Origin of the sequence: Leptospira kmetyi serovar Malaysia str. Bejo-Iso9 (genome assembly GCF_000243735.2) — a bacterium.
Classification (GTDB): domain Bacteria; phylum Spirochaetota; class Leptospiria; order Leptospirales; family Leptospiraceae; genus Leptospira; species Leptospira kmetyi.
The window spans coordinates 2,075,687-2,162,500 of the sequence record NZ_AHMP02000003.1; the positions used below are offsets into that span (position 1 = coordinate 2,075,687).

Sequence of the window (86,814 nt, forward strand, 5' to 3'; positions counted from 1 at the left end):
CGACCGTATCACCCGTGATGACCTCGGTCGCTTCAAAACTTCCGTCCTCGTTTTGGATAAACACGATCGACTTTCCTTCGATCTCGTGAACGGCTTCCAAAGGAACGGTTCTTCTCGGTTCGGCTCCGGTGTTCACCACCATTCCTTTTACCTTTGCGGTTACGGACTGACCCGGTTTCAATTTTCCGTTGCGGTTGGAAACCATGATTCTCAACTTAGCGGTTCGTTTGATGCTGTCCAAAACAGTTCCCACATACGCGACCTCTCCCCGAATCCCGGGAGATTTTTCGTCGCCGAGAGGGTAGATATGCGCCTCGGCGCCTTCGGAAATCGTTCCGAAATCCTTTTCGTAAACTTCGAGAAGAACCATCAAATTGGTAAGATTGGCGATGGTGAATAGGTCCTCGTTTCTCGTGACCTGTTGTCCTTGAATGGCTTTTCGTTCGGTGACTTCTCCGTTGATCGGACTTCTCAAAACGAGATTGGAGGAAACGTAAACCCCTCTTTCGATCCCCGCGATTTCTCCGGGTGTGAGTCCGTAGTTTTCGAGTTTGATCCGAGTCGTTTCGACTTCGGTCTTCGCGGTTTTATACTGCATGTTTGCGAATTCGTAATCCTTCGCGGAAGTCACCTTCATATCGAAGAGTTCTTTCGCACGATCGGCTTGTAACTTCAAGGCTTCGAGACTCGCTCTCGCTTTTACGTAAGAAGCTTCGACTTCCCCGAGCATCACCGAGGAAAGAATCGCAAGCGGAGAACCCTGGCTTACGCGATCCCCTTCTCTCACGAGAACCTTTTTGATTCTCGCCTCGACCGTCGATCCGGCTCTCGCCATACTTTCCGGATCGTAGGAAACCCTTCCAGGAAGAGCGACCTCGTCCACGGAAGCGACTTCTTTAAGGGCGACTAACGTCAATGGATGTCGTTTTAATATCTCTTCGGAAACGGTGAATCTGTTTTTATTGACTACGACTTGTTTCTTTTCTTCGATTTTTTTGGAGAAGAATTTTTTGTAGCCGAAGTATCCCGCGCTTACGATCGCGAGAAGGACGAGAGTGGTTTTGTATCTATTTAAGAAATTGATCATACGAATCTCCGGGGACGTTTTTTTTTAATCCCTCTCTGTTTTCCTTCCGACCGCCGCTTTATAGATCTCGACCGCGTTGTAGTAGAGATACAATACTTCGTAGTAATCCCTAAGAACCGTAAGATAATTCTTTTCGGCCTGTAGAAAGGTTACCTGATCGGAAGCGCCCCGGACATAGGCTATCCTGGACTTTTGTTCCAACTGTTTGTTTTTTTGTAATAGATTGATTCTTTCGTATTTGGAAAGAAGATCCTCTCTCGCAAGAAGTTCTTTTTTGGAAGCCTCGATCTCCTCGTTGACTTCCCTTTTTTTAGCTTCGAGTGCGAGTTCGAATTTCTTATGTTCTTCCTTGGCGGAAAGAACTTTCCCTTGTCCTCTGTCGTTCAAGGGAAGCGGGATCGTCGCAAAAACACCCGCGTAGTGTTCGTTTCCCTTGATTCTCCATTCTCCCCCGACCTGAAGATAACCGAGGGCTTCCCTTCTTTGCAGATCGATGTTGAGTTTCTTTTCTTTGACCCGTTCTTCGAGCGCGGCGATGTCGGGGCGATTGACGGATGCGATCGAAGAATCCTTGAGTCTGAGTCCCAGGTCTTCGAGGGATTTGAATTTCATCTCCGATTTAAACGCGAAGATTCCTTCCGCTTCCCGGATTCCGGATAGAATTCTGAGTTCCTTTTCCACGAGTTGTCTTCGGACAAGTGCGTCGCGGTAGAATTTTTCGACCTGAATTCTTTCCAACTCGAGTCTCTCGTATTCGAGCGGGGAGATATCGCCTTTTTCGACTCGGAATTTCGTGAGTTCGAGAAGGTCGCTGTAGTTTTCGTAAAATTCTTTATTATAATCTACTAAATTAGTAAGAAATAAATAAGCCCAGTAGTTTTGGCGTAGCCTCAACCGAAAAAGTCTGTCGAAGTTGTCGAATTCTCCGAGAACCGCTTCGAAGGATTTTTTTGCGACCTTGGAACGTAGCGATACGATTCCGTATACGTCCAAGTCCTGGTACAGCGCGGGCGCGATCTCAGTCGCGCCTCCTTGAGATCCGTTTGCCCCGAGAATCTGAGGCCCGGAAGATCCTCCGCCCGGCATTCCGATAAACTGTTGTTGATACTGCACGATCGGGTTTCTATAAAGGGAAGCCGTAATGACCTTTCCTCTTTCGATTCCCATGTTTTGTTTTTCGGCGAGATAAAGCGGGTTGTTGGAAACCGCGTAGTCGGTCAGTCTTTCCACGTCCCAGTCTATGATCTTTCCCGAAAAGGAAACCGGCACCGCATTCGTTGTGTTTGTGTTAGGCGTATTCGTCGCGTTTGGCGTTTGGTTTTGTTGTTCGTTGGAATCTTGAGATTTTTTCTCGTCCGACGAGGAACCGTTTTTCTTTTTATCGTCTTCGGAAACGAGATTCGGCTCGAGAGGAACCACTTCCGAATAAATCGGAAACATCAAAAAGGATACGAGTCCCACAAATCCGAGAATCAAAAAGGTTTTGATCGATCGGAACGGATTCATTAAAACATTCTGTGAAGATACCATTTTCCCTGCACTTTCTTAAAGTATGGATTGAGAAGTTCCTTCTCCAGTTCTATGTTATCTTTAAATCTAAGTTTCAATTCGCATTCGGTCATACTTTCGTAATAAAACTCTATCTCGATCCCGCCCGAGAGCAAAAACAAATCTCGAACGGTTTTAACGTTCTCGGAATTCTTTTGTTTTTTTAAAAGTTCCCGGTCAAAAAAGTAAGTCTCGAAATAATTTCCTTTTTTGGTAAGTTCCTTTTTGATTTCTTCCCGGGTCCAGATTCCTTTCAAATCCAAAAGCAATCCGTCTTTCGGTGAGACTCGTTCGGGAAGTTTGGAAAAATCTTTGGCGACTGTTTCTTGTACGAGGGTTTTCATCAACTGGAGAATCTCGGGTGTGTCCTTGCTGTGGTCACCGGTATGACCCGCGAGAAAGACCTTTCCGGCCCCAATTTCCGGGCTTTTGAGATCCGTTCTGCTCAGAAAATGTTCTTGTTCCACGGAGAGCCCGCTTCGGGTTGTGGACGTCGGTGAAGTCGCGGTTGTCGTTGGTGTTATCGTCGAGGTAGAAGTCGTTGTTGCGGTTCGAATCGTCTTACAAGAAAACGAAAGGATCGCAAAGAAGGATAAGAATACGCTTATGAAAGCTCCGACCGAAATCGTTCGGATTCTCGGAGAGAAATTGGACGATGCTTGCGCCGGGGTTGAAGTCGGAGTCGGTGGAAGCCGATCCAAAAAATATGTCATCTTTTCGCGCATAAGAAATTCGGACCCGGGTCCAGTCTCTGAGAATGGATCGTAAAGTCGAATCAAGTTTTGTTTTTTATTCGAACCTGTTTTGCGTTCTTGGTGCTGTAGGAACCCTTGCATTCGCCCGAGAAGACCCTTCTTGCGCAACGGCCTCGTGTGAGTGGGCTTTCGCTCAAACGCGCTCATTGGGAACTTTGTTCGGCCTTTCTGTTTTTTTACGTTTTTGTAATCTTTTTTATGACGATGCGTGCGATTGTTCGTTTTTAGGATTCGTTGCCGGAACCGAAATCGGTATGGGATATCTGTTGCTCGACGCGGATCAGGAGATCCGTTCCACTCTTCAAAAAGATCGTATGGAAACCGTTACGTTGTTGCTTCCGGAAGATACTTGGCTTCGTTTTTCAGAAGACGAAGCTCGTAAACTTCCGAAGAGAATTCCTCAGTTGTTACGGACTTACGGGAAATTTCTTACGGCTCAAAAACGTTTAGGGAAGAATGCGGGGCGGACCCTTTATCAGCCGAGTCCCGGAAAATCCAAAATGAAACGGATCAATGTTCGTTTGAGCCCTGGGAGCTGGACGCTGTTCGGTGCGTTGGCTCAGGCTCATGGGGTGTCGCGCTGTTTTCTTTTCAATTATTTGTTGTGTTTGGATTTGGCCGGAGTCGGGGATTCTATACTTTATACTGTGAACGCAGGAGTTCCCACATTCCACACGAAGTACAGCTATATCCTCCACCTCGATCTTCCCAACAACGGAGTGATCCGCAAACTCCACTGCGAACCAGACTCCCTATTCTACACATTGGATTATAGAGATTGGTATCCGGACTAAAAAAAACCGGGCCGACAAACGTAGTCTGAACAAAAAAATCCGACCGAGCCACACGACAACGAACGCAAGAAACCAACCGTCCGGGCAAATCAAAAGACGGCCAACACACCAAACAACGTTAGTCGCGCTTTAAGCGCCCTTCGCTTCCAAACGAAGAGCCTTTTTCAAAAGCTCTTCCAAATCCTTACCGTAGATCACGTTCAACAGGGAAGAATTATCCGTCAAAAAACGCTTGGCCCCTTCGGTGAATTCCGCGTCGCCCACGATAAACGCCTTGTCGACGCCGAGTTCCTTCAACTGACCGATCGTATCACGCAGAAAGATGTCCGAAATTTTCGCGTCCTTCCATTTGCGGAATTTAAAAAGAGAACGAGTTTCCTTATCGGTTTTATTAAGACCGGTAAGATTGAGACCGTCCCCTTCTTTGTTGGGAACTTCGCGGCTGACCGTATAATTCAAAGCCATCACGATCCGAACGCAAAGATTCTTAAATTCGACGCCTTTGAGCTGACGATAATGATCCAAAACTCCGACGCCGATTTTCGAAACGTCCGCGAGAAGTTTATTCCCTTGATCGTCCAAGATCCCTTTGATATGAAACGACTTAGAGGATTTCAAACCGGAGAGTTCGTAAAAACGTTCTACCGGAAAAAGTTCGCCAAAGATTCTCCCGATCTCTTCGTCCAAGGAGAAACCGCTTTGAGCCGCCTTACTCGGATCGATTCGTTTCGTCTCGAGTTGAAACTTGTAATTCGCGAGTTCCACAATTCTTACGTCGTCGATTCTTTCCGACTCGGCTTCGATGAGATATTCGCTCGCTTCTTCGAGTTTACCCAGTTTGACCGCCAAAAGAGAAAAGTAAACGTCGGAATCGATCATCTCCTGTTTCCAACCGCTGTTTCTCGCCATCTCCATACAAAGCCTCGCGTGTTTGAGACCTTCGTTTAAATTCTTCTGGAGAATAAAACAACACATCAAAAATTGAAAGATCGTATAACGCACATAATCGTCTTCGATGAGATCGGCGACGGAGTTTGCGACCTTGATCGCTTCGTCGTATTTGGAATCCCGAGTCAAACTGAGCGCGTATAAAAATCCACCCACGGGAGAAGCCGGATCCAACTCATACGCCTTTGCAAAAAATTCCACGGGATTTCCTTTGCGTAGAACCGCGGAGACGACTCCTTTACCGATAAAGATGGAAGCAGTCTTGATTTTTTCGTTGGAAATCTTTCCTAAAAAGCGGTCGGCGATCGAAAATTCTTTTTGACCAAGGGCCATAAAACCGATACGGACGTTTGCTTCCGCGTTTTCCGGATCGATCGCGACCGTATCCAAATAATGAAACAGCGCCTCTTCGAATAAATCCTGTTGATAATAAATGTCCGCAATCCGATTGGAAACCGCGACCTCGTTGATTCCTTTTTCGTAAGAACCGATCTTTTTGATTTTCTCGAGGTGACGGGCTTCGTTGGTGGTATCGCCTTCCATCGCGTAGATTTTCGCGATCACATAGTGCGCTCGGACGTTCGAGGGAGAATTGTCCAAAATATCCCGAATGATAACTCGGGCGTCCACGAAGTTCCCCATGGCGGCAAGGGCCAGAGCCTTTTCAAAAGCGTCTTTCTTGGTCTGGATCAGAAAGGATCCAAACGCAACAATCAGAATGATTCCAATGGCGACAAGAATGACGAAGATCATTTTTTTGTTTTTCTTTCAGGTTCCGGTTAGTAAATGGATAAAATCCCGAGAATTGGTCCGGGTATTTATCCGGTCTTGGGATAAAATCAATCTTTTTGTAGAAACGAAAACCAGATGGGAAAACTTACCTACTTCAGATTCGCGTATTCTATTGTAAAACGCGATATTATCATTAGCATTCTTCATATAGGATTTTCCGTTTTATTTTGTTTTTTTCTGATCTTCGGGATCTTTCTACTCAGAATGGATAAGGTCCCCTCTAACCCTTCTAGTATCGAACTCTTCCGGAATTATCCACAGTTGGTTTTATTGCTGAGTTCGGCCGGATTGATATTTATGGCGATTACAAGAACCCTCCTTCGGACCTCCGACGCGGGAATCATGATGGCGGTCGGCGGAAATCGAATCGGAACGATTCGGCTTTTGGTCGCGGAACTCTGGATTCTCCACGGAACCGGATTTTTATGTGCGATCGCCGCCACTCTATTCTTCCCTCCTTGGGTAACGGAGGGCTCCAGTTTATTAGATTATCTGAAAGCGTTTTTGATCTGCATCACTCTCATTTCGGGAATCGGGGCGGGACTTTCCCTAATTCTCACTTATTTGGATCCATACCGCTCGATTCGGAGGGGAAAATGATTCTTCGCATCAACGACCTTTCCCGAGAATACGGAAAATCGAAGGCCGTCAACGGGGTTTCCTTCGACATGAACCAATCCGACTATGTCGCAATCGTCGGGCCTTCCGGGTCGGGAAAAACCACGCTCTTATCCATGATTACCGGAATGTTGTCCAGCTCGTCGGGAGAAGTTTACTTTGATACGACCAAGGTGAGCGATATGTCGAACGGGAACCTCGCCAATTTTCGCGCGAGAAACATCGGACTGATTTTTCAATTTTCGGAACTTCTTCCTCATTTAGACGTGGAGGAGAATATTCTTCTTCCCGCGCTTCTCGTCGGTAAATTCAGTCAGAAAGAATATTTGGAAAAATGCGAATACTTGATTCGAAGTCTTCGACTCGAATCGATCCGCAAAAGTTATCCGAGTAAACTTTCCGGCGGACAAATCCAGATGACCGCGATCGCAAGATCTCTCATCAACGAACCGGAACTTCTGCTCGCGGACGAGCCTTCCGGAGATTTGGATCCGGAGAACAGCGAACTCGTCCGAAATCTTCTCTACGATTTTAATTCGAGAGGACTTACGATTCTATTGGTGACTCACGATATGAATCTCGCCTTCGACGCAAAAACAATCTACGAAATGAGAGAGGGAGCGTTTACCCGGGTGGTAAAATGAAATCCTATCTCGGAATCGACATCGGAGCCGGGAGCATCAAGGCCAATCTGGTCGATCCTCAGGGAAACATATTAGGAAAAACTCATAGACCTACCGGCGCCGAAACCGACGAAAAACAATTTCTGAAATCGTTATGCGACATCGTTTCCGAAATGAAAACTCCGTCCTTGGTCGCGGTCGGAATCGGAAGTCCGGGACCGATCGATTCGGAAAGCGGAATTCTCATCCAATCCGCCAATCTGCCGCTTTTAAAAAACGTAGCGTTAGTCGCCCATCTCAAAAAGAACTTTCAAATTCCGGTATATTATAATAATGACGCAAACCTGGCCGCGCTCGGAGAATACCGTTTCGGACTCGGAAAGGGTTCTCAGAGTCTGATCATTCTCACCTTGGGAACGGGACTCGGCGGCGGTTGGGTTTATCGCGGAAAACTGTTCAACGGATATAAGGGAAGTGGAATGGAAGCGGGTCACGTAACGTATCTTCCCGGCGGATCCCCTTGCGGTTGCGGACAAAGAGGATGTGCGGAAGCCTACTTCAGCGCGAGCGGATTTTTAAACCGATACGAGGAAAAGACCGGAAACCGTTTGAGTTCCGCGGAAGAATTTTTCCGAAGGAGTCGCAAGGGAGAATCTGCCGCCTTATCTTTGTTAAACGAAGGCGTCGAAGCCCTCGCACAACTCTGCAGGGGATTGATCCACACGATCAACCCCGACAGGATCGTGTTCACCGGAGGAATCGTAGAATCCTGGGATTTGTTCGGCGACTCGCTCAAAACAAGGATCGAAGAATTGATCTTTCCAGTATTCAGAACTTATACGCAAATACTGCCCGGAGGAAACGTATCCGGAGCCTTAGGAGCCGCCGCGCTTTGTATGGAGAATCACGAATGAACGATCCGAACTGCATTTTCTGCAAGATCATCCGCAAGGAAATCCCCTCCAAAATCGCGTTTGAAGACGAAGAAATATTAGCTTTTCATGATATTTCGCCGCAGGCGCCCGTACATATCGTATTTATCCCTAAAAAACACATAACCTCCCTCGCGCAGATCGAGGACGGAGATTCTTCCCTGCTCGCCAACGTTTTATTAAAGATCCGGGATACCGCCAAGAATTTGGGAATCGCGGAAAACGGATATCGCGTCGTGAACAACACGGGGAAAAACGGCGGACAAACCGTATTTCACATTCACTTTCATCTTTTAGCGGAACGCCGATTGCTTTGGCCTCCGGGTTGATACGAGGAACATCACATTGAAACGAATCCTATTCGGAACCGTAGTCAGCTTAGCCGCGCTCGGATTCTTATTTTCAAAACTGGATCTGAGCGAGTTCGCAAGAATCCAGGAACGTTGGGAACCGATCTATCTGATTCCGTTCTGTGTGTCTTCGGCTTGGGGACTGATTCTTTTTTCCTGGAGATGGTATCTTCTCATGGGGAAAAAAATCAACTTCCGTTATGCGCTTCTTGCCTCGTTTATCGGAGTCGGCGCGAACATGTTCCTTCCCGCGAGAGGAGGAGACATCTTCCGTTTGTATTTTTGTAAAAAGGAATCCGATCTTCAATATCCCACGTTAGTCACCGCGCTCTTTATCGAAAAAGTTTTGGACTTTTCCTTTATATTCTCCGCCGGAATCTGCGCCCTTATGTTTTTGGGAATCAAGGACGAAAGTAGCGATTCTTTCTTTATCGTCTCTTCGCTTGTCATCGCGGGTATCTTTTTGGGTTTGATCGCCGTACGATTTCTAAACGAAACGATCATAAACGTTCTCGCGTGGATCGCGGGACTCGTAGGCAAGAGAGAATGGTTTTTGCACAAACTCGCGCACTACGTTCGCGATCTCGGAAATTTTTTAGTTCTGAAACGATTCGTTCTTCCCGCGGTGTTGACCGCATTCACTTGGTTGATCGGTTACGCGTTGAGTTACGGAATTCTTCTCAAACTCGTGGGAATCGAAATGAGTTACGCCGGAATCGTACTCATCATGTTTGCCGGAGCGGTGGGAGTGATGGTTCCTTCGGCTCCGTCCGGCGCGGGAGTGTTTCACGCATCGGTAACTTCCTCATTCGTATTGATGGGAAGAAAAGCGTCCGAAGGTTTGTTCTACGCGACCACGGTTCATCTCGCGCAGTTCGTTCTTCAGAGCGTATTCGCGGTAATCCTATATCTCTATTGGATCGTGGACAGAAAAAAACGCGGACTCGGAAAAGCGGAATTCTCCCTAAGAGAATCCGAAGTGATCGAAGAAGAAAGCGAAGAATGATCGAGTCCCTAATTTTCCGATTCTAAAAACGCGGGAACGAATCTTTTCCTGCGTCTACTCTATCATACCGCAAACTTCGATACTCGGATCGGTTTTTTATGGTATAATCAAAATCCGTAAAATAGGAATTAGGCGGGATCATGGATTCTAAAAAACCGTTTCAGTTCGGTTTTCTTTCGAATTTTACGAAGATCGAAACTCGAATCTTCCTTACCTTTTTTTCGGGTTGTGTATTGCTCGTAATCATACTCGGAGCCTTCCTTTTTTATTATCAAAAAAAGAACACGGAGAACGCCGCGATCCAAAACGTAAAGACGGTCGCGGAACAAATGCTCGCGCTTCGGGTTTATTATTCGGACAACATCGTAGACAAAGCGTTGCATGAGGGAACCGAGGTCACATACAAATACAAAACGGTTCACAAAAGTATTCCTTTACCCGCGACGATCGTAAAAGAATTCGGAGAACATCTCTCGCAAAAATTCGAGGGAATCCGAGTCGAGTTATACAGCGATTATCCGTTTCCGAATCGACAAAGAAAAGAAGGATTGGACGACTTTCAAAAGGAAGCGCTCGTCAAACTTCAAAAAAATCCGGATCTTCCCTACTACGTGTTCCGTGAAATCGATTCTTCGCCTTATGTGCGTTATGCGCTCCCGGATCGTATGCAACCTTCCTGCGTCAACTGTCACAACTCGCATCCGGAATCTCCCAAGAAGGATTGGAAAGTTGGAGACGTGAGGGGAATTTTAGAAGTGAGTATGCCGATCAAACAAACGGAAAGCGGGGCCGATCTGATTCTTTTTTCGACGATCGTAGTTTTGATCGGACTCGGTACGGTATACATCGTAAATCATACGAGAAACAAAGAAAACGAAAAAGTCATACTCGAACTCAACGCAAGTCTGGAAAAGTTGGCCGCCTTAGGACAGTTAGCCGCCGGAATCACACACGAACTGAACACACCCCTCGGAGCGATTTCCTCGTCGAGTCAATCCCTTTCGGAAATCGTAAATCAAGAACTCAAAAACGTGCCGAACCTTCTAACCGATCTAAACCGCGAAGACGCAGAACGATTCACGAAACTTTTGGATGAAAGTCTGAAACATATCTCCGAATCGCCGATTCTTTCCAACCGAACGATCCGAAAAGAACTCACCCAAAAACTAGAAAACGAAAATATTAAGGATTCAGAAATTATCTCGAGCACCGCCGTGGATCTCGGCTTACATAACTTAGGCGATTCTCTGATTCCCCTTTTGCGTTCCGAAAGAATCGCGGAGATTCTAAAAGCGATCACATCCTTCGTCACCGTCGTTCGTATGGGACAAATCATATCGATCGCAACGGACAAGGCCGCTCGAGTTACGGAGGCGCTTAAGAATTATCTCCGTCCGGCGACCGAGGACGGAAGGGGAAAAATCCGCGCGATCGACGTGCGCAAGGAAATCGAAAACATTCTGATTTTATATCAGGGAAAACTGAAATACGACGTCGAAGTCGTAAAGAATTACAAAACCGATAAACAATGTTTAGGCGAAGTGGATAAACTGAATCAGGTCTGGATCAATCTTTTGAACAACGCGCTTCAATCCATGAATTACAAAGGAAAAATCGAAATCGAAACCGAGGAAGTGGATTCTTGGATCGTAGTTTCCTGGAGCGATTCCGGAAACGGAATTCCGGAAGAGATTCGGCATAGAATTTTCGATCCTTTTTTCACGACCAAAAAACACGGAGAAGGAATGGGGCTCGGACTCGATATCTGCAAAAAGATCGTGGAGGATTTCGACGGAAAAATCGAATTTCACTGCGCGCCCGGCCGCACGACTTTCAGCGTGTGGCTCAAGACCGCATAACGTTCCCCGCGCTCGTCAAGGAACGATGATTTTTTTAACCGTATAACTGTCCGAAAATCCGGAGGCCCGATCCGCGACGGCATACGAAGAGATCGCGATACAGGCTTCGTTGTAGGTTCCCGTATCGAAACCGACCTTCGGGGTTTCGTAGGTTCCCGGTGCGACGGGATTACCCGCGTCTTCGTACAATTCTATGTATTGAAACGGAACCGGACCGGTTCCGCCCGTTGCTGTGCCGTTATTCAAATCGAGATAAACGTAGTAAGCCGGTTCCGGATTCACATAACGTGAAAAGAATTCCATATTCGTTCCGTTCATCGAAACTTGAATACAATGATCCGAACAATCTCCGATCGTAACGGGAGCGGAGACCGCACCGGCGCACACTCCGGCAGGCGGAGTAGGCGCTGTGGAAATAATTTCTTTAGAGGAATTCCCGAACTGACTTTGAGCGATCACGATGATCTTATACGATTGGCTGACCTCGGGAGAAAGAAAAACGAAAGTGTCCGGACTCCCCGGTTCCGTGCTGAGTTTTTCCGTGATATAAGTCGTAACACTGACCCCGTCGGGTTTGAGTTGGAGAATCGCAGGTCTTCCCAAATACGCCTTATACGTAACGGGAAACGAAACCTGATTTTTTAAGGAGAATTTCACAGATACGATTTGATACGGATCGCCGGAGATGACGCGGTATTCGGTGGTCACGTTCAGATTGTTCAGAACCGGACCGTTGCTCGTCTCCACGGGAGAATGCGAACCGCCGGTAGGAACGGACTTATCCCCTCCTCCCAAAAGAAAAATCAAAGCGCTCGAGAAATCTCCGGCTCCGGAAGCGCCTCCGCAATTCCCGAAAAGGAGAATCATTGAGAACAAGAATCGAATCGAAATCGACGTTTGAGAAAAAGATTTCATGGTGTTTTTAGAAAATTCCTATATTAAAATATGCCAATGGACACATTATAAAAAACGAATTTACCGAGAGTCGAGGAGAATTCGATCGAAGCGGTGGGCGCTAATTCCCAGTTTATAAGAGAGGACGCGTCCGATAGATTCGCCTAACGGCGATACTTCGAAAAATGCGTGTTAGGTGATTTAGAAATATGACAGGTTTCGACCGATGTTATTTTAGATCGGTCCAGATCGAATCCGTCGCGGAGTTCTTTTGGAAATACACCGGCGACGGAATCGCATTCAAAATCCTGAATTTACTTTTTGGATAAGAATTGGCAGGCTTCCGATTTCTGAATCGGATTGTTCGGAGACATCATCTCGGAACAGGAAGTTTTTTCGATAATCGCAAGACAATCCTTAGCGGCTTGCAATTTTTCGGGAGTCGCGTCCTTGAACTCGTCCGCTTCCGTTTTTCCGGTTTTTGCGCGTTGTTCTGCGGCGGATTTTTCCATGGATTCCATACAAGCTTCTTTGGATTGAAGCATCGGAGGAATGAATTTTCTCTGCGCTTCCGGCATTTTGCCGAATTGTTCCTGAGCGCATTCTACGGTTTTAGAACAAGCGATTTCCTTGGACTTAGCGGCTAAAGCCTGCATTTCCGCGGCGATATTACCGCCTGATTTTCCGCAGTTCATCGCAAACAGAAGAACCGCGATAGAAACGAACAAACTCTTGATTGTGTGATTCATGACCCTATCCTTTTTTAAAGCAAGAGAATGGATCGCCCGTACATTTTGAAAATAAATTTTTTCTAAACCGGCTTCTCTTTTCTAAGAAGTCGGTTTAGAGGGTATTAAACGACTTCGGCCAAAGTCCTTTGTTCCTCATTCTTAAACAATTTATGAACGGTCGCTTTTTGACCCACACCCTTGAGAGAAGCTTCGTGTCTTTCCGTATCGTATCCTCGCAGACTCAATTCTTCCCTGATTCCCGCGCTGGAAAGAATCGGCTCCGTGACCCAGATTTCTCCGGCGGACGCGAGCGCTTGCACCCGTGCCGCTATGTTTACGCTTTGTCCGAAGTAATCCAAACGTTCGTCGTTGATCACCGCAAGCGCGGGGCCCTCGTTCAATCCTACCTTTAAACCGATCTCGTGTCCGTGTTCTTTGAATTCTTCGTTCATCCGATCGATACGGGACATCATTTCAAGCGAAGCGAACAATCCGTCCAATGGACTGGAGAACGTGGCCATGATCGCGTCTCCCATCGTCTTTACGATGGCGCCGTTGAATTTTTTCACCGTTTCCGCAAGAAGTCTAAAATGTTCCTGAACGAGGCGATACGCGAGAATATCTCCGGCCTTATCATACATCTCCGTAGATCCTCTGAGATCCGTAAAAAGAATCGTGAGACTTTTTACGTTGAGATTCAACTTGTTGCTCAACTGTTGAACTCGAAACAATTCCCGAAAAGTCTGATTGTTCAAAAGCATCTTCGCGGTGAGAAAGGGTTCGATATAAGTCGGGTGTTTATCAACGATTTCTAATATTCTTTTTAGATTGGGTTTGATGATCAGAAATCCGGACTTTGCGATCGTTCGATTGGAAACCTTGACCTCGTATTTTCCCGGAGAAAGATGCAACTCGATCGGAGTAAAACCGGTCGGAAGCAGACTTAAATCGATGATCCGATCTTCGGTGGTTTCCTTCGCGTCGAAATACAAAAAGACCGCGGAGTTATTCTCCACCGAACTAAACTGATACGCGGGAACGTCCGTCGCGTCGAGAATCATTTTTTCCGTCGCGCCCGGTTCGATCACGATCAAATCCTTCGAGTTCGAATGAATAAAGTCCAGAAGTTCTTTGGATTTATGAAAGTTGCCGGATATATGATATTTCAAATACGTAATCGCGTCCGTCAAAGGATTCAAATTTTGTTTTTTAAGAGACGGATTCACGGAGAAACTCACTTCTACTTGATCGTCCAAGGTCGTAGGAACGTCCATGTTGCAGATATAACAGTGAAAACTTTTTTCTTCGATCTGATCGAGAGAAGTATGAGAAGACGCGACTCCTCCGCAAGCGGGGCAAATCATATTGTATGAAAAATCCAAAAGTCCGATTTTACCCGCATGAAGAAATAGATCGATGGATTCTCCCGCTTCAAAGCCGTTGTCCTTTGCGAAACGAATCGGATTGATCCGATGGAGTTGCCATTCGTCTTGGCTTCTTAATTTTTCCGTAAAACGTGCGATTGATTTTTTAGATAAAACGCCGAATCCTTCGAGAGCTTTTTTCTTTTGTTCGAAAAGGGTTTCGTTCCACATAACATTCTCCTCCGGTCTAAACCGAAAACGAATCTATTTTCCTTCGACTTCATTCTTTGGCAAGCATTTTGTAACTTTTTTTATTACATATGCCGCGATCCATAGAGAGCGGCATAGCCTGAGATAGCGGAGCGCAATCGAAGGCTCTCAGCGAAGCAGAGAAAAACACCACTCACTTACCAAATCACACTGCCTCCAACTCAGCGAGGCTGAGAAACTCAAAACCGCCATTGCCAAATCACACCGTCTTTCCAACAAGGCCGAGAAAACCCGCCGTAGTTCCGACCTTTTTCCAAATCCCCGATCTCTTTATGTTCGTTGATTCCCGTTAAACGCCCGGAAATCCCGAGGAGTTCCCGCAAAATTCGGAAAGAAATGACGGAACTCCAATCGAATTTCAAGATATTCTTGCATTCCAATCACCAAACGGCGATTTGATCGGCTTTCATGTCGGAATTCAAACGAATCCCTAAAAAATATATATCTAGTTTTTTTGATTTGATTTTTGCCGTCGAATGTCGTACTTAAAATTCTTTCCGGAGAAGGTTTGTCGGAACAATCATTGATAAGTTCTTGACAAGATCAAATTCTCGAAAACGAAAACGATCCGCTCGAAGGAAAAAACAAAAAAGAAAACAGCGTTATCCGCGCTTCAACAGATCCGCAAAACAGAAATAAAAAGAGAATATGGACAAAACAAAAGCAAGCAAGAACTCGAGAGTTGCAATCACCGGAATCGGAGTGATTCTCCCGAACACGTATTCGGTGGATACGTTTTGGAAAAATCTTTCCGAAGGAAACTCTCAGATAGACACGATCACTCGTTTCTCGACCGACGACATGCCCGTAAAGGTCGCGGCGGAAATGAACGACTTCGACTGGAAAAAATTCTTACCCGATCTCAACGAAAAACACGCAAAAAATTATAACCGAGAAACCTTCGCGATCATGTCCGCGATGGAAGAAGCGAGAAGGGACGCAAAACTCGAAAAGGATTCCGTCGATCCTTCCAAGGTCGGATTCATCGACTCGTCTTCCAGAGCATCTCTCGCATGGTGGGAACACGCTTGGAAACTCTATCACGAAGAAAAAAACTCGAGCGTATTCGATCGTTATTCGGTGCTTACTTCCATGGCGTCCAATCCGACCAATCTCACGGCGATCTATGCGAACATTCAAGGTTTCGTAACTACGATCACCGCGGCCTGCGTCGGCGGGCATCACGCGATCAGTCTTTGTTATCAGGCGATTCGTAAAGGAAGAGCGGAAGTGATGTATGCGGGAGGCCACGAGTTTCCCTTGATCAAACCCTTGATGATGATGTATTCCGATCCGGCGAGTTCCGTTATGTCCGCCGAAAAAAATAATCCGAAGTCGGCGATCAAACCGTACGATCGAAATCGGGACGGATTTATTTTAGGCGAAGGCGCCGCTGTTCTTTGTATGGAAAGAATGGATCACGCGCTCGCAAGAGGCGCCAAAATCTACGCCGAAGTATTGGGAACCTTCAGTTACAACGAGGCCGATCACGCGATGAGAATGGATCTTACGGGCAAAAAAGCCGCGGCCGGTTTAAACCGACTTCTAAAAATCAGCGGACTCAGACTCGGTGATATCGATTATTTCTGCGGACACGGAACTGCGACGATCAACAACGATATGGCGGAAAGTCGAGCTCTCAAAGTGCTCTACAACGGACTCGCAAAAAATAAATGGGCTCCTCTCGGATCGATCAAACCGATCTTCGGTCATACTTTCGGGGCCGCGGGGATCATCAACGTCGCGGCGACCGCGATGATGCTCGAAAAAGGAATCATCTGTCCCACGATCAATCTCAAGGACGTCGATCCCGAATGCGATCACGATCATATCACGGAGGGAGCGAGAAAGGTCCGTCTTAGAAACGCGATCTCGATGGCGTTCGCGATCGGAAGCCAATCTTCCTTCGTGAGTCTGACCGCTCCGGACATACTTTAAGGAAGTATAATATAAATGAAATCCGGCGGACTTCATAGACAATACGATCATTCGAAAAAATTGAAATCCGTTCTCTATTACCAAGGCGCCGTGACTCACGAAATTCTCGGGAGCCTAACCGAAATTCTGAAGGATAGAATCTCCAACGAAAAAAGAAAGAATAAGATTCTCAACGTTTTCGTGGAGATGGCTCAGAACGTAAGTCATTATTCTCTGGAAAAGGAAGGAGAATACGGAATCGGTTTGATTCTCGTCAAAGAGAAAAGCCATATCCTAAAACTTTCCACGGCCAATTTTTTGAGCGCGGAAACCGCGTCCGCCTTACAAACCAAACTCGATCACTTTTTATCTCTGACCGGAGAAGAAGTAAAGGAACTCTATCAGGAAAAAATCAAGGGCGAAAGACCGGAGGATAGCAAAGGAGCGGGATTGGGATTTTTGGAAATATTAAAAAAATCTGATTTTCCGTTTCGTTCCTCGTTCGAGGAAACTCCGAGCGGAGATTTCTTTTTTACGCTTACCGTTTTCTTTCGCTTGGGCTGAGCTTCCAAGGTTCGGCGTGCGAAAGCGCCATCTCTTTGACTTCGATCACGATCACGGACGTGTTGTCCTTGGTCATTCTCAGGTTGGCTTCTTCCGAAAGATGAGAACAAGCCTCTTTTGCGTTCGAAGCGTTTCGTAGAATCTCTTCGAGATCGTCTATCTTAATCACGTCGGTCAATCCGTCCGTACAAAGAAGAATGCGATCCCCTTCGCTTAACGAATTCGTTATATCGAACAAATCCATCTGAAGATCGGTGGTGCCGCCGCCGATACAACTCGTGATATAACTTCTTGAAATCTGATTTCCTTTGACCGTATCCGAAAAGGAATGATCGACCGTGATCTTATGAACGCCTTGAGAGGAAAGATGATAAGCCCTGCTGTCTCCCATGTTGAAAACGAGAACCTTTCTTCTTCCGAAGAGAACGCCGACTAACGTGGTTCCCATTCCGAGTCTTCCGGTCGCTTTTGCGTGATCGTTGATCTCGTGATTGATTTTGCGGAAAAGATTCTGCCAACCGGCTCTCGGCAATTCTTCCAAAGGTTGAATCGCACGTTCGGTCCAAGCGAGTTTTTCCAAGGTCATACGACTTGCGATTTCTCCGGAGATATGTCCGCCCATTCCGTCCGCAAGAGCGAGAATCATAGGAGCCACCGCGGAATCCCGATCTCCGGAAGAAGCAAACGAACCCGATACGGTTCCGGCGACGATCTCGCCGGAAACATACATCGAATCCTCGTTATGCGAACGAAAGTTTCCTTTTTCCGTTATTCCGAAGTAGTTGATAATCATGGAGAAACACTGGAAATTGAAATAATTTCCGAAAATCTATTATAAATATGTGTCATTAGCGAACTTCAAGAACAAATCTTCGCCAAATAATTTTTTTATTATAGATCAGACTGGTTCATGATATTTTTTCTCTCAAATTTTTCCATCAAAAGGTTTCTCAAAAACGAAAATTCATTTTGCTACTTCGCCGAATACCCTCCGTCAACCGGAATCGCCGTTCCAGTTATAAATGAGGAATCTTCGCTACAAAGCCAGACCACCGTTTTTGCGATCTCTTCGGGCGTTGCAATTCTGTGAAGAGGATGCAGTTTGACGAGTTGTCTTTCCGCTTCTTCGGGATCTTTTGCGAGATGAAACAGTTCGTCCAAAATTTCGGTCTTCACTGCGCCGGGACAAATCGCGTTCACTCGTATATTCTTCTTTGCGTATTCCAAAGCGGCGCTTTTTGTTAATCCGACAACGCCGTGTTTCGCGGCGGCGTACGGATTGATCCCCACGACCCCGTTGATCCCGGAGATCGAAGAGACGTTGACCACGGCCCCTCCTCCCGCTTTTAGAATTTCGGGAATCTGATATTTCATCGAAAGCCACGCGCCCTTTAAGTTCACGTTAACCACGTTGTCCCAGACGTTTTCGGGATATTCGTGAAGAGGATGATTGAGGCCCATGATTCCCGCGTTGTTGACTCCGAAGTCGAGCCTTCCGAATTTTTCGATCGCAACGTCCACGACTCGTTTCACTTGTTCGCCCGAGGTTACGTCGCAGGTTACGAAATGAACGTCTCCGCCTTTTCCGCGGATTTCCGTTTCGAGTTTTTTTCCCTCGTCGAGTCTGCGACCGCAGAACACTACTTTTACGCCTCTTAAGACGAACTCTTGAACGACCGCCTTTCCGATTCCGGTGCTTCCTCCGGTCACCATTGCGACTTTGTCTTTCATGGAATTCTCCGAAATATAGTTTAGAATTTTAGAATATACTTTAAATCAGTTTTCTCGTCTTTCCGTTTCGGACCCGGACGAGATATTTTTTGAGATGTCCGTTGATGACTTCCAGATCGGACAATTCTTTTTCGATGGAATAAACCTTCAGATCCTGCACGAGAACCAAAAGATATCTCAGTTCTTCGAGATGCACTTTCGCCTTGAGAATGTTCTTGATCTTTTCGGAAAGAATTCTGCTACCCCAGGCTCCCGCGATTCTTACGGGAAGAAGGGTCGCGACCGATCGGATATGTTCGAACAAGGGTCCGTGTTCTTTCAGTTTCGCCGCGTCCATTTTGTTTCCGAGCGCATATACTTTCAAAATCAGATCGTGAGCGAGACGAAGCACTTCGAGCTTGTCGAAGTTGCGGATCTGCGTGGAACTCTGATGTGCGCTTCCCGCTTCGGTTCCGACCACAGGAGACGGATAAGAAGGAATCTTTCCTTCCGTAAAAATCTTTCTGAATCCTTCCGGAATCGGCACTACTTTACGGATGGAATAATCGAAAAACAAAACGCGGATCTTTACGAGGGAAACCTTCTCCCTTCTCTGATCTTTCGACAAACGAAACGTGAGATCGAAGGACTTCTCGGCCAGATTATTTAATACGACGTCGATCTTTACCTGATCCCCGTAGAGAAGTTCTCCTTGATAAAGAATTCCGGCGTTGGCGAAGATGATGCTCTTTCCGTAGATATCCGTGACGCTGAACCCGAGATATTGAAAGAACTGAAGATGAGCTTCCATCACGATGTCGAGAATGGACGCGAACGATACGTGAATGTCCAACGCGAGATCCGTTTTTCGTATGGATAACTCCGTCGAAAAATGATACTGCTCCGGAAATTCGATTTGTATCTCTGTCATAAATTTTTAGCGGCTTTCGGAAATCCTCATTGGGACATAAGAGAATTTCAAAGTATACGGTAACGTTTCGTTCGAATTCCGTCTGGAAATAAATTTCCGTTCGGGCCGAACCGAATCCGATCGGAAAATCAAGAAACGATCCTAGTTCTTCCCTATTCTTAATTTCGGTTTTCGGAATGCTCGTCTTGAATCCGTTCCGAGTTTTGCCTTCGATTCGGTAAAAAGTTCTTGCTAGAGCGCATTCTTAAAAGAATATCTTTCCACCATTGTCATCGCTTCAATCTATGCGGTGTTTGTCGAAAATCGAAACGTATAAAAATATTTAGGATTTCTAAAAAAAGAATTTTGAGTGTAACGATTTTTCCCTTTTTCTCGTATGCGATTCGATCAACGAAAACACCGCTTACGGTTTGAAAACGAAAATTTCGAAACGCTCGAACTTGTTCGGGAAAGATAAAATCATTGGAAGCTAACACGAAGATCTTTGCGAATCCTGACGAGATGGTCCGAAAAACGGTTCGTCCCGGTATGCATATACATCTTTCGGCGACGATGTCCAGACCCAACGCGCTTATCTATTCTCTCGCACGTTGTTTTCAGAATACGAATCCCGAATTCGTAATCAGTATGGCGGGAATTCATTCGAGCGCGCACGCGCTTACGATCGCCAAGATCGTAAAACGTATGATCACCGGTTTCGCGGGAGACAATTATCCGAAACCCTCTCCTAATTCATTATATTCTAATTTACTAGAAGGAAAACCTTTCGAGTTGGAACTCTGGTCCCTTCTCAGCATCGTACAAAGATTGATGGCCGGTGCGATGCGTCTTCCCGGTTTTATCACCAACTCTCTTTTGGGAAGCGATCTCATTCTCGACAAGTTAGGCAAAACAGCGTTCTTGTTTCCCGATCCTCAAAACAAATCCCCAGGTCCCAACGGTTCTCCCGGTCCCGATTACAAAGGGAAGAAAGGAGTGGATCTTGCGTACATTCTTCCCTTAAATCCGGATCTTACTTTTGTTCACGCGGTGGTCGGAGACGAAGAAGGAAATCTCGTTCTTTGTCCTCCGAGCGGAGAAGGATATTGGGGAGCCTTGGCCGCCCAACAAGGAGTGATCGCGACCGTGGAAAGAATCGTTCCGAAAGGTTCGATTCCCGCGGAGCTGGTTACGATTCCGGGAAACCGAGTGAAAGCGGTCGCAGTCGCGGAGTTCGGCGCACATCCTCAATCCCTGCGCGTTTACGATCTTCCCGGAATTCCCGCGTTTGAAGGTCTTTCCACCTATCTCGACGACTACGAATTTCAGATCGAAGCCAACGAAGCCGCCAACGTTCCTTCCCGCGCCGAAAAATGGTACGCGGATTTCGTAAATATCGAAGGCGGCCACGAAGAATATTTGGAACGTCTCGGACGTACTCGTCTAAGAAGATTAAAGAATATTCCCGAGGAAAACAAAGCGGAGAAATTAGAAGATCCTAAAACGGTCAACGACTCGGAACAGATGATCATTCTCGCGGCGAGAGCGATTCAAGAATACGTAAAGGAAAAAGGTTACAAAACCATTCTCGCCGGAATCGGTGCGGCTCATATCTCCGCTTGGACCGCGGCGCGTTTTTTGGAAAAGGAAGGAATTTCAGTAAAGGTCATCACCGAACTCGGTTTCTTTTCGATGAAGCCGCATACGGGAGACGTTTTTCTTTTCAGTCAGCTTCATACGAAGGACTGTACGATGCTTTCCGATATCACGAGCATTCTCGGGACGGTCGTTCCCGATCATTGTCTCGGCGTGTTAGGCGCCGCAGAAGTGGATTGGTTCGGTAACATCAACTCCACGAAAACCGCAAAGGGAAAATTTCTCGTGGGTTCGGGCGGAGCGAACGACATCGCGGCGGTTGCGGATTGTATCGTAGTCGCGAAAGCGAATCGCGGAAGATTCGTAAAACACGTACACTACATCACGTCCGTCGGAGATCGTGTGATGGAAGCGGTTTGTCAATTCGGAAGATTCAAAAGACAACCGAACTCGGATCACGTATTCGAATTTACGCATTGGATCGCCCCTCCTTCGGACGAGGAGATGGAACCGGAAGAAGCGGTTCTTCGTTATACTTCTTGGCTTCCTCCGGACGAGGACATTCCTCTTCAGGAAGAATCTCCGGTGACCGCGGAAGAACTCACCGTTTTACGCGAATTGGATCCGGAAAAGATTTACATAGAACAGTTTATGGTATATACAAGACTTCCGTAATAAAATGAAATTTGAATTTACTAGAGGACCCTTATGAGCGGAAAAAATCTAACGTCGAACGGAGTAAGAATCACCGGTTTCGGTCATTATTTCCCCGAACAGATCGTAACCAACGAGGAGATCCGCTCCCGATTGAAATTTCCGGAAATGCATCCCGCCGAAAAAGCGGTGATCTGAAACATCGGAGTCAACGAAAGAAGAAGGGCCAACGAAAAAGAAACTCCTATGTTTATGGCGGCCAAGGTCGCGGAGATGGCTTTGAAGGACGCGGGTAAAAAACCGGAGGACGTGGATCTCTACATTCTCGCGAACTGGACCGATCGTTATTATCTTCCCGATCTCGCGCCTCAGGCTTCCAAACTTTCGGGAACAAAAAACGCGCTCGCATTCGACGTTAGCACCGCTTGCACGGGATTCGTACACGGGGTTCAAACCGCTTCGGCGTATTTAGGAACCGGAAAATTCAAAAACGCGCTCGTGATCGGAAGCGAACGTTTTTCCGTAAGAACCCGCATGGGCGGTTACGGAGAATTCACCGCGGGGGACGCGGCCGCCGGAGTATTCCTCGAACATACGGGCGATCAGAATTTCGGAATCATCGATTCCTTTCTTCAAGACGACGGAGACTTGGCGGGAATCATCGTGACCGGACCTCCTCCGGCGAGTTACGTAAAAAGTTATCCGGAACTTGTGACCAACGCCGCGGATCTCACTCTTAAGTCCATGGATCTTCTTTTGGAAAAGAACGGACTTACGATAGACGACATCGACTGGGTCGTTCCCCATCCCGGAACCGACGTGGTGGTTCAGGACGTTCTCAAAAGAACCAAGTTCCCCAGAGAAAAAATCCTGATGAACTTCGAACGCGTGGGAAACACGTCCGCCGCTTCGATCCCCATCGTATTATCAGAATATTATTATAAAGGAAAATTCAAAAAAGGAGACTTGTTCCTCACACCCGCCGTCGGAGGCGGATTTTATTGGGGAGGACTCTTATTTCGCCTCTGACGAATATAAGAAAATCGACATATATGAAAATAGAAGGTTACGAACTAAAAGAAAGAATGAACGCGGATTCCTCCACGGAGGTTTACAAGGCGATCCGCACAAAGGACGGCGCGAACGTAGTCATCAAATACATTCCGATTTTAGACGAACTGCATCCGGCGGTCGTCAATCTTAGAAACGAATACGAAATTCTGAATTATCTCGCTTCGGAAAGAATGATCCAAGCCTTCGGAATGGAAAAAATTCCCGAAGGTTTCACATTGATTTTGGAATTCGTTCCCGGAGGAACCCTCAAACATTTCTCGGGAAAAAAACCGGTCAACCTAAAGGACTTCTTCAAGATCGCGATCGATCTCGCGGAGAAACTCGGGGAAATACATAATAAAAAAGTAATACACAAAGACTTAAAGCCGGACAATATCATCTTCAATCCGGACAACGAACTGCTACGGATCGTGGACTTCGGAATTTCGACGAGACTTTCCAAAGAGGAAACGTCCTGGTCCAATCCGAACCGTCTCGAAGGAAGTATTCACTACGTTTCTCCCGAACAAACGGGAAGAATGAACCGTTCCGTGGATTACAGAAGCGACTTCTATTCTCTCGGAGTCACCTTCTACGAACTTCTCACCGGAAAACTTCCGTTTGAAAGCGAAGACCTTTTGGAGCTCGTGCACTTTCATCTCGCGAAATCGCCCGTGGAACCTCGTAAGATCCGCAACGAAATTCCGGAAGCCCTTTCCCATGTCGTATTAAAACTTTTGTCCAAAACCGCCGAGGATCGATATCAAACCTCGGAAGGTCTCAAAGCGGATTTGGAAACGATCCGGGACAAATGGCTGGAATCCGGCGACGCGCCCGCGTTCCCTCTCGGCTCCAAGGATTATTCCCACGAATTCAAAATTCCTCAAAAACTCTACGGAAGGGAGGAATACATCGATTCGTTGTTAGGCGAATTCAAACGAGTCACCGAAACGGGAAGAACAAGCGTGGTTCTCATCGCGGGTTATTCCGGCGTAGGTAAGTCCTCTCTTGTAAAGGAGATCAACAAACCTCTCACCGAATCCAAAGGTTATTTTATTTCCGGTAAGTTCGATCAGTACAACCGCAACGTTCCGTTCAGCGCGATCATTCAGGTTTTTTCCAATCTCATCGAACAGATTCTCACCGAATCGCCCGAAAGAATCGAGGATTGGAAAAACAAAATCCGGGACACGTTAGGCGCAAACGGAAAGGTGATGACCGACGTATTACCCGAACTCGAGTTCATCATCGGCGAACAACCTCCCGTGACCGAACTCGGGCCCCAGGAAAACGCAAACCGTTTTTATCTCGTATTTCAGAATTTCATAAAGATCTTCGCGAATCAGGATCATCCCCTCGCGGTTTTTCTGGACGATCTTCAGTGGGCGGACACGCCTTCCCTCGAACTCGTAAAAAATCTGATCGAGGACGTTTCCGTAAATTATCTTTTTCTAATGTTGGCTTACAGGGACAACGAGGTGGATTCCACACATCCTTTCTCCACGATGGTGAGCGGTTTGGAAAAGGAAGGATTCCGTCTGGATAAGATTCTCCTGAAGCCGTTGAGCTTGGAAAACGTAAACCAACTTTTATCAGACAGTTTAAGAAGACCTCCCGAAGAAACGTTGAGTTTCGCGGAAATCGTATATTCCAAAACGAGAGGGAACCCTTTCTTTATCAACGAACTTCTCAAACAACTTTCCAAAGAGGAGATCATAACGTATCAAAAAGGGAATTCCACGATTTCCGGCAAATGGATCTGGAACCTCGAAAAGATCAAGAAGACCGATATTTCGGATAACGTGGTAGAACTTCTCGTAAGAAGGATCAAAAAACTTTCTCCGCGAACTCAGGAAACGTTAAAACTCGCTTCTTGTATCGGAAGCAACTTCGATCTCGGAATCCAATCCAAAATCCTCGGTGCGACCCTCAAAGAAACCATGACCGCGATTATGGAAACCATGGAAGAGGAACTGATCGTTCCGATCGGCGACAACTACAGACTCGTGGATTCCATGGAGGAAATCGAGGAGAACAAGGATAAGAATTTTCAAACCGCAAAAACGATCCAGTTCCGATTTCAACACGACCGCGTTCAACAGGCGAGTTACGAACTCTTAAACGAGGATCAAAAACAATCGGTGCGTTTGCAGATCGGAAGGATCCTTCTCGAGAATCTGAACGAAAAGGCTTTGGAAGATTCCGTCTTCGACGTAGTGAACCACTTGAACACCGGTTCGATGTTGATCACCGAAAATTCCGAAAAAAGAAAATTACTACAATTGAATATTCAAGCCGCTCAAAAAGCGAAACTTTCCGCGGCCTACAAACCCGCGAAGTTGTATTCCGAAAAAGCCAGAGAACTTTTGTTCGCACTTCCCGAAGCGGAAAAGGGAGACAAGGAACTTTGGTCGAAGGAATACGATCTTTCCTACACGGTTCATAAGGAACTCGCGGAGGTTCTGTATCTCAACGGGAACTTCGAAGAATCCCAAGAGATGATCCACACTCTTTTGAAACAGGCGAAAACTCCGGTGGAACAAGCCGAAGCGTATAACTTATTGATGATCGAATATTCCGCGCAAGGAAAGTTCGATCTCGCGATGCCCACCGTAATCAAGGCTCTCAAACCCTTGGGAATCGAAATCCCGACTTCCAATTTCGACGAGGTAGTGAATAAGGAAATCGAAGAGGCCAAAAAGAATTTAAAAGGAAGAACCGTAACATCGCTGTTAGACGAACCATTGATGACGGACCCGAACCATATCTGGGCGGTCAATCTTTTGATCAGCGCGATCCCGATGGCTTACAACAAGGAACCCGCCCTCTTCCCGGTGATCTGTTTGAAGATGGCCAATCTTCTGTACGGAAACCTTTCCGATTCTTACGGATATTCCTGTTACGGAATGGTTCTTGTGGGAAAACTCGCGGACTACAAAGGAGCGTACGACTTCTGCGAACTTGCGGTTAAACTCAGCGAAAAACATATGAACTCGGGCGGATACACGAAGGCCGCGAATATTCTCGCGAACTATTCCTCCTCGTTCGTAAAACATCTGAAACTTTCGGAAGAAGTAAACGTGAAGTGCGTTCAATCCGCTCTGGATTCCGGCGAGTTTTTGCACGGAAGTTACGCGGCGATGAACGATGCGTCTAACGTGATGTTTCAAGGGAAGAATCTCGAAATTCTGAAACCCAAGATCAATCAACTCCTCAAGTTCGTCCGCAAGGTGAAGAACAATCTCGCGATCGACACGATTCTCGGAACCGCTCTCGTTCTTTCCAATCTTCGCGGAGAAACCGGAAGTCATCTCGACTTTTCCACCACGGAATATCAGGAAAAAGAATACATCGATCTTTGCAACGATCACCAAAGCCCGGCGCCGATCGTCACCTTTAAGGTGATGAAGGTTCGTTCTCTTTTGATGTATGGCGAAAATCAACTCGCACTTCAAGAAGCGGAAGAAGCGAACGGAATGATTCTTTATCTCGGTGGTCAGTACGGACCGCTCGAGCATAATTTTTTGTATTCACTCGCACTTGCGGCGAATTATAAAAAGGTGTCGCCGGATCTTAAAAAAGAATACTTAAAGAAAATCAAAGAGAATCAGAAACAACTTCTTTCCTTAGCGGAAAGTTGTCCCGAGAATTTCTATCACAAATACCTTCTCGTGGACGCGGAGCTCGCAAGACTCGAATACAAAAACTGGAAGGCCGCGAGAACCTACGAAGCCGCGATCCGGGAAGCGAGAAAGAACGAGTTTCAAAACGACGAGGCGCTTGCCTGCGAGATGGCGGCGATGTTCTGGCTTTCCAAGGGAAGCGTTAAAATCGCCGGAGAATTCATCAACGAGGCGTTTCATCGTTACGGACTTTGGGGAGCCAATCTCAAACAAAGTATGCTCAAGTCCAAGTTTCCGGAATTTATCCGCGAAAGAGGAACGGGTACGTTACGCACACACCGAACGATTTCCAGTACGACCGCAGCGGCGACCGAAGTATATTCGGGTCAGACCTTGGATCTTCAATCGGTTCTCAAAAGTTCCACCGCGATTTCCGGAGAGATCAAACTGGAAAATCTTTTGGATAAATTGATGAAGATCGTAATCGAAAACGCAGGAGCGCAACGAGGAGTTCTCATTCTTAAAAAAGAAGGAAGACTTTATGTGGAAGCCGAGGGTTCGATTTCCAAAGACGACGTGGAAGTGTTGACCGGAATCCCGCTTGGAAACAGTAAAAATCTTCCGATCTCTCTCATCTATTACGTGGAAAGGACCAAGGAGAATCTGGTTCTTAGAAACGCGAACCAAGACGAGAAGTTTAACAAAGACGAATATATCAAAAATTCTAAAACGAAATCGGTTCTTTGCGCGCCCGTCATCAAACAAGGGGAGATTTCCGGGATTCTCTATCTCGAAAATAACCTTTCCGAGGGGGCGTTCACTTCGGATCGATTACAAATTATGAATATTCTTTCGTCTCAGGCCGCGATCTCCATCGACAACGCGTTGCTCTACGCGAACATGGAGGAGAAGGTACGGGAAAGAACGAGGGAGTTGGCGCAAGCGAACGCGGATCTAGGACTTAAGAACCAGCACATCACGGATAGTATTCAATATTCTTTGAATATTCAACAAGCGATTCTTCCTTCCGAAGACATTCTCGAAAAGAATTTGAACGAACAGTTCGTGTTGTTCAGACCGAAGGACATCGTATCGGGCGACTTCTATTGGTTCAGTAAAAAAGAAGGATCAATTTTTCTCGCCGCAGTCGATTGTACTGGACACGGAGTCCCCGGTGCGTTAATGTCAATGATAGGAAATACTTTACTCAACCAGATCGTAAATGAGGCGGGCATCAAGGATCCCGGAAAGGTTTTGGAACATTTAAACCGAAATGTTCGACAAGCCTTGAAACAGGACACTTTGGATGCGAACTCGGTGGACGGAATGGACATCTGCTTCTGCAGGATCGACGGTGATAAGGTACTTTTTGCAGGCGCCAAAAGACCGCTCTATTTCTCAAAGGGCGATAAGATCGAAGAGATCAAAGGCGACAGACATTCGATCGGCGGAAGACAGAAAGAAGATTCAAGAACGTATGCGACCCACGAGGTGAAACTGGAAAAGGGAAAACCGACCATGTTCTACCTCGCGACGGACGGTTATATGGATCAGCCGAATCCTCAAAGACAAAGAATCGCGAGCAAGGGATTGATCGGCTTTTTACAAAGTGTTCTCTCTTTACCCGCGTCCGAACAAAAGGAACGCCTCGCGGCATTTTTAGACGGACATCAGGCGGGTGAGGCCCAGAGAGATGACATAACTTTGATCGGGTTTCGAATCTGATCCCGGAACGAAAATATAGGAGTATGTTAAAAAGAAATGATGGAAAACAAGTCCGTAGACCTGTTTAAACAGTACAAAGAGGCCTGCGATTATCAATTAATTGTTTCCTTTAAAGGACGCCTATCGCAGGAGGTTCTTACGGAATTCGGTTCGATGATCCGCACCTCTCTTAGCGCGGAATCGAAAATCAAAAAAATCTTCGCGGTTTTCATCGAACTGGCTCAGAATATGCTACACTATTCCGCGGAAAGAAAAGCTCTCGAGGACGGAAGAGAGGGCGGCGTCGGCATCATCATGGTCGATGAAAAATCGGTTGGCTATAATGTTTCGTCCGGGAACCTTGTACTTAACGATAAAATCGAATCGCTAAAATCGAAATGCGAGAAAATAAATTCTATGTCGAGGGACGAGTTAAAAACTTATTACCAACAGCAGTTACGCTCGGACAGACCCGATGACAGCAAAGGTGCGGGAGTCGGTCTAATCGATATCGCGAGAAAATCGGACGGACCGCTTTCCTACAATGTCGCGCCGGTAGACGATAAACATTCGTTCTTCACACTCTCCGCATACTTCACAAAGGAAAATTGAGAATGGAATCATTACATATCCAACAGACCAAAACTTCTCCGGAAGTTATTTTAGACACGGAAAAAGGAGCGGTTGAAATTATAGGAGAATCCTATCCTGAAAACGCGATCGCGTTCTACAAACCCGTATTCGACTGGTTGAACTCCGCGATGAGTTCCAAGACACAGATCCAAGTAAAGTTTCAGCTGGATTATTTCAATACGAGTTCCTCCAAAGTCATCATGGACATTTTGGATTCTCTTCAGAAATACCACGATCAAAGCGGAAAGGTGAAGATTCTTTGGTTGTATAAGGAAGACGACGACGATATGCAGGAGACCGGAGAAGAATTCTCTTCCGATCTTTCTCTTCCGTTCGAACTGAAATCCTACAAGTAAAACGGTAATCCCCGGAACTGTTTATGGAACCCACATCTTCAACTCAGAAGGATTTCAATTCCTTTTTCGAAAACGAATTCCAATTATTAAACGAAGTCAACGAAACCCTGGATAAGAAAGAATCCCTCGATAAGGAGAATCTTTTCCAGGAGCTGAGAAAAATCGGAGAGGCTTACGAATCGCTTTTAAAACAATCCTCCAAACTGATGAAGATCGGCGACTCCACTCAGAATCGTCTGATCAAAACGCAGAACGAACTTCAGGATTCCAATCAAAGACTCGTATCTTCGTATCAAAACCTGAAACAGTTGAGCGAGATCGGCCAGATGATTACCGCCAGTCTCGAACCGAAAATCATTCTTACTTCCGTTTATGAAAACACGAAGTCCATGGTTTCGATGGACGTTCTCGCGTTCGGAATCGTCGAAGAAGGCAAAAACGAAATCAAATACAAGTTCAGTCTGATCGAAGGACGTTATACGCCCGCGCCCTCCGTGGATTCGCTTACGGAGGAGAATCCTTCCTCTTTTTGTTTTCACAACAATCAGGAACTGATCACGAACGATCTCGAAAAGGATTTCCCGCAATACGTCACCACGATTCAAAAACATTTCGGAGAAAAATCCAACTCGGTGGTTTATCTTCCTTTGAAAGTGGAGGAACGTTTTATCGGAATTCTTACCATCCAGAGTTACGAAAAGAACGCGTTTAACGAAAACCAACTCAGCATCTTAAGAACTCTTGCGAACTACGTGGCGATCGGCGTGGATAACGCCGACGCATACAAAACCCTTTCCAAAAGAAATCGGGAGCTCAAGGATTCATTAGAAAAGATTAATATGTTAAACGAAGGTCTGGAGAAGGAAAGGCAGAAGTCCGAAAGTCTTTTGTTGAACATCCTACCAAAGTCGATCGCGGAAAGATTGAAATCCGGAGAAAGCGTGATCGCAGATTACATCCCGACTTCCACCGTTTTGTTCGCGGACATCGTGGGTTTTTCCAAACTTTCCACGCAGATCCCCACTCCGAACCTTCTCGTTGAAATCCTAAATCAGATCTTCACGTGTTTCGACGACATCGCGAGCAAACACCAACTCGAAAAGATCAAAACCATCGGGGATTGTTATATGATGGCGGGGGGAATTCCGAACGCCACCGACGATCACGCGGAAAAAATCGCGTTAGCCGGAATCGAAATGATCCAAGGTCTCAAGGATCTGCAGAAATCCTGGAAATACGAATTCAATATCCGAATCGGAATCCACACCGGAGACGTCGTGGCGGGCGTGATCGGTAAAAACAAGTTCGTCTACGATCTTTGGGGCGATTCGGTGAACACGGCTTCGAGAATGGAATCGCACGGACAACCGGGCAAGATCAACTGTTCCGAAGCGACGTATGAAGCCCTCAAAGATCTTTTCGAATTCGAAGACAGAGGAATCATCGAGATCAAAGGAAAGGGTCCGATGAGAACCTTCTTTCTGATCGGAAAAAAATAATCCTTTCGATCCGGCACTTCGATTTTAATCGATTTTCATATTGACAAATCTCGATATATCGATTATGTAGAATGTATGGATATCCTCAAGGTCACAAAAGCCATCGGAAATGAAACCCGTTTGAACATTTTAGAATGGCTGAAGTATCCGGAATCCAATTTCGGAAAACAGGAAATCGGCGATTTTAGGAAGGACGGAGTTTGCGTCACCCTAATCCAGGAAAAAACCGAGTTAGGGCAATCCACGATTTCCCATTATCTTTCGCTTCTATTGGGAGCCGATCTATTGAAGTCGAAAAGGATCGGTCAATGGACGTTCTACAGTAGAAACGAGGAAACCATCCGAGAATATTTGAATTTTTTAAAGCGTAAAATTCAGTGAAGACCGGGAGTTGATATCGTTTCTTTGAGGGTCGTTCGTATTTTGCGGAAGAACGACTGGAATCGAGTCGAAGTTCGCCCTCGTCTTTTTTACTTTATAATATCGATTAATTTAGATATTTAAATATATAAATCTTAGAGACTACTATGCTTACACTAAACTCAGATACGAACAGTAAAAACAAAGGTTATTCTTCCATGTTCAGAAAGAATCAACTGAGCGTCGGTTTATTCTTCCCTATTGAAGCCTTCGAAGGAACAAAACCTACGATGCAAAATCAGGTTGAACTCGCAAAACGCGCGGAAGAAGGAGGTTTCTCCGCGCTTTGGTTTCGGGACGTTCCGCTTTTGGATCCGGCTTTCGGAGACGTCGGGCAGATTTTTGATCCTTGGGTTTATCTCGGATACATAGCCGCGCAGACCGAATCGATCGCATTAGCGACGGGTTCCGTCATTCTTCCGATTCGTCATCCGATCCATACGGCTAAGGCCGCAGCCTCGGTAGACCAATTGAGCCACGGCCGTTTGGTTTTGGGTTTCGCCTCCGGAGATCGGCCCGTCGAATATCCGATTTTAGGAATCGATTTTGAAAATAGGGGGGAAATATTCAGAGACTACTTCCGGGATTTCAAAATTTATCTGGAATCCGAATTTCCGGAATTTCATACGCCCTTCGGAAAAATCTCCGGAGTGGACCTCGTCCCAAAACCGGTTTCTTTAGGAATTCCCGTTTTGGTAACAGGTTGTAGCCAACAATCCATGAAATGGATCGCTGAAAACGCGGACGGTTGGATTTCCTATCCCAGACCTCCGGACCAACAAATGCTTGTCGTTTCGCAATGGCGAAACGTTGTCGAGGAAGTTTGGGGAGATCGATTTCTTCCGTTTGCACAATCGCTTTATATCGACCTGCAAAAAAATCCGAACGCACTTCCTAAAAACATTCATCTAGGCTTCAGCTCCGGTCGGAACTTCGTCACGGATATCTTGCTCATTCTTAGAAAAATAGGAGTCAATCACGTCGTTCTCAATTTGAAATACGGCAAACGACCGGCTTGGGAGGTTATGGAGGAATTGATCGAATTCGTTCTTCCCGCCCTAAAAACCTAGAGGGGTTCTCCGACTTGAATTCTTTTTTCGGAATTTCAACAAACGAACAGGTTCCCGAATCCGCTTGCGGATTCGGGAACCCACCGTCGTCTCGTAAGAATTTATCGAAGAGCTTCGATCACATCCGCGGGAGCCTGCACAAGTTCCACGAGCACGCCTTCGGATGAATACGGAAATTCCTCGTTTCCTTTCGGATGAATAAAACACACGTCGTATCCCGCGGCGCCTTTGCGGATTCCGCCCGGCGTAAAACGAACTCCTTTTGCGGTAAGCCATTCGACTGCCTTATGAATGTCATCCACCCATAGTCCGATATGATTGAGTTTCGGTTCGTGAACCTTCGGACTTTTGTTTGCGTCGATCGGTTGCATGATATCCACTTCGACCGCGTATGCGCCCTTGCCCATTCTCAGAATGTCCTCGTCCACGTTTTCCTTTTCGCTTTTAAACGTTCCCGTTTTTTCAAGACCGAGAATATCCACCCAAAACGTTTCGAGTTTCTTTTTGTCTTCTCCGCCCACGGCGATCTGTTGAATTCCTAATATTTTAAAAGGTCTCATGAATTTTCCGTTCCGTTGAATGCGATCTCTTCCTTTTTTTCGCTTCGGATTTTTCAACCGTGCTTTTTGCGTGAATGAGATCTGCATCCAGAGAATTCTTTGCATTTTCTTTGGCAACTTCAATCCGATCGGTTTGTTTTGGGAAGAAGGGTTTGTTGAGACGACTTTGTGTTTCTTTAGGACGACGACGGTGGTCGCGGATCTAGTTTTGCGGGCCGGGAACGAAGGCGCCCGTCTTCGAAGTTGTACCAATCTCGATAGTCTAAAACGTAAAAACAATTTTCCGGTTCGCATTTTAGAATTCTCGAAGCGCGATTGTTCAGTAGGTCGAGGTCCAGAATATATTTGTATTTCTTGTGAAATGTTGGACCTCCTTCGTTCACAATGGACACGATGGAATCTCCGATTTCATTCTCCTCCAGCCACAATAGATAATTGAACAAAAAACAACGGGAGACACCATGCGTCTGCGCGAGAACCCCAAACAATGTCCAACTTCCGGTGCTAAGTCGAACATTGATTCGCTTCATCTTTTGTTTTCCGGGAGAAGGTTGGTATAAAGTTATCCCGGCTTTTTTTCCCAAACGCGGAGACGCGCTCAGAAATTTTGTATATTTTCTCAAGAGTTGCGGAATTCGTTTCGGAAGATTTTTTCGATCTTTTTCACGATATCGCAACAACGTATTTTCCGGAACCAAAAGAGTAACCACATGCGAATTCAATTCTTGAAGTTTCGACTGAATGCACTGATCCGAATTGAGTAATAATATTCCCATACTCTAAACGGTTTTACCGCCGATCGGTCCGGCACAGTTTCCAAAGAAAAATCCGTTTTTTTTATATATTAAATCCTAAAATGAGAAACGGCTACATCCTACGTGCGAACTTTAGACATTTCTTTTTCGACGTATGAGTTCCCACAAAATTTCAACGGTAAATCAAAAAGAAAAGATTCTAAAAGAGCAACAACATCGCGGCATTACGTGACCCCGAGAGGAACCGACCATAAATATAGATACTGCTTGCCCTTACCCTTTGTATGAGTTCCCACAATTTCCAAACCCAAACATCCGATTTCGCAACAAACAAAAAATCAACGAGCCAAGGAATAAGTTCCGATCATCGGAAAATGATCCGACACGGTCCAAAGAATTTCCCCTTGATCGACCCTATATCCGGTTTGTTTCAGATTGGAGGAATAAAAGATATAATCGATGGTCCGATCCGGTTTTCCGATCGCCGGATCGTTCGAATAATGCGTATAATATTTTTCCCGTTCCGGTCCATTCAAAACTTTGAATGGAACCGCGGAGTTCCATCTGTCGAAGAGAGGTTTGATTTCCTGTTCGTCCGAATAAAAGAAAGCTCCGTTCGGATGCATGGACTTACGATCAAAACCAGGCGGAAGCAGATTAAAATCCCCTCCTAAAATCCAATAGTGACCGGCGAGATCGAGTTCCTTTAAAAGACCGGCGATCGTTTCCACCTGTCTGTGCATCGTGTCCGTTCCTTGGGAGAATGCGTCGAGATGCGTGTTCAATACGGTGAACTTATCCCCGCCTTCCACGGGAAAATCGTTTTGAAGAATGGCCCTCTTTAAATTGAACTGAGTCGAAATCGGATCGGCGGGCATCAACGGCAAAGAATGTCGGATCCCGTCGGAAATTTTATATTTACTGATCGTCGCGAGTTTCATGCCGACTCGTCCCAAAATCTTAGGATGGGGAACGAACGCGGCCTTCCAGTAAAACGCCTCGCTCTTACAAGGAAACGTAGATCCGACTTGGGAAAGAATTCTTTCCAACTGATCTTCTCCGAACGTGTTCTTCGCTCCGTCGTGAAGTTCCTGAAAAAGAACCACGTCCGGATTCTCCGCTATGATATAGTCCGTTATTTTTTTAAGAGTCTCTTCGATCTCTTCTCGAGAAGGACCGAGATCCGGTCCGTCCCCGTTCGGAACGTCGTACCAAAAAACTCTTTTTTTACCGGCAAGATATTGCACATTCCACACCAAGATCTTGATCTTGGAATCCGGTTTTAAAAGAGGAGCCTTGGAATCGCAGACAACGTCGGCGGGTTGCGCCTGATCCGGATGATACGTGATCGAGTAGATTAAAATCAAAAGAGAACCGAAAAGAATTCCCAGTATCGCCAATATTTTTCGCAACCAACCCATCGTTCCTCTCCTAAGAAATCGTCTAAACGGACAATCTATCCGTTTCAAAGAGAATACAAGTTACGCGGAGAAAAGGGAGTGTAAAGGATTTTCTTTTTGAAAGGGTGGAATAAAAACTGTCCGTAGAGCCTGAGATGAAAACATTCCTAACGATTCTATTCTTCCTTTTTCTGATACAAACAACCGTTCATTCGGAAGAACTCGAACTCAAGATCCGCATCAAAAACGGAACCACCGGCAAAGAAGGAAACATCGAGTCCTTAAGAATCATCGCCCTTCAACAAGGGATGATTCCGATCAAGGAGATCGGCCCTTCCCAAGGCTCCTTCGTAGTATCCAAACTTTCCGTTCCCGATCAGACTCCGATTCTTCTTCAGGCGAAATACGCCGGAGTCAACTACAACAAAATGGTGCCGCCCGTTCCGGTCATGCGTTCCGGCGTTCAGGAAATCGTAGTCTACGAAAAGACGAGGGAAAAGTCCCTGGTCAGAACCAGATCGGCGATGCAGATTTCCAGAGGAAGAGATTTCCTCAGAGTATTTAAGATTTATCTAATATCAAACAACACCATTCCTCCGAAAAGTTATCAGGACGAACAGAACCCGTTCGAAATCTACGTTCCATCCGAAGCGACCGACGTCGTCGGTCAGTTGACTCAAGGCGATTCGAGAATGGCGATCCCTCTTTCGCTCCAAGACGGACCGAACGGAAAGTTGTTGGATCGGGCGATTTTACCCGGAAGTTCCGAATTACAAATTTCTTATACGATTCCCGCGAGCAATCTTTCCACGGTGACGTTTAAGGATAGAATGCTCGTCGAAAAAGAAGAAGGATTTCGCGCGGTATTCTCCAAACCGCAGGATATGGAAGTTTCTTTTATCGGCGCGGCAAAACAGGAAAGAATCCAGGAAGACGTTCCGAACGACATGAGAGCGTTTAAGGTCGGTTATTCGGCGCCGAGATACGAGGTTTCGATTTCCGTCGCGGGAGGAGCTCCCGTCGCCGAAGTGGAATCGGAACGGGTCAATCGTAAGATCGAAAACGGAACCTGGTTTCCGACCACGGAACGATCCTTATTGGGACTTGTGGCGATCCTCGGATTTCTGTTTACTCTTTCCTTCGTTTTCGTTTTTAGAAAGAATTCAGCTTTTTGAATATTCTAAAAAACTGTAAAAACTGAGGGATACGATCGGTTTACACCGCGCTTTTCTTTTTGCTCGGGGCGACGGATTTCTTTTTCATCTTCAAGGAAGAATCCTTCGCATCCGAAGAAATCTTTTCCCTCTGAATGGTTTCCAGAAAATCGCGGATATCGCCCAACACGACTTCCCTATGTTCGGGAAATTCGTTCATCAATTCGTGATAAAGACCGGGATAAATTTTGATTCTTTTGTTTCTATAAATTAGATTTTTATAAAGTTCGGTGGAGCCGTTGTAATCGATCAAACCGTCTTCCTGACCGTGCAAAATCAGAACCGGACAACGAAGAACGTTCGCCTTTTTGATGAGTTTCGGTCCGATCTCCAAAAGTTCCGTTCCCATCTTCAAGGAAACCTTTCCGTGAACGAGAGGATCCTGTTGATACGCTTCGATCACTTCTGGATCGTGGGAAAGATATTGAAGATCCAACTCCGCGTCGACGATGGTCGCTGGGGAAATTTTGCTTAAAAAACCGGCGACGATGCGTTTCAGATTCTTTTTAAAGTCCATTCTCACCCGAAGCGCCGGAGAACCCAAGATCAACCCGAGAATATTGTCCTGATTGATTCCTTCCTGGGAATAACGAAGAGTAATCGCACCGCCCAAGGAATGACCCAAAAGAAAAAAGCGATCCTTTCTTTCCCGTTTGAGAACCTCGTTCGCAAAATCGGAAAGATCGCGAACGTAAAGATCGAACGAATCCGCGTGTCCCCTCTTCCCTTCCGAATTTCCGTGACCTCTCATATCGAAAGAATAGAAGTTAATATCGCTTTTCGCGAAAAAACGAAGAAGGTTCGTATAACGTCCGCTATGTTCTCCGAACCCGTGATGAAAGATCATCACGCGATTCGCGTTGGGCTTCGTCCACGATTGGCAGTATAACTTTGATTTATCGGAGCTGGATAGAATGTAGAATTCTTTATGATGAAAGGTCATTGCGGAAACCGATTTGTCTGGAAGAAAGGAATCATTAAAACCATAGGGGTCAACTAAATAATCTTAAACCGATTAAAAAGGGAATTTTTTCATCGAAACGATTTTTATTGAAAAAGAATCGATCGACGGTCTATGTCTCGTTGAGCGCGCTCGAACGAGGGATCTGAATTCTAAAATCGAACTTAAAGTTTCCTTGAGTTTTAGTCCGCTCTCTCCATTGTTTGAATTCGTTTCGGAAACCCACAAAGAATCGAGAACTCATATAAAAATTGGAGAGAATCATGGACAAAAGAGCCTCGGAGAAAAGCCTTCTTCGCTTTTTCGGTTTGGGAGAATTGGCGAATCACGGATGGAACGCGATCCTCGCGTTTTGGATGATTATGGGAATGGCGTTTTTTCTATTTGCGGATCAGAACCTAATCGCGCCTAACTTAAAGAACATAGGCGCGTCCTTCGGACTCAACACGCAAGAGGAAGTCGATTGGTACATAGGCGGACTCATTCCGATTCTATTCTTCATTTTAGGCGGAGCGGTTTCCGTAAGTATGGGTTACTTATCGCAGAAGTATTCGCGCAAAACGTTGATTATATTCTCCGTATTCTTGGGAGAAATTCCCTGTTTTCTTTCCGGCTTTGCGACGAGTTATTCCGAGTTCGTAGTCTATAGAACTCTGACCGGTTTCGGTTTGGGAGGAATTTTTCCTCTTCTCTTCACCGTACTCGGCGATTATTTTTCGGATAAATCCAGATCCACCGCGGCGGCTTACGTTTCCCTTTCGATGGGAATCGGTCTCGGGGTCGGTCAGCTTCTCGGAGGAATTTTAGGAAACGCAGATCCGATCAACGGATGGAGAACGAGTTTTATCTATCTTTCCATTCCTTCCTTCTTTTTCGCGCTGGTCTATTGGATCTTTTGTAAGGAACCGATTCGAGGCGGAGGAGAAACGGAATGGGCCGGGATCGCCGAAAAATTTCCGGAGGAAAGTTTTCATCTTCGTTGGAACGACATCCGACTTCTTTTCCAAAATAAAACGAACATCGGAATTTTTCTCCAGGGAATCCCGGGTTGTGTGCCTTGGGGAGTGTTCTTCGTATTTTTGGTGGATTACTACGAAACCTCGTATCATCTCGATAAGGCGACCGCGACGATGCTCCTGACCTACGCCGCCATCGGAGTTTTTGCCGGAACGTTTTTCGGAGGAATCATCGGACAAAAAATCTACAATTACAAAAAGAGACTTCTTCCCATCTTTTGTATGTCGAGCGTTCTTCTCGGGATATTACCCTGTCTCTATCTTTTGAAAGCCGAGAATATCGCGACGTCCGGCGTCTTTATCGTCGTGAACATCGTCGCGGGTTTTATCATATCGGTGACCGGTCCAAACGTAAGAGCTACATTAATCAACGTGAATATTCCAAAAAATAGAAGTAGTATGTTCGCGCTCTACAATCTGACCGACGATTTGGGAAAAGGACTCGGACCCGCGATGAGCGCTGTGATTTTGGGACTGACTCCGGGCGATCGTTCGCTCGGACTTTCCATTTCCGTTCTTTTTTGGATTCCGTGCGCGCTTTTCTGGCTGATGGTTCTGAACAATTTTGAAAAAGACGAGAAAGACGTGCATGATTATCTGGTCTCAGAAGCCAAAAAAATCAAAGGGGCCGCTTAATTGAACATTCGCTCTTTCGAATTTTATCTGTTCGACATCGAGGGAACGACCACGCCCATCGAGTTCGTTCATAAGATTCTTTTTCCGTATTCGATCGAAAAGTTCGAAACGTTTTTCAAAACGAATTCACTCGAAAGAGAATGGATCGACAAGTTGCTCGAAGAGGGAAAATCCGATTCGAGTTATTCGGGAAAACTTTCGGATTCTCCCCAGGACTTGAGCGCGTTTTGTAAATATCTTGTTTCCCAGGATAGAAAGAGCGGTCCTCTCAAAGAGATTCAGGGAAGAATTTGGAAAACCGGTTACGAAAGCGGAGAACTGAAAAGCTCCATGTTCAAAGACGTTTCCGAATTTTTAAAAAGAATCGACGCCGCGAAAAAACGCGCGGCCGTTTATTCTTCCGGAAGTGTTCAAGCTCAAAAATTAATTTTTGAATACTCCGATGCGGGAAATCTCACCGGATATTTTTCCGCTTACTTCGACACCGCGGTCGGCGCCAAAAGAGAATCCTACAGTTACGAAAAGATCGCGGAACAACTCGGGGTCGCTCCCGAAAAGATTCTGTTCTTTACGGACATCAAAGAGGAAGCGGATGCGGCAAAGAATGCGAAACTCGACGCATACGTTTTGGAGCGACCGGGAAATCATCCGCAACCGCAACATTCTCACGTGAGAATCTCCTCGTTCGAAGGTTTAAATCCTTAAGACTCCATTCTCCCTCCGAAAAAATCGAATCGGAAGCGCATCGGATCGATTCTTTTTTTCGGGCGGGACTCGCGAATCGGCCGATCTTTGGAAGGTGAGATCCTTTCCAGTTTTCTTTCCGATTCTTTTCTGCATCCTATTCGGACAAACGTTAAGCGCGCGCGAACTCGTGTACGCGTTCAGAGAACCGGGCAAACCCGAAAAGGAAAAGATGATTCTGATCGGAGAAACGGTTCTTTACGATAAGGTAAAACCGATCGAAGAAGAAGGAAAGAATAAGAATCTCGATATCGGAGTCGATACGAGAGCGGACTTGGTCACGATCAAGATCAACTACGATCCGGGTCTGCGAGTCGGACAGATCTTATATCTCATCGAAAAAGATTTCGATCATAAGAATTACAAAAACGGAAACATAGTCGCGCAGATCGAAATCAAATCGATCTTTCAAACTTCCTTTATCGGAAAACGCGCGAGAGGAATCGGAAACCTCGGACTCGTAAAAGATAGAAACCTAATGGTCGCGGCTCCTCTCGTTTCCGAAAAAATCGAATCGGCGATCGTGGAAAGAAAGAAAGGAGATTATCATCTTTCCAGAAACGAAATCGCGGAATCCATCCGCTCTTACAAACATACGATCAGCTTGGATCCGTCTTCTCCGATGGGTCATTATCGTTTGGGACTTCTGTATAAAAAAACGGGAGAAGCTTACGTTTCCGCCGGAGCGGAATTTTCCATGGCGTGGAAGAATCGAAAACGATTCGGAAACTCCCAGGAAGAACTCGAATTTTACACCGAGTATATCGATTACTTAAATCATAAATACGAAACCGAAGGTTTTAAGAACGCCGCGATTCTTTCTAAAACGATGGAAGTCATTCAAGAAGCGTTTAAACTCACCAAATCGGATTCGGAACTTCTAATACGTTCCGCGTTGACCTATTATTATCTTTACAGGGAAGAATCCAAATCCGGTAAAACTCCTTCGGGCGCTTCCACAAACCGCAAACGGTCGGATACGTATTACGAAATCGCCGAAAAACTTACGAAGAATGCGGACAAACTCGATCCTTCGGATTATAGAATTCATCTTTTGGCATGTAAGTTGTATCTCGATAAGATCGGAGAACTCACTTCGGAAAGCGGTCAGACAGGTTTAGGAGAATCCGAAGAAGTCGGTATTTTAAAAGGCAAGTTCGCGGAAGCATTCGAAAAGTATAAAACGTTTAAACCCGCTTCGATTCCCGGAGATCCATACGTTTTAAAACCGATCCAGTAGACCTCGCTTTCGTAGTTTTTAAAAATCTATTCGGAAAGAACCTTTCTGGTTTTCATAAAGATATATTTCTGAAGAATCAACATATCGTCCGGATTGGAATCGAAAAAGTTCACACCGAGATGGTATTTCCCCTCTTCGACCACGATGTATCGAACGACTTCCCCCCGAAGGATCAAAACCCTTTCCGAAACGGGAATAAATATTTTTATAATATTATGTTTTTTTAAATATTGAAAGATCCTTTCCTCTTCGATTTCGAATAAAAGCCCGTTGATACTGATATCGACGACTCTCGTTCCGGCTTTCGTATTTCTGTAGTTGTCCTCTCGGATGAAGATTTTCGTCATCGAATAACTGAAAATCTCGGAGAGTTCGATCAGATAACCCACCTGGGAAGGTGTGATCGAATATCGATCCATGGCCGAGGTGTAAACGCGGATATATCCGACAACGTCGTTGAACAAGCGGATCGGAAGTACGAGATACGAAATGACGAATTCGCGAATTTCCTTCTTTTGAAGTTCCCGAAAGAATTTATCCGCATAGTCCTGTCCGTTTTCGAGAACCATTCGGATGTATTCTTCCCTATAGTTATCCACTCCGGAGCCGGAACTTTCATCCTCGTTTTCACGGATATAGTTGATGATCAGGGACGTGTCTGGAATATAAACCGGTCGATCGTGTCTTTTGATAAACGATTGGAGAAAGGATTCCTCCTTTTCCTTGGAGAAAAATACCACCTCGTATTCCTTGGACACGGTCGAGATATATTCGGAAATCATAATATTAATCAGTCTTAGATCCGGATTGTCCTTTTTGATTTCCCGCATGAGATTGTTGAATCTCTGTTCGACCTGGATATTTCTTCCGATTTCCCGGCCTCCCCCGGATAAGGATCTAAAAAGAATCACGTAATTCATAAAAAGATCGTCCACGGCGACACGGACGTTTTTCCGAAAGGATGCGGCTTGTAGTTCCGACGGGATGCGGATTTGCAGGATCGAGTCCTCTAAAAATTCGAGAATTACGACCTCGAACTGATAGAGTATATTCATGATTTCGAAACTGATTTTCGCTCTGAGCGTTAGGCCCTGTGTCGCTCCCGGGATTCGCAGATTTACGCTCGTTTCGGCGATGTCTTCGATCACCGCAAAGAATCTTTGCCCGTCGTAATCAAAAGGGAACTCCACGTCGTCGGCTTTGAGATAATAGAATAGATGTTTTACGAGATTGATGTCGGTTCCTATGATCGTTTCCCCGAACATGGTTTCGAGAATTGTGATAAGTTCCTGTAAACTGTCCGATCTTCCGACTGCCATATTTTCTTTTTTGTATGAGGAGAATTCTATCTTAAATATCGGTTTTTGGGATGTCGGAATTCAGTCGTGTAAGGTCTCGATGTTGGAGGGTTAGTGACATAACATTGCGGGTTCAGAACAGAAAAGTCGAAAGAAGAATTTAGATCGGGTTTGGACGCAAGAGCGAGATTCTCAATGGGCGCTTAATGGATCCTTCGATGATGCACAGAAGTTTGGATTTCGCGTAGATCCGACATTTCAAAAACGGATGAAAAGAAATGCAGAGAAAACTAAATCTTAGAATTGCAAACTTCGGGAAAAAAATCCCGGGGAAGGTTTGAGATTAGCCCGAAAAAGAATGTATGGATACAAGAAAGTCGGAACTCAACCCAGAATTATTCGATATGATGAAACAGGGAAAGCTATCAGCCGGAAAAATCCTGGATTTGATTGCCTTGAAAGAACTCGTTGATAGATTTGCGGTCACCCCGTTTATTGAGGAAGAAAAAATCGCTCAAATCAAAGAGAAAACCGGAGTAGAACCGGACATTCTTACCTGGGGTGACTACTTTCAAACCGAAATCGCATCCAGATATTTTGAAAAGTCGGAACTACAATTCAAAAAAATCATGGAGACGATCCGATTCGACCTCATTTCAGCGCATTTGATCTTTTCAGGAAAACCCGAATACTTTAAGGATTCCGTGCGGGGACAGGCCTTAATTTCAAAATCAATCGATTCTTCCTTTTGGACTTTAGAAGATGAGGAAGCCGTCCACCTTGAAACTCTACTCGAATATTATACTCAGATGGGAATTGGAGAAAAACCGTTGACCGTATCCGATCGAATCTGGTATGAAAGCTTTGAGTTGGAGAAAAAAGCAATTTAATGGGATTAATCGACCAAGACACAATCGATCTAGGATCAGGAAGTAAGATTCTAACCTTAAGTTTAAACAACCCTGAAACCAGAAATTCAATGACCCGAGAAATGGGCTTAGAATTTAAAAAGATTATAGACGGGTTGATTGAAGCGCCCGAAAAAAACAAACCAAGAGTTGTCATTTTAACCGGGAAAAATGGCATATTCTCAGCCGGTGGAAATTTCGAACTACTCAAATCATTTTCAACTAGAGATTATGAAACGAACAAAAAAACTATGTTCGAATTTTATAATCTATTCTTATCGGTTAGACGATTAGACATTCCGGTAATTTGTGCTGCGAACGGGCATGCCATCGGGGCCGGATTCTCGCTCGCCTTTGCCTGCGATATAAGAGTATTCTCAAACGAATCCAAATACCAATTCAATTTTGTGAAGCTCGGAATTCATCCCGGAATGGGTTCAAGTTATATCGTGAAAGAATTGTTCGGAACTCATATTGCGAATCGACTTCTATTCTTAGCCGAAACCTTAAATGGAGAAGAGGCGTTCCGACTTGGACTTTGCAATGATTCCGTTCCTCAGAAAGAAGTTTTAGGAAGAGCAACGGAAATGGCGATCGCACTTTCGGAAAGCGCTCCTTTAGCGCTCAGCGAATTAAAAAAGAATACTTACGACAAAGAAAAGTTGGAAGCCGCCCTTAGAAAAGAAGCGGAATCGCAAGCCCGCAACTTTATCTCATCGGATTTCAAGGAAACGATAAAGGCGATCGAGCAAAAAAGAAAACCGGTATTCAAAGGAATTTAATCAGTCCTTTTTCGTCTCATTGTCGTAATCTTTCAGAGCTTGGAACGTCGATTCGTAGTCGTTCCAAGCATTCCAAACCACAAATCCGTGCCCGCCACTATCATAAGACGCCTTAACCTGCGCTTTAATATAATTGGAAAGTGTAAGTCCCGACTTTCCAACGGACATATTGAATCCCTGAATATAGGGGATTACCCTTGTAGTTTTTAAAGATCTCTTAATTGTCAGAAGAGTTCCGTCATAAACGGTTTGATAAGGATCCTTAATTCTTGCAGGCATCCCATAAAAGTGAGAAGGATACAGCATAGGATAAAGCACGTCCACAACCTGGGCAAAAACTTCCACTTTTTGGCCGATCGAATCGTTTTGATTGAAAGGAATTCGACCAAAAATGTCCGCGCCTATATACGGAAGATGATCGCATTTTAGAGTTTCATTACGAATATCTTTTATGATGCCCGAAATGTTCTTATATCTGGTTTCGTAGGTTAATTTTAGCTGAAGATTATCAGCGTATCGAATGTAATCCAATTGGATTTCAGGGAAACCAGATTCACACGCTGCCCGAATCGATTTGTGGATAGATGTAATCCTTTGATTTGAAGGTTTTTCTGTCGGAAGCCCGCCGTCAAAGTTTACGACCCTTGCTACAGGATAAAAACCTTCGGCAATCAAATCTTCTAATACGCGCTTTGAAGGTGAGGTTGGTTGAACGTCAATGACAAGCAAGTTAACCCCATGTTCTTTGCTTTTTTTTCTAAGCTCGTGAAACTCTTTAATTTTCTTTAATGTTCTTTGCGAAATATAAATTCCCCTGGAAAATTCCGGCGATCTTACATTTAAAACAGATTGCGAGGTCGTTTCTCTTTTTACATTTTCTTCTTTCTGTTTAGTTACGACTTCTATTTTCGCTGTTACATTCGGTTCCGATTTAGGGCTGGGTGCTGACGTTTTGAATTGGGTTAAAGGAGTTTTGAATTCCGATTTCCCAGAAGATGCGACTTCTACATTTTTCGTTAGGACTTCCGGAGTTCCGACTTCAACATCTCTAACCTTTTGAAAACTTATTTCAGCCGTATTCTTTTGAGCTCGATTCTTTGGAAAAGGTAGGTCAAAATCAGGAAATAAGGACACTGTCCAAACCAAAAAAGAAAAAAATATAAAAGTTAGTTTATTCACGGTGGTTAAAAGTTTCGAAAGAATCGAAAAAAATTTTTAGTTCCCTATAAAATGTCGGAATTCAACGCATTCAACTAAAAAAGACTGTTCGAAATTTAAAATAATCTGCATTCTTTTGGATAAACTAAAGAAACTATTAATATTTCCTGAACAAATTGATCCGGAGGCAAAAGTGGCAACAGGCTTTATATTCTCTGAGGATTTTATTTCCCATAATGCAAACCCGAAAATCCCGCATTTCGAGAATTCCGATCGAATTCTTGCCTGTCTTAATAAACTAACGCAAACAAGTTATTTCGGCTCTTTGTATTCTCCAAAGCTGAAAGACGTTGATCCGACATTTTATAAAGAAATTCACTCAAGGAACCATCTTCAAAGAATAGAAGATTCAAAAAACAAGAGAGGTTATTTTGACTCTGACACTCCTTTTACGGAGAATTCTTGGTTAGCGGCTTATTCGGCTGCAAATTCAGGAATCACTTTAGCCGATGCATTGATTTCAGGCAAAATAAAGAATGGATTCTCTCTTTTAAGACCCCCTGGGCATCATGCCGAACACAATCGCATCATGGGTTTTTGTATGTTGAATAACGTAGCTATCGCGGCTCGATATTTACAAAAGAATGGATTCAAGAAAATCTTTATTATCGATTGGGATGTTCACCATGGTAACGGAACTCAGGAAATTTTCTACAGGGATCCAAATGTTTTTTATCTTTCCATTCATCAATTTCCATTCTATCCGATGACAGGCCATTCAGAAGAGATTGGGTATGGGGATGGCGTAGGAACTACTAAAAATATTCCGATGCAGACAGATTCAGGCGATCAATCTTATATTCAAAAATTTAAAGAAATTGTGATTCCGACAATGGAACACGTTGAGCCAAACATTATTCTAATTTCAGCCGGCTTCGACGCGCATAAGGAGGACCCCTTAGGTGGAATGAATATCACAACAAATGGCTTTGAACAACTTTCTCATATCGTTCTCGAAAGTGCGGATAAAATTTGCCAAGGGAACGTTTTGTCTTTTTTAGAAGGGGGTTACAACCTTAAGGCGTTAGCAGAATCGGTGGAAGCGCACATAGCCGTCTTAAAATCTTTTTCCTAATTTTTTTTTACATTCCTGCCCTCTTCGCTCAACTCTTGGAACTGTACTCGATAGAGGTGTGAAATGATCGAGAATCGTTTAAAAGATTTTACTGAGTTCAAGGGAAAATCGAAAAAAGATACGGGACCTTCCGATCTATTAGTCCCAATGCATTTAGAGAGTTTCGTTCGGAAACAGATCAAGAAACACAAAAATTTAAAGAATTACTTTCACTACTTGTTATTTAAATTCCAAAAAAGAAATCTATTCTCTAAATTTCAAGATTCTGCATTTAGAAAAACTCTATACCAATCAAAGAATCAACAGCTAATTCGATATTCGTTCCGTCCCGATTATCAGGATTGGTACGAAGCGAAATTTGCCGGCTTTTATTTCGGGATATCGATTTGCAGATTTTTTTCTCGATTGGTGGATTTAGACAAAGAAGAAGATTTTCAATTTAAGAATCTTCAAGATGGACTTTTTAAATTGGGCAGGGAGGACGAGCGACCCTTGCACTTTTATTTTACGATCTTTTCGAATCGGAAATTAATTTTAAAAAAATTGATGCGAGGAAAAAATTTCGAGTTGAATAGCGCATAATTTTCCGTTTTTTTCAATGTCGCGATCCGATATTCAGAACAGGTATGGAAGCTTCCTTGGAAGAATTGAATCATATTGAAAAAAGATTTAGAAATTATATTCTAATCTTGGATTTTATACTTAGAGAAACCAAGACCGAGCTTTCTGAAAATCGAGCTAAGCGTGAATTGTGGCAAGAACACCATGATAGCTGGAAGCAGAATCACGGACCATCTGCCCGGAATTCTTTTCGGGATCCAAATATTGCGATTGAACCTGCGTTAATATACAGGGAATTCCGTCCTCTTCAGCCTTTGATCGAAACGAATTATAGCCAGATCCCTTCCAAAGCCTTTCTGGTTAATGAATTCCGACCCCTACTTTAAAAACCAGGATCACACCTCAAATATTAGGTTTTCCTTCAGCGAAAGATAAGTTTCTAGCCCCTTAATATTCTAAAAAATCCTTGAAATTATGTCTCTTACGACCATTTATTGAGAAGATAGAGGCAAATTAAGAGTTCAATGATCCGTCTGAATCAATTTCCTATCATCTTAATTTTCCTTTTTATTACCTTATCATTGAATTCCGACGGGCTTCCTAATTTCTCTATACAGGAAAAGGAAGCAAGAACCCAATTCGTAAGAGGCTTCTCGTATTTTAATAACTCACAGTATTCTTCCTCGCGAGAGAACTTTCTTAAGGCCCTTTCAATAAAGAACGATTTTACCTTAGCACGCTTACTTCTCTCTAACTCGTATTATCTTTCCGGTGACTGGCCCGAAAGTATGTCGGAATTAGAACAAATAGAAGGAACCACTGGGCTTAACCAAATTCAGAAAGCAAGATTGGACGCGCTTAGAATCAATCTTGCTGGTGGCAGTCAAGATTCTGCCGTTCGCTACTACTCCGCAATTTTGGGAGACGATCTGAGACGCTTCCGTTTTCGCAATCCATCGGATGTCGCCATAGATGATGACGGATTTCTTTATGTTTTATCCTTCGACACAGCGAACATCGTGAAATTTGACCCAAATGGAAACCCAGTAGATAACTTTAGAGGCTCATTAGGTCGGAATTTATCAGGCCCTCTATTCTTCTCATTGAGAGGGAATTCCATATTCGTTTCGGATTTTAAAGCGGATAAAATCTACGAATTCAATACCAGAGGTGAATATCGAAACCGATTCGGCATTTCTGGTAAAGGGAATGGGGAATTCCATGGACCTACGGGAATATTCCTTACAAAGAATGGTTATCTTTATATTTCCGATTCCGGAAACAATCGAATTCAAAAATTAAAAACGGACGGAACCTTCGTTCAGGAAATCGGTGTCGGAATTCTACGCAATCCATCCGGATTAAAAGTAAATTCCAAAGGAGAAATTTACGTAGCCGATCGTGGAAATTCCAGAATCGCCGTATTCGACTCGGAAGGAAACTTTCTCAGGGAAATCACAAACCCAAACACCCTCTCCTCTCCACGAAATCTTACGATTCGAAAAAACGAAATCTATATCTCGGACGAAAAGTCGGGACTCATCATTTACAACACTCTCGACAATACCTGGAGATTACTAGATTCTTTCCGGGATTCCAAGAATGTAGTTCGAAAGCTCAACCAACCGTTCTCATCTGCGTTCGATTATACGGGAACTCAATTCATCGCAGACTTCAATCGCCACCGAGTAGAGATTTTCAGTCCTTCCAATCAGTTGTCTTCCAACATGGATCTCGTCGTGGAAAAGGTCCTGAATAGGGAGTATCCCGACATTTCCGTTTTTCTAAGAGTAAGAGACAGATCTGGGCGCGACATCAAAGCGATACCGAGGAACTCCTTTCGAGTTTATGAATATGGGAACCTATCCCCTCTGATCGGCCTCGCCGATATGCAACAGTTCAACAATCGGGTCTCAGTATCTCTCGTTTATGAGAATACACCCGAAGTGAAAGCGGCCTATCCAGTCTTTGAAAAGTCCTTAAAACCCCTTTTGACATCCCTCAGACAATACGACGGGATCGAAGTTCTTCGGTCAGGGTCGGAACTCATCAAAGCATCGGACTTCACCTATTCCATGCACGAGATTTTTAGAATCTTAAGAACGTCGCCAAACGACACTACCTCGAAAACGGGCAAAGCCATCTACCGAGGAATGTCGGATCTACTCGACCGTCTTGGCCCGAGAATCGCCCTGGTTTTGGTCTCGGGAAATTCCTATTCGGATTCGTTCACCCAAATTTCTCCGGAAAAGATCATCCGATATTCCAAAGCGCATTCGATACCGGTATACTTTCTTTCGCTATCGGATACGGGACCCGCGGTGGAAACGTATAAAACGATCGCGGCTTCAACGGGAGGAAAGTTTATCCTCGTTCCGGGAGAAGGCTTGGAAAAGAATCTTTACGATTCCTTCTTAGGACATAAGGACAGACGTTATATCGTATCTTTCAAAAGCAGAGTGGACGCGGACAAAAAGGAATTTTACATTCCTTTAGTCGTGGAGGCTAACTTCAGAAACACCTCGGGTAAGGCCGAAACGGGATTCTTTACGAAATGAGATTCGATTTTTTAAAAAGACATTCCGTTTTTCTAATTATTCTATTCTTGTTTGTGGATCCGATTTCTTCACAGGAAACGATTCGAAAAATCCAGGAAGGAGAATCCTTTCTCAAAGATAGGAACTACGCCGCGGCGTATCAATCCTTTACGGACGCGTATCGATCCAATTCCATGTCCGTTCGATCCTTATTGGGACTTGCTGAAGCCGCGAAACACATTCACAAATACAACGAATCCTTCGAAGCCTACACCAAAGCGCTCGCTTTGGAGCCGGAAAACAAAACTGCGATCAAAGGCGCGGCCTTAGCGTATATTCGTAAAAAAGAATATCAGAATTCTCTAAACCTCTTAAAATCTTCTTTGGAAACCGATCCGTTCGATCCGGTGTTGGCTCCGGTTCAGATTCAAATTCTTTTAGAAATGGGAAATTACGAATCGGCCCTCAAAAAACTGGAAGCGTCCCGATCCAAATTCCAAAGCTCCAAAGAAGTTCAGATCCTGGAAGCGAAGGTAAACGGAAAGACCGGAAATTTTTCCAAGGCATATCATCTTTGGAACACGATCCTTTCCAATTCTTCGGACGATCCCGATTTGTTTTTCAGTATGGCGTCCTTATTGATCGATTGGTCCGAAAAAAATTCCTCTCAAGACAGAAGACAAAAGTTGGAAATCGCTTCCGAAAAATTGGAAAGGGCTATTTCCTTATATCCCGACTTCGAAGAAGCGATCGATTCTCTGGTAAGAATCCGAATCTGGCAAGGTGACTTTTCCTCCGCGGCTTCTCTTTCCAAAAAACTCGTTTCTTTGTATCCTCAAAATCCTTCCTATCTCTATCTGAAAGCGTTCGCGGAAGAAAAAGAAGCGAACAAGGATTCTTCCACAAAAGGAGCTCTGAAAAACGATCTCACCGAAATATTAAAATTAGACGATTTAGATTCCGTATCGAGACAAAAGGCCGAGTCGGTCGCGCTCGGTCATTTCCCGGAAAATAATTCTTTCCGAAGAAAACTCGGAGAATATAGAATGCAACGTTTTCGTTCTTCGAAAAATTCTCTTCTGTATGATATGGCTTCGCATCATCTTTCTTCCGCAAGAGAATTGATTCCGGGTCAACCCGAGGTTCAGTTTCAAACGTTATCCGAATACAAACGAAACGGATTCTTTCCCCGCTATTTGAATCTGCTTTTGTTTCTGAGAAAAAAATATCCGGAAAACGAAAAGTATCAATATGAAATCGAAAACCTTCTCAGTTCGATGAAACAATCGATCGCATACAAAGAAGGGATGGTCGAAATCACCGGCGATAATCTTTTGGAAAACTACGGAAGAACCCCACCCGTTCTTTTGCTTTTCGATCTTTCCGATAAATCGTATCTCGGAGATTATCCCGATCTGGCGCTTTTGGTTTCTTCTTCCGTTCGTAAGAATCTTTCCTTAAGTCCTACGATCGCCCTTTCGAACGTTTTGGAATCCGCCCGCGCCAATCCCGCTTCTTTCGATTTAAACCCGGAAGCTTATACGGGGATTCTTCCTTTTACGGAATCGACTTTTCTTAAGATCAAGGATTCTTCGAAGAACGGAATCAAACCCAGATTCTTAGTTTACGGTTCTCTAAAATACGAAAATCATTCTTTGAACATCGACTGGACGATCAAGGATTCGAAATACGAAAAGATTCTTGCGACGTTCCGCGTTTTTGCAAAGGGAAGAGATTTTATTCCGGAAGCGTCCGCAAGATCCGTTGCGAAAATTTTGGCCGCGATTCCTCCGTCCGGTAGCGTTTTAAAAGTCAAAGACGAGGACATCATCGTCAACGCGGGAACTCTCGACGGTTTAAAAAAAGGAAGTAAGATCCAGATCTACAACACTTCCGGCAAATCCGGCGAGGCCACGATCGAAGAAACGGATTATTTTCTCTCGAGGGCCGTTCCCGACAACGGAATCAACGGCTTAAAAACGATCTCCGAAGGGGATCGGGTCATCTGGAAACGTTAGACGAAATTTCTGCTCGCGGTTTTTCAGTCGCGTCGAATCGGAAATTCGCTGAAATAATCCAGAATTTCATCCGCAATTTCCTTTTCGATCTTTAAGATTTCTTCGACCTCGTGTCGATCCGTCAAATCCAGAATCCAAACCCGTCCGCGAATTTCTACTTTAGAAAATTCTAATTTTCGAATCTGCAACGGCAGCCAATCCGGAAGCGTAGCGACGTATTGATATACGCGAGGCCGATCGTCTTTGAATAGGTTTCGATTGATCCTTATCTTAAATCGATTGAGAATCATTCCGTACTCGATATCCAAATCCACGTCCGGATGAATTCTAAACTCCCGGTTCTGCGCGTCCCAGTCGATACGCGATCCCTCCAAACAAACTTCGTCGATCTCGTTCATCTCGACGAGGATCGGGTAAGAATGGATCGTCTTTACATTCTTCCTTTGATCGTAACCGACCTGAACGTTGGAATGTTTGTGTTTTCTTTCGATTCTGATTTGAAACGCGGAACTCGGACGGCTTGCGAGATGCGAATGTATCTCTTCGATCGCTTCCTGTGAAAAATGCAATGGCAAAACGGTTTCGGAAGTTCCCGAAAAGATGCGTGAAAGAAAACTCATCGTTTCGTTCGATCAATCTCTTCGGATTTTCGAATCGTAATCCAAAAGAACTTTTTTATACGCGCTCGTAAACTGCGGAGAACTGATCATATAATCCGCGGTGGAACGGTTGCAAGCCATTGGAATATTATAAAGTACTGCTATTCTTAAAAGGGCTTTTACGTCCGGGTCGTGGGGTTGCGCGGTGAGCGGATCCCAGAAGAAGATCACGATATCCAGATCCCCTTCCGCGATTTTCGCTCCGATCTGTTGATCCCCTCCGAGCGGTCCGGAAAGAAATCTATAAACCGGAAGTTCCGCCTCTTCGTTTATCAATTTCCCGGTCGTGCCCGTGCCGAATAGATGATGTCTGGATAGGATTTCCCGATGTGTTTTGACCCAAGCCACCAGGTCTTCCTTGCGATTGTCGTGCGCGACGAGTGCGATTCTTTTCGTCGCGGGAACCGAAACTTCTTTCATTCTTTGTTACTCTTTCTCGTTTGTTTTCGATCTAATTTTTTGATGACGGCCATCGGCGACCAATCCTAAATTGACCTAAGATATTTTTTTTCAAAGTAGATCCGCGTTCTTCAGCGTTTCTTCTTTGTTTCGAGACCGATCTCCGATGAACCATTCTTCGTTTTATCATAAAGTTTTCACGTTTACGATTTCGTTTTTCATTCTCCATTCTCCCCTGATTCTTTTTGGCGAACAATCTCCGAACGAGAAAAAGATCGAGATTCTGATTCCCGACGGAAGCGATCAGAATGGAGATTGGGGCAAGGACGGTCTTCAATTCCAAGACTTGGATATCTTAGGGGATGCGAGCGAAGAGAATTCCAAAAGTCTTTTTGAAAAATCAAAAGAGGATTTTTTGAGCGCGATGGATCGTTTTAGAAAAGCCAACGATCTCGCGGATTCGAAACGAAAAGAATTCGATCAACTTACCTTCGAAGCGGATCGTTACGAGTGGCAGAGAAAAAATCGTAAGGAGAATTTCGAAAGATCCCTTACGAGAGATTTAAACAAAGCGAGATCGGATTCGATCCATCTTCTCGTCGCTTCGATGAATTCTTTGGAAAGAATTCAAAACGAAAAAGTCCGGGACGCCGACGCGTATCGGGAACTACAAGCCGGAATTTACAGGGAATACATCAAACACCAACTCGCTCTGAAGAATTTTCTGCAAGCGATGGATCTTTTGGAAAGATACATTCAAATCGGAACCAAGTTCTACGAGGATTCGGAAGCGCAGGGTTTTCTTGCGAACTGTTACGAAAGGGCCTATCGTATTTCCAAAAAGAACCGGGACGATCAGGCTCGGGAAAAATACGATATTCTACGGAAGAAACACGGACTTTTATACGCGGAGTATAAATTCGGGAAGAATTCCGCGGATTATAAGGAATTTTCCAGAGAACTGTTTCGGGATTAATCGCCGTTATACGGACGAATCGTGAAAGTTTACTGGATTCCGAGACGTTTTTTCAGACTTCGATTCTCTTCGATCAGGTCCTTGATTTCCTTTTCGGTATAAGCGAAAAGACGGTCCTGAGCTTCCAAAATCTTATCGAGTTGAATCTCTTCTATATGAGAATAATTCAACGCTTGTTCGGTCGCCTTTTTGAAATCGAGCGCGTCCTTCAATTCCTGAGTTTTCATCGAATCCAAAATTTCGGAAACTTTTAGCCTTTCGTGAAGCGCGAGAAGTTCCTTGTTCTTGAGTTCGTTGACTCGTTCGAGGGCCTTGTTGATTTCCTCGTTGTTCTTTTTGACCTTGGACTCGAATTCTAAGATGGCTTGAAGCGCTTCGTTGGCCTTGGTCGCGTCCTTGTATTCTTTTTGAGCGAGTTCGAATACGCCTTCGAAAAATCCGATGTTGGTCAGACAACTGTTTCCGATTTCGTTGGCCGCGAGTTTGTAGAACTCGGATTGGATCGTTCTATCGAGGATCAGTCTTAAATTTCTAGGATGAACCGGATGTTCGAGTACTTCGATTTTGCCGCTTTCGGGAACGACTCCGTTGATCTTTTCCGCGTCGTCCGAGTAAACCATGATTAAACTTACGTACGGGTGCAGTTCGAATTTGCGGATGAACTCGCGGATCTGATTCCATTCCTGCAAACTTACGGAAAGGAAAAAGATATGAATGTCGGCTTTCATCAAATCGATCGCGCCGAGTCCGTCGAGGGAAACCTTGCTCAGCTCGATGTTTACACGAGGGTGTTTCCAGATTTGGATCGGAAATTCTTTTCCCGAAGTGAGATGCCAAATGATCGCGTTTTTTTGACTCATCGTATTAATTCTAACACTAACCAGCGGATTTTCCCGGGTCAAGAACCTCTTTTCAAGATCTTTTTTATTTTTCCCCATATACTTAAACTTTCTAATCTCTCTGTCAATTTTGATTTTTGATCAGAAATTTTATCCAGAACCTTTTGGATCGGTTTCGGTAAATCCATATCGGTTCTTTTGATCATGATATTGATGCTTAAAAGCGCGATTAGAATGTTCGCGCTCCAAGGACCAATCCAATCCGGAACCTTGTCATTGTAGGAAATCGTACTCCCGAGGGTAAAAAATGTAAAGTAGATCATAAGGAAAACGACTGCAAGCGTAAAACTCATTCCTTTTCCTGAACGTTTGACCACAAGTCCCAAAGGGAATGAAATAAAGAAAAAAATCAAACAGGAGATCGGCATCGCGATTCTTCTGTGAATTTCGACGTTAAAATCCGTTAAAACTTTCTTCCCTTGTTGCATCAAAGCCATTAACTGCGTTAAAACCGAATACGATTGAGTCATCTGATCGGGTGTAAGCGTTCCGTTTGCGGCTCCCATGGCGAGATCGATCTTCATCTGCTCCACCATTTGCTTTAGTCCAACTAAACCTTTAATCTCGATTCCCATCTCCTTTAAGGTTTCCAGTCCGGGAATTTTTTCAAGTCCCTCGCTCTCCATATTGTTTCGGATTTGAAAGAGAACCGGCATGGAGAACGTTTCGGGTTTTACGTTCAACTCCAGGGTTTTCTTTTCCTTTCCTTTAGGAATGTTGTAATCCATTTCTCCGTTTCTAAAATCGGTTACGGAAAAACTTTTACGATCGTCGCTCCATTCTAAGATCCAACCGTCTTTGAGACGGATGGATTTTTCATAATCCCCATCGGGTCCTTGTTTTTCTACGAGGTTTCCCTTGCCCGCGTTGATGATCTGGATGATTCTCGAACCGCCCATAGGAATCATCTTTCCGCCGATATGAAAGTATTCGTTTCCTTCGAGAAAAATTTCCCATTCCCGAATTTGAACTCCTCTGAGTTCTCCCGTGTCCGGATTCATTCCGTCCGTGTACATCGTACGCGCGCGTTTTTCGAAAAGGTCCTGGGTCTTATCCCCGCTGAATTGTCCCGGTGTGATCGCCAAAAGAGGATTGTATGCGAGAACCCATTTGTTGAACTCGTTCATCTTTCTCGTGTTTTCGGGAGAAAGATAGAAGTTCAAATACGCGACCGCGATGGCCATCACGAAACCGAATGCAAGAAAGTTAATATAGATTCTCGGAAAACTCACTCCCGCCGATCGGATCGCGGTGATCTCGGAATCACCGGAAAGTCTTCCCGCGGCCATGATCCCGCTCATCAAACAGGCCATAGGAATCGTCATCGGAAGCGTGTTCGCCAAAAGATAACCGAAATAATCCAGAAGACGAAGCGGATCCACGCCCTTCCCCACAAAAAGACCGATCATCTTTTGAAGGGCGAGAACCATATAAACCATCGTAAAGAACGCGAGCGCGACCAAAAACGGAGAAAGAATCTCCTTCAAAATATACCGATCTAAGATCGGAATGATCATATAAAATTTTCGTTTGTCCGTGTGAACTTTGAAGTCCGGCGGAAGATCTTCCACGCTGCTCAGACGAACGGTTCTTAAATCCTTACCGGAATTCGAAGAAGCGCCGGAACCCGCGCCACGACCGGAAGCGCCGGAGGAAGTAGAAGCGGTCGCCGCACGTTTTGTATTTTTTTTCGAGGGAGAATCCGATGAAACATCGAACGAAGAATTCTTATCTTCGTTTTTGATCTTGGAATTCTTTTTGTTAAGCGAAGAATCTATTTTTTTCTTCGACGAGGATTCGGAAGAAGACTTGGTAGCGGAAGAATCGGTTTTGTTTGAGGACGTACGCGACGCCGACTTCTTAGCGGAAGCCTTCTTTCGATTGTCTCCGTCCTTCAAGCAAGGATCCTTCCTTTGAGGGTCGCGCTGGTCGCGCTTTCGATCTGCACGGAAACCGTGGAACCGATCATCTCCGAAGCGATTCTTCCTTCGGGAAGAGGAAACACGGTCATTCTTCCGCAAGGAGTTCTTCCGCAGAGTTGTTTCTCCGACTTGCGGGAAGTGTTCTCAATCAAAATGGAATATACTCTTCCGATACGAGCTCGGTTTTGTTCGTGAGAAATCGAAGTCTGCAAGTCCACGAGTTTGGTAAGTCTTGCGGACTTCACTTCTTCGGGAACGTTGTCCGGAAGTTTTCTCTGGGCCATCGTTCCTTCGCGCTCGGAATACTTGAACATAAACGCCATGTCGAATTGAACTTCGCGAACGACCGCAAGTGTGTCTTCGAATTCTTCTTCGGTTTCGTTCGGAAAACCCACGATGATATCGGTGGTGATTCCGACATCGGGAACGATACTTCTGATTTCCTTTACGACTTCCAAAAATTCTTCCTTGGAATAAGAACGTTTCATCTCTTCGAGAACTCTCGTGTTTCCCGCTTGCAAAGGAAGATGAATGTTCGGACAAAAACGGGGATTCTCCGCCATCAGTCTTAAAAGATGCGTAGGAAAATCCTTCGGATGCGGAGAAGTAAAACGGATTCTTTCGATGGAAGTTTCATCGAGAAGCATTTTAATCAAACCGGCAAAGTCTTCGCCTTGTTCTTTGTAGGAATTTACGTTCTGGCCGAGAAGCGTTACCTGACGGATTCCCTTGTCGGCTAAGTCCTGGACTTCGCGAACGATGCTCTTCGGATCTCGGCTTCTTTCCCGGCCGCGCGTATAAGGTACGACACAGAAAGTACAGAAATTATTGCATCCCCGCATGATCGTTACGAAGGCTTGGATTCCGTTGACGACCCTCGGTTCGATCTCGTCGTAGGTTTCGATCTTGGAAAGACGGGTCAGCGCGATGGAATTCTCGCCGCCTCGAATTCTTTGAATGAGTTCCGGAAGACTTCTGTAGTTGTCCGGTCCTACGACCAAGTCCAGAGGAAGTTCCTGATGAAACAGATCGTCCCCGAGATTTTGAGCCATACAACCGAGAACCCCGATGACGAGGTTCGGGTTTCTTTTTTTGAGATAACCCAGGGATTGAAGGCGGTTGTAAATCTTCGCGTGGGCGTTTTCGCGGATCGCGCAGGTATTTAAAAAGATAATGTCGGAATCCTCCGGGTCGGGGGAGGAAGAATATTCGGCGTCCTTCATCAAACTGGATACGATTCCCGAGTCGTATTCATTCATTTGGCAGCCATAGGTCTCGATATAGACTTTTCCTGCCTTTTTTTCCAGTTCCAGAACGTTCATAGGACTGAATTTCTGCTTGCAGGACCGACTGTAAAGGGGTTTTCCATAGAGAGTAAAAGGGAATTTTTTGGAGCGAATCCGGGAATTCTCCCCTGTTTAAATCCTATGGCAGTGAATACCAAACCGGACTATTACAGACTTCTGGATGTTTCCCGGAGTTCCGACTTCGGGAGAATCGAGTCCGCGTATCGGGATTATCTCGAAAAATTGGACTCCGATCCTTGGAACCCGTCCCGGGAATTGGATCGGGAAGAAGGAACGCGCGCCTATCTCACATTGAGTTCGCCCGAAGCCAGGGAAGAATATGATAAAACCTTGGATTACGAATTTCTACTTTTGGACACGACGAAGATCCCGGAAGAATTCGAATCATTTTATAACGTGCAGAAGTTATCCGAAGGAGAAGAAACGAGAGAATTCTATTCAAGATTTTTGGAATTTAAAAAAGATTTGGAAAACACTCTGAAGAATCTTCGGATCACGGTTTTATTCTTTTTAAGCGCGTTTTCACTCTTAACGATTTTCGCCCTTTTGATGGCCTTGGCTCAGAAAAATGGTTTTCTCTCTCCCGGCGTCGAGTTGTTCTACAGAAAGTGGGGAATTCTTTGTTCTGCGGGAATTCTCTTTTCGGGATACGCGATCTTTCGAAGGATCATAACTCCTAAAAAAAACCGAATCGATAAAAGTCGGAGCAACCCATCCATTGAAGACGACAGCAAAAAAAAACGATCCTAAACATCTCGCCGAAGATGAGATCTCCTACTACTATTCCCTTCTCCAAGAAGAATTGACCGACTTCGATTGCGGAGAATTGTGTAAACCCGACAACGACGGCGTCCCTTTTTGTTGTATCGCGGACAACGCAGTTCCGACCTTGTATCGTTCCGAATTCTCCATGTTGAAAAAAAGAACCGATCTTTGGAAGGTTTGGAAACCCGAAACGGAAACGGACAAGAAAATGTTGGCGGAATACGATTCCAAAGAAACTCTTTTCTGCGAATGCAAAGGAATTCAATTTTGCGAAAGGGACAATCGTTCGATCAGTTGTCGGACCTTTCCTCTCGAACCGTATTTGGACACGCGCGGAGTTTTAGTCGGCCTCGTTTTTATGAAAGAATTCACCGGCAAATGTCCGTTGACCTTGAGAGCGAAGGACGTTCGTCAAGAATTCGTGGATTCACATTTCATCTTTTGGGAAAAACTTTTGTTTCGTTTGGATTCAGAATACGAAACGTTTTGGAATTCTTCCAAGTCGTATCGCCGTTCTCGCGCCAAAACCGGCAAGAAGTTCCCGATCTTTTTTCCAAGTCATCTCAAAGGCAAAGAATATCTTTCGGAATACGTTTGAGTTCAATCAAGAAAAGCGGAATTCGATTTCGCTATTCTTGAAAACGATCCGCGCCGTTCGAAACAAATCACAAGCAGACCTCTCATTCGAATCGACGCGCGGAATCTCCGAATTAACATTAGTTATTTAGAATATTCTTAAATATCATTGATCGCGTAAAATTCAAAACCTCGCCGTAAATGCCGACCTACAAGTCCATTTCGTCTAACTCGATTTTTCCCGCGCTTTTGATATCGAAAATTTAAACCGAAAAAACAAAGAAAAATTATTTCCTTTTCTTTCCTTTAGGAAGAATCTGCTCTCGGCTTTGGTTCCAACGGTCTTTCAGGGTTTCCCAAGGCCCGTCGGTTCCTCCGCACCCTGTGCGGTTGGTTTAACGTTAGGAGATCGGAATCCGAGCCACCAACACCGGGTCGAAGGTTCGAATCCTTCCTTACTACGGTAAGTAGCTCAGTGGGTAGAGCAGGCGCTTCAGGTGCGGAAGTTGGTCTCTTCGCAAAAAGACCGAAACAAAAAAAGAATAAAAGGCGTCCGGCCCGCGACTGGTTCAAAGGCAATCGGGTGTTCGCCTTGCAGAACGATGGATACCGAGTCGAGAATTCGATTCAAAACGGTTTCGGATCTTTTTCGAAAGGAAAAGAAAGAAATCGTACGCGATGAAATGCGGCGATTCTCAAATCGTTCTCCGCTCACATCGGATGGATTCCTTTTATTCTTTTTATTTTTAGAATCGCGTTGAACGCGAATAAGCGAAGAATAAAAAAAATCGCAATCATTGAATTTACACAGAGGTTTGTATGAAAATTAAAAAGGATCAAAGAGGTCTTTTATTCAAAGAAGGAGAATATGTGAAGCTCCTGATGCCCGGAAATTATTTTTCTCTATTGGGTCAGGATATAGAAATTCATCAGATCCTGAATCCTTTCTTTTCAAGAGTCAACTTTACGTTTTTAAAAAACGATCCGATTCTTTTGAAGGAATTGGAAGTGGTCGATCTCAAAGACAACGAGATCGCACTTCTTTTTGAAGAAGATAAATTCAAGTCGGTTTTAAAAACGGGAACACATGCGTTTTGGAAAGGCGGAAAGAAAATATCCTTCGTCAAGATCGACTTGAACGATCCGTCCATAGACGAAAATATCGATCGTTCCATTCTTATGAAACCCGAAGTAAAAGATTTCACTTGTTCGTATGCGGTAGAATCGTTTCAAAAAGGATTATTGTTCGTCGAAAATTCTTTCGTGAAAGTTTTGGAACCGGGAAACTATTTTTATTGGAAAGGAACCAAATCCATTTCGGTCTTAAAAGCCGATCTAAGACAACTTCAAACGGAAATTACCGGACAGGAAATCATGTCGAAGGATAAAATTCCTCTTCGACTCAACTTCGTTTGTCAATACAAGATCGTCGATCCGATCGAATGTCTCGTGAAAGTAAAAGACTACGAATCGCAGCTCTACATTCATCTTCAATTGGTTTTGAGGGAATATGTGGGCACATTAACGTTAGACGAAATTCTTTCCAAAAAGGAAGAAATCGGCTCTTACGTTGTCGAGAAGATCAAAACTTTCATGCCTTCTATGGGTTTGGAAATTATTTTCGGAGGCGTTAAAGACGTAATTCTACCGGGAGAAATCAAGGATATCCTCAATCAGGTTTTGATCGCTGAGAAAAAAGCACAGGCGAACGTGATCATGAGAAGAGAAGAAACCGCGTCCACAAGAAGTTTATTGAATACCGCCAAATTGATGGAAGAAAACGCGACTTTATACAAACTCAAAGAATTGGAATATGTGGAAAGAATCAGCGAAAAGATCAGCCAAATCACTCTGACCGGCGGAATCCAATTGATCGATCAGCTAAAGGGTTTGCTTCTGCCCGGAAAGGAAAAAGAAAAGTAAAAAACGGGCTTTCTGTTTTATTCGGATTTCATCCTTTCCATCCGCTCTCTATTTTTCAGCGGATGGATTTGTTTTTTATACTTGAGAATAGTAAAATATTCTCAAGTTTTTAAATTTATATTTCTTCAGAAACGGATTTTTTTCCTTTCGTAGGTTTGGAAGGCGTTTGCGAAATTACTTTCTTTGAGATTTCCCAAGTTTGAACTTGGTGAGAACTATAAGAAACGTGACCGGGGGTAGACGCATTTCCTGCATGACTTCCCGGCTGAGTGCTTACCGTTGTTACGGTTCCAGTGTTTGCAAGAATAATCACATCCGCTCCCACTTCTCTCGCCTTTCCTTTTACATATTCTACACAATAGTTCAATTGCGCGCAACGAACTTCTACGAGTCCGATTTGTTCCACTTTATAATCGGGAACGGCTCTCATAATTACTTCGATATGATCGGTTTCAGTGAGGGCAGGATAATTCTTTCCGGTAATAGTAACATTACCCAAAGCGGTAACACAGTTCGCGACACTCAGCAACAAAGCCAACGCCGGAGTTAAAATCATTCCGTATTTACGGACGTTATTCATCATTTAAAAACAAATCTCCTTTGAAAGGAATCGTTTTTAAAGAGGTTTTCCGTGTCAATTTAAAAACAATTGAATCGAAATTGTTAAACGAAGAAACGATTTTGAGTAAATTCAAATTATTGAATATAATGAAAAAATATAACGAAAATATTTTAAGACTCAAAGAAACAAACAAACGATTCAATAGATGCGAATAACGTTTGAATTACAATCAGTTAAATGGAAAGCATTCCTTTGATTTCAAGCGAGAATTGTATCCGATTCATCTTTCAATTCAGCCAGAATCAAAGAATTTTTTTGACTCTTGTAAAAAAAGAAAAACAACTTAAGTTAGATTATAAATTTTCAATGGGCACGATCATTTCTGAAAAAAACAAATACCTGAGTTATAAAGATTATGAAAGAATTTTTATAATGCAAAATACGAGCGTTCACCTTATCAAAAAGCGAAAACGGAGATGCCCCATTTTTATAGATCCCGTTGAGTTTAATGAATCGCAGACGCGAATAAGTGGCAAATAGCGTCGCATATAACCATTCGCAAAGATGAAAATTACGTAACTCAAAGTATTCTCAATTTCAATATCATTTCGCTTAACAAAACGTATTTAAAACAAAAAATATTTTTTTTAGGTTTTTCTATAGCCGTATAAAGCCTCATTTTTTACTTAGTCGAATTGAAACTTTTGCATTTTGTAAAACTTGTGTCTATTTTGTTAAGCGAAGAAGAGTAACGCTATAAGTTTGCTTATACTTCGGATAACGTGTGGATCCTATGATTTTAAAAACAAAAGCATAAACGAAGAGGTGGATCATGTTTCAAAGCGGTTGGATATTCAGTAAGATGCGTTTTTATGGAATTTTATTTCTCTTAATACCTTTTGTAATCACTTGTGGTTGGTTCGGTAAGGATAAAGGCACGATGGAAAACGTCGATCTCGCCGCTGCAACCTGGTTGGTTGCGGAACAAGTGAAAACTCAAGTGGACAAAGAAGGCGTTCCCGTGAAACCGGGAGATCCTTCAACAGTTATTACTCCGGTAAACGGCTTGTTCAACCTTCCTCCTGGAAAACCCGTAGCCGCTGCCGCGCTTATGGGAACCATCGATCCAACCGGAACAACCATCGTGAATGACTTTGACGGCGATGGAATCTTAAATCAAAATGAAACGTTATCCAACGTATGGGTCGCCGATTACCCGCAGATTGAAACTGCAATCGCTCCTCCAGTTACACTAAAGATTCAAATCCTTAAAAACTCTAGTAACCAAAGTGACCAAATCGTGAGTGAAATTAATTCGAACGATTTTGAAGCTTCAAAAAACGAAGGATCGGAAAAAATTCATCAAAACGAACTGAACGAAAGGACGGTTCAATTTCAGGATTCTTTTAGTAACGATACGGAGGCCGGAACTTCCAGCGAAGTAAGTACAAGTTTTGGCGTAAAAGCTAGTTACATACCAATGTCAGACATTGGATTCGATTACAGCCAAAGTTCTAAGAATAGCTGGTCAATGAAGAACGCAGTGTCGGCTACTACAACCAAATGGGCTGATCGGCCCTTTAAAAACAACATTGATAAAGACGCTTGGAATCTAAAGTCAGATTCATCCAGCAATAAAGCGAGAAAATATCGATCTGATAAATCTTCAAAAATCAATGAAACCTCCACCATTGAACCAAATGCAGGTGTAGTCAGAGCAGCACTCTATATTAAAAATCTTTCCGTAAACATGCCAGTTAAGATTTCGAATATCCTTTGTTCTTTAATGTTCGAAACTCCAGCTGGCGAATTGGTGCCAATGTCTTCTTTCAGATTGAGAAATGACGACTATACCCTTTTCGAGGTAGAAGTTTACGGTGGAACCGATTTCGGACCTTACGTTGTTGAATTATCAAACCTTAATACAGTTGAAGTTGAGAAAGCTATAGCTGCAGGGTATACACCGAAAATTATGATTGTTGATTATGCGATGACTCATGTCGCCGACTCAAATTATAAATCTAATCTGCTTAACTTCTCAGGCAATAATTTGAAAATTATTGAAGAAAATGCAAAAGGCAGAACAGCCTTAATAAAAGTTTTTGGACCTACTATTAGAGAAATGTATCGAGTTACTGCATTCGATACACCAAATGTCTCTAACCCCTGCAATACAACTACGACGGACGTATTCTCTCCCGGTATTAGTCTAAAAAAGGCTTTAGAAAGAATATCCTGCTCCGGAAACAATATTGTATTTAAAGATTATGTCGTCGATTTATCCGAATCAGCTCCTACTTTAGCTGAATCAAGAGTATATATAAAAGGAATCCAATCTTTTGGAGGAATTAGTACCAACATTCCCTGTGTCGATGAAACTAGTACAGGTACGGACGGCGTTACGCGAACAGCATGTGTTCAAAAACCTTACAGTCAATGGACTGAAACTGAGAAAAGAACTTCTGGAGTTTGGGCAATTTATTCAAGAGGAAAATTCTACTCTCCGACTGAATACTGGACCGACTCGGGAAGCGTAAGAAAATTTGATCCATGGCGAGGTGCGGTAGCTGCGCCAGTTGTGAAAGGGGCAGATTCAATGATCTGGGCGGGAGATAATTACGATTTAGTATATATTTCCTTTAAGGATTTTATTAAAGCAGAACAAAAATTTGGTACAAACCCTTTGGAAACTGGAATGGGTTATCCGTTTAATACAGCTTGGGATAATAAATCAATAGGCGCTCATCCATACTATCCGGACACGAATTCTCTTTATTTAGGAGAGGTAGGTTTCGGTGAAAAAATCGAACTAAAGATCCAGTTGGATAAAACAAAATATTTAGCACCGAATTTTGGCACTGCAACGGACACGGGAACATATCAATATTTTACGAATTTCAATTACAACTTACAAACCTCATCTGATCGATACAATATCAATCAGGCCGCAGACTTTGAAATTAGTATGGGATTTGGCGGAAGCCGAACCGATTGGTTTCACATAATCAAAGACCTAAGCACGAGCGATCCATATAAACTAAAAAATTGTGGAACGACGTTAGATTTCATCAACCAAGTCTATAATTTATGTGTTCAATTACCTACTTTGAGCACGACTGTAGACCCTGCAATTAGTTTAGTAAAACTGTATATTCGCCCTTCCTTAAATACAGCTTATCGTCGTACTGTTTGGCCTCTGCATTATTCTCAAGTTCGAAAAATGAGGGGAGAAGCGGGGTTGCCAATCATAGTTGGAACTACGACTGTACGAATCGCAAATTCTTATGGTCCCGCAAACATAGGCGATCGACTTTATATTCAAGGAGATTCTTCCTCTTATCGAATTCTCCAGGTTTTACCTCCGCAAAGCGATGGATCCTTTGATGTTCAGTTAGAAAGTGCCGTATCAATCAATGCACCAAAAACAACGTCTCTTTATATACCTGGCACCCTGACATCGCCGGACGTAAGATTGGTCATGGATACAGGGTTCGTCACCGATTGGAATAACTTTGTATCATCGTCTTTCAATTCAACTGCTTTCGATCAAATCCAGTATCGACCTTTCCTACAAAGTAGTTCAGTTAGCTGTTCGACTAACCCGTTCCATCCATCATCTTGTTTAGGATTTAGTCCGGACATGAATGCGATCAACTGGATGGGAATTTATAACGAAGGCGTTGCACTCTGGAACTCTTGGGCAGATGGTGGGGATTTTGTAAATTTTCTGTACAATGGTCTTTCCCGTCTAACAGCCTTAACGGGCAAAGTATACCGCCTAGAAAGTGCAAACACAGACTTTACCGTTAGCGCAGATGTGAATGCACAGACATTGGGCGATGTAACTACCGTCAGCTTTGGAGACGTGGCTCTTTCAGTCTGGAGACAAGGATCAACAATACTAGGAAGATATTATGCGATCAGTACAGGGCAACCACTTGGCAATCCTTTTGCAATCAACCCAACAATTACTGCCCCTACTACAGGAAAATATATAGTTAAGGCAAAAAACGGAAAAGTGGTCATTCTCTGGGAAAATGGTCAAAGTATGTATGTTTCAATCAAAGATTTAGCAACCTTTGGAACACCTGTGTCCGAACTTTTTCTTGGAAATCGTTATACCCCATTCCCTAAGAATAGTTTTGATCCAATTCTTGACATTGGTATAGGAAATAACCGGGCAATTTTCGTTTGGTCGGACCTTTATACAACGACGAGCATGGATCCTACATATGCTTCCGGATGCTCCTTGGGCTATCCGTGTCTCTGGTATGACGTACGAAATTATAGAGTCGACGGTAAAGTAATTCGATTGGACACTGGCGCCCAAATTAACTCTAGCTTCTCAATCGCAGGATATTCAACTCAAACGAGCGTTTGGGATTACTCATCACACCAACACGATCAAGTTTCACATTACAATGTTACTCCCGCCGTCGAAGTGAATGACAATAACCAAGCAGTCATTGGCTGGATATTCCAAGATCGTGATTCTGAGGCCCATACGGTTTGGAGTGCAGTGTATGATCTGAATAACGTAACGCTAATCGGTTCCAATCAAACTGTACTAAACGAGTCAACTCGTCCAATAGATTCACTTCAAGTCGGTGCAACGAACGGCAAAGGAATGATTTTTTGGCGTAGAAGCGACGGCTATATAATGGGTCGTGGCGTAAACACCTCCGATGGAACTTTAGTCGGTAGTAATTATTTTGAAATCGAAACCGGTGGCGTAGACTTTTTAAAGTATTCAACGTTTGGCAATACGGGCCTTGTTACTTATCGTAGAAATACAAAAGAAATTCGTCTGAGAGCAATCGACCTTCAAGCAAGTCAACCGCTCTATCCAATATCATTGAATCTCGGTGTTACGGATAACGACGGTAGAAAACCAAGCAATTCGATCCTTGCTGGAAATAAAATTCTTACCACTTGGGACCAGATCAATGGAACCAAAAGAACCATTTGGGGAAGAATCAGTGATTTTAGCACCTTCACAGTGGATGGACCGAAAGAATTTCAGTTAAGCACTACGAATGAAGGGATTCAGTTCAATCCGATTTCTGTTGTGAATAACGGATCAGGTCTCGCCACCTGGGTATCACAAGATAAAACGCAACAAAGAATTCGGGGCGCAAAGATCGATCTGAACAACCCTGGTTCTCTGAAATACGGACTTAATAACTTCTTCGTCGCACCTTTGATCGAAAGAGATTACACGGTCCGAGCTCGAATCAAATACTGATCCGAATGTTCCAAACGTCTTCGTTCGAGAGCGTCCGAAATACGATCTCGAACGAAGACAATACATTCGAACTTTAGAATACAATAAATATCGAAACTGGATTGATTTGAGATGCGCGGAAAAATCGTAATTGCGGCTTTGGCCACGGTCCTACTTATGCCTTCGTGTAAACTATTCGGAGGCAAAGGACATTCTAACAATTGGCTATGGGCTTTGTTAGGTCTTCCCTCGGGAGCGGGACTTCCCTCTTCCGGTTCCGGCATAGGACCCGGTTCAGCGCCTGCACCGGAAGGCAGCGATCTATTCTCCATCTCGACAAACTATAGTAGCGCCATTGATGATCCATCGACCAAAGCGGATCCGTTGGAAGGAGCCGTTTTTATCGCACCGCCGGAGCCGAATCATTTCGGCGGAGTTTCCCTTTCTTATCCGATCGAAACACCGGCCGGGCGCGCGGGTATCGAACCTAAATTAGCAATTTCTTATTCTTCGACCGGAGGAGACGGATGGCTTGGCGTGGGATGGAATCTCGGCCTCGGTTCCATCACTCGAACGCCGGAATACGGAGCACTCTACTATGACAATCGAGATTCATTCACCTGGAATGGAACTCGACTCGTAAAAGTCGCGGGTGGCTCTTCGAATGAAAACGGAACCTATAGACCCGAGATCACGGGCGAAGACTTAGTTATATTAAGACTCAGTAATATCGAAAGCGGCGGGGTTTGGGAAGTATTGGATTCTTCCGGAACAAAGAACACTTTCGGCGAAAGCAACGCGAGCAGGATTTACAATCCGGCAAACCCAAGTCAGACATACAGCTGGTATCTTTCTAAAACGGAAGATAGGAATGGAAACTATCTTCAAGTTCAATACGACAATTCTGAATATTATAATAAACGAAACTTATATCTAAAAGAAATCCGCTATACGGGAAATTCCAAAAGCGGCGCTTCCGCGCGTCAATACGTGCGTTTCTATACGAAACAAAGGGACGATTTTTACGTTTCCAACGCACCTGGATTTTTGATGAAGATGGATAAGGTCTTGGAAAGAATCGAAGTGGGTTGGGACGGAGGCGGAAAACTTTGGGATTATACTCCCGTTTACGAAACTTCCGAAGATTCAGGCAGACCGAGAATCAAAACGATCGAATCCAGCAGACATACTACACAACCGGAATTTCAATACCAAACTTCCAGCAGACTTTTGACCTGGCAGAACATCGCCAATCAGGCTTCTTCCGAATCGGAAGACACTCCCGAATCCACACAATACTTTGAAGGAGACTTCAACGGAGACGGAATCTCCGATATGCTCTTTTTTAATCCGAAGTCCGGAAATTGGAAAGCTGCGGAAGGAAGAAAGGAAGGCGGATATAATTTTAAGATCTATGCAAACCGTTATCAAGGATACAATAACAACGAAAAGATTCGATTCTTCAAAGGGAACGTAAGCGGCGATTACAACGGAGACGGACGTTCGGACATCGCATTCTATCTTCCCGAAACGAGAGACTTTATCGTAGCCGAGCACGACGGTCGCGTGTTTCAATTCAAATCGTACGGAAGATTGATGGCCGGTGTTCCGGACATCTTTCGTATGGAATGGTTTCCCGGCGACTACGATGGAAACGGATTATCCGATTCGGTTTTATTCGACGAGCCCACCGGTCAATGGACGCTGATGCTCAACAAAGGAGGAAGTTTCGAATTCCTCCGCTTCGCAAAAAAATTTCAGAACCTATTCCGCGGAGATTATTCTCCGGATGGAAACTTAGACAGCGCAAGTACGAACGATTCCACCAAAGCCGGAAAAAATCGAGACAAGATCAACTTTCTCGTCGGCGATTACAACGGAGACGGAAGAACGGACATCTCTTTGTATGACGCCAGATCCGGTCGATGGCTCGTCGGCGAGAATTATCGCAACGACAACAAAAGCGATCCGATCTACTTTAAGATGCAATGGAAATTGTATAAAGTCTTCACGATCGCAGAACAATCCCTCTTTACAAACGATCGTTTTTCGGGAGACTTCAACGGAGACGGCTTTTCGGATTTTCTCTTCTTTGATCGTTCCTCCGGAGAATGGACGTTAGGCGAAACCGGAGACGGAACGATCAATTTTAGAATCTGGTCCAAAACCCCTCAGTTTAAACCGATTACCCGCTGGCTTCAGGGAGATTTCAACGGGGACGGAAGAACGGATATCGGATTTTTTTCCGCAAACGACGGAAAGTTTTGGATCGGAGAATCCACTTTAAACGGATTCCGTTATAAAATTTATAGCGACATGAGTTATGGCCCCGATCAGGACCGAATCATGAAAACTCCTCTTCCTAAAGACGAGGTGAAGCTCGAACAAGCGGCTTCCAATTTTATCGCCGCTTCCAGTACGAAATCGATCTTACTCAAATATAAGTATGACGGGAACTTAAACGCAGGCAAAGGAGAACTCGCGTTTGCCGGTTGTTTTACAACGGACGATTGTTCCTCTTCTCCCGAACTTTTGATCTTTGATCGAAAGGCGAACGCGTTCGATCTCAAACAAGGAAATTCTTTCACCGAAAGGGTCAACACAACTTTAAATCCGGAAGCGTCCGGAATTTCGATTCTTTTCGGAGGCAAACCGGATCGTTATACGAACGTAACCAAAGACGAGGTTCTTTTTTACAAAAAACAAGGAAACACGAATCAGCTTTTTGTAATCAAGAATACGAGCGGAACCGCATTCGATATTTCTTATTTAGCTACGTTTACGGACACAGACGTCGCGAACTTCGATCCGCAAAACAGCGGTTATGTGATCGATCACTTCGAAACGAACAGTTCTCAATCGGCTTTGATCTTGGACGATCAGACTTCTTCCGGGAACGCGCGTTTTATTTTGAGCGGATTGGGGGGAACGAAGGCTCTAACTCCGAGCGGCGATCTTTCCTCCACTTCTCTGAACGATCTTTTTCAAGCGGGCACGGGAGAAAACCGTCAGCGCAGAAAAGAATTCAGCTTATTCTCGGGAAAGTTTACGACAACCCAAGCGCAACTTGCTCTCGTGGATAGAAGGACCTCGACTCACAAATGGTATCTGGGAACGATCAGCGGTACTCAGATTCAATTCAAACTATTAACGGGGGATATTCCCCTTCCGATCACGACTTCCGATTACAACGCGACAAGTCCTTCCGGAATCATCTATTCTCTGACTTCGGACGGATCGATCGTTTTCGGAAAAACGCTCGATAACGGGACTTCGTTTTACAAAATAAAAATTAATACGACATCGGTTGCACGAACCCAATACAACGCGGGAACGATTGGGTTCAGCGATCGATTCGACAACAACGGAAATCCAATCATTCTTTCAAGCGGAGACGATAAACTTTACGATCTCGCGCAAAGCAAAATCGTTTCTCTTCCATCCAACGTTCTTGTGAAAACTTTGGAAAGGCCGGATCTAATCGCTCAAGTGTACGTTTTTCAATGGATCCAAGGCGATTACAACGGAGACGGCCTCGCCGATGTAGGAATCATTCATTTAAAAGAGCCGACTTGGTATTTTGCGCTTTCTACGGGTTCCGTTCCGGACGTAATCGAAAAAGTAAAAAACGGGATCGGCGGTTTTTACGAACTCACATACGAGCATTCGACGAAATTCGACAACACGGGCGACGACGACATCTCCGATCTTCCAACGAGTTACAGAGTGTGCACTTCGATCACACTGGACGACGGTTTTTCCAATCGGATCACAAAGAATTATCAATACAAAAACGGATTCGCATTCTCCGCTTTTATCAATGGCAAAAAAGAAACTGACTTTTTCGGTTTCGGAGAATTTACCGTTCAAGAAGCGTACGGCGCAAGAACGATCCACACGTATCACGCAAATACATATTCCGATTTTATGATGAACCGCGCACTTGGAGGCGCGGAAAAAGAAACGAAGATTATCGGAAACGACAACCGAGAATACGGAAACGTTCTCACCTCTTACGAAATCAATCGGATCGAAACGACTCCGGGAGTCGTCAGTTATCTCAATGAAACGACTAAGATCGAAAAATTTCTAAACGGATCGCGGACCGTAACACAAAATTTTAATACGACATTGGACGGCTACAAAATCAGCCGAAAAACGGACAGCACGACGGACCATTTCAGCGATGGAGCGCATTCTTCCGTCACGATTTCGAACAGTACGGATTTTGAAACCGACGACACAACCAATCAAAGAAGAGCGACGCGTCAGGTTTCTTTTTCGGGAAGCGCACATGAAACGATCTCCATTCTTTCTTACAACAGCATCGGAAATCTAATCAAGAACGTTGCAACTTATACCGGAGGCGGTCTTCCCGCCGTTTCTTCCAAAACATTAGAATATGATTATGATTCGTACGGCAATCAGACCTTGGAAAAAGATTCCAGCGGAAGTCCGAACCGGGGAACATCTCATTCTTACGATAACGAACTGCATCAATTCGTAACTCAGAAAACGAGTTTCGGCGGTTCGATTCAATTTCCGACTCAGTATAAAATCGATTACGGCTCGGCATTCGGTTCCGCAACGGAAGAAACCGATGCCAACGGAAATAAAAGCTATTTTGAATATGATTCTTACGGAAGAATCGTTCGCTCCAGCGCGGATACGGACGATGGGACCCGCGTAGTTACGAATCATTCTTACAGTTCTTCCTTTCCTTTGAGTGCAAAGACCGTTCTTCCTTCGGGAACCGGCGATCCTGATTTCGCTTCCCGCACGTATGCGGACGGAATGGGGCGCGGAATTTATACCGTAAAGACTGCATCTAACGGTAATTATACGATGACGGGACGTCTTGTGTACGACGGAACCGGGAAATTAATCCGAAAAAGCCAATCCAATTGGGTCAGCGGCGGCGAGATCGACCATTTCGCTTTACATTTGGAAGAACGCAATCCGACTCTTTTCGAATACGATCCGATCGGAAGAATTAAAAAGACAACGATGCCGACTGCGGAAGGAGAAACATCCGCAACGACGATCACAACCGTTTACAACGATCCGTTTGAAAGCACTGAAAATCATAGCGGAGGCACGAGCAAACGAATCGTAAAGGATGCAAGAGGTCAGATTCTTTATGTGGAAGACTTCGCTTCCGATGGAACGCAAGCAAAGATCGGATTCTGCTATGATCTCGCGGGACATAGAGTTAAGAAGAGCGATCTCAACGACGGAATTCCTCTTTCTTGTTTCAACGTTGCAAGCGGCGTCACCGTAAAAGATACTTCGGGGAAGAATCAAGCGTATTGGTTGTATGACGCGTTCGGAAGATTACGTCAAGATAGCGATCCAGATCTCGGTGTTGCAAGTTTTACTTATAACTCCTTCGGTGATTTGACTTCCAGCACGAACGCGAGAGGAATCACAACGAATCTTTCGTACGATTCCATCGGAAGGATCACGGTTAAACAAATTCCGGAAGGCGACATTCATTATACATACGATTCTTATTCGGGAAGCGAGAACGCTTTAGGAAAGATCGTTCGTATCGAAGACGGGGTTCAAAACAAAACCTTCAGCTACGATAAGCTGGGGAGAATCAAAAAAGAAACCCGTATGATTCTCAGCTCGCCCGTGCCGGAAACACAGGGCCCGTATATTACGGAAACAAAATATGATTTACTCGGCCGCGTCAGCCGCATCGATTATCCAGAACATCCGATTTCTCACGCGAGAATGCGGGCTTGTTACAACTACGGAACCGCCGGATATATCACTGACATTGCGGTTCAAGTGGATACGAGCGGAATTCTTCCCGGTTTTTGCAATAAGGACATCGTAGAAAATATCATCTACAACGAATTCGGACAAACCGCCGGTTTTACTCTCGGCAACGGAATCGGTACAAGTTATATTTACGATATCAAAGGGAGAATGGTACGAATCCAATCTTCCGGTGACGTGGACGGAAGCACGAAAGTTCTTCAGGACGCGGTCTATGCGTTTAACAGCAAAAACGATATTACGAGCATCGCGAACAACGCAAGCGAACACACGACTCAATACAATTACGATTATGACGGCCTCGGTCGCTTAACAAATGCGGTCGGAAGTTACGTCGAAACCGCGGACAATCTTACCAAACAATTCAGACAAAGTTATAGTTATGCGAAAAATGGAAATCTAACTTCTAAACGTATCCACGATCCTTCAAACGGCAACATCACGGACGAATGGAGTTACATTTATAATAACCACCAGGTCACGAATATCGATTCGACTAAGACCGGAAACGATACTCTTACTTTACAATACGACGCGACAGGTAACTTAACTCGCCAGAGAGACAACGCAAAAGATCTAACCAAAAACATCGGCATCGATTCTCAAGACAGGATCAGAAACATCCAGGACGGAAATGGAGCGACTCTCGGCACCTATTGGTATGACGAAGGCGGGTTCCGAGTCCGAAAATCCGCGCTCGAACAAAAGAACAATCAATTTACAAACGTAGAGATTCTTTATCCAAGCAAATTCTACGGCCTGGAATACATCGAAAGCGAGAATATCGTCACTTCCGTTAACAACGTGTATCTCAACGGTGTGAGAATCGCAGCCATTGCCGAAAACAGCGCGATGGCCTATTATCTTACCGATCAAGTCGATTCCGTTTCACACGTGTTAGACGATGATGGAAGAACTCTTTCCAAAATGCAATATCTTCCGTATGGGGAGACGTTTGTTCAACGCGGTGACACCGACTTTGCTCCGAAATACAACTCGCAGGAGTTAGACAGAGAGTCCGGGTTTTATTTTTACAATGCGCGTTACTACGATCCGGGGATCGCGAGATTTACGAGTGCGGATACTGTAATCGACGGCGAGTGGGATACTCAGGGTTGGAACCGATTCTCGTATGTGAAGGGAAATCCGATCGGGGCGAAGGATCCGACGGGACATGATGCCGTAGTAGATACCTTAGCAGGCATTAACCACGTATTAAATAAACTTGGAGATTCCTCCTACAATGGAGGAACTGCGTCAAAAGATGGCACATTTGTCGGAAACTCGATTGCTTTAATTAATGATTCGATGGGCTTAGCTTACAAAGTTGCAGCTACATTAGTTCCGTCGAATCGTCGTGAGTTAGAAGAAATGGCGACCGGTGCCTACGGTTTAAAATTAGCCGCTTCAACAGCAAAAGGATTAGCTAAGGCTGCTAGCTCTACTGGAAAAATTCCTCTAGGCTTTAAAAATGAAAGCCAATATAGAAAAGCGATGTCAGAATTAGATAGCATTATGAAATCTAAAAATATTCCCGACTATAACTTAGGTGTTCGAGGTAGTTCAATCACGGGACAAAGCTTTAAATCTGGAAAACCATTTGGTCCAAAAAGCGATATTGATGTGTTTGTTGAAAGTTCCTCTTTGACAAAAAACCTTAGCACATCTAAGAAAATACCTGGATTCGTACATCCTGACAAATTAATGAGTAAAAATCCAGAATTCGGTTCTTGGTCTGAAAAATGGGGGAAAATTCTTAATAGGGATATATCTGTAGGTGGTTTTGAAAAAGGTAAAGTTCCAAATCAGCCTGCGATATTCTATGGAAATAAATAATGATTACTCAGATCTACTTTCGCTTTGATACATCGAAAAAAATCATTAAATTAGAAGCATTTGCAAAACTAACACAAAAAGTATTATTAGGATTTGACCATGAAGTAAGAGAAAGCAGTAATTATGATTCAGGTTTTTATCATTCATTCAAAACGAAAGAGAATAAAGTTAGAGTGACAGAAGCGGATGATATTTTTTTTTACGATTACCATTACGCAGTAAGCTTATATAAAGAAGAAGAAAATCTTAATGCAAAGCTTATGAAATTAGTTGAATTTTGGGTAAATAAAGGATGTATAGTTTCAATTCCGACTGGTCCGTCAATCGATACTACCGTTAGAACTTACTTCTTAGATAAAAAGGGATTAATTTCTTGGAAAGATCATACTGATCCAGAATCTCGTAAAAATTGAAATAGCAGACAGTAAAATTAGAACAATTCTGAAAATAAACCATAAAGAGAAAAATTACTTTCATAGAATATAATGATTTTTAAATGTAAAAAAAACAAGAATATTTCCATTAGCAAGATTACATACAACACAATTTGGTGAAAACAGAAATTGAAAATAACTTCATCCTTTTTTGCACGTATTAAAAAGAAAACGGATAGAACTACCATTTTTCAAAACAAGTTAAATACTATGACGATTATAAAAATGACAAATTCTTCCAATTCTTTTCTAAGTGATATTCCTTCTACCTACTTGCTTCTGTTTATCAATCGCAAATCTATAAAGACACTAAATGGGAAATAGTTTTAATCGAGGTGAAAAAACATAGATTCCAGCCAGAGTCATTTTGATTACTTTGAAATAGGACAGTGACTTAGAAGTGTTAATAGATCAATTACCACTTACTTGACCAACAACCTACTCAAGGTGAATTTTCAGTAAATTATCTTAAAACAATTCACAATAAAACTGACAATGATCTTCGAATCAATGGAAATCGAGAAGGCTTAGTTCACTCAGCCACGCTTATTCTTGACTTAACAAACCGAGATTTCGAAGGTGCACATTTTCATTTAGATAATGTTGTATTAGATAAATGCGAAATGTCAGTAGTAGCGCGCTTAAAGAAAGCTGAATGGGATTAGCGAATGAATCAAAAAGAACGATGCTTTCAAAATTGAGACTCCCCTCTCTCCAAATCCTTGACAACGCCCTACTCCCACCATACACCTACCCCATCGTGAAAAAAATCCTCACCGCCCTCCTCCTCACCCTCGCATTCTTTTTCATCCTCCGCGAAGGCTCCTCTTATCTCTATCAATCCAAGGAGGAAGCGCGCGTTTACAACACGGGACTTTACTTTCTTACGAAGACCGATCTATCTTCAAAACACCAATCGGATTCTTTTTTATTTCCTTACGCATTGTACAAACTCAATGCCGACTTATCCCCGGAAGAATTTTCGCGTCTTTGCACATACATCTGGATTCTTTCCGGCCTTTTATTGGTTTTTTATTTCGGAATTTGTTTCGGACATTGGGAAGGTATATTCATCGGATTTTTTGTTCTACTCTCACCGATCGTTCTTATCCAAAAAACGTGGATCGGATTTCCGGATCATCTCACGTTTTTCTTTTCTTCCGCAACGATCATTCTGCTGGATCGAATTTCCGAAGATCGACGTCGCTCTTGGTATGCGCTATTATACATTGTATTGCTACTTGGCGCCTGGAATCATTTTTATCAGTTTTCGATTATTGTTTTTCTGCTGATTCTCGTGCGATCGATTCACGAAAAAAAACTGAACGTTCCGCTGACGGCGGTCGTCGCAGGGACTCTTTTGGTCGCTCGAATTCTTTCGATCTTACTGTTTCAATGGAAAGGAATCGTTCACGAAGATTCTCGTCTTACCACCGTAACGGACGTCCCACTTTCCAAATGGATCGAGATCAACACGATCGTACCTCATCTGGCTCTATTCTCCTTTTTGAATGGAAACGTTGTCCTTTTAGCAGAACGAATTTTTAAACGGAAGTTCCAGATTTTGATTCCTTTTTCGATCGCGGCGGTTGTGACCTTCTTCACGTACGATACGACGAGAGTTTTCGTTCATTTGTTTTATCCGTCTTGGTTTTTACTTTGGTTGTATTTCTTTAGAGATGAAAAATCCGAATTCGAAGCTCGGAAAAAAGTTTATTTCGCGTTACTCGCGCTTTCATTGTTCATTCTTCTTTTAGTTCCACGCTTTTTTATCGAGGCCGGTGGAATCAATTATCTATTACCCTGATTCTTCTTCAACAATCCCACGCGAACGAAATGTAGGAACTCACACACGGCTTAAACCCGCCTCCTGTATAATTACAAGTAGCCAATTCCTCAATTATAAATCATGGAGAATAATCCGCGATTATTCCGTATCTTTTTTCTAACAATCCTCACGCTCGGAAGTGAATCTTAAAATTTACGAATCCACGGAGAGAAGATAGAAAAAATTCGTATTTTTGTTGGAGGACTTATGAAGACGTTACTCGCCTTTCTAAATATTGTTTCATCGGTCCTATTCTTTACGTTCACAACCAATTGTTTGACCGGTGAACGCGGGAGCTCTTGGATTCTCCCCCTCGTAAACACGAATCTTTCAAATGTGAGTTCCGCCCCTTCCCCGGGACCACAAATCAGTCCGATTTCATTTCAATATTCTTCCCAAAACTTTCAATTCGTAAAGAACGAGGCGATTACAGACGAGGTTCCGACCTCTTTGGACGCAATTAACCACTATTCGATCTCCCCTTCTCTGCCGACGGGCCTGAGTTTCGACACGATAACGGGAAAAATTGCGGGAACTCCCGGGTCCGCAGGCACATCGACCTATCAAGTCACCGCTTACGATCTTCAAGGCCGTTCCTCCACGATCACACTCAATTTGGAAATCAAAGCTCTCAATTGGGAGAATCAGTTTTTTCTCAAAGGCTCCAACACATTGGCGTCTCACTCATTCGGGGTCAGCACTTGGATTTCGGGAGATACGATTGTCGCGGGCGCGTACGGAGATTCTTCGTTTATGGGCGCCGCTTACGTGTTTAAACGAGTCGGAATTACATGGTCTCAAGAAGCCTACTTAACGGCCCCGCTCCGAACTTCGAGCGACGTTTTCGGATTGGGCGTTGCGATCTCCGGCGACACGATCGTAGTCGGAGCTCCTCTGGAAGACAGCGCGCAACGTTCGATCACTACAGTCGCGTCTTCCGACGAAACCGCTTCCGGCTCCGGCGCGGCTTACGTTTACAGAAGAGTGGGTTCCACTTGGAACCTGGAAGCGTTTTTAAAGGCGTCTAACGCGGATGCGAACGATAGCTTCGGACGTTTTGTCGCGATCGACGGAGATACGATCGTGGTCGGAGCTCCGCGAGAATCCAGCCTAGATCCCACGCTTCAAAACGGTTCTTTCGCAAGCACGGACAACAGCGGAACGAATATCGGAGCCGCCTACGTATTCAAAAGAGTCGGAACTACTTGGACCCAAGAAGCCTACTTAAAACCCCAGAACCCCGCCGCGAACGATCGATTCGGATCCGAAATCGGAATTTCAGGAGATACGATCGTGGTCGGCGTAAGCCAAGACGATTTATCAGGAACCAACTCGGGAGCGGCTTATGTTTTCCGAAAAGTCGGAACTACGTGGACTCAAGAAGCCTACTTAAAGGCGTCTAACGCGGCCGCGAACGATCAATTCGGAGTCTCCGTAGGAATTTCGGGGAACACGATCATCGTGGGAGCTTACACACAAAACTCAGGCACCGGAGAAGCTTATATCTTCGAGCGAACCGGAACAACCTGGACCGAAACAGCGAGATTAAAAGCGCCCAATGCGGAAGCAAGCGATCAATTCGCAAAAGCGGTCGCAATCTCGGGAGACACAGTCGCGATCGCCGCACCGAGAGAATCGAATTCTATACGAAGCATATTAAATAAGGGAGTTCTACCCGATCCAACGGACAACGGATCGAGTCTGTCGGGAGCGGTGTACGTATTTCAGAAAGACACGAATTGGGTCTATCGATCGTTTATCAAAACGAGCAACGCCGATCCGAGCGATCAAGTCTCCAACGCCGTCGGAGGCCCCGGACCGCCCATCGGAGAATACGGAAGTCTTTCGATTTCCGGAGATACGATCGCACTCGGAGCGCCCGAAGAAAAAAGTTCTCAAACGTTTCCGTCCGCGACGGCTCCGATCGGAGACAACACAAAATCAAAATCGGGCGCGGTTTACGTATTCAGCCGATGATATTCGTCAGCCCGCGTCTTCCGCAAGTGTATAATGAATTTTTAATGTTCTTTTTTGAAGTTCCCGTTTTAATTCCCGGGGAGGAACGCCTTCGAACTTCAACACGGCTCTATGAAAGGACGCGGGAGAATTAAAACCGCAGGTCAACGCGATTTCCAAAAGATTCAAATTTCCGTTGTCGCGTATCAATTTCTTAACTTCTTCGACACGATGATAATTGATAAACTCGGAAAAGTTCAACTTCTTAAATTGATTTAGATAATAAGAAGCCTGATGAACGGAAAGCCCGAGATACGCCGCAAAGTCTGGCAAACGAATCTCTTCGTCCTTAAATCCCTGATCGGCGACGAACTTAGCGAATCGTTCTTCGATTTTTTCCAGATCGATTCCTTGTAGCAGATTCTTTTTGGGAGAAGCGGTTTTTCCGGGAACGATTTCATTCTTTTCGATTTTGTTATCCGAAAGGGATAGCGCTTCGTTCATGTTCTGATCGGATTCTCCCACGGGAAAGGCAAAAATTCCGGGACGATTGTATTCCAAAAGAATACAAAAAAGAACCATGTGACTCGGAATCCAACTGATCATCCGAAGAGAATCTTCGGAGTGAGTCATTAAACCGAAGATGTGAAACCCGATCGAGGCGAACATCATTACGTTCATAAACGATAAACTAAGATAAATTTTGGATCGTTTCCAACGGAGAATGGAATAAGCGGACCATACGCAGAGAAAAACTTCGATTCCCAGAAGAAGAATATCCGCGAAATAAACGAAAGAAAGCGTACTCGGAAAAAGAAAGGAAAGGATCATCAAAGCCGGAATCATCAAAATCGAAGCGTTGCAATACGGCTCCGGATTTTTTACCGCCTTCAACAAATACATATTGGAGAAAATATTGGAAAGACAAGGGCTGATCATCAATCCGTAATAAACTCCGAAAAAGAAACGATGGTAAGAATTCGAAACCGCGATCTCCGGAGAAACCAACAAGGAAACGGACGCGTTGTTCAAAATCAAACAAGCGCAAACGGCAAAGGCGACCCAACCCCGAGTCAGATTCAAATACGTTTTTCTATATTTATAAAACTCGGAAACTCCCCCCAAAAAACTCATCAGAATCGCGCACCCGTGAACGCATATCAAATACGTGGAAGCCCCTTCGTGTATTAAAACGAAATCCCTTAAAAAGTCGATCACTGTCATAGTTCCGCCGTTGTTCTCCTATTCTAAAATTTCAAATCGCCGATTCCAAACCGGTCTTTTCGTTGAGTTCATAAGATATTTCTAATGTTTTTTCGAGAATCCCTTTCTTCAATTCACTCGGAACCAGTCCCGAAAACTTAACCGAAGCGCGATGAAAGGAAGAAGGAGAATTGAAACCGCAGGCGAGTGCGATTTCGAGGAGATTCAGATTCGATTCCTTAAGAATCATATTCTTCACCTCTTCGAAACGATGATAGTTGATGAATTCCGGAAAGTTCGACTTCTTATAATGATTCATAAAGTAAGAAGTCTGATGGACCGTAAGACCGAGATACGCCGCAAAATCCGGAAGACGAATTTCCTCATCCAGATAGACTTTTTCCTGCAGAAATCTTTCGACGCGATTTTCGATCACGTGTAAATTCGCACCTTCCAAAAGATTCCTTTTCTGAAAACTCTTAGCTTCAAGATTATCTTCGTCGCATTCTTCGGTTAAAAGAATCGAATCTGATTTTGTTTCTCCATTGTGAAAGGACGAACTCTTCCAACTGAATCCCGGAAAATAGAATTGTAAGAAGAACAAGTAGATTAAGGCGTAAACACACGCCATGTATGCCGTTACTAAAATATCGGTGGACAAAACCTGAATTCCGTAAATTCGGGAACCATACGCTGCGATCAGAACCGAACAAAAAAGAACGTAGTTGAGATTAATTTTGGAAACTTTCTGCAGATAAACGGCTCGGATCACTAAATACGACATGAAGACGAGAGCAACGATGATTAAAACATTCGTCAAACAAACGGGAAAAACGAGATTTTTAGAAAAATAAGTAACGGCAAATAGAACGGGGAACACGACCAGCAGAAGACTCGAATATTTTTCCGGTTTTTCGATAGCTTCCGCAATATGCATAAAATAGAATAAACTAGAAACTATATTATATAATGATATACTTAAGTAGATTCCGAAAAAGATCCGATGTCCCAAGCTCGGTTCATAAAGAGCCGGAGAAATAATAAAATACGTTGCCACATTATAACAGACCAAAGTCGCGAACACGCTCAAAGAAGTGGCCGCTCTCGTCAAATTCATATGAACCTTTCTATGTCTGTATAAATCGGAAATACCCGAGAAAAGAGTTAAAATCAATGCGGCCGCCTGCATCGAAGCGGAAAACGGGGACACATTCGCATCTAAAAATATGATCCGTTCAAACGTATTCCATAACGGTAGAATCACTTGCATCTGAATTCTCGCTGACTTATCATATGAATCATCCTAAAACGCCTTCCAACCGATTTATTTGTATTTTCTTTCTCAATTCCTTCGAAGTGATTCCGGGGAAATTGTATTCAAGCAGAAACCAATAGGCCACGATAGGCGACGAAACCCAACCGATCGGCAAAAGCAAATCCGTGGAACGGATTGAAAGTCCGTAGAGATAAACAAGGACCGCACCGGTTAGGAATCGATTTCGAATCGATAGATTGGGATAAACCTTGGATTGTTTCAAACGAAAGATCGCATCGAGCGACCACGCAACTACGAAGATCTGAATCGCAAGGACAAGAATGTCCGCAAAATATACGAACGAAATCGCCTCGATCGCACTCGCATGAGCGCAGATTAAATAGATCGGCGCGGCTTCATGCAATAATGCGAAGTCCTTTAAAAATTCGATTACGGTCATAATTTTCCCAATCCCAAACGGTTCTTAACCGGTTTTTTCCTGAAGTTCGAAAGCGACTTCGGTCAAAGCCTTTCTTTGAATCTCTTTTTTTAAATCCCGGGGAGAAATTCCCGTAAACTTGATCGAAGCACGATGAAACGAAGACGGAGAATTGAATCCGCAGGCCAACGCGATCTCGAGGAGATTCAAGTGAGCCTGATCGAGAATCATCCTCTTCGCCTCCTCCATACGATGATAATTGATAAATTCGGGAAAGTTCAGTTTCTTATATTGATTCAGATAAAAGGAAGTCTGATGTACAGTAAGACCGAGATACGCCGCAAAGTCGGGAAGACGCAGATCTTCGTCCGTATATTCCCTTTCTTTAATAAACTTTTCGATCCGGTTTTCGATCACCTGAAGATTTACGCCTTCCATCAGATTCCTTCTTTGAACCTTTTCTTCGACGATCTCTTCGCTCGGTTCGTTTGAAAACGGCTTTAGACCGAAACTACGGAGTTGATGATCTTCTTCTCTCCAGGTAAATCCCGGGAAATTATATTCCAAAACGAAAAAGTAAACCACGATATGCCCGGGAATCATACAAGCGATCAACATCAGATCCGCGGAACGTACGGAAACGCCGTAATAGTGGAGCAGAAACGTAACGCACATCATTGCGTTCATAGCCGGGTAATTGAAATAGATTTTGGATTTTTTTAAACGGAAGATCGCATAAAGACCCCAAACGCCCGTAGTTCCTTGAATCGCTAAACCGAGCAGGTCTCCGAAACGCACATACGAATCCATATCGGGAAAAACGAAAGCGAGAATCAAAACGATCGGCAAACTGACCGTAGCGTAGATACAATATATTTCCGGGCTTTTCAAAAGACCCAAAAGATAAATCGTATAAAACATACCCCAAAGACAGGGAAGTACATTGATTCCGTAATAAAAACCGAAATAGAAACGATGATAAAAAGCGGGATTTTCTAAAGCGGGAGAAACGAGAAAGTTGATTGCAGCCGTGTTTAAAATCAGACAACCGCAAACACTCAGCGCCACAAGACCCCGAGTCAGATTCATTTCACTCTTTTTGAATCTATAAATCTCGGAGACGCCGGTGATAAAACTCAGAGCGATCGAACCTGCGTGGATACAAATTAAATACGGAGAGGCCTGATCGCTGAATAAAACGAAATTCCTAAAAAGGTCAAACAACATCATAAACACTTCCATCTGCACAAACTCTAAATCCAAACTTTCTATGGTTTTATTTTTACTTGAAACACTGTGTGTTCCGACATTTTCACTTCGATCGTCTAAACGATTCTTTTCACATTGGAGATACGATTTGCGCCCGATATCTTGTTTAAATGTTCCAATCTTTCCGAGAATTCGGCTTTTTAGCGGGAACTCCGTTCCCGAGAGATTTTTTTCGTATAAGAAACCGCCGTCTGTATTTTGAACGAACGTTTAAATTTATAGATACGTTCGTTTCTTGATTCTACGGTCATCTTTTTAACGATCGCTTCTCCCGAAATAATTTTTTGCTAAAATTGTTAACCGAATTCAACGCTCGATCTATAATTATAAAGATCTTATGCGACTTCTTTACGGAAGCGATCGCCGACTTCGTTAAAAAAAGAATACCAGAATATATGTTGAACATCCCTTCAGTCTATAGATTGCGAGATATTCACGAGGTTACTTTCAACGATTGGCAGAAAAACACATTCAGCTTTTTGAAAGTGAATAGGATTACTGATGAGAAGATAAACAGATCATCGAATCATTTCTTTTTATTGTCAAATTGAAACAATATCTTCGAATCTAAGCAAAGGATGCCGCAGATGGGAGCCGCCAATTTGACCGGATTTTCAATTTTCTTTTTTTATAACTTCGAATATATTAAATAAAGAATCTAAAGTTTTTTTAAAATAAGAATTTAATAAAAAAAGAATCCAGATTTCTGTTTCGCACAACGCGCATCTTTATTCTTTCTCAAGATTTAGAATGATTATAGATCGCACTAAACAAGACTTTTTTGGGATCAAGTCCATTTCGTTTAACAAAATTTGACATATAAAATTCATGATTTATTTCGTTCCCTAAAAAAACATTTCGTATATTACTCATTTCGATTCTTCTATTTAATTCAACTTATATCATGAAAAGACTTTTGATCCAGATCGAAGTAAGTTTTATCAAGAACTTATTCCCTTGTCGTTCCAATCTTAAAACGAAATCGCAAACGTTCGGAATCACTGAGAATCAAGTTTTGTCATCTGAAAATATGATATGTTTATTTTTAGTTCGACTGCAACCCAAGAAATAGCTTTCTCATTCGTCCAAAAACGAGGGATCCGAAAGCGAACAAGGAACAGGAGTGAGTGTGATGGATTTTTTTTCGGAATGGAACCTTTTATTCTACTTAGTTTTATTAAAGGACACCTTCAATCGATACTTGGAATATTTTTACTCTGCGAGTGTGGTGATCAGTTTTTTAACGGGAATCTCCGGGCTTTATAAAGCCAAAAAGGACCGTTTGAATCTCGTTCGCGGAATTTTCTTATTGAGTGTTTGTTTTATGTTATTGGGACACGGTAAGTCTTTTATGCTGATTACCGTTTTTTCAAAAAGCAATCTCACCTTTGAAAACCGGCTCTTTTATTCTTACTATTACGGTTTCGCTGCGGTCGCAACGTTCTCCTCCACTTTCTACGTTATGCACCTTTTCGGTACGTTAAAAAATCCGCTTCGTTACAGCGTTTACAGCTTTGCCTCCTTTCCTGCAATTTTCGCAATTTCCCAACTTTTTGACGAATTGATCTCCATCGTTTATTTCGCGAAAGTGATGCTTTTTACTCTGCAAATGTGGGCCGGGCTTTGGACTTCTTCCCAAGTTTTGAAGAATCGAATGAAAAAGATCTACTTCAACTATCCACTTCAGAACTTCGTTTTGTGCGGCGGGGTTTTTCTGCATTCTTTAGGAATGTGGCTCGAGTCTCCTTTGATCATCATGACCGCGCTTTCGCTTCCGGGATTCTTTATCGTTTATTTTTTCGTTCTCGAGTACAATCATCCCGATTTTTGGAAGGTGGGTTTTTCGAGCGAACTCATGGAACTCAAACCGGAGGATTTAAAATCGCAGATCCTTCAGACCAATCCTAAAAATCTCGTGGAACGTTTGGATATTTCCAGAATCGAAGAACGGATTCAAAAGTTTATAGACGATCGGGAATTTTTAGACGAAGAGATTCGTTTGTCCGATTTTTCGGCTTACATCGGCCTTTCTCTGCACCAGGCTTCGTATTATCTGAACAACTACAAGGATCTAAGCTTCACGGATTTTTTAAGCTTTCATAGATTGGAAGAAGCGAAGCGAATGATTCAACAAAAACCGGAAATCAATCTTTTGGAAGTGGCGCTTGCGAGCGGGTTCAATTCTCCCTCTTCTTTCAGAAGAGCTTGTATAAAATTTTCGGGGAAACCTCCGAAAGAATTCAGAAACCACGTTCTTATGAAGATGTCTCAGCCGATCGTTCTCGATTTACAAAATCAATTGGGACAAACCGCAGACGCTTATCCGTGACAATTCATCTTGTTGCGGATGATGGAACATTCCTTTCTTTTTTTGCCGACGGTTAGATGGCCTTCCGCGCTTTCGCCGTCGTCGAAAAATCTTCCGCTAAAAACCGCGCCGCTTGCAAAACGATACGTTCCCGTTCCCACCTTCTTATCGTTCTGAAAATATCCGGAGTATTTATCTCCGTCCTTGTATTGGATGTTTCCGTATCCATGTCGCTTATCATTTTTGAAACTTCCGGAGTAAACTTCTCCCGTATCATACACATAGACGCCGGGGCCGTTTTTACAATTTCCGTTCTTACAACCCGGAGACGATCCTAAGTAGGAAGCAAGCGATCTGGTTTCTTTTTTGGGCGGTTCGTAGGAATCGTTTTCGGAGTTCGATTCTTCCGGTTCCACGTATTTTTTGGGTTGGCCGAGCGCGTCTTCTTGAAAGAATTTTCTTTCCTTCAGTTCCGGCTCCAAGTCCAGATCGTTTTTCTTTTGAGAAGACGAGGTTTTCGAATTTTCTTTTTTGGAAGTCGTCTTGTTTTTCTTTCCGCAGTGTACGGATACGAAGGACGCGATTAAAACGATTCCTAACGCGAGAATGATTCTTTGATTGGATCCGAAAAGGACCATGACCGTCCTCCAATTCTAAGTCCTTTCTTAGAATATCGGAAAACGGCGGGCCTTTCCCAAGCGGCGGGTTTTAAGAATTTTTCTTCAATCGGATCACGCTGATCTCGGACGGAGCTCCGAGACGGATCGGAGGTCCCCAATATCCGGTCCCCCTGCTCACATAAATCCATGTGTCCTTGTGTTTATGAAGTCCGGCTACGAACTTCTGCGCGAGATAGATCAAAAGATTGCCCGGAAAATACTGACCGCCGTGTGTGTGACCGGACAACTGAAGATCGAATCCCGCGTCCGCTCCTTCGAACACGCTGTTGGGTTGATGCGCGAGAAGAATTTTATAATCCGATTTTTCTCCGCCTTTCATCGCTTGATACGGATCGGTTTTGTGTTCCGCGATGATCGTTCCCGCTTTGAGATCCGTCACGCCCGCGAGCGTCAAGTTGGCCGATCCGTGTTCGAGAATTTGGTGTTCGTTTAACAAAACTCGAATCCCGTGTTTTTGAACTTCCCGAATCCAAGACAAGGCTCCCGAATAATATTCGTGATTGCCGGTTACGAAAAAGGTTCCGTGTTTCGATTTCAGATCCGCAAGAGGAGTGATATGATGACCGAGTTTGCTTACGGGCCCGTCGACCAAATCTCCGGTGATCGCGACGAGATCCGGTTCGAGTTCGTTGATCGTCTTTACGACCGATTCCAAGAAACTCTTTTTGATCGTAGGTCCGATATGTATGTCCGAAACCTGAACGATTTTAAATCCGTCCAGGGAAGAATGAAGATTCTCCTCCACAACGTCAACGTGAATCACTTTCAACTTTTTATGAGCTTGATAGAATCCGATTCCGGTAAGTCCTCCCGCGAGTCCGAGCACCGAAAAACTTAAGAGTTGGTTTAGAAATTCTTTCCTTTGAAGAAGTTCCGCTCCGCCTTGATCGGAGCCCGACGGGCTTGGAAAGAATCGGGTGATTCCATGCAAGGACACGGTGGTAATGTCCTTCAACAAAACGAGGCTGAACAGGATCGTAAAAAAACCTAACCCGGTGAAGGCGAGATAGGAGAACGCTGTCTGAATTCCTTCCTGTCTGGAAGTAAGGCTGATGTAATAACTTACGGGAATGCTCAAGGTGAACAATAGGATCAGAATCCAAGCGAACCAAGAAAGCCAACCTTGGGCGCCTAAGCCGGGTATAAGACGAAAGCCGGTATATGTATAACCCAATCCGATAATCAGGGTGAATACGGAAAGAAATATGAGGAAACGAGAAATCTGATTTTCCATTACTTAAATAGACCGAAAAAAAACTCCGAAGTTTCGTTTCGCATTAAATTCCGGGCCGTAGAAGCGATTCTTTCGTATTTTCAGTTCCTCGAATATTCCCAAACCCTTGACGAACGTTCTATTTCCTGTAGTATTGACAGAAATATTATGGCCCAAGCTGATTTAGAATT

67 protein-coding genes and 2 pseudogenes (2 of these 69 only partly in view) are annotated in these 86,814 nt (G+C 44.1%); 41 read left to right on the forward strand and 28 right to left on the reverse strand.

Features of this window, described 5'->3' with window-relative positions:
* From LEP1GSC052_RS12085 to LEP1GSC052_RS12095, 3 genes are all read right to left on the reverse strand, one after another.
* A protein-coding gene (locus LEP1GSC052_RS12085) for an efflux RND transporter periplasmic adaptor subunit (RefSeq protein WP_010573978.1) crosses the window boundary here: on the reverse strand, nt 1–1,087 show its 5' portion. It extends 95 nt beyond the left edge of the window; the window shows 1,087 of its 1,182 coding nt (coding positions 1–1,087); its start codon is at nt 1,085–1,087; its stop codon lies beyond the left edge, outside the window.
* A 24-nt stretch (nt 1,088–1,111) separates the two neighbouring features.
* Entirely contained in the window at nt 1,112–2,527 is a 1,416-nt protein-coding gene (locus LEP1GSC052_RS12090; RefSeq protein WP_306457458.1) for a TolC family protein, read from the reverse strand.
* Nucleotides 2,528–2,592: 65 nt separating this feature from the next.
* Complete coding sequence (locus LEP1GSC052_RS12095; protein ID WP_010573975.1) at nt 2,593–3,102, reverse strand: hypothetical protein; 510 nt, start codon at nt 3,100–3,102, stop codon at nt 2,593–2,595.
* Between the two features lie 19 nt (nt 3,103–3,121).
* Here LEP1GSC052_RS12095 and LEP1GSC052_RS21445 point away from each other — a divergent pair, with 19 nt between their 5' ends.
* Together LEP1GSC052_RS21445 and LEP1GSC052_RS12100 are read left to right on the forward strand one after the other, a co-directional pair.
* A complete protein-coding gene (locus LEP1GSC052_RS21445) occupies nt 3,122–3,403 on the forward strand; it encodes a hypothetical protein (RefSeq protein WP_010573974.1) in 282 nt (93 codons plus the stop codon).
* Between the two features lie 241 nt (nt 3,404–3,644).
* Nucleotides 3,645–4,184, forward strand: coding sequence for a DUF1564 domain-containing protein (locus tag LEP1GSC052_RS12100; protein ID WP_020986084.1), 540 nt, complete (start codon nt 3,645–3,647; stop codon nt 4,182–4,184).
* 129 nt (nt 4,185–4,313) lie between these two features.
* Here the strand turns inward: LEP1GSC052_RS12100 and LEP1GSC052_RS12105 are convergent, their stop codons facing one another.
* On the reverse strand, nt 4,314–5,885 hold the full coding sequence (locus LEP1GSC052_RS12105) for a tetratricopeptide repeat protein (protein WP_010573972.1): 1,572 nt from the start codon (nt 5,883–5,885) through the stop codon (nt 4,314–4,316).
* A gap of 114 nt (nt 5,886–5,999) precedes the next feature.
* On the opposite strand from LEP1GSC052_RS12105, the gene LEP1GSC052_RS12110 reads away from it, so the two are divergent.
* The 6 genes from LEP1GSC052_RS12110 (at nt 6,000) to LEP1GSC052_RS12135 (ending at nt 11,312) form a co-directional block, all read left to right on the forward strand.
* The gene (locus LEP1GSC052_RS12110) at nt 6,000–6,524 is read left to right on the forward strand and encodes a hypothetical protein (RefSeq protein WP_010573971.1); all 525 of its coding nucleotides are present in this window, start codon (nt 6,000–6,002) and stop codon (nt 6,522–6,524) included.
* Nucleotides 6,521–7,186 carry an ABC transporter ATP-binding protein gene (locus LEP1GSC052_RS12115; protein ID WP_010573970.1) on the forward strand — a complete coding sequence of 222 codons (666 nt, stop codon included), beginning with the start codon at nt 6,521–6,523 and terminating at the stop codon, nt 7,184–7,186. The genes LEP1GSC052_RS12110 and LEP1GSC052_RS12115 overlap by 4 nt, the downstream gene beginning before the upstream one ends.
* Nucleotides 7,183–8,079 (forward strand): ROK family protein, encoded by an 897-nt coding sequence (locus LEP1GSC052_RS12120; protein WP_010573969.1) that lies wholly within the window; start codon nt 7,183–7,185, stop codon nt 8,077–8,079. Before LEP1GSC052_RS12115 ends, LEP1GSC052_RS12120 begins: the two co-directional genes overlap by 4 nt.
* Entirely contained in the window at nt 8,076–8,426 is a 351-nt protein-coding gene (locus LEP1GSC052_RS12125; protein ID WP_010573968.1) for a histidine triad nucleotide-binding protein, read from the forward strand. The genes LEP1GSC052_RS12120 and LEP1GSC052_RS12125 overlap by 4 nt, the downstream gene beginning before the upstream one ends.
* Nucleotides 8,427–8,442: 16 nt before the next feature.
* Complete coding sequence (locus tag LEP1GSC052_RS12130; protein WP_010573967.1) at nt 8,443–9,453, forward strand: lysylphosphatidylglycerol synthase transmembrane domain-containing protein; 1,011 nt, start codon at nt 8,443–8,445, stop codon at nt 9,451–9,453.
* A gap of 140 nt (nt 9,454–9,593) precedes the next feature.
* Entirely contained in the window at nt 9,594–11,312 is a 1,719-nt protein-coding gene (locus LEP1GSC052_RS12135) for an ATP-binding protein (protein WP_020986675.1), read from the forward strand.
* 15 nt (nt 11,313–11,327) lie between these two features.
* Here the strand turns inward: LEP1GSC052_RS12135 and LEP1GSC052_RS12140 are convergent, their stop codons facing one another.
* The 3 genes from LEP1GSC052_RS12140 to LEP1GSC052_RS12150 form a co-directional block, all read right to left on the reverse strand.
* Nucleotides 11,328–12,227: a hypothetical protein gene (locus LEP1GSC052_RS12140; RefSeq protein ID WP_010573965.1), complete on the reverse strand. Its 900-nt coding sequence runs from the start codon at nt 12,225–12,227 to the stop codon at nt 11,328–11,330.
* A 293-nt stretch (nt 12,228–12,520) separates the two neighbouring features.
* The gene (locus LEP1GSC052_RS12145) at nt 12,521–12,955 is read right to left on the reverse strand and encodes an LA_2478/LA_2722/LA_4182 family protein (RefSeq protein ID WP_010573964.1); all 435 of its coding nucleotides are present in this window, start codon (nt 12,953–12,955) and stop codon (nt 12,521–12,523) included.
* A 104-nt stretch (nt 12,956–13,059) separates the two neighbouring features.
* Nucleotides 13,060–14,532: an adenylate/guanylate cyclase domain-containing protein gene (locus LEP1GSC052_RS12150; RefSeq protein ID WP_010573963.1), complete on the reverse strand. Its 1,473-nt coding sequence runs from the start codon at nt 14,530–14,532 to the stop codon at nt 13,060–13,062.
* 687 nt (nt 14,533–15,219) lie between these two features.
* Between LEP1GSC052_RS12150 and LEP1GSC052_RS12160 the strand changes: the two genes are divergently transcribed.
* Together LEP1GSC052_RS12160 and LEP1GSC052_RS12165 are read left to right on the forward strand one after the other, a co-directional pair.
* Nucleotides 15,220–16,509 (forward strand): beta-ketoacyl-[acyl-carrier-protein] synthase family protein, encoded by a 1,290-nt coding sequence (locus tag LEP1GSC052_RS12160; protein ID WP_010573961.1) that lies wholly within the window; start codon nt 15,220–15,222, stop codon nt 16,507–16,509.
* A gap of 15 nt (nt 16,510–16,524) precedes the next feature.
* Entirely contained in the window at nt 16,525–17,052 is a 528-nt protein-coding gene (locus tag LEP1GSC052_RS12165; RefSeq protein ID WP_010573960.1) for a SiaB family protein kinase, read from the forward strand.
* Here LEP1GSC052_RS12165 and LEP1GSC052_RS12170 read toward each other — a convergent pair.
* The 3 genes from LEP1GSC052_RS12170 to LEP1GSC052_RS12180 all read right to left on the reverse strand — a co-directional run bounded on the left by LEP1GSC052_RS12170 (nt 17,027) and on the right by LEP1GSC052_RS12180 (nt 19,693).
* Complete coding sequence (locus LEP1GSC052_RS12170; RefSeq protein WP_010573959.1) at nt 17,027–17,845, reverse strand: PP2C family protein-serine/threonine phosphatase; 819 nt, start codon at nt 17,843–17,845, stop codon at nt 17,027–17,029. The genes LEP1GSC052_RS12165 and LEP1GSC052_RS12170 overlap by 26 nt on opposite strands.
* Before the next feature lie 179 nt (nt 17,846–18,024).
* On the reverse strand, nt 18,025–18,783 hold the full coding sequence (locus LEP1GSC052_RS12175; RefSeq protein WP_010573958.1) for a glucose 1-dehydrogenase: 759 nt from the start codon (nt 18,781–18,783) through the stop codon (nt 18,025–18,027).
* Nucleotides 18,784–18,823: 40 nt separating this feature from the next.
* Entirely contained in the window at nt 18,824–19,693 is an 870-nt protein-coding gene (locus LEP1GSC052_RS12180) for an acyl-CoA thioesterase (RefSeq protein WP_010573957.1), read from the reverse strand.
* A 462-nt stretch (nt 19,694–20,155) separates the two neighbouring features.
* On the opposite strand from LEP1GSC052_RS12180, the gene LEP1GSC052_RS12190 reads away from it, so the two are divergent.
* From LEP1GSC052_RS12190 to LEP1GSC052_RS12225, 9 genes are all read left to right on the forward strand, one after another.
* Complete coding sequence (locus LEP1GSC052_RS12190) at nt 20,156–21,943, forward strand: CoA-transferase (protein ID WP_020986686.1); 1,788 nt, start codon at nt 20,156–20,158, stop codon at nt 21,941–21,943.
* 33 nt (nt 21,944–21,976) lie between these two features.
* Nucleotides 21,977–22,120 (forward strand): hypothetical protein, encoded by a 144-nt coding sequence (locus LEP1GSC052_RS21680; protein ID WP_020985847.1) that lies wholly within the window; start codon nt 21,977–21,979, stop codon nt 22,118–22,120.
* Nucleotides 22,121–22,123: 3 nt separating this feature from the next.
* Nucleotides 22,124–22,951 (forward strand): ketoacyl-ACP synthase III, encoded by an 828-nt coding sequence (locus LEP1GSC052_RS12195; protein WP_244265296.1) that lies wholly within the window; start codon nt 22,124–22,126, stop codon nt 22,949–22,951.
* Nucleotides 22,952–22,974: 23 nt separating this feature from the next.
* Nucleotides 22,975–28,323, forward strand: coding sequence for an AAA family ATPase (locus LEP1GSC052_RS12200; RefSeq protein WP_010573954.1), 5,349 nt, complete (start codon nt 22,975–22,977; stop codon nt 28,321–28,323).
* Between the two features lie 36 nt (nt 28,324–28,359).
* Entirely contained in the window at nt 28,360–28,914 is a 555-nt protein-coding gene (locus LEP1GSC052_RS12205) for a SiaB family protein kinase (RefSeq protein ID WP_010573953.1), read from the forward strand.
* A 2-nt stretch (nt 28,915–28,916) separates the two neighbouring features.
* Entirely contained in the window at nt 28,917–29,291 is a 375-nt protein-coding gene (locus LEP1GSC052_RS12210) for a DUF1987 domain-containing protein (protein ID WP_010573952.1), read from the forward strand.
* A 23-nt stretch (nt 29,292–29,314) separates the two neighbouring features.
* On the forward strand, nt 29,315–30,790 hold the full coding sequence (locus LEP1GSC052_RS12215; protein WP_010573951.1) for an adenylate/guanylate cyclase domain-containing protein: 1,476 nt from the start codon (nt 29,315–29,317) through the stop codon (nt 30,788–30,790).
* A gap of 75 nt (nt 30,791–30,865) precedes the next feature.
* Entirely contained in the window at nt 30,866–31,171 is a 306-nt protein-coding gene (locus LEP1GSC052_RS12220) for an ArsR/SmtB family transcription factor (RefSeq protein ID WP_010573950.1), read from the forward strand.
* Nucleotides 31,172–31,317: 146 nt separating this feature from the next.
* Nucleotides 31,318–32,280 (forward strand): LLM class oxidoreductase, encoded by a 963-nt coding sequence (locus LEP1GSC052_RS12225; RefSeq protein ID WP_040912994.1) that lies wholly within the window; start codon nt 31,318–31,320, stop codon nt 32,278–32,280.
* Nucleotides 32,281–32,381: 101 nt separating this feature from the next.
* On the opposite strand, the gene LEP1GSC052_RS12230 is transcribed toward LEP1GSC052_RS12225, so the two are convergent.
* The 3 genes from LEP1GSC052_RS12230 to LEP1GSC052_RS12240 form a co-directional block, all read right to left on the reverse strand.
* A complete protein-coding gene (locus LEP1GSC052_RS12230) occupies nt 32,382–32,840 on the reverse strand; it encodes a VOC family protein (RefSeq protein WP_040913526.1) in 459 nt (152 codons plus the stop codon).
* Between the two features lie 176 nt (nt 32,841–33,016).
* Nucleotides 33,017–33,616, reverse strand: coding sequence for a DUF1564 domain-containing protein (locus tag LEP1GSC052_RS12235; RefSeq protein ID WP_010573947.1), 600 nt, complete (start codon nt 33,614–33,616; stop codon nt 33,017–33,019).
* A 317-nt stretch (nt 33,617–33,933) separates the two neighbouring features.
* On the reverse strand, nt 33,934–35,016 hold the full coding sequence (locus LEP1GSC052_RS12240; protein WP_020986436.1) for an endonuclease/exonuclease/phosphatase family protein: 1,083 nt from the start codon (nt 35,014–35,016) through the stop codon (nt 33,934–33,936).
* Between the two features lie 134 nt (nt 35,017–35,150).
* Here LEP1GSC052_RS12240 and LEP1GSC052_RS12245 point away from each other — a divergent pair, with 134 nt between their 5' ends.
* The gene (locus LEP1GSC052_RS12245) at nt 35,151–36,170 is read left to right on the forward strand and encodes a hypothetical protein (RefSeq protein WP_010573946.1); all 1,020 of its coding nucleotides are present in this window, start codon (nt 35,151–35,153) and stop codon (nt 36,168–36,170) included.
* Nucleotides 36,171–36,210: 40 nt separating this feature from the next.
* Here the strand turns inward: LEP1GSC052_RS12245 and LEP1GSC052_RS12250 are convergent, their stop codons facing one another.
* Complete coding sequence (locus LEP1GSC052_RS12250) at nt 36,211–37,152, reverse strand: alpha/beta hydrolase (protein ID WP_040912995.1); 942 nt, start codon at nt 37,150–37,152, stop codon at nt 36,211–36,213.
* Between the two features lie 281 nt (nt 37,153–37,433).
* Here LEP1GSC052_RS12250 and LEP1GSC052_RS12255 point away from each other — a divergent pair, with 281 nt between their 5' ends.
* From LEP1GSC052_RS12255 to LEP1GSC052_RS12265, 3 genes are read left to right on the forward strand one after another with little or no spacing between them, the layout of a single operon-like run.
* Nucleotides 37,434–38,822, forward strand: a complete 1,389-nt coding sequence (locus LEP1GSC052_RS12255; protein WP_020986665.1) for an MFS transporter — start codon at nt 37,434–37,436, stop codon at nt 38,820–38,822.
* A complete protein-coding gene (gene mtnC / locus LEP1GSC052_RS12260; protein ID WP_010573944.1) occupies nt 38,823–39,527 on the forward strand; it encodes an acireductone synthase in 705 nt (234 codons plus the stop codon).
* Nucleotides 39,528–39,555: 28 nt separating this feature from the next.
* Nucleotides 39,556–40,806 (forward strand): tetratricopeptide repeat protein, encoded by a 1,251-nt coding sequence (locus LEP1GSC052_RS12265; RefSeq protein ID WP_084492224.1) that lies wholly within the window; start codon nt 39,556–39,558, stop codon nt 40,804–40,806.
* Between the two features lie 26 nt (nt 40,807–40,832).
* Here LEP1GSC052_RS12265 and LEP1GSC052_RS12270 read toward each other — a convergent pair whose 3' ends face one another.
* On the reverse strand, nt 40,833–42,125 hold the full coding sequence (locus LEP1GSC052_RS12270; RefSeq protein ID WP_010573942.1) for a PilZ domain-containing protein: 1,293 nt from the start codon (nt 42,123–42,125) through the stop codon (nt 40,833–40,835).
* A gap of 341 nt (nt 42,126–42,466) precedes the next feature.
* Here LEP1GSC052_RS12270 and LEP1GSC052_RS12275 point away from each other — a divergent pair, with 341 nt between their 5' ends.
* Together LEP1GSC052_RS12275 and LEP1GSC052_RS12280 are read left to right on the forward strand one after the other, a co-directional pair.
* Nucleotides 42,467–42,994 (forward strand): hypothetical protein, encoded by a 528-nt coding sequence (locus LEP1GSC052_RS12275; protein WP_010573941.1) that lies wholly within the window; start codon nt 42,467–42,469, stop codon nt 42,992–42,994.
* Nucleotides 42,994–43,794, forward strand: coding sequence for an enoyl-CoA hydratase/isomerase family protein (locus LEP1GSC052_RS12280; protein ID WP_010573940.1), 801 nt, complete (start codon nt 42,994–42,996; stop codon nt 43,792–43,794). Before LEP1GSC052_RS12275 ends, LEP1GSC052_RS12280 begins: the two co-directional genes overlap by 1 nt.
* On the opposite strand, the pseudogene LEP1GSC052_RS12285 reads toward LEP1GSC052_RS12280, so the two are convergent.
* Nucleotides 43,795–44,703, reverse strand: a pseudogene (locus LEP1GSC052_RS12285) (putative glycoside hydrolase); the annotation flags it as partial.
* 442 nt (nt 44,704–45,145) lie between these two features.
* Here LEP1GSC052_RS12285 and LEP1GSC052_RS12290 point away from each other — a divergent pair.
* The 5 genes and pseudogenes from LEP1GSC052_RS12290 (at nt 45,146) to LEP1GSC052_RS12310 (ending at nt 51,203) form a co-directional block, all read left to right on the forward strand.
* Nucleotides 45,146–46,087, forward strand: a complete 942-nt coding sequence (locus tag LEP1GSC052_RS12290; protein ID WP_020986809.1) for a histone deacetylase family protein — start codon at nt 45,146–45,148, stop codon at nt 46,085–46,087.
* A 63-nt stretch (nt 46,088–46,150) separates the two neighbouring features.
* Nucleotides 46,151–46,669: a DUF1564 family protein gene (locus LEP1GSC052_RS12295; RefSeq protein WP_010573937.1), complete on the forward strand. Its 519-nt coding sequence runs from the start codon at nt 46,151–46,153 to the stop codon at nt 46,667–46,669.
* Between the two features lie 44 nt (nt 46,670–46,713).
* A pseudogene (locus LEP1GSC052_RS21800) lies at nt 46,714–46,908 on the forward strand (hypothetical protein); the annotation flags it as partial.
* Between the two features lie 264 nt (nt 46,909–47,172).
* Nucleotides 47,173–49,206: an NHL repeat-containing protein gene (locus LEP1GSC052_RS12305; RefSeq protein WP_040912996.1), complete on the forward strand. Its 2,034-nt coding sequence runs from the start codon at nt 47,173–47,175 to the stop codon at nt 49,204–49,206.
* Nucleotides 49,203–51,203, forward strand: a complete 2,001-nt coding sequence (locus tag LEP1GSC052_RS12310) for a tetratricopeptide repeat protein (RefSeq protein ID WP_020986465.1) — start codon at nt 49,203–49,205, stop codon at nt 51,201–51,203. The genes LEP1GSC052_RS12305 and LEP1GSC052_RS12310 overlap by 4 nt, the downstream gene beginning before the upstream one ends.
* A 23-nt stretch (nt 51,204–51,226) precedes the next feature.
* Here LEP1GSC052_RS12310 and LEP1GSC052_RS12315 read toward each other — a convergent pair whose 3' ends face one another.
* Entirely contained in the window at nt 51,227–51,823 is a 597-nt protein-coding gene (locus LEP1GSC052_RS12315; RefSeq protein ID WP_010573934.1) for a hypothetical protein, read from the reverse strand.
* Between the two features lie 12 nt (nt 51,824–51,835).
* Nucleotides 51,836–52,282, reverse strand: coding sequence for a methylglyoxal synthase (locus tag LEP1GSC052_RS12320; protein ID WP_010573933.1), 447 nt, complete (start codon nt 52,280–52,282; stop codon nt 51,836–51,838).
* Between the two features lie 145 nt (nt 52,283–52,427).
* Between LEP1GSC052_RS12320 and LEP1GSC052_RS12325 the strand changes: the two genes are divergently transcribed.
* Nucleotides 52,428–53,237 carry an FcpA-related putative periplasmic flagellar protein gene (locus tag LEP1GSC052_RS12325; RefSeq protein WP_010573932.1) on the forward strand — a complete coding sequence of 270 codons (810 nt, stop codon included), beginning with the start codon at nt 52,428–52,430 and terminating at the stop codon, nt 53,235–53,237.
* A gap of 29 nt (nt 53,238–53,266) precedes the next feature.
* Here LEP1GSC052_RS12325 and LEP1GSC052_RS12330 read toward each other — a convergent pair whose 3' ends face one another.
* Genes LEP1GSC052_RS12330 through miaB form a run of 3 tightly spaced genes read right to left on the reverse strand, consistent with a single transcriptional unit; the run spans nt 53,267 to nt 57,380 of the window.
* On the reverse strand, nt 53,267–54,097 hold the full coding sequence (locus tag LEP1GSC052_RS12330; RefSeq protein WP_020986684.1) for a hypothetical protein: 831 nt from the start codon (nt 54,095–54,097) through the stop codon (nt 53,267–53,269).
* Between the two features lie 38 nt (nt 54,098–54,135).
* Entirely contained in the window at nt 54,136–56,034 is a 1,899-nt protein-coding gene (locus tag LEP1GSC052_RS12335; RefSeq protein WP_010573930.1) for an LptF/LptG family permease, read from the reverse strand.
* Nucleotides 56,031–57,380 carry a tRNA (N6-isopentenyl adenosine(37)-C2)-methylthiotransferase MiaB gene (miaB, locus tag LEP1GSC052_RS12340; RefSeq protein WP_010573929.1) on the reverse strand — a complete coding sequence of 450 codons (1,350 nt, stop codon included), beginning with the start codon at nt 57,378–57,380 and terminating at the stop codon, nt 56,031–56,033. The genes LEP1GSC052_RS12335 and miaB overlap by 4 nt, the downstream gene beginning before the upstream one ends.
* A 105-nt stretch (nt 57,381–57,485) precedes the next feature.
* On the opposite strand from miaB, the gene LEP1GSC052_RS12345 reads away from it, so the two are divergent.
* The 3 genes from LEP1GSC052_RS12345 (at nt 57,486) to LEP1GSC052_RS12360 (ending at nt 60,629) form a co-directional block, all read left to right on the forward strand.
* Nucleotides 57,486–58,115, forward strand: a complete 630-nt coding sequence (locus LEP1GSC052_RS12345) for a J domain-containing protein (protein ID WP_020986607.1) — start codon at nt 57,486–57,488, stop codon at nt 58,113–58,115.
* Nucleotides 58,084–58,728: a hypothetical protein gene (locus tag LEP1GSC052_RS12350; protein WP_020986426.1), complete on the forward strand. Its 645-nt coding sequence runs from the start codon at nt 58,084–58,086 to the stop codon at nt 58,726–58,728. The genes LEP1GSC052_RS12345 and LEP1GSC052_RS12350 overlap by 32 nt, the downstream gene beginning before the upstream one ends.
* 797 nt (nt 58,729–59,525) lie before the next feature.
* Complete coding sequence (locus LEP1GSC052_RS12360; protein WP_010573926.1) at nt 59,526–60,629, forward strand: slipin family protein; 1,104 nt, start codon at nt 59,526–59,528, stop codon at nt 60,627–60,629.
* Nucleotides 60,630–60,744: 115 nt separating this feature from the next.
* Here LEP1GSC052_RS12360 and LEP1GSC052_RS12365 read toward each other — a convergent pair whose 3' ends face one another.
* The gene (locus tag LEP1GSC052_RS12365) at nt 60,745–61,185 is read right to left on the reverse strand and encodes an LA_1841 family salt-regulated protein (protein ID WP_040913530.1); all 441 of its coding nucleotides are present in this window, start codon (nt 61,183–61,185) and stop codon (nt 60,745–60,747) included.
* Nucleotides 61,186–62,023: 838 nt separating this feature from the next.
* On the opposite strand from LEP1GSC052_RS12365, the gene LEP1GSC052_RS12375 reads away from it, so the two are divergent.
* The 5 genes from LEP1GSC052_RS12375 to LEP1GSC052_RS12395 all read left to right on the forward strand — a co-directional run bounded on the left by LEP1GSC052_RS12375 (nt 62,024) and on the right by LEP1GSC052_RS12395 (nt 78,277).
* Nucleotides 62,024–66,436, forward strand: a complete 4,413-nt coding sequence (locus tag LEP1GSC052_RS12375) for an LIC12048 family lipoprotein (protein ID WP_010573923.1) — start codon at nt 62,024–62,026, stop codon at nt 66,434–66,436.
* A 156-nt stretch (nt 66,437–66,592) separates the two neighbouring features.
* On the forward strand, nt 66,593–74,038 hold the full coding sequence (locus LEP1GSC052_RS12380; protein WP_051185367.1) for a SpvB/TcaC N-terminal domain-containing protein: 7,446 nt from the start codon (nt 66,593–66,595) through the stop codon (nt 74,036–74,038).
* Nucleotides 74,038–74,451 carry a hypothetical protein gene (locus LEP1GSC052_RS12385; protein WP_010573922.1) on the forward strand — a complete coding sequence of 138 codons (414 nt, stop codon included), beginning with the start codon at nt 74,038–74,040 and terminating at the stop codon, nt 74,449–74,451. Before LEP1GSC052_RS12380 ends, LEP1GSC052_RS12385 begins: the two co-directional genes overlap by 1 nt.
* 781 nt (nt 74,452–75,232) lie before the next feature.
* Entirely contained in the window at nt 75,233–76,279 is a 1,047-nt protein-coding gene (locus LEP1GSC052_RS12390; protein ID WP_020986506.1) for a hypothetical protein, read from the forward strand.
* A gap of 228 nt (nt 76,280–76,507) precedes the next feature.
* On the forward strand, nt 76,508–78,277 hold the full coding sequence (locus LEP1GSC052_RS12395; RefSeq protein ID WP_020986170.1) for a putative Ig domain-containing protein: 1,770 nt from the start codon (nt 76,508–76,510) through the stop codon (nt 78,275–78,277).
* 6 nt (nt 78,278–78,283) lie between these two features.
* Here the strand turns inward: LEP1GSC052_RS12395 and LEP1GSC052_RS12400 are convergent, their stop codons facing one another.
* The 4 genes from LEP1GSC052_RS12400 to LEP1GSC052_RS12415 form a co-directional block, all read right to left on the reverse strand.
* Nucleotides 78,284–79,480 (reverse strand): helix-turn-helix domain-containing protein, encoded by a 1,197-nt coding sequence (locus tag LEP1GSC052_RS12400; RefSeq protein WP_010573919.1) that lies wholly within the window; start codon nt 79,478–79,480, stop codon nt 78,284–78,286.
* 31 nt (nt 79,481–79,511) lie between these two features.
* Complete coding sequence (locus LEP1GSC052_RS12405) at nt 79,512–80,669, reverse strand: AraC family transcriptional regulator (RefSeq protein ID WP_020985596.1); 1,158 nt, start codon at nt 80,667–80,669, stop codon at nt 79,512–79,514.
* A gap of 88 nt (nt 80,670–80,757) precedes the next feature.
* Complete coding sequence (locus LEP1GSC052_RS12410) at nt 80,758–81,174, reverse strand: hypothetical protein (RefSeq protein WP_010573917.1); 417 nt, start codon at nt 81,172–81,174, stop codon at nt 80,758–80,760.
* Between the two features lie 24 nt (nt 81,175–81,198).
* Complete coding sequence (locus LEP1GSC052_RS12415; RefSeq protein ID WP_040913001.1) at nt 81,199–82,383, reverse strand: AraC family transcriptional regulator; 1,185 nt, start codon at nt 82,381–82,383, stop codon at nt 81,199–81,201.
* A 1,171-nt stretch (nt 82,384–83,554) separates the two neighbouring features.
* Between LEP1GSC052_RS12415 and LEP1GSC052_RS12425 the strand changes: the two genes are divergently transcribed.
* Nucleotides 83,555–84,751, forward strand: coding sequence for a helix-turn-helix domain-containing protein (locus tag LEP1GSC052_RS12425; protein WP_020985898.1), 1,197 nt, complete (start codon nt 83,555–83,557; stop codon nt 84,749–84,751).
* On the opposite strand, the gene LEP1GSC052_RS12430 is transcribed toward LEP1GSC052_RS12425, so the two are convergent.
* Nucleotides 84,742–85,368 (reverse strand): MORN repeat-containing protein, encoded by a 627-nt coding sequence (locus LEP1GSC052_RS12430; RefSeq protein ID WP_020986200.1) that lies wholly within the window; start codon nt 85,366–85,368, stop codon nt 84,742–84,744. The two genes, LEP1GSC052_RS12425 and LEP1GSC052_RS12430, sit on opposite strands and share 10 nt — an antisense overlap.
* A 70-nt stretch (nt 85,369–85,438) precedes the next feature.
* The gene (locus LEP1GSC052_RS12435) at nt 85,439–86,644 is read right to left on the reverse strand and encodes a metallophosphoesterase (RefSeq protein ID WP_020986118.1); all 1,206 of its coding nucleotides are present in this window, start codon (nt 86,642–86,644) and stop codon (nt 85,439–85,441) included.
* A 147-nt stretch (nt 86,645–86,791) separates the two neighbouring features.
* On the opposite strand from LEP1GSC052_RS12435, the gene LEP1GSC052_RS12440 reads away from it, so the two are divergent.
* Nucleotides 86,792–86,814, forward strand: the start of a protein-coding gene (locus LEP1GSC052_RS12440; RefSeq protein ID WP_010573910.1) for a GAF domain-containing SpoIIE family protein phosphatase. Its footprint extends 1,741 nt past the window's final position; 23 of the gene's 1,764 nt are visible here — the first part of the coding sequence; its start codon is at nt 86,792–86,794; its stop codon lies beyond the right edge, outside the window.

Excerpts from the sequence above, each read along its gene's own strand:
- LEP1GSC052_RS12090 (WP_306457458.1), bottom strand. The coding sequence starts at position 2,527 with ATGTTTCCGATTTATTCGGAAGTGGTTCCTCTCGAGCCGAATCTCGTT.
- LEP1GSC052_RS12100 (WP_020986084.1), top strand. The coding sequence starts at position 3,645 with ATGGGATATCTGTTGCTCGACGCGGATCAGGAGATCCGTTCCACTCTT.
- LEP1GSC052_RS12105 (WP_010573972.1), bottom strand. The coding sequence starts at position 5,885 with ATGATCTTCGTCATTCTTGTCGCCATTGGAATCATTCTGATTGTTGCG.
- LEP1GSC052_RS12110 (WP_010573971.1), top strand. The coding sequence starts at position 6,000 with ATGGGAAAACTTACCTACTTCAGATTCGCGTATTCTATTGTAAAACGC.
- LEP1GSC052_RS12115 (WP_010573970.1), top strand. The coding sequence starts at position 6,521 with ATGATTCTTCGCATCAACGACCTTTCCCGAGAATACGGAAAATCGAAG.
- LEP1GSC052_RS12120 (WP_010573969.1), top strand. The coding sequence starts at position 7,183 with ATGAAATCCTATCTCGGAATCGACATCGGAGCCGGGAGCATCAAGGCC.
- LEP1GSC052_RS12125 (WP_010573968.1), top strand. The coding sequence starts at position 8,076 with ATGAACGATCCGAACTGCATTTTCTGCAAGATCATCCGCAAGGAAATC.
- LEP1GSC052_RS12135 (WP_020986675.1), top strand. The coding sequence starts at position 9,594 with ATGGATTCTAAAAAACCGTTTCAGTTCGGTTTTCTTTCGAATTTTACG.
- LEP1GSC052_RS12140 (WP_010573965.1), bottom strand. The coding sequence starts at position 12,227 with ATGAAATCTTTTTCTCAAACGTCGATTTCGATTCGATTCTTGTTCTCA.
- LEP1GSC052_RS12145 (WP_010573964.1), bottom strand. The coding sequence starts at position 12,955 with ATGAATCACACAATCAAGAGTTTGTTCGTTTCTATCGCGGTTCTTCTG.
- LEP1GSC052_RS12150 (WP_010573963.1), bottom strand. The coding sequence starts at position 14,532 with ATGTGGAACGAAACCCTTTTCGAACAAAAGAAAAAAGCTCTCGAAGGA.
- LEP1GSC052_RS12160 (WP_010573961.1), top strand. The coding sequence starts at position 15,220 with ATGGACAAAACAAAAGCAAGCAAGAACTCGAGAGTTGCAATCACCGGA.
- LEP1GSC052_RS12165 (WP_010573960.1), top strand. The coding sequence starts at position 16,525 with ATGAAATCCGGCGGACTTCATAGACAATACGATCATTCGAAAAAATTG.
- LEP1GSC052_RS12170 (WP_010573959.1), bottom strand. The coding sequence starts at position 17,845 with ATGATTATCAACTACTTCGGAATAACGGAAAAAGGAAACTTTCGTTCG.
- LEP1GSC052_RS12175 (WP_010573958.1), bottom strand. The coding sequence starts at position 18,783 with ATGAAAGACAAAGTCGCAATGGTGACCGGAGGAAGCACCGGAATCGGA.
- LEP1GSC052_RS12180 (WP_010573957.1), bottom strand. The coding sequence starts at position 19,693 with ATGACAGAGATACAAATCGAATTTCCGGAGCAGTATCATTTTTCGACG.
- LEP1GSC052_RS21680 (WP_020985847.1), top strand. The coding sequence starts at position 21,977 with ATGAGCGGAAAAAATCTAACGTCGAACGGAGTAAGAATCACCGGTTTC.
- LEP1GSC052_RS12200 (WP_010573954.1), top strand. The coding sequence starts at position 22,975 with ATGAAAATAGAAGGTTACGAACTAAAAGAAAGAATGAACGCGGATTCC.
- LEP1GSC052_RS12205 (WP_010573953.1), top strand. The coding sequence starts at position 28,360 with ATGATGGAAAACAAGTCCGTAGACCTGTTTAAACAGTACAAAGAGGCC.
- LEP1GSC052_RS12210 (WP_010573952.1), top strand. The coding sequence starts at position 28,917 with ATGGAATCATTACATATCCAACAGACCAAAACTTCTCCGGAAGTTATT.
- LEP1GSC052_RS12215 (WP_010573951.1), top strand. The coding sequence starts at position 29,315 with ATGGAACCCACATCTTCAACTCAGAAGGATTTCAATTCCTTTTTCGAA.
- LEP1GSC052_RS12220 (WP_010573950.1), top strand. The coding sequence starts at position 30,866 with ATGGATATCCTCAAGGTCACAAAAGCCATCGGAAATGAAACCCGTTTG.
- LEP1GSC052_RS12225 (WP_040912994.1), top strand. The coding sequence starts at position 31,318 with ATGCTTACACTAAACTCAGATACGAACAGTAAAAACAAAGGTTATTCT.
- LEP1GSC052_RS12230 (WP_040913526.1), bottom strand. The coding sequence starts at position 32,840 with ATGAGACCTTTTAAAATATTAGGAATTCAACAGATCGCCGTGGGCGGA.
- LEP1GSC052_RS12235 (WP_010573947.1), bottom strand. The coding sequence starts at position 33,616 with ATGGGAATATTATTACTCAATTCGGATCAGTGCATTCAGTCGAAACTT.
- LEP1GSC052_RS12240 (WP_020986436.1), bottom strand. The coding sequence starts at position 35,016 with ATGGGTTGGTTGCGAAAAATATTGGCGATACTGGGAATTCTTTTCGGT.
- LEP1GSC052_RS12245 (WP_010573946.1), top strand. The coding sequence starts at position 35,151 with ATGAAAACATTCCTAACGATTCTATTCTTCCTTTTTCTGATACAAACA.
- LEP1GSC052_RS12250 (WP_040912995.1), bottom strand. The coding sequence starts at position 37,152 with ATGACCTTTCATCATAAAGAATTCTACATTCTATCCAGCTCCGATAAA.
- LEP1GSC052_RS12255 (WP_020986665.1), top strand. The coding sequence starts at position 37,434 with ATGGACAAAAGAGCCTCGGAGAAAAGCCTTCTTCGCTTTTTCGGTTTG.
- LEP1GSC052_RS12270 (WP_010573942.1), bottom strand. The coding sequence starts at position 42,125 with ATGGCAGTCGGAAGATCGGACAGTTTACAGGAACTTATCACAATTCTC.
- LEP1GSC052_RS12275 (WP_010573941.1), top strand. The coding sequence starts at position 42,467 with ATGGATACAAGAAAGTCGGAACTCAACCCAGAATTATTCGATATGATG.
- LEP1GSC052_RS12280 (WP_010573940.1), top strand. The coding sequence starts at position 42,994 with ATGGGATTAATCGACCAAGACACAATCGATCTAGGATCAGGAAGTAAG.
- LEP1GSC052_RS12295 (WP_010573937.1), top strand. The coding sequence starts at position 46,151 with ATGATCGAGAATCGTTTAAAAGATTTTACTGAGTTCAAGGGAAAATCG.
- LEP1GSC052_RS12305 (WP_040912996.1), top strand. The coding sequence starts at position 47,173 with ATGATCCGTCTGAATCAATTTCCTATCATCTTAATTTTCCTTTTTATT.
- LEP1GSC052_RS12310 (WP_020986465.1), top strand. The coding sequence starts at position 49,203 with ATGAGATTCGATTTTTTAAAAAGACATTCCGTTTTTCTAATTATTCTA.
- LEP1GSC052_RS12315 (WP_010573934.1), bottom strand. The coding sequence starts at position 51,823 with ATGAGTTTTCTTTCACGCATCTTTTCGGGAACTTCCGAAACCGTTTTG.
- LEP1GSC052_RS12320 (WP_010573933.1), bottom strand. The coding sequence starts at position 52,282 with ATGAAAGAAGTTTCGGTTCCCGCGACGAAAAGAATCGCACTCGTCGCG.
- LEP1GSC052_RS12325 (WP_010573932.1), top strand. The coding sequence starts at position 52,428 with ATGAACCATTCTTCGTTTTATCATAAAGTTTTCACGTTTACGATTTCG.
- LEP1GSC052_RS12330 (WP_020986684.1), bottom strand. The coding sequence starts at position 54,097 with ATGAGTCAAAAAAACGCGATCATTTGGCATCTCACTTCGGGAAAAGAA.
- miaB (WP_010573929.1), bottom strand. The coding sequence starts at position 57,380 with ATGAACGTTCTGGAACTGGAAAAAAAGGCAGGAAAAGTCTATATCGAG.
- LEP1GSC052_RS12345 (WP_020986607.1), top strand. The coding sequence starts at position 57,486 with ATGGCAGTGAATACCAAACCGGACTATTACAGACTTCTGGATGTTTCC.
- LEP1GSC052_RS12360 (WP_010573926.1), top strand. The coding sequence starts at position 59,526 with ATGAAAATTAAAAAGGATCAAAGAGGTCTTTTATTCAAAGAAGGAGAA.
- LEP1GSC052_RS12365 (WP_040913530.1), bottom strand. The coding sequence starts at position 61,185 with ATGATTTTAACTCCGGCGTTGGCTTTGTTGCTGAGTGTCGCGAACTGT.
- LEP1GSC052_RS12375 (WP_010573923.1), top strand. The coding sequence starts at position 62,024 with ATGTTTCAAAGCGGTTGGATATTCAGTAAGATGCGTTTTTATGGAATT.
- LEP1GSC052_RS12380 (WP_051185367.1), top strand. The coding sequence starts at position 66,593 with ATGCCTTCGTGTAAACTATTCGGAGGCAAAGGACATTCTAACAATTGG.
- LEP1GSC052_RS12385 (WP_010573922.1), top strand. The coding sequence starts at position 74,038 with ATGATTACTCAGATCTACTTTCGCTTTGATACATCGAAAAAAATCATT.
- LEP1GSC052_RS12395 (WP_020986170.1), top strand. The coding sequence starts at position 76,508 with ATGAAGACGTTACTCGCCTTTCTAAATATTGTTTCATCGGTCCTATTC.
- LEP1GSC052_RS12400 (WP_010573919.1), bottom strand. The coding sequence starts at position 79,480 with ATGACAGTGATCGACTTTTTAAGGGATTTCGTTTTAATACACGAAGGG.
- LEP1GSC052_RS12410 (WP_010573917.1), bottom strand. The coding sequence starts at position 81,174 with ATGACCGTAATCGAATTTTTAAAGGACTTCGCATTATTGCATGAAGCC.
- LEP1GSC052_RS12415 (WP_040913001.1), bottom strand. The coding sequence starts at position 82,383 with ATGATGTTGTTTGACCTTTTTAGGAATTTCGTTTTATTCAGCGATCAG.
- LEP1GSC052_RS12425 (WP_020985898.1), top strand. The coding sequence starts at position 83,555 with ATGGATTTTTTTTCGGAATGGAACCTTTTATTCTACTTAGTTTTATTA.
- LEP1GSC052_RS12430 (WP_020986200.1), bottom strand. The coding sequence starts at position 85,368 with ATGGTCCTTTTCGGATCCAATCAAAGAATCATTCTCGCGTTAGGAATC.
- LEP1GSC052_RS12435 (WP_020986118.1), bottom strand. The coding sequence starts at position 86,644 with ATGGAAAATCAGATTTCTCGTTTCCTCATATTTCTTTCCGTATTCACC.